Annotated in this window: 94 protein-coding genes (2 of these 94 cut by a window edge); 38 read left to right on the top strand and 56 right to left on the bottom strand. The window is 64.9% G+C overall.

Going from position 1 to position 115,343, the window contains the following annotated elements; translation table 11 throughout:
• Nucleotides 1–232, top strand: partial view of a Pr6Pr family membrane protein gene (locus KVG96_RS02720; protein ID WP_217890711.1) — the 3' end only. 410 nt of this gene lie to the left of the window's left edge; the window shows 232 of its 642 coding nt (coding positions 411–642); its start codon lies off the left edge, out of view; its stop codon occupies nt 230–232.
• A 114-nt stretch (nt 233–346) separates the two neighbouring features.
• On the opposite strand, the gene KVG96_RS02725 is transcribed toward KVG96_RS02720, so the two are convergent.
• Nucleotides 347–1,132: a siderophore-interacting protein gene (locus tag KVG96_RS02725; protein ID WP_217890712.1), complete on the bottom strand. Its 786-nt coding sequence runs from the start codon at nt 1,130–1,132 to the stop codon at nt 347–349.
• Complete coding sequence (locus KVG96_RS02730) at nt 1,129–1,704, bottom strand: PadR family transcriptional regulator (RefSeq protein ID WP_217890713.1); 576 nt, start codon at nt 1,702–1,704, stop codon at nt 1,129–1,131. The genes KVG96_RS02725 and KVG96_RS02730 overlap by 4 nt, the downstream gene beginning before the upstream one ends.
• Before the next feature lie 524 nt (nt 1,705–2,228).
• Between KVG96_RS02730 and KVG96_RS02735 the strand changes: the two genes are divergently transcribed.
• The 6 genes from KVG96_RS02735 (at nt 2,229) to KVG96_RS02760 (ending at nt 9,223) form a co-directional block, all read left to right on the top strand.
• Nucleotides 2,229–2,720 (top strand): CS1 type fimbrial major subunit, encoded by a 492-nt coding sequence (locus KVG96_RS02735; RefSeq protein WP_217890714.1) that lies wholly within the window; start codon nt 2,229–2,231, stop codon nt 2,718–2,720.
• A gap of 105 nt (nt 2,721–2,825) precedes the next feature.
• Complete coding sequence (locus KVG96_RS02740; RefSeq protein WP_217890715.1) at nt 2,826–5,348, top strand: TcfC E-set like domain-containing protein; 2,523 nt, start codon at nt 2,826–2,828, stop codon at nt 5,346–5,348.
• Nucleotides 5,349–5,383: 35 nt separating this feature from the next.
• On the top strand, nt 5,384–6,637 hold the full coding sequence (locus tag KVG96_RS02745) for a hypothetical protein (RefSeq protein ID WP_437180479.1): 1,254 nt from the start codon (nt 5,384–5,386) through the stop codon (nt 6,635–6,637).
• 59 nt (nt 6,638–6,696) lie between these two features.
• Nucleotides 6,697–7,443 carry a molecular chaperone gene (locus KVG96_RS02750; protein WP_217890716.1) on the top strand — a complete coding sequence of 249 codons (747 nt, stop codon included), beginning with the start codon at nt 6,697–6,699 and terminating at the stop codon, nt 7,441–7,443.
• Nucleotides 7,444–7,459: 16 nt separating this feature from the next.
• Complete coding sequence (locus KVG96_RS02755) at nt 7,460–7,963, top strand: CS1 type fimbrial major subunit (RefSeq protein WP_217890717.1); 504 nt, start codon at nt 7,460–7,462, stop codon at nt 7,961–7,963.
• 9 nt (nt 7,964–7,972) lie between these two features.
• Nucleotides 7,973–9,223, top strand: coding sequence for a hypothetical protein (locus tag KVG96_RS02760; protein ID WP_217890718.1), 1,251 nt, complete (start codon nt 7,973–7,975; stop codon nt 9,221–9,223).
• A gap of 27 nt (nt 9,224–9,250) precedes the next feature.
• Here KVG96_RS02760 and KVG96_RS02765 read toward each other — a convergent pair whose 3' ends face one another.
• Entirely contained in the window at nt 9,251–12,370 is a 3,120-nt protein-coding gene (locus tag KVG96_RS02765) for a transglycosylase domain-containing protein (protein WP_217890719.1), read from the bottom strand.
• A 143-nt stretch (nt 12,371–12,513) separates the two neighbouring features.
• Nucleotides 12,514–17,433, bottom strand: coding sequence for an NEL-type E3 ubiquitin ligase domain-containing protein (locus tag KVG96_RS02770; protein WP_217890720.1), 4,920 nt, complete (start codon nt 17,431–17,433; stop codon nt 12,514–12,516).
• Nucleotides 17,434–17,953: 520 nt separating this feature from the next.
• On the opposite strand from KVG96_RS02770, the gene KVG96_RS02775 reads away from it, so the two are divergent.
• The 3 genes from KVG96_RS02775 (at nt 17,954) to KVG96_RS02785 (ending at nt 21,521) form a co-directional block, all read left to right on the top strand.
• The gene (locus KVG96_RS02775; RefSeq protein WP_217890721.1) at nt 17,954–19,375 is read left to right on the top strand and encodes an amino acid permease; all 1,422 of its coding nucleotides are present in this window, start codon (nt 17,954–17,956) and stop codon (nt 19,373–19,375) included.
• Between the two features lie 184 nt (nt 19,376–19,559).
• Nucleotides 19,560–21,065 (top strand): glucosyltransferase domain-containing protein, encoded by a 1,506-nt coding sequence (locus tag KVG96_RS02780; protein ID WP_217890722.1) that lies wholly within the window; start codon nt 19,560–19,562, stop codon nt 21,063–21,065.
• An 81-nt stretch (nt 21,066–21,146) separates the two neighbouring features.
• Nucleotides 21,147–21,521 carry a GtrA family protein gene (locus KVG96_RS02785; RefSeq protein WP_217890723.1) on the top strand — a complete coding sequence of 125 codons (375 nt, stop codon included), beginning with the start codon at nt 21,147–21,149 and terminating at the stop codon, nt 21,519–21,521.
• 33 nt (nt 21,522–21,554) lie between these two features.
• Here the strand turns inward: KVG96_RS02785 and KVG96_RS02790 are convergent, their stop codons facing one another.
• The 6 genes from KVG96_RS02790 to KVG96_RS02815 all read right to left on the bottom strand — a co-directional run bounded on the left by KVG96_RS02790 (nt 21,555) and on the right by KVG96_RS02815 (nt 31,787).
• Nucleotides 21,555–23,174 (bottom strand): FMN-binding glutamate synthase family protein, encoded by a 1,620-nt coding sequence (locus tag KVG96_RS02790; RefSeq protein WP_217890724.1) that lies wholly within the window; start codon nt 23,172–23,174, stop codon nt 21,555–21,557.
• A 313-nt stretch (nt 23,175–23,487) separates the two neighbouring features.
• Nucleotides 23,488–24,891, bottom strand: a complete 1,404-nt coding sequence (locus tag KVG96_RS02795; RefSeq protein ID WP_217890725.1) for an ATP-binding protein — start codon at nt 24,889–24,891, stop codon at nt 23,488–23,490.
• Nucleotides 24,888–26,702: a DAHL domain-containing sensor histidine kinase gene (locus KVG96_RS02800; RefSeq protein WP_217890726.1), complete on the bottom strand. Its 1,815-nt coding sequence runs from the start codon at nt 26,700–26,702 to the stop codon at nt 24,888–24,890. Before KVG96_RS02800 ends, KVG96_RS02795 begins: the two co-directional genes overlap by 4 nt.
• Nucleotides 26,699–27,661 carry a cytochrome-c peroxidase gene (locus KVG96_RS02805; protein ID WP_217890727.1) on the bottom strand — a complete coding sequence of 321 codons (963 nt, stop codon included), beginning with the start codon at nt 27,659–27,661 and terminating at the stop codon, nt 26,699–26,701. Before KVG96_RS02805 ends, KVG96_RS02800 begins: the two co-directional genes overlap by 4 nt.
• Nucleotides 27,658–29,532, bottom strand: coding sequence for a putative bifunctional diguanylate cyclase/phosphodiesterase (locus KVG96_RS02810; RefSeq protein WP_217890728.1), 1,875 nt, complete (start codon nt 29,530–29,532; stop codon nt 27,658–27,660). Before KVG96_RS02810 ends, KVG96_RS02805 begins: the two co-directional genes overlap by 4 nt.
• On the bottom strand, nt 29,532–31,787 hold the full coding sequence (locus KVG96_RS02815) for a GGDEF/EAL domain-containing response regulator (protein ID WP_217890729.1): 2,256 nt from the start codon (nt 31,785–31,787) through the stop codon (nt 29,532–29,534). The genes KVG96_RS02810 and KVG96_RS02815 overlap by 1 nt, the downstream gene beginning before the upstream one ends.
• Nucleotides 31,788–32,034: 247 nt before the next feature.
• Here KVG96_RS02815 and nosR point away from each other — a divergent pair, with 247 nt between their 5' ends.
• Genes nosR through KVG96_RS02835 form a run of 4 tightly spaced genes read left to right on the top strand, consistent with a single transcriptional unit; the run spans nt 32,035 to nt 35,058 of the window.
• Nucleotides 32,035–33,396, top strand: coding sequence for a response regulator c-di-GMP phosphodiesterase, NosR family (nosR, locus tag KVG96_RS02820; RefSeq protein ID WP_217890730.1), 1,362 nt, complete (start codon nt 32,035–32,037; stop codon nt 33,394–33,396).
• Nucleotides 33,397–33,452: 56 nt separating this feature from the next.
• On the top strand, nt 33,453–33,881 hold the full coding sequence (locus tag KVG96_RS02825; protein ID WP_217890731.1) for an NUDIX hydrolase: 429 nt from the start codon (nt 33,453–33,455) through the stop codon (nt 33,879–33,881).
• Nucleotides 33,882–33,919: 38 nt separating this feature from the next.
• On the top strand, nt 33,920–34,558 hold the full coding sequence (locus KVG96_RS02830; protein ID WP_217890732.1) for a LysE family translocator: 639 nt from the start codon (nt 33,920–33,922) through the stop codon (nt 34,556–34,558).
• A gap of 2 nt (nt 34,559–34,560) precedes the next feature.
• Complete coding sequence (locus tag KVG96_RS02835; RefSeq protein ID WP_217890733.1) at nt 34,561–35,058, top strand: GNAT family N-acetyltransferase; 498 nt, start codon at nt 34,561–34,563, stop codon at nt 35,056–35,058.
• A gap of 24 nt (nt 35,059–35,082) precedes the next feature.
• On the opposite strand, the gene metR is transcribed toward KVG96_RS02835, so the two are convergent.
• Nucleotides 35,083–36,000: a transcriptional regulator MetR gene (gene metR / locus KVG96_RS02840; RefSeq protein WP_085580171.1), complete on the bottom strand. Its 918-nt coding sequence runs from the start codon at nt 35,998–36,000 to the stop codon at nt 35,083–35,085.
• A gap of 110 nt (nt 36,001–36,110) precedes the next feature.
• Here metR and metE point away from each other — a divergent pair, with 110 nt between their 5' ends.
• The gene (metE, locus tag KVG96_RS02845) at nt 36,111–38,420 is read left to right on the top strand and encodes a 5-methyltetrahydropteroyltriglutamate--homocysteine S-methyltransferase (RefSeq protein WP_217890734.1); all 2,310 of its coding nucleotides are present in this window, start codon (nt 36,111–36,113) and stop codon (nt 38,418–38,420) included.
• Between the two features lie 24 nt (nt 38,421–38,444).
• Here the strand turns inward: metE and KVG96_RS02850 are convergent, their stop codons facing one another.
• Nucleotides 38,445–43,637: a dermonecrotic toxin domain-containing protein gene (locus KVG96_RS02850; protein ID WP_217890735.1), complete on the bottom strand. Its 5,193-nt coding sequence runs from the start codon at nt 43,635–43,637 to the stop codon at nt 38,445–38,447.
• A gap of 225 nt (nt 43,638–43,862) precedes the next feature.
• On the opposite strand from KVG96_RS02850, the gene KVG96_RS02855 reads away from it, so the two are divergent.
• The 3 genes from KVG96_RS02855 to KVG96_RS02865 all read left to right on the top strand — a co-directional run bounded on the left by KVG96_RS02855 (nt 43,863) and on the right by KVG96_RS02865 (nt 46,612).
• Nucleotides 43,863–44,882 carry an alpha/beta fold hydrolase gene (locus KVG96_RS02855; protein WP_217890736.1) on the top strand — a complete coding sequence of 340 codons (1,020 nt, stop codon included), beginning with the start codon at nt 43,863–43,865 and terminating at the stop codon, nt 44,880–44,882.
• A gap of 129 nt (nt 44,883–45,011) precedes the next feature.
• Nucleotides 45,012–45,707, top strand: coding sequence for a hypothetical protein (locus KVG96_RS02860; RefSeq protein WP_217890737.1), 696 nt, complete (start codon nt 45,012–45,014; stop codon nt 45,705–45,707).
• Between the two features lie 8 nt (nt 45,708–45,715).
• On the top strand, nt 45,716–46,612 hold the full coding sequence (locus tag KVG96_RS02865; protein WP_437180480.1) for a hypothetical protein: 897 nt from the start codon (nt 45,716–45,718) through the stop codon (nt 46,610–46,612).
• A gap of 28 nt (nt 46,613–46,640) precedes the next feature.
• Here the strand turns inward: KVG96_RS02865 and KVG96_RS02870 are convergent, their stop codons facing one another.
• The 15 genes from KVG96_RS02870 to KVG96_RS02940 form a co-directional block, all read right to left on the bottom strand.
• A complete protein-coding gene (locus tag KVG96_RS02870; RefSeq protein ID WP_170929942.1) occupies nt 46,641–46,970 on the bottom strand; it encodes a GlpM family protein in 330 nt (109 codons plus the stop codon).
• Between the two features lie 20 nt (nt 46,971–46,990).
• Nucleotides 46,991–48,319: a two-component response regulator AauR gene (aauR, locus tag KVG96_RS02875; RefSeq protein WP_217890739.1), complete on the bottom strand. Its 1,329-nt coding sequence runs from the start codon at nt 48,317–48,319 to the stop codon at nt 46,991–46,993.
• Complete coding sequence (gene aauS, locus KVG96_RS02880) at nt 48,316–50,217, bottom strand: two-component sensor histidine kinase AauS (RefSeq protein ID WP_217890740.1); 1,902 nt, start codon at nt 50,215–50,217, stop codon at nt 48,316–48,318. Before aauS ends, aauR begins: the two co-directional genes overlap by 4 nt.
• 161 nt (nt 50,218–50,378) lie before the next feature.
• Nucleotides 50,379–51,113 (bottom strand): amino acid ABC transporter ATP-binding protein, encoded by a 735-nt coding sequence (locus KVG96_RS02885; protein ID WP_085580189.1) that lies wholly within the window; start codon nt 51,111–51,113, stop codon nt 50,379–50,381.
• Nucleotides 51,110–51,781 (bottom strand): amino acid ABC transporter permease, encoded by a 672-nt coding sequence (locus KVG96_RS02890; protein ID WP_085580191.1) that lies wholly within the window; start codon nt 51,779–51,781, stop codon nt 51,110–51,112. Before KVG96_RS02890 ends, KVG96_RS02885 begins: the two co-directional genes overlap by 4 nt.
• On the bottom strand, nt 51,781–52,527 hold the full coding sequence (locus KVG96_RS02895) for an amino acid ABC transporter permease (protein WP_217890741.1): 747 nt from the start codon (nt 52,525–52,527) through the stop codon (nt 51,781–51,783). The genes KVG96_RS02890 and KVG96_RS02895 overlap by 1 nt, the downstream gene beginning before the upstream one ends.
• Nucleotides 52,528–52,717: 190 nt before the next feature.
• Entirely contained in the window at nt 52,718–53,632 is a 915-nt protein-coding gene (locus KVG96_RS02900; RefSeq protein WP_085580192.1) for a glutamate/aspartate ABC transporter substrate-binding protein, read from the bottom strand.
• A gap of 264 nt (nt 53,633–53,896) precedes the next feature.
• A complete protein-coding gene (gene mtr, locus KVG96_RS02905) occupies nt 53,897–55,165 on the bottom strand; it encodes a tryptophan permease (protein ID WP_217890742.1) in 1,269 nt (422 codons plus the stop codon).
• A gap of 220 nt (nt 55,166–55,385) precedes the next feature.
• On the bottom strand, nt 55,386–56,711 hold the full coding sequence (locus tag KVG96_RS02910) for an amidase family protein (protein WP_217890743.1): 1,326 nt from the start codon (nt 56,709–56,711) through the stop codon (nt 55,386–55,388).
• Nucleotides 56,712–56,743: 32 nt separating this feature from the next.
• A complete protein-coding gene (locus KVG96_RS02915; RefSeq protein WP_217890744.1) occupies nt 56,744–58,444 on the bottom strand; it encodes an NAD(P)/FAD-dependent oxidoreductase in 1,701 nt (566 codons plus the stop codon).
• 28 nt (nt 58,445–58,472) lie between these two features.
• On the bottom strand, nt 58,473–58,952 hold the full coding sequence (locus KVG96_RS02920; protein ID WP_217890745.1) for an aromatic-ring-hydroxylating dioxygenase subunit beta: 480 nt from the start codon (nt 58,950–58,952) through the stop codon (nt 58,473–58,475).
• Nucleotides 58,936–60,207, bottom strand: a complete 1,272-nt coding sequence (locus KVG96_RS02925; protein ID WP_367617469.1) for a Rieske 2Fe-2S domain-containing protein — start codon at nt 60,205–60,207, stop codon at nt 58,936–58,938. Before KVG96_RS02925 ends, KVG96_RS02920 begins: the two co-directional genes overlap by 17 nt.
• A 40-nt stretch (nt 60,208–60,247) precedes the next feature.
• Nucleotides 60,248–61,180 carry a flavin reductase family protein gene (locus tag KVG96_RS02930; RefSeq protein WP_217890747.1) on the bottom strand — a complete coding sequence of 311 codons (933 nt, stop codon included), beginning with the start codon at nt 61,178–61,180 and terminating at the stop codon, nt 60,248–60,250.
• Complete coding sequence (locus KVG96_RS02935; protein WP_217890748.1) at nt 61,177–61,593, bottom strand: DUF4440 domain-containing protein; 417 nt, start codon at nt 61,591–61,593, stop codon at nt 61,177–61,179. Before KVG96_RS02935 ends, KVG96_RS02930 begins: the two co-directional genes overlap by 4 nt.
• Entirely contained in the window at nt 61,574–62,941 is a 1,368-nt protein-coding gene (locus KVG96_RS02940; RefSeq protein WP_217890749.1) for an MFS transporter, read from the bottom strand. The genes KVG96_RS02935 and KVG96_RS02940 overlap by 20 nt, the downstream gene beginning before the upstream one ends.
• A gap of 105 nt (nt 62,942–63,046) precedes the next feature.
• Here KVG96_RS02940 and KVG96_RS02945 point away from each other — a divergent pair, with 105 nt between their 5' ends.
• Nucleotides 63,047–63,934: a LysR family transcriptional regulator gene (locus tag KVG96_RS02945; protein ID WP_085580208.1), complete on the top strand. Its 888-nt coding sequence runs from the start codon at nt 63,047–63,049 to the stop codon at nt 63,932–63,934.
• A 62-nt stretch (nt 63,935–63,996) separates the two neighbouring features.
• On the opposite strand, the gene glpD is transcribed toward KVG96_RS02945, so the two are convergent.
• From glpD to KVG96_RS02965, 4 genes are all read right to left on the bottom strand, one after another.
• On the bottom strand, nt 63,997–65,535 hold the full coding sequence (gene glpD, locus KVG96_RS02950; RefSeq protein WP_217890750.1) for a glycerol-3-phosphate dehydrogenase: 1,539 nt from the start codon (nt 65,533–65,535) through the stop codon (nt 63,997–63,999).
• 313 nt (nt 65,536–65,848) lie between these two features.
• Nucleotides 65,849–66,604, bottom strand: coding sequence for a DeoR/GlpR family transcriptional regulator (locus KVG96_RS02955; protein ID WP_085580212.1), 756 nt, complete (start codon nt 66,602–66,604; stop codon nt 65,849–65,851).
• 96 nt (nt 66,605–66,700) lie between these two features.
• Nucleotides 66,701–68,203, bottom strand: a complete 1,503-nt coding sequence (gene glpK, locus KVG96_RS02960; RefSeq protein ID WP_085580214.1) for a glycerol kinase GlpK — start codon at nt 68,201–68,203, stop codon at nt 66,701–66,703.
• 79 nt (nt 68,204–68,282) lie between these two features.
• A complete protein-coding gene (locus KVG96_RS02965; protein ID WP_085580216.1) occupies nt 68,283–69,134 on the bottom strand; it encodes an MIP/aquaporin family protein in 852 nt (283 codons plus the stop codon).
• A gap of 363 nt (nt 69,135–69,497) precedes the next feature.
• On the opposite strand from KVG96_RS02965, the gene ybaK reads away from it, so the two are divergent.
• The gene (ybaK, locus tag KVG96_RS02970; RefSeq protein WP_217890751.1) at nt 69,498–69,968 is read left to right on the top strand and encodes a Cys-tRNA(Pro) deacylase; all 471 of its coding nucleotides are present in this window, start codon (nt 69,498–69,500) and stop codon (nt 69,966–69,968) included.
• 98 nt (nt 69,969–70,066) lie between these two features.
• Entirely contained in the window at nt 70,067–70,849 is a 783-nt protein-coding gene (locus tag KVG96_RS02975) for a PhzF family phenazine biosynthesis protein (protein ID WP_217890752.1), read from the top strand.
• Between the two features lie 262 nt (nt 70,850–71,111).
• Here the strand turns inward: KVG96_RS02975 and KVG96_RS02980 are convergent, their stop codons facing one another.
• Entirely contained in the window at nt 71,112–72,221 is a 1,110-nt protein-coding gene (locus KVG96_RS02980; protein WP_217890753.1) for an ABC transporter ATP-binding protein, read from the bottom strand.
• The gene (argF, locus tag KVG96_RS02985) at nt 72,218–73,138 is read right to left on the bottom strand and encodes an ornithine carbamoyltransferase (protein ID WP_085580224.1); all 921 of its coding nucleotides are present in this window, start codon (nt 73,136–73,138) and stop codon (nt 72,218–72,220) included. The genes KVG96_RS02980 and argF overlap by 4 nt, the downstream gene beginning before the upstream one ends.
• 404 nt (nt 73,139–73,542) lie before the next feature.
• On the opposite strand from argF, the gene plzR reads away from it, so the two are divergent.
• The 3 genes from plzR (at nt 73,543) to grxD (ending at nt 76,514) form a co-directional block, all read left to right on the top strand.
• On the top strand, nt 73,543–73,836 hold the full coding sequence (gene plzR, locus KVG96_RS02990) for a PlzR type 4 pili assembly inhibitor (protein WP_217890754.1): 294 nt from the start codon (nt 73,543–73,545) through the stop codon (nt 73,834–73,836).
• Between the two features lie 134 nt (nt 73,837–73,970).
• Nucleotides 73,971–76,076: a molybdopterin oxidoreductase family protein gene (locus KVG96_RS02995; protein ID WP_217890755.1), complete on the top strand. Its 2,106-nt coding sequence runs from the start codon at nt 73,971–73,973 to the stop codon at nt 76,074–76,076.
• A 96-nt stretch (nt 76,077–76,172) separates the two neighbouring features.
• Nucleotides 76,173–76,514, top strand: a complete 342-nt coding sequence (gene grxD / locus KVG96_RS03000) for a Grx4 family monothiol glutaredoxin (protein ID WP_085580230.1) — start codon at nt 76,173–76,175, stop codon at nt 76,512–76,514.
• Between the two features lie 109 nt (nt 76,515–76,623).
• On the opposite strand, the gene bfr is transcribed toward grxD, so the two are convergent.
• Together bfr and KVG96_RS03010 are read right to left on the bottom strand one after the other, a co-directional pair.
• Complete coding sequence (gene bfr, locus KVG96_RS03005; protein ID WP_217890756.1) at nt 76,624–77,100, bottom strand: bacterioferritin; 477 nt, start codon at nt 77,098–77,100, stop codon at nt 76,624–76,626.
• Nucleotides 77,101–77,300: 200 nt separating this feature from the next.
• The gene (locus KVG96_RS03010; RefSeq protein WP_003227725.1) at nt 77,301–77,519 is read right to left on the bottom strand and encodes a bacterioferritin-associated ferredoxin; all 219 of its coding nucleotides are present in this window, start codon (nt 77,517–77,519) and stop codon (nt 77,301–77,303) included.
• A 301-nt stretch (nt 77,520–77,820) separates the two neighbouring features.
• On the opposite strand from KVG96_RS03010, the gene KVG96_RS03015 reads away from it, so the two are divergent.
• A complete protein-coding gene (locus KVG96_RS03015; protein WP_085580234.1) occupies nt 77,821–78,423 on the top strand; it encodes a peroxiredoxin in 603 nt (200 codons plus the stop codon).
• 74 nt (nt 78,424–78,497) lie between these two features.
• Here the strand turns inward: KVG96_RS03015 and rnt are convergent, their stop codons facing one another.
• A complete protein-coding gene (gene rnt, locus KVG96_RS03020) occupies nt 78,498–79,169 on the bottom strand; it encodes a ribonuclease T (protein ID WP_217890757.1) in 672 nt (223 codons plus the stop codon).
• On the bottom strand, nt 79,166–80,212 hold the full coding sequence (pyrC, locus tag KVG96_RS03025; RefSeq protein ID WP_085580238.1) for a dihydroorotase: 1,047 nt from the start codon (nt 80,210–80,212) through the stop codon (nt 79,166–79,168). Before pyrC ends, rnt begins: the two co-directional genes overlap by 4 nt.
• A gap of 159 nt (nt 80,213–80,371) precedes the next feature.
• Between pyrC and KVG96_RS03030 the strand changes: the two genes are divergently transcribed.
• Together KVG96_RS03030 and KVG96_RS03035 are read left to right on the top strand one after the other, a co-directional pair.
• Nucleotides 80,372–81,280, top strand: a complete 909-nt coding sequence (locus KVG96_RS03030; protein WP_217890758.1) for a flagellar protein MotY — start codon at nt 80,372–80,374, stop codon at nt 81,278–81,280.
• 129 nt (nt 81,281–81,409) lie between these two features.
• Nucleotides 81,410–82,627: an argininosuccinate synthase gene (locus KVG96_RS03035; RefSeq protein ID WP_085580242.1), complete on the top strand. Its 1,218-nt coding sequence runs from the start codon at nt 81,410–81,412 to the stop codon at nt 82,625–82,627.
• Between the two features lie 137 nt (nt 82,628–82,764).
• On the opposite strand, the gene KVG96_RS03040 is transcribed toward KVG96_RS03035, so the two are convergent.
• The gene (locus KVG96_RS03040; RefSeq protein ID WP_217890759.1) at nt 82,765–83,394 is read right to left on the bottom strand and encodes a hypothetical protein; all 630 of its coding nucleotides are present in this window, start codon (nt 83,392–83,394) and stop codon (nt 82,765–82,767) included.
• A gap of 418 nt (nt 83,395–83,812) precedes the next feature.
• On the opposite strand from KVG96_RS03040, the gene KVG96_RS03045 reads away from it, so the two are divergent.
• Nucleotides 83,813–84,439 (top strand): response regulator transcription factor, encoded by a 627-nt coding sequence (locus tag KVG96_RS03045; RefSeq protein ID WP_085580246.1) that lies wholly within the window; start codon nt 83,813–83,815, stop codon nt 84,437–84,439.
• An 88-nt stretch (nt 84,440–84,527) separates the two neighbouring features.
• On the opposite strand, the gene KVG96_RS03050 is transcribed toward KVG96_RS03045, so the two are convergent.
• The 8 genes from KVG96_RS03050 to metG all read right to left on the bottom strand — a co-directional run bounded on the left by KVG96_RS03050 (nt 84,528) and on the right by metG (nt 91,564).
• The gene (locus KVG96_RS03050) at nt 84,528–84,713 is read right to left on the bottom strand and encodes a PA3496 family putative envelope integrity protein (protein ID WP_085580249.1); all 186 of its coding nucleotides are present in this window, start codon (nt 84,711–84,713) and stop codon (nt 84,528–84,530) included.
• Nucleotides 84,714–84,819: 106 nt separating this feature from the next.
• Complete coding sequence (nth, locus tag KVG96_RS03055; RefSeq protein ID WP_085580251.1) at nt 84,820–85,458, bottom strand: endonuclease III; 639 nt, start codon at nt 85,456–85,458, stop codon at nt 84,820–84,822.
• Nucleotides 85,455–86,036: an Rnf-Nqr domain containing protein gene (locus tag KVG96_RS03060; RefSeq protein WP_217890760.1), complete on the bottom strand. Its 582-nt coding sequence runs from the start codon at nt 86,034–86,036 to the stop codon at nt 85,455–85,457. Before KVG96_RS03060 ends, nth begins: the two co-directional genes overlap by 4 nt.
• Nucleotides 86,033–86,638, bottom strand: a complete 606-nt coding sequence (locus tag KVG96_RS03065) for an RnfABCDGE type electron transport complex subunit G (protein ID WP_217890761.1) — start codon at nt 86,636–86,638, stop codon at nt 86,033–86,035. The genes KVG96_RS03060 and KVG96_RS03065 overlap by 4 nt, the downstream gene beginning before the upstream one ends.
• Nucleotides 86,635–87,618, bottom strand: a complete 984-nt coding sequence (locus KVG96_RS03070) for an RnfABCDGE type electron transport complex subunit D (protein WP_217890762.1) — start codon at nt 87,616–87,618, stop codon at nt 86,635–86,637. Before KVG96_RS03070 ends, KVG96_RS03065 begins: the two co-directional genes overlap by 4 nt.
• A complete protein-coding gene (gene rsxB / locus KVG96_RS03075; RefSeq protein WP_217890763.1) occupies nt 87,605–88,819 on the bottom strand; it encodes an electron transport complex subunit RsxB in 1,215 nt (404 codons plus the stop codon). The genes KVG96_RS03070 and rsxB overlap by 14 nt, the downstream gene beginning before the upstream one ends.
• The gene (locus tag KVG96_RS03080) at nt 88,816–89,385 is read right to left on the bottom strand and encodes an electron transport complex protein RnfA (protein WP_217890764.1); all 570 of its coding nucleotides are present in this window, start codon (nt 89,383–89,385) and stop codon (nt 88,816–88,818) included. The genes rsxB and KVG96_RS03080 overlap by 4 nt, the downstream gene beginning before the upstream one ends.
• Nucleotides 89,386–89,515: 130 nt before the next feature.
• A complete protein-coding gene (gene metG / locus KVG96_RS03085; protein ID WP_217890765.1) occupies nt 89,516–91,564 on the bottom strand; it encodes a methionine--tRNA ligase in 2,049 nt (682 codons plus the stop codon).
• A gap of 154 nt (nt 91,565–91,718) precedes the next feature.
• Between metG and apbC the strand changes: the two genes are divergently transcribed.
• Nucleotides 91,719–92,813 (top strand): iron-sulfur cluster carrier protein ApbC, encoded by a 1,095-nt coding sequence (gene apbC / locus KVG96_RS03090; RefSeq protein ID WP_217890766.1) that lies wholly within the window; start codon nt 91,719–91,721, stop codon nt 92,811–92,813.
• Nucleotides 92,814–92,927: 114 nt separating this feature from the next.
• On the opposite strand, the gene KVG96_RS03095 is transcribed toward apbC, so the two are convergent.
• Nucleotides 92,928–93,686 (bottom strand): SDR family oxidoreductase, encoded by a 759-nt coding sequence (locus KVG96_RS03095; RefSeq protein WP_217890767.1) that lies wholly within the window; start codon nt 93,684–93,686, stop codon nt 92,928–92,930.
• 162 nt (nt 93,687–93,848) lie between these two features.
• Between KVG96_RS03095 and KVG96_RS03100 the strand changes: the two genes are divergently transcribed.
• From KVG96_RS03100 to groL, 4 genes are all read left to right on the top strand, one after another.
• Nucleotides 93,849–94,580: a HugZ family pyridoxamine 5'-phosphate oxidase gene (locus tag KVG96_RS03100; RefSeq protein WP_217890768.1), complete on the top strand. Its 732-nt coding sequence runs from the start codon at nt 93,849–93,851 to the stop codon at nt 94,578–94,580.
• 66 nt (nt 94,581–94,646) lie between these two features.
• The gene (locus KVG96_RS03105; protein WP_217890769.1) at nt 94,647–95,123 is read left to right on the top strand and encodes an FxsA family protein; all 477 of its coding nucleotides are present in this window, start codon (nt 94,647–94,649) and stop codon (nt 95,121–95,123) included.
• A gap of 246 nt (nt 95,124–95,369) precedes the next feature.
• Nucleotides 95,370–95,663, top strand: coding sequence for a co-chaperone GroES (locus KVG96_RS03110; protein WP_085580273.1), 294 nt, complete (start codon nt 95,370–95,372; stop codon nt 95,661–95,663).
• 51 nt (nt 95,664–95,714) lie between these two features.
• Nucleotides 95,715–97,361 carry a chaperonin GroEL gene (groL, locus tag KVG96_RS03115; RefSeq protein WP_085580275.1) on the top strand — a complete coding sequence of 549 codons (1,647 nt, stop codon included), beginning with the start codon at nt 95,715–95,717 and terminating at the stop codon, nt 97,359–97,361.
• 262 nt (nt 97,362–97,623) lie between these two features.
• Here groL and KVG96_RS03120 read toward each other — a convergent pair whose 3' ends face one another.
• Both KVG96_RS03120 and KVG96_RS03125 read right to left on the bottom strand, forming a co-directional pair.
• A complete protein-coding gene (locus KVG96_RS03120) occupies nt 97,624–98,367 on the bottom strand; it encodes a phosphatase PAP2 family protein (protein ID WP_217890770.1) in 744 nt (247 codons plus the stop codon).
• Between the two features lie 54 nt (nt 98,368–98,421).
• The gene (locus KVG96_RS03125) at nt 98,422–100,371 is read right to left on the bottom strand and encodes an LTA synthase family protein (RefSeq protein ID WP_217890771.1); all 1,950 of its coding nucleotides are present in this window, start codon (nt 100,369–100,371) and stop codon (nt 98,422–98,424) included.
• 200 nt (nt 100,372–100,571) lie between these two features.
• Between KVG96_RS03125 and colR the strand changes: the two genes are divergently transcribed.
• The 5 genes from colR (at nt 100,572) to KVG96_RS03150 (ending at nt 104,287) form a co-directional block, all read left to right on the top strand.
• Nucleotides 100,572–101,255 carry a two-component system response regulator ColR gene (colR, locus tag KVG96_RS03130; RefSeq protein WP_217890772.1) on the top strand — a complete coding sequence of 228 codons (684 nt, stop codon included), beginning with the start codon at nt 100,572–100,574 and terminating at the stop codon, nt 101,253–101,255.
• Nucleotides 101,245–102,519 (top strand): sensor histidine kinase, encoded by a 1,275-nt coding sequence (locus KVG96_RS03135; RefSeq protein WP_217890773.1) that lies wholly within the window; start codon nt 101,245–101,247, stop codon nt 102,517–102,519. The genes colR and KVG96_RS03135 overlap by 11 nt, the downstream gene beginning before the upstream one ends.
• Nucleotides 102,520–102,670: 151 nt before the next feature.
• On the top strand, nt 102,671–103,339 hold the full coding sequence (locus KVG96_RS03140) for a class I SAM-dependent methyltransferase (RefSeq protein WP_217890774.1): 669 nt from the start codon (nt 102,671–102,673) through the stop codon (nt 103,337–103,339).
• A gap of 4 nt (nt 103,340–103,343) precedes the next feature.
• Entirely contained in the window at nt 103,344–104,057 is a 714-nt protein-coding gene (locus tag KVG96_RS03145; protein WP_217890775.1) for a lipopolysaccharide kinase InaA family protein, read from the top strand.
• Nucleotides 104,058–104,059: 2 nt separating this feature from the next.
• Complete coding sequence (locus KVG96_RS03150; RefSeq protein WP_085580290.1) at nt 104,060–104,287, top strand: hypothetical protein; 228 nt, start codon at nt 104,060–104,062, stop codon at nt 104,285–104,287.
• An 84-nt stretch (nt 104,288–104,371) separates the two neighbouring features.
• On the opposite strand, the gene KVG96_RS03155 is transcribed toward KVG96_RS03150, so the two are convergent.
• The 7 genes from KVG96_RS03155 to KVG96_RS03185 all read right to left on the bottom strand — a co-directional run.
• Nucleotides 104,372–107,401 (bottom strand): multidrug efflux RND transporter permease subunit, encoded by a 3,030-nt coding sequence (locus KVG96_RS03155; protein WP_085580292.1) that lies wholly within the window; start codon nt 107,399–107,401, stop codon nt 104,372–104,374.
• Nucleotides 107,402–107,414: 13 nt separating this feature from the next.
• A complete protein-coding gene (locus tag KVG96_RS03160; RefSeq protein WP_217890776.1) occupies nt 107,415–108,563 on the bottom strand; it encodes an efflux RND transporter periplasmic adaptor subunit in 1,149 nt (382 codons plus the stop codon).
• Nucleotides 108,564–108,709: 146 nt separating this feature from the next.
• Nucleotides 108,710–109,810, bottom strand: coding sequence for a DUF1513 domain-containing protein (locus KVG96_RS03165; protein ID WP_217890777.1), 1,101 nt, complete (start codon nt 109,808–109,810; stop codon nt 108,710–108,712).
• Nucleotides 109,811–109,824: 14 nt separating this feature from the next.
• On the bottom strand, nt 109,825–110,889 hold the full coding sequence (locus KVG96_RS03170; RefSeq protein WP_217890778.1) for an imelysin family protein: 1,065 nt from the start codon (nt 110,887–110,889) through the stop codon (nt 109,825–109,827).
• Nucleotides 110,890–110,915: 26 nt separating this feature from the next.
• Nucleotides 110,916–112,343, bottom strand: a complete 1,428-nt coding sequence (locus tag KVG96_RS03175; protein WP_217890779.1) for a di-heme oxidoreductase family protein — start codon at nt 112,341–112,343, stop codon at nt 110,916–110,918.
• Nucleotides 112,344–112,490: 147 nt separating this feature from the next.
• Nucleotides 112,491–113,837 carry an imelysin family protein gene (locus tag KVG96_RS03180; RefSeq protein ID WP_217890780.1) on the bottom strand — a complete coding sequence of 449 codons (1,347 nt, stop codon included), beginning with the start codon at nt 113,835–113,837 and terminating at the stop codon, nt 112,491–112,493.
• Between the two features lie 177 nt (nt 113,838–114,014).
• Nucleotides 114,015–115,343, bottom strand: the 3' portion of a protein-coding gene (locus KVG96_RS03185; RefSeq protein WP_217890781.1) for a putative bifunctional diguanylate cyclase/phosphodiesterase. 723 nt of this gene lie beyond the right edge of the window; 1,329 of the gene's 2,052 nt are visible here — the last part of the coding sequence; its start codon lies beyond the right edge, outside the window; the stop codon is at nt 114,015–114,017.

Consider the following 115,343-nt stretch of genomic DNA (forward strand, 5'->3'; position numbering starts at 1 on the left):
GACGCTGCGTCTGAGGCACCTGCCGCTGTGGCTGATCTACCCGCTGGGGTACTTCGCCTATGCGCTGTGGCGCGGGCATCTGCTGGGGGCGTATGCGTATCCGTTCATCGATGTGGCGACGCTGGGTTATCCACAGGTGTTCATCAATGCCGGGGGGATCCTGGCGGGGTTTGTGCTGATCGCATTGGCGGTGATCGGGATCGACCGCCGGAAGGGGCGAGGCCTGGACTGACGCCATCGCAGGCTTGCCCGCTCCCACAGGTCGATGTGGCGTGCCGGGAATCGGTGTACGCCTCGGATCTTGTGGGAGCCGGTTAGCTTGCGATGGCGTCAGCGAGGGCGGGCGTCACTCCGCTTCGGAACCCTCGGCGCGCCAGTAGCCGACGGCCTTGACGAACTGCTCGTCCAACCCGTGCTCGTCGAGCAGCACCCGGCGGATCTGCCGCGAGGCCTTGGTTTCCGTCGCGACCCAGGCATACAGATTGTCCTTGGGCACCTGCAACTGACGCACCGTGGCCAGCAGGTTGTCCTTGCCGCCTTCGCGCAACACCCAGATCACGCTGACCTGCGCCGGGCTTTCCAGCGTCTGCTGTTCCTTGCCGTTCTCCACCTCGACCACCACCAGGGCCTTGCGGTGGGCGGCTAGACCCTCCAGGCGCCGGGCGATGGCGGGCAGGGCGGTTTCGTCGCCGATCAGCAGGTAGCCGTCGAAGATGTCCGGCACGATCATCGAGCCGCGCGGGCCGCCGATGTGCAGGAACTGGCCGGGTTTTGCCTGTTCGGCCCAGGTCGAGGCGGGGCCGTCGCCGTGCAGGACGAAATCGATGTCCAACTCCAGCGTGTCGAGGTCATAGCGGCGTGGGGTGTAGTCGCGCATTTGCGGCATAGGGCCGTTGTCCTTGCCGGCGCCGAGCACCAGGGTCTCCAGGGCGGCGGCCTGTTCGGCGTTCTGCGGGAACAGCAGCTTGACGTGGTCGTCGGTGCCGAGGCTGACGAACCCGGCCAGTTCCGGGCCGCCGAGGGTGATGCGGCGCATGCGCGGCGTCAGGTCGACCACCCGCAGCACTTGCAGGCGACGGCGTTTGATTTCGTGCATGACACGGTGGATGCCTTGGGTCGGGTCGGCGGTCATTCGGTTTTCTCCATGACAGGTTGAACGGCCGGGCCGTCGACGATGGCCTTGGCGGTGTCGTTGAGCAGGGCGGCGACGCGCTTGATCTCTTCCGGGCTCCAGCGCCCGTGGTGCAGTTGCAGGGCGTGGCGCAGGTTGTGCACCGCTTCGTGGATCTGCGCCGGGCGGTCATGCCCGCGCAAGGAGCGCTTGCTCACGTCAATGCGCACCCGCACCCCTTCGAGGGCGACGGCCTGGTCGCTGAGGGACTGGCGCCCGGCGTCGGTCACGGCGTAGCGCTTCTTGCCGCCTTCGGCGTCGCCCAGGATCAGTTCGCTTTCTTCCAGGAAGGTCAGGGTCGGGTAGATCACGCCGGGGCTGGGGCTGTACGCCCCGTCGAACATGCCTTCGATCTGGCGGATCAGGTCATAGCCGTGGCAGGGCTGTTCGGCGATCAGCGCCAGCAGCAGCAGTTTCAGGTCGCCGGGGGCGAACACCCGCGGGCCGCGGCCGCCGCGCTCGCGGCCGGGGCGCCGTTCGAAGCCGTCGTGGCCGTTGCCGTGTTCGCGGTGGGGGGAATGATGGTCTCTCAATTGGATCTTCTCTCGTCGTTTTTAGATACAACTTAAGATATATCTTTTGAGTCTGGCAAGGGTCACCGACCGACGGTTTGCGGGGCGGTCGAGTCGGTGTGGCGAAAATGACATCTAAAATGGCACTGTCGACATTCGATGAAAAACCGCTGGCGCAGGCGAAAACCCGCGAATTAGTGTTAACTCTCTAAAACTTCGGTGCACGCCTTTATCTATTGAAAGTGTCATATTCGTCTTACAGAAGTGGCTGAGGCGTTTGCGGAAGTTCCATGTTGCGAAGTGGCGCAACGTAGTCTGACTCTTACAGTTGCTCAGCGCTTTTTATTGAATTCCCGTATTTTTCTTTCTGCTGCCATGGCACGCGGGCTACGCCTCTGTGGGAACTTGCCTGCTTACTTCCAGGATGAATTGCTTGATCATTCTTCGGCGTTGGAAGTTCTGCGGAACATAAAACTGCTCGTGACGGTTTTTGTTATTTTGCAACTTTCAACGAACCGAAAACCTTATAAGAGACAGGTACTGAAATGATGTTCAAGAAATTCGCAATCGCCGCTCCATTGGCCGTTCTCGCACTCGGCTCTTCCATGGCGTTCGCCGCCGGTGAGGCCCGTCATTCCATCAGCCTGATCGCCCATGTTCCGACCAACGGTTTCTATGTGGTGCCGACCGACGCCGACCTGGTCAACAAGGATCAGGACATGAGCTTTCAGCCGAGCACCGGCAAGATGCGCGAGGTCACCGGGTTCTTCGATGTGCGCAACAACAACGGCTCGGTGCATGCCAGCCTGGAGAGCGTGCCGAAGCTGATCGCCGGCGCCACCACCATCGACCTCAGGGTCGAGTTCAACAACAAGGCTCTCACCACCACGCCGCAAATGGTGGTGGGTGAATCCGAGTCCGACGTGAACTTCCGTGCGCCGCTGCGCATTTCGGCGTTGGGCAGCTCTTTCGCACCGGGTGATTACACCGGTGCAGTCACCATGATGTTCGATGCGGTTCCCCCTGTTGCTCCTTGATTTTGCAGCAACGATGTAAGTATTCGCTTTTTGAGTGATGTGACCGGTCGGCAACTTCAAATTTGCCGACCGGATTCAACTTTCGTGCAGTCAGAGAATTTTTGCATGTTCCCGATGACGCCCATTGCGGCAGCGCTTGCGTTGTTGTTATGCAGCGGTGCATTTGCGGCGCCCGCTGCGCTGGACAATACCCCCAGAAGTTTGTTGGCCCAGGCCAAAGGCTTGCCGGCCGATTTCGAGGAACACTTTTTCGATGTGCCGCTGGCCGTTCGGGTCGAACTGGACCGGCAGCCGCTTGGCGAGGCCATGGTGGTGCTGTCCCGTGACGACCGGGTGACCTTGCTCGATTTCACCGACACCGGCGAAAGCCGCTTCGATGCCCGTGAGCGCCAGGCCTGGGCCGACATCCTCAAGCCCGGTGTGGCGCTGGGTGCGTGCACGGGCACCTGTCCGGAACAGTTGCTGGCGGTTCACTACAACCTGGAGAACTCGCTGCTGTCGATCGCCACCGAGAACGCCGAGCGCGACGGCACGGTCGCGCGTTTCCACGAGCAGCCCGAGGGCGGCAGCAGCGGCCTGATGCTGCGTAACCAGCTCAACCTCAACGGTGGTCAGGACCAAGACCTGGGCGGGCGCTTCGGCCTTGAGGCCAGCGGCAGCCTGGGCAACTGGAGCCAGACGTTCAACATGCAGATGGCGCGTCTGGGCGGGCCGGACGACAAGACGTTCCACGCCGTGCATGAGCTGTACACCCAGCGCGAACTGCAAGGCAGTTTTTTCCGCCTGGGCTATTTCACCCCCAATTCCGAAGGCCTGACCCGTCAGCCACGCTCATTCGGCACCAGCCCTGACACCGCCGTCGGTGTGATGTACGGCAGCTCCGACAGCCTGGCGATCGACAGCCCGAAACCCAGCGTGTACCCGGTCTACGTCACCGCCAACCGCCAGGGCTCGGTGGAGATCTACCGTGACGGCCTGCTGATCAACACCCAGTCGGTGCCGGCGGGGTTGCAGACCCTCGACACCCGGCCGTTGCCCGGCGGGATCTATGAAGTGGAGGTGCGCCTGATCGAAGACGGCCAGATCACCTCGACCACCCAGGAACTGATCTACAAGCCCAACAACTGGCGCAACCTCGATGAGCGCTGGCGCTACAACCTGTTCGCCGGCCAGGAAAGCAAACTGCTCAGCAATTGGGACCAACAGGCCAGCGGCGATGCCACGGCCGGCGCTTCGGTGAACTACCTGCTGCACCCCCGGGTGATTCTCGGGCTGTCGGCCCGTCAGCTGCGGGAAAAGCTGCAGTACGGCGGCTCCATCGACTGGAGCCTGGCCGACAGCGTCAGCCTGTACGCCAACCTCTACCAGACCGAAGACCACGGCACCGGTGCGGATCTGCAAGGGCTTTACAACTACGGCTCCGGCAGCCTGGTGGTCAGCCACAATCGCAGCTGGCTCGACACCACTTACCTCTACGACACGCTGCCCGACGGCACCCGCGTGCGCCAGCGCAACGTGTTCACCGGGCAGACCAGCAACACCTCGCTGGCGCTCAGCCACCGGATCGACCGCCGCAATTCGCTCAGCGCCCGGGTGTCCCACAGCGACGGCAACACCGAGGGCGTCGGCGCGGATCTTGGCTGGACGCAACGCACGACCCTGTTCGGCAGCGACGCCAACTGGCGTCTGTCGCTGTTCGACCGACCGGGCAGCTACAGCAGCGGCGATGCCCGCAACCGGGGCGTCGACCTGAGCCTCAACGTGGCGCTCGGCGGCCAGGGCCAGCAGGTGTCCGGCAGCATCGGCTCGCGCACCGCCCGCGACGGCAGCCGCGACACCAATGCGTCGCTGGGCTACCGCAAGGACTGGCAAGACCACGTGCTGCAAAGCGTTTCGGTGACCGCGCTGACCGACACCTACGGCGTCGGCCTGGCCAGCCTGGCCAACTTCGGCACCGACACGGTCAACGGCGACGGCTTTGTCCAGCGTTCGTCCTACAACGGCAACTTCACCGGCGGCCTGAACCTGGACAGCACCCTGGTGGTCGGCGCCCGGCACATGACGCTGACCCGTCAGCACCAAGGGCTCGGCGCCGGGATGATCGTCGATGTCGAGTCCGACATCGACGGCATCGCCTTGCGCGCCGACGACCTGAGCGGCGGCAGCGCGGCGCTGCGCCCGGGGCGCAACTTCATCCCGTTGACGGCCTACCGAAACAGTTCGGTGAGCTTCGACTTCGAAGGCAACCACGTGCCGGCCGCCACCATCGAACCGTCCCGCACCCGTTACCACTTGAACAAGGGCGGTGTGGAGTACCGCAAGGTCAGGGTGATGAAGACCCTCACGGTGCTGGGGCGCTTGCTCGACCCGCAAGGCCGGCCGCTCAAGGGCCATCACGTGATCAACCACGCCAGCCGTGGCGTGAGCGAGGTCGATGGCTTCTTTTCGATGGAGATGAACGCCGGCTCGCCGACGCTGGAGGTGCGTCATGCCGACCGGTTGCTGTGTCAGTTCCGCCTCGACATCGACAGTCACCGCAGCGAAAACGACGTGCTGATGATCGGGGATCTGCGTTGCAGCCCGGACACCCTGGCCGATGCCGCTTCCCACCCGCAGCAGGCCGGATGAATGGCCATGATCGAGATTTCAGAGAGCGTTCCATCATGAATCGGACAATTGGCTGGACATGCAGGCCGATGCGGCGTTGCTGGTTGGGCATGCTGTTGGTGATGGGGGCGCCAGCGGCACAGGCGGTGTCCCAGGAGATCCAGGCGTCGTTTTCGCCCGATCCGTCCAATCCGCAGAAAAACGTGTTCATCAACAAGACGCCGGAAAGCGGCTACTGCGTGAGCAATCCCGTGGAATGCCGCAACAACAATACGTTCAGTATCCGCTTGCCCGTTCGTTTCGACTCGGCGAGGGCACTGCAGCCTGACGGTTCCCAACGCAACAACGCGATGGTCAAAGTGCCGGCGCAGTGGCGCGCGCTGACGGTGACCAATGCCGTCACCGGCGAATCGGAACGGGTGGAGGTGCGGGTGGCGGGCATCGGTTCGCAATACCGGTTGAGCGATACCGCCGCCAACCTCACCGGAGCGCCGACGGCACTTCAAGGGCATCAGACCCTGTGGACGAATTCGAGCTGGGTGTATGCGCCGCCGCCCTGCGTTTACAGCGGTGTCGGTTACTACAGCGACACAACTTACGCATTTTTCTGGAAGACACCTATCGATGGCAGTTGCACCAAGATGGTCGCCTTTGCGATTCCGGCCATGTCTTACGATTACCTGGATTTCGCCTACGAGTTGCGCACGCCCAACCCCTTGGGCATGTCTTCCGGCCAGTACACCGGATCGTTGAGTTACCGGCTCGGCCCCGGCGGCGATTTCGACATGGGCGATGTGATGCTGCCGACCGATCCGCAGTTGACCCTGGATTTTGTCCTCGATGTGCAGCATACCCTCAAGGTCGACATTCCGCCTGGCGGCGACAAGGTTCAACTGGCTCCCGCAGGCGGCTGGCAGGGCTGGATTAACGCAGGGCGCAGGCCGGTGCGTCTTTTCCGCGACCAGACCTTCCATATTTCGGCCTCGTCGCGGTTTTCGATGTACAGGATATGCAACGGAGAGGACGAGGCCATCCTTTGCAAGATCATCAACCCGCAGACCCGGCGCTTCACGCACGTCGATGTCAGCGTCAGCCTGCCCAACGGGATGACCGATGTGGCCGGCCAGCCTGTCAAGCGTCAGCTCTTGTCCGCCAAGTCCCTCGCTCAGCGATTCCAGCCCGGCTTCTATGTCGATCGGGGAATTGGAACCCTGCATTTTGAGGTCATGCCGGAGTCCATCGACAAGGGTTTTCTCACCAATGGTCCTTACCGCGGCGACATCACTGTGGTTTGGGATTCGGAAATCTGACCGACGCTGCATCGCAGGCAAGGAAACGCATCATGTTCAACGGGATGAGGTTCAAAAGTATGAAGCGACTGGTATGGCTGATGGGGTTGGGCGGGTTCTCTTTGGGCCTCCAGGCCGGGCCGCAGATCAACGTCGGAACGGTCTACGACTATCTGGATGGTGACAAGAGCACCTACCTCAAACGGGTGTTCAACAGCGGCGATGCCACGGCCTTCGTCAAGGTCAACATTCTGGAGATCATTTACGAGGCCGACGGCAGCACGCGTGAAGTGCCGGTCAAGGCCCAGGCCGATGCCCAGGGGCGCGACGGCCTGATGGCCAGTCCCGCACGGCTGATCGTGCCGGCTGGCGGCATGCAGGGGGTTCGCCTGCTGCACATGGGCAACCGCGACGCGGAGCGCTACTTCCGCGTGCGTTTCGTGCCCGTGGTGCCGGAAAAGGAAGACGAGTTTGCGGTGTCGGCCGACGAGCGTGACGAATACAAAAAGACCCTGTCGGCCGGGGTCAACGTCATGACGGGGTTCGGCACGGTGTTCTTCGTCCGTCCGGGCCAGGCGAGGTTCGCCAGCGAAATCGAAGACAGCCCCGGGCGTTATCGCCTGCGCAACAACGGCAACACGGTGGTGGTGATCGACGAGTTCCGCAATTGCTCGCAGAAGAACGAGTCCGAGTGCGAACCGACCACCAAGCATCACGTCCTGGCGGGCAAGAGCTTCGAGTTCGAGAAGAAACCGGGGCGCGAGTACCGCTTCAACCTGGTCGAGGGCAGCGAGAAAAAGACGCTGCGCATCGCCGGCCAGCCATGACGGACAGGAGCCCTGCATGAACAAGCTATCGGCCTTCACCCGAGGCGCGGGCGTCTTGACGCTGGTCTGCGCCCCGGCCTTCGCCGCGCGGGAGGAGCATACCTTCGAGGTGTCCGTGGATATCCCCACGCTGGGTTTCTACGTGATTCCGTCGGAGACCGACTGGATCCACCGGGAGCAGCAACTGCCGTGGAACCCCGTCACCGGAACCCTGGGCGCGCTGCGCAAGAACTTCGATGTGAAGCACGACACCAGCGCCATCGAGGCCCGGTTGGAGGGGGAGCCTTACCTGTCCAACGGGCGTGACGATCAGAACATCCGTCTGCAGGTCAGTTTTGCCGGGATCCCGCTCAGTCATGAACCGCAGCCCCGGCAAGTGGTGACGGCCGAGCAGGCGATGGCCGGCGGGCGGTTCCCGTTGGAGATCCTGCCGATCAGACCGGCCGACGGCTACGGGCCGGGCGACTATTACGGCAACGTCCACGTGATGTTCAGTGCTGCGGCACCTTCGGGAACCTGAGGGCAAGTTGTGAAACAGACTTCAAGCAAGATCGAACGCTTCAATCGCGGTCTGGTCATCTGGGGGGTGCTGACCGCCTTGTCTCCCCTGCACGCGGGGGCCGTGACGCAGCAGATCCGTGCCGCATTCAAACCGGATCCGGCCAACCCTCAACACAACACCTTTACGAACACGACGCCGGTGAGCGGCTTTTGCCTGGACAACCCGTCGCAATGCCAGGCCTTGAACCTCTTCAGCCTGCGCTTGCCGATCCGCTCCGAGTCGAATGCGACCATCCGTGCGGGGCACACCAACGAGCGCAGCGGTGCGATGTTCAACATCCCCTCCCAATGGCAATCGATCATCGTGACGCATCCCACGGCACCGCCTCAGGAGGTCAAGTTCCGGGTGGCCGGCATGGGGGTCTCCTACCGCTTGCCGAAGCCCGCACCGGAACTGACCGATGGGGCGGGACACGATTATCTGTTCGAAGGCGGAATCTGGCGTTATGCCGGACCTCCCTGCACCGGCCTGTCGGGGGCGGGCGATGACATGGGTTTCAACAGCTTCTGGCGGCATCCGGTCGGCGCCGGCACCTGCGCAAAGAAAGCCATGTTCGATATTCCTCAGCCATTCAAGTACGAAACCTTCGATATCACCTACGAGTTGATGACCCCCAATCCCCTGCAAATGGTGTCGGGGCAGTACACGGGGCAGCATGCGTTCAGCGTGGGCCCCAACCGGGACTTCGATCTGGGCGATGTCATGGTCGCCGACGACAACGTCATCGTCTTTGATTTTCTGCTGGACGTGCAGCATGCGCTGAAGGTCGACATTCCGCCCGGCGGCGACAAGGTCCGACTGGTGCCCAGCGGCGGGTGGCAGAACTGGCTGCAGGCGGGCCGCAGGCCGGAGCGGCTGTTTCGCGACCAGTTGTTCCACATTTCGACGTCGTCGCGCTTCAAGATGCTGCTCGACTGCCGGATCTCGGGCTTCGACGGCCTGATCGAGGATCCGGTGTCGAGGCGATCGATCAAACTGAAAATCTACGTCAGCATGCCGGACGGGATCACCGACCACACCGGCAATCCGGTCAAGGAGCTGCTGTTGCGGGCCGGGCCGTCCTACGGGCGGATCATGCAGCCCGGCCACTATGTGGAGCGCCAGCCGGGCGTGCTGCATTTCGAGATCGCCCCCCACGAGATGAGCCAGATGCTGCAGCCCGGCGTTGCCAGCCGCTACTCGGGCGACGTTACGGTCATCTGGGACTCGGAAGCCTGACGGCGCGGGTGCGCCGGCACGCTCCGCTCATCGTCCAGCCATCGCCGGTGTCGCCTGGCACATCGTGTGGGTGCCCGGTTGCAGGTACGGCGTGAGGATCGGCGCCATGCCCTTGAGCACCTGCACCGGCAGGGCGGAGGTGAAGGTGAAGTTCTCCGCCGAGCGCCCCGGCACGAACGCGGTCAGGGTGCCGAAATGGTTGCCGCCGATGTAGAACACGAACGTGGCGGTGCGGTTGAGCGACTTGGAGCTCAGGATCCGGCCGCCGGAACCGATGGCTTCGATGCGGTTGTCGCCGGTGCCGGTCTTGCCGCCCATGGTCAGCGGGCTGCCGTCGGCCAGCCTGAAGCTGCCGGACACCCGTTTGGCGGTGCCCGAGTCCACCACCTGCGACAGCGCCTCGCGCATGGCCGTGGCCACCTCGGACGGCATCACCCGTTTGCCCACGTGGGGGTCGTTGGCCAGCCGGGTCTCGTAAGGGGTGCCGGCGGCGAAGTGCAGGCTGTCGATGCGCAGGGTCGGCATGCGCACGCCGTCGTTGAGGATGGTGCCGATCAGCTCGGCCAGCGCCGCCGGGCGGTCGCCGGAACTGCCGATGGCGGTGGCCAGCGACGGCACCAGGTGGTCGAACGGGTAGCCGACCTTCTGCCAGCGCTGATGGATCTCCAGGAACGCTTCGATCTCCAGCATGGTGCGGATGCGGCTGTCGCGGGCACCCTTGTGCTTGCTCTTGAACAGCCAGCTGTAGACCTCCTGGCGCTCGAACTGACTGGCCTTGACGATCTGCTTGAAGTCGGCGTCCGGGTGGTTGAGCAGGTAGCCCATCATCCACAGGTCCAGCGGGTGCACCTTGGCGATGAAGCCCTGGTCCGGCAGGTCGTAGGTGCCGGGGCCGTAGGCCAGGTAGAGGCGTTCCAGGCGCTCGTCGGTGAGCTTCTCGGTGAGCTTGGCGCCCTTGAGGTGCGAGCGCACGAAGGTGTTGAAGTCCTCCTGGCTGGCGTTGGGCAGCAGGTAGCGGTGCACGGCGGCCATGCGGATCGGGGTCGGGCGCATGCTGTCGAGGAAGGTGTCAAGGCGCGCCTGGGTGTCCTTGTTGCGGTACTTTTTCCAGAACTTGAGCAGGAACGAGGTGCCTTCGCGGTCGGCGAAGGAGGCCAGGTATTCCTGGCGCCGGGGATCGCGGTCGTCCTTGAGCAGTTCGGCGCTGTTGTTGGGGCCGGAGTAGGTGGTGTAGCGCACCAGGTCGCGCATCAGGCGGATGAACGGCAGGTTGATGGATTCGCGCAGGGCATCGCGCAGGGTCGGCATGCGGCCGTTGTCTTCCTTGCGGAAGTTGTGGAACACGTGCAGGCCGCCGCCGGTGAAGAACGCCTCGCCGGGGCTGGCCGAATACTTGCGGTCGAGGGCGGCGCCGAGCATTTTCGAGAGGTCGCGGTCCTTGTTCTCGATCAGGTAGTCGACCACCCAGCGGCTGATGCGGTCCTGGTCGGGCACATCGACCTTCTTCAGCTCCGGCACGCCCATGCCGGCGTACTTGTCGTGCAGTTCGGCGACGATCTGCAGGTAGGTGGTCAGCACGCGCATCTTGGCCGTGGAGCCCAGTTCCAGCTTGCTGCCTTCGTTGATGTCGAAGGGCTGGTCGGTACTGTCGGTCTGCACCCGCACCCGCGAGCCGTCCGGGGTCAGCTCGAACAGGGTGAAGCTGTAGCGCACCTGGGTGGTGCTGGTGGGCGTCAGCAGGCGCTCGCCGATCAGGCCGATCTGTTTGGCGAACTCGGGGTCGGCGAGTTTCTTCAGGTACTCGGTGGCCTGGGTCTGCAGCTCGCCCTGGAGGGTGCTGGTGGCCGACAGGTCCAGGCGGTCGAGGTCGTACAGCGGCCGGTTGAGCATCGTGGCCAGGCGGCTGCGGGCGACGCTGATGCCTTTGTTGGTCTCGATCGGCTGGAGGGTCGGCTGGGTCTGCCAGTCGCGGTAGGCCACCTTGCTGGCCAGCGCCGCTTCGGCCAGCGCGTTGTCGATCACGCCGTTCTGGCGCAGCAGGCGCAGGTGGCTGTCGGTGAGGTCGGCGAGCTCTTCGCGGCCCTTGGTCAGGTAATGGGACGGACGGCGCTGGGCGATCATCAGCGAGAGCATCTCGCGCAGGGCCAGGCCCTTGTCCGCCAGGGTCTTCGGATCGGTCGCGGTGCTGGCCAGCTGACGGTTGGCCTCGTTGAAGTCGCTGCCGTACCAGACCCGCAAGCCCTCGGCCATGCCGTGCACTTCGCCGTGGCCCGGCACCGCCGACAAGGGCACGCTGTTGAGGTAGTCGCGGATGATGTTCTGCCGCGCCTCCAGGGTTTCAGGCCCGGCCTGGTAGGCCCGCACGCTGGCGGAAATCATCTGGCGGATCTTCTCGGCGCCCGACACCGTCAGGCCGTCGGGCGAGTGGCGGTACTTCTCCAGTTGCGTCGCCAGGGTGCTGCCGCCGGCGGACTGGCCGGGCAGATGGAGCATCTTGGCCACCTGCGACCAGGCGGCCATGCCGAAGCGGGGCCAGTCCACCGCCGGGTTGGCCAAGGGCTGCTTGGGGTCGAGCAGGAAGCGGTTCTCGATGAACAGCAGGCTGTTGACCACCACCGGCGGAATCGATTCGAAGCTCGAATACAGCTGCTGCGGGTAGTCGTAGCGGTACAGCGGCGCGGCGCGGCAGTCGGTGATCGAAAGCCCCGCCTGGATCTTTTCGGAATAGGGCACGAACAGGCCCTTGTCGGTGTAGCCGAGCAGGGCCGGCGAGAAACGGGTCTGCTCGGTGATGACGTAACTGCGCTTGAGCAGGCGCGGCAGGAACTCGTCCAGGGCGCTGTAGCCCAGGCGCAGGTCGAACGGCCCGTTGCCGGGGTAGCGGATGGCTTCGCTGGGGCCGGGCTCCAGCGTGTAGGTCAGGGAGGCCGCGTACTGGCTCACTTCGCGGGACTGGAAGCGCGAGGTGCGCATTTCCTTGGTCGCCGCCAGGCCCACCACCACGGCGATGATCAGCAACAGCAGCCAGAAGGCCTTCCAGCCGTGCCGGGTACGGCTGCGGGGTGGCTTTTCAGGGACGGGCGCTTGATCCACACGGTCAGTCGGAATCACGTTTTCACTCGAATCGGTCTGCAACAAAGCGCCCATAGTCGATTGATCCATTCACGCAGATTGATCGGACTTGTCTGAAGCTTAGACGGTGGTTGGGTCAGGTGAAAAATTTGTGATGAGATGGCGCGCGCCGGCGCGGCCCGGCCTGGCGGACAGGACGGCACCGGCGCGGCGGGCGGTCACGGGTTCGGGGAACCGTCGCGGGGCGTCAGGTGGTGCTTCTCCAGCAATTTGCGCGTCAGGTCCCGACGCGACTCCAGCCTTGCGTAGCCCAGTTCGCGGACCTGCGCCTCGTAGTCGGTGTCCGTCATCGATTCGTCCCGGCGCCGGTTTTCGAGCGCGTCCAGCTGTCGCCGGTAGCTGCTGTCGTTGAGCGCGATCAGGTCGTTGTAGGTGGCGTCGAGGTAGCTCTCCCAGAAGGGCTGTTCGAGCATCGCATTGACCAGGCCGTCCCCCGACTCCAGGGACAGGACGGTGCGGTACGCCTGGTCGATCGCTTCGCCGCTGACGCCGGCGATCTGCTCGTGCAGCATGACCTCGGATTGCCACGGCAGGCCCAGGCGCCGGGAGAGGCCGGTCTGATAGGCCATATAGATCTCGACCTCTTCCTCCCGGCTCGCACGGGACAGGGCATCGGCCCGGGCGATGTCGTTCACGCGGCTCAGACGTGCGGCGCCCATGCTCAATGTCACGAGCCGGCGTTCGAGCGCCTCGGCAGAGGTCGAGTAGGAATACGCCTGCGACACGAGGGCCTGCACGCCCATGGTGTTGAACACCTCGGAGCTGGCGTCGGCGCAGGTCGTCGGGTTTTCCGCGGTTTCGAACAGCCGTTCACGCAAGGGCGTGTCCAGGTCCATCGCATCGATCAGGTCCCAGACCCGGCGTGCCAGTCGGGTGCGGGTCTCGCCCCCCGCGATGAAGTCGGCGGACTGGGTCAGGCTGTCGATGATCGTGAAGAAACCGGCGCTGTTCGGCTCGTTCATCAGGTTGTGCCAGGCTTCTTCGCGGTAGGTTCCCAGGTCTGCCGAGTAGGCGTTCCATATCAACGAGTCGCTTTCCAGCGGCCATTTCGCCAGGGCATCGTCGGCAACGGACGAAATCTGGATCTGGCGGGGCCTGCCCGCCGCGTCGCGGTATTCGAACAGCCTATCGCGCTGGTCTGCCCGCAGCCGCGATACGGAGAGCCGCGTGCGGGCCACGATCCACGCCCGGGGGGAGCCGGGCGTGGCCTGCGGCACGGTCATGATCGCGTTGCCGCTCAAGTCGGTGAACAGCCCGCGGGGGCGATGGTCCTGCAGCAAGCCGGTGGGCCATTGCGTGAGGGAGGCATCGCGCAGCGACAGCGCTTTGAGATGGCGCATGTTCGTGACGTCGGGCGGCTTGACCAAAGGGTTACGGTCAAGGCTCAGGGTCTGCAGTCGTGCCAGGAAGCCCAGTCGCTCCACGGCCTGGTCCGTCAGGGTGATCCGGTTGTCGGTCAGGCGCAGGGTCTGCAGTTCCCTCATCTCGTACACCGTCTCGGGCAATTGCGTCAGCTCGCAGTTGCGGGCGCTCAAGTGGCGCAGCCGGGTGAAGTCCTTGAGCATCCCGCCGGAGCGCTCGGAGAACCTCATGTTGTCCACGTTCAGCGTGCTGATCTGATCCAGGTACGTCTTGATGTCAGGCAGTCGTTTCCACCAGACCTCCAGGTTGAAGCCAAATGTCTGCGCCGACAGATCCAGGGAGTACCCGGCGTCGTAACGGACGTGGCGATCCTGAAACGCCTTGGGCTCACGTCTGAAACAGGCCATCAGCTTGTCGGCGATGTCCCTGACCTGCCGAGGTGCAATGGAAGGCTCGTCGGGATCGGAGGGGGTCATCCTCAAGCGCCAGTTGTCCAGCTGCCATTCCAGCGTGTTCAACTGATTCTCAAGGCGCTTCACCACCGAAACGGGATCCTCCCCGGCGGGCAGGGAGCGCATGAACGTGTCGCGCTCCGCATCGCTCAAGCGCGGATACAGTTTGCGTATGCGTTGCTCCAGAGGCGTGAGCGCACGGGCGGGGCGGCGGAACCAGGTCCAGACGCTGCGCAGCATCCAGTGGGTCTCCTCGGCCGCCACGGGACGAAAGGGCGGCGTCAGCAGGGTTTTGCGGCGCGCTTCGGGCGAGGCGGTCTTGTCCATCAGCCATTTGTGAAGATATGGCCCTTGCCCCGGCTGGAAGCCTGAGGGCGAGCGTTCGGGGGTTGCCTGAAGCAGCGCTTCGTACAGCGTCGTCGCGTCGAACAACGGGCGGCGCTCGCCGTCGAGAACCGCATAGCGTCCCTGCCCGTCACGCAGCAGCACGCGCTGGTGTCCGGCATCCTCGGAGCCGGCTCCGCACCGCAAGGCGTCGTCGGGGCCGTCGTCGCGTATTTCGATGCGCACGCCCTGGAAGGCCTTGTTCTTCATCACGGTATTCAAGGCCAGGCGCTCGGTGTCGAGCGGCAACGCACGTGCCTTGTAGAACCCCTCGTACGCACGGGTGAGACGAACCTCGAACGCGCATTCGCGGGCCAGAACCTTGAAGTCCAGCGGCAGGCGGCCTTGAACGGCCAGGGCTTGCGCAACGGCAGGCGGAGCCTCGGCGATCAGCCGTTCGGCGACGGCCGCGGGCAGATCGGGATAAAGACGCTGCAATCGCTGTACGTGCGGATCGTGGCTTTGCTCGCGAAAGCGATAGGTGTAATCGGCGATCCGCCCGGCGTGCAGGTCCAGGCTGTCCGCCAGGCGATTGCGCAGCGTCTGCACGCGGTCACGGGCGGGCACTGCGGGGCCGAGCAGGCTGTCCGTTTGCGCCTCGTTCAGAAAACCGGTCACGGCCTCCGGCAGTTTGCCTTCCATCACCTGCGCCAGGCTGATGGACAGTGTTTTTTGCGTTGGGGCATCGGCATCGCCGTAGAGGCGGAACTCACCGCTCAACGCCGGATCCTGATACACCTTCAAGGCGCAATCGGCCGGCCATCCCGGCAATTCGGTGACCAGCTGCCCGAACCAGTGCGCCGACGGGTCGAGCGCCTCGCCTGAGCGGATCTGCCGTTTCATCAGGCCGACATCCTCGAACGCCTTGAAACGTTCGAGCGTGTCCTCCAGCAGCAGCGCAAGCGGCGCGTTATCGGCATGCATGCGTTGCAGCGCCTCGACATCGGTGGCACTGATCCGGCGTATGTCTTCCAGTTGCCGTTCGCTGAGCCCGTCGGTGCGGTGCCCGATCCGGCGCATCAGCGTGTCGCTTTCCCAAGTGAACGGGTCTTCGCCTTCGTGTCGCCAGGCGCCTTGGCCGTTGTGTTCCAGCTTGGGGGCGTAGGCCTCGGGACGGCTGGGGTGCTGAAGGCGGTATTGCCCGCTGAGCGGATCTTTCGTCACTTTCAGGTGGCGGTTTTCGAGGCGCAGCACCTGTGCCCCGTCATGGTGGTACAGACCTTGCGCATCAGGTGCGCGCGCCGCAGGCAAAACCAGGTCGCGGTGTTCGTAGGGGCGGATGTCCGGATGCCACAAGCGGGTCTCGCCGTTGGCCAGGGTCACGGCCTTCATGTTGTCGATCGCCGGAGACAGTCTGAGCTTGAACGCTTCGGCGATCGGGATGCCGGCCGCGATCGCGCCGATCTGAACGGCATCGCAGACCACACCGACAATGTGCTCCACGCCCTCTCGCCAGATGCCTTCGGCCAGGTCGATCACACCTTCGAGGGTGTCGCTGGCCAGTTGATAGACGGTGTAGGCCAGCATCAGTTCGCCCAGGCCCGGAACGAAAGGGGCGGCGACCATCACGGCGACGTTGAGGATCTCCAGGGCGATTTTCTGGAAGTTGTCCCACCACGCCCAGCGTTCTTTGCTGTCTGCATCGGCGGTGGATACGGCGATGAAGCGTGCGTCGTTGAGAATCTTGTTGGTCTGTTGCCGATAGAGATGGCCCCAGACGGGTTGGGTGACGGGCAGCAGCTCAAGACGCAGTGCCCGCAGGTCTGGCGGCCCTTCACGCCAGGCCGGGCGCGGGTCGCCCGGATTCTGGCGGTGAAACGTGAGGGGCGCCAGGCACTGCTCCAGAGCGGCGAAGAAATGGCCGCGCTGTTCCTGGTCGACGAACTGGCTGAAGAACTGGCGATAGTTGTTGCCGCTGGAGGCGAGCGTCTCGTTTTCCTTCAGTTGCCAGAGCAGTTCGGTCACGAAGGCGGAGGCGTCCGGGTATTGCTTGAGCGGATGCCGGGGGTCGTGGGGCACATAGGCAATCAGCGCTGGCAAAACCTGTGGCTCGTCTGGCGCCGGAGCGATGAGCAGAATGCCGGTGAGCCGTGTCTCCAGGATGCTCAGTTCGAAGACCTGCATCGGCTGGCCGTCGAGTGCCAGTTGCGCCCGGCCGGCCAGCAGGCCGCGGATCAAGGCGTGGGCCTCGCGGGTAATGTCCTGGGTGGCCAGGGCCATGTTCGCGGCGGCTTTCAAGCCCGCTTTCTGGTTTCTCTCCACGTGGGTTTTCAGAAAGGCATGGGCGACCGGTTCCCTGTTGAGCAGCACGTCCTTGAGATGGGTCGTGTAGCGAGCGCCGATGTCCAGCTCCCGGCACAGCGCCTTGAACTGCTCGGGGGTGATCGACGCGCTGAGGGGAGCGCTATCGTACAGCCCGCGGGCCGGGTCGGTTTTGATCAGAAAACCGGATCCGTCCGCAAACCTTTCATGGGCTGCGAAGTTGTGCAGTGCGGCATCTAACAATGAAACGGTTCTTGATGTGAATCCGGTTCCGTAGGTCGTCGCCGTATAAATTCTCAAGTAGACATTTCTGACATCGACATTGACTTGGTATCGCTCCACAAGTCTGTTCTTAAGTAAGGGCTCGGCAAAGGAGCGGGCATCCTTCAGTTCGGAAAGAAGTTTGTCGACCTTGTTCTGTGCCTGCCACGCCTGTTTGTTGCTGTTGGCCAGGGACTGTCGGAGATTGGGGCTTTTCGGGTTCATCCAGGCAGCACGTTCCGGCCGGATGTTTCTCAACGCTTGGCTGCGGTGCACTGCCATATCGGTGAAGACCGGGCCGGAGCGTGATTTTATTAATTCGTAATGTTGCCCCGGATAACTGTTTGTTTCATTCATAGGGATACGCTCGTGATTAAGTCAGAGCGTTCAGGCTAACGTCGGCGGTCAGGAATAATAGTTCAAAAGTTGGTTGTTGTTTATATGCCGCTTGTTGGTGAAACATTGAAATTTGATATCTGAAAAGTAGAGGACTACCACCTCTGGCGGTCGCGCAGCCGCCAGTGCAGGCGTTCTGTCCCAGGCGCAGCTGTCGGCGCCTGCCCGTGCCCTGGCGCATGACCGTCCGATGCCCGGCGTGCGATACTCCGCGCGCCCAATTCACGACATTTTTTGCAAAAAAACAGGCTTCCTGTTCTGCGCAAATGCGGTTGCGCAAGATTTGTGGCTGTTTTTTGCGGTTTTTAAAGTGAAACTCATCGTGGCGGGCTTTCTATACTGCATGCCCCGCCGAGCGCGCAGGCCTGTCCTGCGGGACGCGTTAGCCCACGAGGCAAACGCGGCATCGGCAAGCGTCGGCCCATCGGCCAGGCTTCGCCACTCGGCGGCCCTTTCCAATAACAAGACGAGGATGTCTCCCATGCCAGTCGGCAATCACCCACCCCATGGCGAAACCGCCCAAGGCGGCCCGCTCAAGCGTGAGCTCGGCGAACGGCACATTCGCCTGATGGCGCTCGGCGCCTGCATCGGCGTCGGCCTGTTTCTCGGTTCGGCCAAGGCCATCGAGATGGCCGGGCCGGCCATCATGCTGTCCTACATCATCGGCGGCCTGGCAATCCTGGTGATCATGCGCGCCCTGGGCGAAATGGCCGTGCACAACCCGGTGGCCGGTTCGTTCAGCCGCTACGCCCAGGATTACCTCGGCCCGCTGGCGGGCTTTCTCACCGGCTGGAACTACTGGTTCCTGTGGCTGGTGACCTGCGTGGCGGAAATCACCGCCGTGGCGGTGTACATGGGCATCTGGTTCCCCGACGTGCCCCGCTGGATCTGGGCCCTGGCGGCGCTGGTCAGCATGGGCGGGGTCAACCTGATCGCGGTGAAGGCCTTCGGTGAGTTCGAGTTCTGGTTCGCCCTGATCAAGATCGTCACCATCATCGCCATGGTGTTCGGCGGCATCGGCATCATCGCCTTCGGGTTCGGCAACGACGGCGTGGCCCTGGGGATCTCCAACCTGTGGAGCCACGGCGGCTTCATGCCCAACGGCGTTCAGGGTGTGCTGATGTCCCTGCAGATGGTCATGTTCGCCTACCTGGGCGTAGAGATGATCGGCCTGACCGCCGGCGAGGCGAAGAACCCGCAAAAGACCATTCCCGACGCCATCGGCTCGGTGTTCTGGCGGATCCTGCTGTTCTACGTCGGCGCGCTGTTCGTGATCCTGTCGATCTACCCGTGGAACGAGATCGGCACCCAGGGCAGCCCGTTCGTGATGACCTTCGAGCGCCTGGGCATCAAGACCGCCGCCGGCATCATCAACTTCGTGGTGATCACCGCGGCGCTGTCGTCGTGCAACGGCGGCATCTTCAGCACCGGGCGCATGCTCTACAGCCTGGCGCAGAACGGCCAGGCCCCGGCCGGGTTCGCCAAGACCTCCGGCAGCGGCGTGCCGCGCCGCGCCTTGCTGCTGTCGATCTTCGCCTTGCTGCTGGGTGTGCTGCTCAACTACCTGGTGCCGGAGAAAGTCTTCGTCTGGGTGACGTCCATCGCCACCTTCGGCGCGATCTGGACCTGGGTGATGATCCTGCTGGCCCAGCTCAAGTTCCGCAAAGGCCTGAGCGCCGCCGAGCGTGCGGCCCTCAAGTACAAGATGTGGCTGTACCCGGTCAGTTCGTGGTTCGCCCTGGCGTTCCTGGTGCTGGTGGTGGGCCTGATGGCGTACTTCCCGGACACCCGGGTGGCGCTGTATGTGGGGCCTGCGTTCCTGGTGCTGCTGACGGCGCTGTTCTATGTGTTCAAGCTGCAGCCGTCCGGTGCGGAGCAGGGCGCGGTGCGTTCCGCTTCCTGAGCCCTGACGCCTGAACCACCCGAGCCCCGGCCCGCAAAGCCGGGGCTTTTGCGTTTTGGCCAAGCGGTGGCGAAGGCAGCGGTGCGACCGTCGGTCTGAAAGGGGAGTGCGCGGCGACTTCCGGTGTTTGGCCATGCTCCAAACTCTATCGCTGTCGATTCCGCCAGCGACGGGAGGCGCAGGTATGAGGATGACCGATCTTGTCGACCGCGAGCTGAGCCGCCATCAGGTCCTGCGGTTCTTTCTGTTCGCGGCTTTTCTCTATGCCCTGCCGTTGATCCTCGCGGATTATCCCTACATCGACGACAACTGGCGGTCGCTGGCCGCCGGCAATGCCTGGGCCGGGCAAGGGCGGTTGTTCGTCGACTGGCTGTACCAGGCCCTGACGTTCAGCGACGCTGCGCCGAACATCTTCCCGCTGCCGTTGCTGCTGGCCACGCTGACGATGGCGTTGGCCCTGACCCGGCTGACCTTTCACCTGTTCCCGCAACCGGGCCTGGCCGCGTGCCTGGTGCCGTTGCCGCTCTGGTACAACCCGTTCCTGCTGCAGAACCTGTCCTACCAGTACGACGGGCCGGCCACGGCGTTGAGCCTGGCGGCGGTGATCTTCGCCATCACCTGGCGCAGCGGTTCGCGCATCCGCCGCTGGCTGGCGCCGGTGGCGTTGCTGGCGCTGGCGTTCGGGCTGTACCAGATCAGCGTCAACGTGTTTCTCGGCCTGTGCGCCGTGGAACTGATCCGCGCCGTGCAGGCTCGCCTGCCCTGGGGCGACATCGGGCGTTTGATCGGCGGGAAACTCGCGCAGTTGCTGCTCGCGGTGTTGATCTACGGCATCACGGCGTTGCCGTTCACGGATGCTTCACGCACGCAATTGCTGAACGGGGGCGCCAGCCCTCTGTTGCAGGTCGGCATCAACCTCGGACGGGTGGCGGAGAAGGTCGCGCTGCTGTTCAGCGGCGGATACCTCGGGGTGTCCGTTGCATTGGCGCTGTGCGCGCTGCTCGGCGCGGTCGGTGTGGGGCGATGTCTGGCGCAGCGGCGGGAGCCGGCCTGGAAAGCCTGGCTGTTGGGGGCGGCCTGCCTGCTGACACTGCCGCTCACGGTGCTGCTGGTGCCGGGCATGACCCTGGTGTTTCGCGACTTCAACGAGGGGGCGCGCACCCTGATGGGGTTCGGCACGCTGCTGACGCTGCTGGCCTATCTGGCGTACCTGGGACTGGCGCCGCTGCACCGGCGGCTGCCGCTGCTGCTGGCGGTTGCGTTGCTGGCGTCGCTCTCGCTGTCGTTCGCCTACGGCCGGGTGCTGACGATGCAGAAAACCTTCGCCGACAGCGCCCTGCACAGCCTCAGCCAGGACATCGCCTCCCGCCCGGCGCTGCGCGAAGCCAAGCGGATCTACCTGTCGGTGACCTGGTCCGACCGCTGGCTGGCCGCCGCCGGCGGTTCGTTCCGGACGTTGCCGGTGCTGCGTTACCTGCTCAACGTCGATTTCTACATGCTCGCCGAGAACCTGCCCTCGGCAGGCATCACCAACGTGGTCGCCGAGCGCGAGCGGCGCAACGCCACCCATGTCGGTCAAATGGGCTATCCGCCGTTGGTGGACAGCCTGTATTACCGGATCTACCTGATCGGCGACTACGGGTTCATCGTCATGAAAGAGCCGCCCCACGGCCGTTCGCTCAAGTGGTGAGCGGGCGGCCACCTGTAATTTCTGACAGTAGACCGCATGGTGCGCATGCCCTAGCGTTGGCCCGAAAACGGGAGAGGCGGCATGGGCATGTTCTGGAAGGGAATCCTCACCCAGGTGGCGATCGGCGTGGTGGCCACCCTGATTCATTGGCAGGTGTTCTTCGTGTTGCTCTCGGCGGTCCAGCTGTCCCAGGCCCAAGGCAACGTGGCGGCCTACGGCGTGGCCGCCTCGTTTTCGTTCTACATGAACGCGCTGTACACCTTCGAGCTCAATACGTCGCTGACGGCCTACCTGCTGTTCATCGCCGCGATGGGCGGGGTCAGCTACGGCGTCGGTCTGGTCGCCGATGAGCGCCATCTGCCGGGGCTGGTGACGGTGCTGGCGTTCACGCTGTTGAACCTGTTGCTGGGCTACGGCTTTTTCCGGTTCGTGCTGTTTCGCCGAAGCGAAGGCTGAAGCGCCGGCCCGCCGGACGGGCCGGCGCCGGGTTCAGGCGACCGCCGCGTCCTGCGGCTCGAAGCTGTCGGCCCGCGCCATCTGCCACATCCGCGAATAGAACTCCCCGTTCACCTCCCCGGTGAGCAGTTCCCCCGGTTTGAGGAACACATGCAACTGCGAGAATAGCTTGATCTCGGTGGCCGACATGCGCCGCACCAGGTGCTTGGCCGACAGTTGCGACGGGTGTTCCAGCCCGGCGGCCGCCAGCATTTCGGCCAGGGCCTTGAGCGTGTTGCGGTGGAAGTTGTAGACCCGCTGAGCCTTGTCCGGCACCACCAGGGCGCGTTGGCGCAGGGCGTCCTGGGTGGCGACGCCGGTCGGGCATTTGTTGGTGTGGCAGCTCTGCGACTGGATGCAGCCGATGGCGAACATGAAGCCGCGCGCCGAGTTGGCCCAGTCGGCGCCGATGGCCAGCACGCTGGCGATGTCGAAGGCGCTGACGATTTTGCCGCTGGCGCCGAGCTTGATCTTGTCCCGCAGGTTCAGGCCCACCAGGGTGTTGTGGACGAACAGCAGGCCTTCGCGCATCGGCACGCCGATGTGGTCGGTGAACTCCACGGGGGCGGCGCCGGTGCCGCCTTCCTTGCCGTCCACCACGATGAAGTCCGGCAGGATGCCCGTCTCCAGCATGGCCTTGGCGATGCCCATGAACTCCCACGGATGGCCCAGGCAGAACTTGAAGCCCACCGGCTTGCCGCCGGACAGCTCACGCAACTGCTTGATGAACTGCATCATCTCCAGCGGCGTGGAGAAGGCGCTGTGGCGCGACGGCGAGATGCAGTCCTCGCCCATGGAGATGCCGCGGGTGTCGGCGATCTCCCGGGTCACCTTGTGCTTGGGCAGGATGCCGCCGTGGCCGGGCTTGGCGCCCTGGCTCATCTTGATTTCGATCATCCGCACCTGCGGGTTCTGCGCCTGGGCGGCGAAGCGCTCCGGGTCGAAGCGGCCGTCGGCGGTGCGGCAGCCGAAGTAGCCGCTGCCCAGCTCCCAGGTCAGGTCGCCGCCGTGTTCGCGGTGGTAGGGGCTGATGCTGCCTTCGCCGGTGTCGTGGGCGAAGTTGCCCAGCTTGGCGCCCTGGTTCAGGGCGCGGATGGCGTTGGCGCTGAGGGAGCCGAAGCTCATGGCCGAGATGTTGAACACCGACGCCGAGTACGGCTGGGTGCACTGCGGGCCGCCGACGGTGACGCGGAACGTGTTCGGGTCGCTCAGCGGCGCGGGGCGCATCGAGTGGCCGATGAACTCGAAGCCGGACTGGTACACGTCGATCAGGGTGCCGAAGGGTTTGTCGGCGGTCTCGTTCTTGGCCCGGGAATACACCAGCGAACGCTGGGCCCGGGAGAAGGGCAGGGCGTCGCTGTCGGACTCCAGCAGGTACTGGCGGATCTCCGGGCGGATGCCTTCGACCAGGTAGCGGATGTTGCCCAGGATCGGATAGTTGCGGCGCACCGCGTGGGGGCTCTGCATCAGGTCGAACAGGCCCAGCAGGCTCAGCACGCCGGTGACGGCGGTGAAGGGCCACAGCCAGTCGTGGTCGAGGAAGGGCAGGCTGGCGAGCGTGAAGATCACGCAGGCGGCAAAGAAGGCGTAGCGGCTCAGGAGGGACAGGCTCATACGGTTTCCTTGGGTTCGGACTCGGTATCGGTCTGCGGCAGGCAGGTTCTTGTGGCGAGGGACATCTCCAGGTCACGGAGCTGTGCTGCATGCCGAGGGTCTTCAGGCGTTTTGCGCCTGAATAACGGTGTTTTTATGGGCTTGCACGGTTTTGACGGCGACTGGCAGCTTACGGGCGATTTCCTTGCCGGGGCAACCGTCGGGCATCGGGCGGCCATTGAACGGGATTCGCCCGGCCATGACATTGCGACGAAAGTCGCGCTGGCCATGCCCGACCGGTCCGCATGCGTCCTGTGGGAATGGCGGTCTGCCGTCAGGCCGCCGGCCGGTTCTGGCGCAGCGGCAGTTCCACGCGGAAGGTGGTGCCTGCGCCGAGCTCGCTGCGCACCGAAATCTCCCCGCCGTGCTTTTTCACGATGCCGTAGGACAGGGACAGCCCCAGCCCGGTCCCCTGGCCCACCGGTTTGGTGGTGAAGAACGGGTCGAAGATCTTTTGCAGGGTGTCGGGCGCGATCCCTGAACCGGTGTCGGCGACCTCGACCCAGGCCGTGTCCGCCCGTTGCCCGGTGCGCAAGGTGATGGTGCCGCGTTCCGGGCCCATGGCCTGCGCCGCGTTGACGATCAGGTTCATGATCACCTGGTTGATCTGCGACGGCAGGCATTCGATGTCCGGCAACGGCTGGTATTCCTTGACCACGTCGGCCTTGTACTTGAGTTCGTTGGCGACGATGTTCAGGGTCGATTCGATGCCCAGCTGCAGGTTGGCCCACTGCCATTCCTGGTTGGTGTCGACCCGGGAAAAGTCCTTCAGGTCCTTGACGATCCGGCCGACCCGGCCGATGCCTTCCTTGGATTCGCCGATCAGCAGGGGAATGTCCTCCAGCAGGAAATCCAGCTCCAGCCGCGCGCGCAGTTGCTCAAGCTGCGCCGCCGCGCCGGTCTCCAGCGACCGGCTGGCGGCGGCGTAGGCGTCGAGCATCTCCAGCAACTGCTTGATGTAGCCGTCCAGGGTGCCGAGGTTGGAGGAAATGAACCCGATCGGGTTGTTGATCTCGTGGGCGACCCCCGCCGCCAGTTGGCCCAGCGAGGCCAGTTTCTCCGACTGCACCAGTTGCCCTTCCAGTTGCCGGCGCTCGTCGATCTCCCGTTGCAGGGCTTCGCTGGCCTGGCGGAACTGGGCGGTGCCTTCGTCCACCAGTTGCTCCAGGTGATGCATCTGGATCGAGGCCCGTTCGGTCATCTCCCATTTGGTCAGCAGGGTGTTGGCCATTTGCTGGACTTCGATGTTGTCGAACGGCTTTTTCAGGATCAGCAGACGGTCATGGGCCTGGAGGCGATCCAGCAACTCGTCCCACGAGTAGTCGGAGTAGGCGGTGCACACCACCACCTGCAGTTTCGGATCCTCTTGCCACAAATGCTCGATCGTCTTCGCCCCGTCCCAGCCGTCGGGCATGCGCATGTCGACGAAGGCCACGGCGTAGGGGCGGCTGTCTCGCAGGGCCTGCACGAGCTTGCCCAGGCCTTCCTGGCCGCCGTAGGCCGAGTCCAGCTCGAAGACAGGCCGGTCGGCCTTGATCTCACTGCCGAACAGGGCCGCTTCCATTTCGTCCAGCTGCGCCGAGCCGGCCCGCGCCGGGGTGAGGATCTTGCGAAAGTCGTCGTGGATCGACGGGGTGTCGTCGATCAGCAGGATGCGCCGGTTGGACTGTTCGCTCATGCGTCCTCCGTAACCCGCACCAACGGGATCTGCAAGGTGAACAGCGCACCCCGGCCCGGTCCGTCGCTGTGGGCGGTGAGGTGGCCGTTCATTTCGATCGCCGCCAGGGCGCAGCTGTGCAGGCCGAAGCCGTGGCCGTCCTTGCGGGTGGTGAAGCCGTGGGCAAAGATGCGGGTCATGTTCTCCGGGGCGATGCCTTCGCCGTCGTCCTTGACGCTGATCTGCACGAAGCTGTCGTCGACGATCTCCACCCCCAGGGTGATCTGCCGCGGGCGGTTGCTCAGGTCGGCCATGGCGTACTTGGCGTTGCTGATCAGGTTGATCAGGATCAGCAGCAGGCGGTGCCTGTCGCCCATGATCTGCGGCACCTCGGCGTAGGCCTTGACCACCGTGACGTGGTGCCGGTTCAGCGCGCCGGCGTTCATGCGCAGGGCGTCATCGAGCAACTGGCCGACGTACAGCGGTTCGGTCAGGCTGTTGGCCCCGGCGTAGGATTGCTGCGTGGCGACGATGTCCTTGATGTGATCGACGCTCTTGCTCATCTGGGTCAGTTCGTCGGCCATGTCCTGCTGTTCCCGGGCGATGGCCTCCGCCAACTGGTTGAGGTAGCCGGGCAGCAGCTTGCCTTTTTCGTCCCGGGTCAGGAACTCGCCCAGGTCCTCGGCGTGCGCGTTCATCAGCTGCATCGCCTTGCCCAGGCCTTGGGCCTTGCTGCTGCGCAGCCTGCGCGAGATCAGGTCGGAGGAGATGTTCACGCTGTTGAGGACGTTGCCGACGTTGTGCAGCACGTTGGTGGCGATCTCGGCCATGCCCGCATGGCGTGCGGCGTCGAGCAGTTCGCTCTGGGCGCCCTTGAGCTCGCGGGTGCGTTCCTCGACCCGTTGCTCCAGCTCTTCGTTGGCGGTCTGCAGGGCCTTGTTGACCCGGTTGATCTCGCTGAAGCTGCGGATCAGGCGGACGGTCAGCCACACCAGCGTCAAGACCAGCAGACCGGAAAACACCAGCAGGTAGAAGTGGTAGCGCTGATCGATCCTTTCCACCCGTTGCTGGTCGCTGTCGAGCAGGCCGGTGATGGCGTCCAGCCGTTCGGCCACCGGCACCGCTTCGATGTCTTGCAGCAGGCCGTTGACGATCGGCTGCTCGCGCAGGATCAGCGCCACATGGGCGCTCAGGATCCGGATCGGATCCTGGAACGACGCCGGCAGCCGCTGCGCATTCACCGCCAGCTTGTTCAGCCCCAGCTGGATGTCGACGGCCTTGTCGTCGGAGGCGACCTGGGCGAACTCCAGGCTGCTGAGCAGCAGGTCGTAGGTGTCGCTGGCGATGTTGAGCAGGCGCGACGGGTCGGCCTGGGGCACGTTGGCCAGTTGCGCCTGGATGTCGTCGTCGGCGGTGGGCAAGAACGCCAGGGAATTGCGCAGCAGGGCATTGTGCGACTTGAACCGCTCCACCAGCCGGATCTTTTCCTGCATCGCCCCGAGGAAGCCTTCGTGGGCATCGTTCCACAGCCCGGAGTCGTTGCGGCCGTGGCCCGACTCCATGCTGTCGAAGCGCTCCCACAGGCGGTTCATCTCGTTCATCGGCGCCACCAGCGGGTCGTAGTTGTGGGCAATCGCCACCCGCGCCTTGAGCACCTCGGTTTCCCATTGGGCGTCCTGCTGCTTGATCTGACGGATCAGGTCCCGGGACTCGGTGTAGGCCGCCGTCTTTTCGGAGCTCGACTTCAGGTACAGAAAGATCAGGATCGACGCCAGCACCAGCGCCATGACGGCCAGCAGCAGCAGGCTGGTGCGGCGCGAAATGTCGGTCATGGCTGGCCCTCCCATTGTCCGCTCAGGGTCTTGAGGAAGCGGATGATCAGATCCTTGTCTTCACCGCTGGGCTCGCGCCCCAACTGGTAGCGGAACATCACATCGACGGCCTGTTCGAGCGTGGCCGCCGAACCGTCGTGGAAGTACGGCGCGGTCAGCGCGACGTTGCGCAGGCTCGGCACCTTGAACACGGCGCGGTCGTTTTCGTCGCCGGTGACGTTGAAGCGCCCCAGGTCCGCCTCGGTCGGGTTGCCGCGGTCGGCCACGTAATCGCCGAACACGCCGAACTTCTGGAACATGTTGCCGCCGATGTTCACCCCCTGATGGCAGGCGATGCAGCCGTAGTCCTTGAAGCGCTGGTAGCCGTACTTCTCTTCCAGGGTCAGGATGTCCGTGTCCCCCGAGAGGTAGCGGTCAAAGCGCGAGCGCGGGCTCAACAGGGTGCGCTCGTAGTCGGCCAGGGCGCCCTGGATGTTGGCCGGGGTCACCGCATCGGGGTAGGCGGCGGCAAAGGCCCGGCGGTAGTCGGGATCCGCGCCGATCTTGCGCACGACGGTGTCCCAGTCGCTGCCCATTTCGACAGGGCTGGAGACCACGCCATGGACCTGTTCCTCCAGCGTCTTGGCCCGGCCGTCCCAGAACTGGCGGAAGTTGAGGCTGGCGTTGAGCACGCTCGGCGTGTTGACGCTGACCGGCCTGCCGTCGAACCCGATGGAGAAGGCCCGGGCGTCGGCGCCGCCCTTGTCCAGGTGATGGCAACTGGCGCATGACAGCGTGTCGTTGGCCGACAGCCGCGGATCGTTGAACAGCTTGCGGCCCAGCTCCACCCGCGCAGGATCCAGCGGCGGCGCGTCCGGCAGGGGCTTGAGCGGTTCGTCCAGCGGCTCCGCGCCGGCGTCGGCACACAGCCCGCACAGCAAGGCGGCCAGCAGAAGGGGAATCGGCCGCAGGCGGTTCATGGCGTTGACCTGCCGCCCAAGGGGCCGGCGGCCAGCAGCCGGGCGAAGTCGTCCGCCGGCACGGCTTTGCTGAAGTGGTACCCCTGGCCTTCCTCGCAGCCGTGGGCCTTGAGGAAGTCCAGTTGCCGCTGCGTCTCCACCCCTTCGGCGATCACGTTCAGGCGCAGGCTCTTGCCCAGGCTGATGATCGCGCCGACCAGCGCGTCGTCGCCGCCTTCGCCGTCCAGCGCACGGACGAACGACTGGTCGATCTTCAGCACATTGACCGGGAAGCGGTGCAGGTAACTCAGGCTGGAATAGCCGGTGCCGAAATCGTCGATGGCCAGCCGCACGCCCAACGCCTTGATCCGGTCGAGGGCGGTCATGGTGGCCTCGACGTTCTGCATCATCACCCCTTCGGTGATCTCCAGTTCCAGCAGCGAGGCCGGCAGGGCGCTGGCCTGCAGCACCTGTTCGACGGTCTCGACGAAGTCGCCCTGGCGAAAGTCGATGGCCGACACGTTGACCGACATGCGCACGTCCGGCAGCCCCGCCTGCCGCCAGGCCTGGGCCTGAAGGCAAGCCTGGGTCAGCACCCAGCGGGTCAGCGGCACGATCAGGCCGCTGTCCTCGGCCACGGGAATGAAGTCGGAGGGAAAGACCCAGCCATGCCCCGGCCGGTACCAACGGATCAGCGCCTCGGCGCCGATGACCTGGCCGCTGTCCAGTTCGACCTTGGGCTGGTAGTGCAGCTCGAATTCCTGCCGCGCCAGGGCCTGACGGATGCCCGACTCGATGCTCTGCCGTTCGCGGGCGCTCTGGTTCATGGCCTCGATGAAGAAACCGATGCTGTCCGGGCCGTTGTCCTTGACGTTGCGCATGGCCGTCTCGGCCTTCTTGATCAGCTCGATCGCTTCGCCGCCGTCGTCCGGATAGATGCTGATGCCCAGGCAGGCGGTGACGGTCAGGTCGTGGCCGGCCAGGGTGTGCGGACTGCGGACGGCGGCCAGCAGCTTTTCGGCGATGCCGCGGGTCTGCTGGGGATGGTTGATGTCGCTGAGGATCACCACGAATTCGTCGGAGCCGTAGCGGAACACCGAGTCGGATTCGCGCACGCTGGCCACCAGTTGGCGGCCCGTGCGCTTGAGCATGTCGTCGCCGACCGGGTGGCCCAGGGCATTGTTGATCCGCTTGAACCGGTCAAGCCCCAGGAACAACACGGCCAGTTGCCGGTCATGGCGGCGCGCACGGGCCAGGGCCTGGCTCAGGCGGTCCCCCAGCAACGTGCTGTTGGGCAACTGGGTGAGCACGTCGTATTGCAGCAGGTGCGAGACCTTGAGCAGTTCATGGACCCGGGCCTCGACGGTCTTCTCCAGGCTCTGCAGCTTCATCGCCGCGTCCTGGGCCAGTTGCCATTTCCAGGTCAGGGCGTTGGCCATCTGGCGGATCTCCAGGGCGTCGAAGGGTTTCTTCAGCACCAGCAGGCGATCGCCGAATTCCAGCCGTTCGGTCATGGCCTCCCAGCTGTAGTCCGAATAGGCGGTGCACAGGGCGATCTGCAGGTTGGGGTCGGCCTGCCAGAGCCGTTCGACGGTCTCCAGGCCGTCCCAGCCCGGCGGCATGCGCATGTCGGTGAAGGCAAGCGCATAGGGGCGGCCGTCGTCCAGGGCCTGCTGCACCAGTTTCAGCGCTTCCTGGCCCTGGTAGGCGGAATCGAGCTCGAAGGTGACGTGGGGAGGCTGCCGGGTGCCGAACAGGGTGTGCTCCAGTTGGTCCAGGCTGGGCTCGAAGGCGTCGTCCGGGGCGAGGATCTTGCGAAAGTCCTGATGGATGGCCGGTGTGTCATCGACGATGAGAATGCGCCGGTTGGTCTGGGCGACAAGTGTCTTCATCACTCATCCTCCGTGGCGGGCCCCGGCGGTAGCAGGTTGGCCTCCCTGAGCAGGCGCGAGATCTGTTCCAGGCTTGAAGGCGCCGCCGGCAGGCCGGACGAGACCTCCACGGGCAGCGCAGGAAGCCGCTGCGGCCCGGGTTCGCCGAGGCCTTCGGCGATGATGCCGATGCCCAGGTCGCGGGCGAAATTGACGATCGCCCGCAACGCCATGGCGCCGGCCGGATCCCGGGCGGCGTTGTCGATGAACGCCTGGGCGAGCTTGAGGTGGTTGACCTGATAGGTCTTGAGGTACTCGAACGACGAGTATTCGGTGCCGAAATCGTCGATGGCGATCCGCACCCCCAGTTCCCGCAGGCGCGGCAGCACGTCGTTGTGGGTCCATTTGGTCTGGGCCAGCGTCGCCTCGGTGACGTCGAAGCGCAGGTCCCACGGGCACAGCTCCCAGCGGGCGGTGGTGCGCAGCACCTCGTAGATCAGGTCCGGGCCGCTCTTGAGCTGGGCCAGGGACAGCTTGATCGCCATCACCGGCGGTGCGGTGCCTTCGTCGCGCCAGCGGTGCATTTGCCAGCAGGCGTGGTCCAGCATCCAGCGCCCGAGGGCGATGATCGCGCCGGTCTTTTCCGCCGCCGGCAGAAAGGCCGACGCCGGCAGCAGGCCGCGCTGGGGATGGTGCCAGCGGACCTGGGCCTGCATGCCCAGCACCTTGCCGGTGGACAGGTCGGTTTCCGGCGTGTAGTGCAGCTCCAGTTCGCCCTTGTGGATGGCGGTCTGCAGCTCGTTGGCGATGGCCAGCCGCTCGGCCACCTCCTGGTTGATCTCTTCGGAGTGGAAGTGGAACTGGTTGCGGCCGGTTTCCTTGGCGCGGTACAGCGCCATGTCGGCCTGCCCCAGCAGGCTGTCGGCGTGGGTGCTGGCGGCGCTGTAGAGGCACACGCCGATGCTGACCGAAATGCGCAGGACATTGCCGGCAAGGTCATAGGGCAGCAGCAGGACGTCGCGGATCTTGGCGGCGAGGGTGGCGGCCTGGGTGGGGTCGCTGACCTCCAGTTGCAGGATCGCGAACTCGTCCCCGCCCAGGCGGGCGATGACGTCGTTCTCCCGCACCGATGCCTTGATGCGTTGCGCGACTTCCTGCAGCAGCAGGTCGCCGACCGGATGGCCCAGGGTGTCGTTGATCCGCTTGAAGTGATCCAGGTCCAGGTAGAACACGGCGAACGGCGTCGCGCCGCGGCGGGCGGCGGCGAAGGCCTGGTGCAGGCGCTCGATCAGCGTGGCCCGGTTGGCCAGGCCGGTGAGCCCGTCGGTGCGGGCCAGCAGGGCCATCTTTTCCTCGGCCTGGCGACGTTCGGTGATGTCGAGGATGATCCCTTCGACTTCCAGCAGGCGCCCGGCGCTGTCGCGCACCGGGATATAGCGGTTTTCCACCCAGCGCCAGTCGCCTTGCCCGGTGCGCAGGCGGAACTCGATGGACGCGCCCGAGGCGTCCCGGTCCAGCACCCGCGCCATGGCGTCATCGAGCTTGGCCCGGTCGTCGGGGTGGATCAGTTTCTCTATCCACTCGCCGCCCTCCACCAGGTCGGCCGCCGCGTGGCCGTAGCGGGTGATGTTGTGGGAGATGTACATCAGCGGGAACGACGGTTCGCCGCGCAGCCGGTAGAGCACGGTGGGGCTGTTCTGCACGATGATGTTGGCGTCGGACAGCTCCCGGGTGCGCGCCTGCACCGCTTGCTCCAGTTGATTGAGCTTCAGCGCCGCGTCTTCGGTCATTTGCCATTTGACCGTCAGCGCGCTGGCCATCTGCCGGATCTCGATCGCATCGAAGGGCTTTTTCAGGATCAGCAGGCGGTCGCCCAGCTCCAGCCGCCGGTCCAGGTCTTCCCAGGAGTAGTCGGAATAGGCGGTGCACAGCGCCACTTGCAGCCTGGGATCGGCCTGCCAGAGCCGTTCGATGGTCTCCAGGCCGTCCCAGCCCGGCGGCATGCGCATGTCGATGAAGGCCATGGCATAAGGCGCGCCGTCGGCCTGCGCGGCCTCGACCTTGTCCAGGGCTTCGCGCCCCTGGAAGGCGAAGTCCAGTTCGAAACGGGGGGCGGAGCTGGGCGAAGGCGTGCCGAACAGCAGGTTCTCGGCCTGCTCCAGGCCCTCGTCATCGGCCGGGGGAGCGCCGAGGATCTTCGCGAAATCGTCGTGGATCGACGGCGTATCGTCGACGATGAGCACACGGCGGTTGACCTGCGCCGGCGCCCGGTTCATGCCGCAGAACCCGATGAATGCACGGCCGTTGTCGGGATCATCCTTATTCCCTCGTCTCAGACCGGCGCAGGGGCCGGTCGCGGATCAATGAACCAAGCATAGTTGCCCCGCGCGAATTCGCCCGCACGCCGTCGGGCGATCATTTGCGCCGCCGGGGCGAAAATCATCTAGCCTTTGGGCAGGCATGGACAAGCGACGCGGTCTGGGCATGCCCCCCACGACAGCCGTTGCGTTCGAGGCCCCTGCCATGGAAGAGCAATCCGTCCCCACGCCCGAGAACCGTCCCCAGGTGCTTTTGGTGGATGACGAGGAACCGATCCTCAACAGCCTGCGCCGCCTGCTGCGCGGCCAGCCCTACGATGTGCTGCTGGCCAACAGCGGCGCCCGGGCGCTGGAGATCCTGGCGCAGCAGCCGGTGGATCTGGTGATGAGCGACGCGCGCATGCCCAACATGGACGGCGCCACGCTGCTGGCCCGCATCCACGAGGCCTATCCGTCGACGGTGCGGATCATGCTGACCGGCTACGCCGACCCTTCGGCGATCATCAAGGCCATCAACGAAGGCCGGATCCACCGCTACATCAGCAAGCCCTGGAATGATGAGGAAATGCTCCTGACCCTGCGCCAGGCCCTTGAGCATCAGCACCTGGAGCGCGAGCGCCAGCGCCTGGAGCAGTTGATCCGGCTGCAGAACGAAAAGCTCAAGACGCTCAACGGCAACCTGGAGAAGCGTGTCGCCGCCCGCACCGCCGAACTGCAGCAGACCGCCGACATGCTCGACCTGGCCTACGAGGAGCTCAAGCGCAGCTACGTGACCGGCACGGAAGTGTTTTCGCTGCTGGCCAACCTGCGCCTGCCGCCCGCCAAGCAGACCAACCGGCAGATCATCGAACTGATGCGCGCCTGCTGCCGGCACTTCGGCCTGGACGAGGCCGCAAGCCGCGACCTGACCATGGCGGCGGCGCTCTACAACGTCGGCAAGCTGAGCTGGACGGACAGCATGATGGTGACCCCCTCGGACCTGCTGCATCACGTCGAGCGCGAACGTTACCGGGCCTACCCCAAGCAGAGCGAGTCGGTGCTCATGGCCCTCGATCCGATGAAGGATGCCGCCCGCCTGATCCTCCATCACCAGGAGCACTGGGACGGCGGCGGCTTTCCCGACCGGCTCCGGGGCGAGGCGATCCCGTTCGGCTCGCGCCTGCTGAAGCTGGCGGTGGATTTCGTCGAGCTGCAACGGGGTCTGATCCTGGAGCGGCAGATGAACAGCGACGAGGCGCTGCTGTACCTGCGCCAGTACGCCGGGCGGCTGTATGACCCGGGGCTGATCGAGGATTTCATCCTGGTCTGCGCGCAGGTGATGAACGACGTCGTGCTGGCGGATCCGGCGGTCAAGGTGCTGAGCACCCGCGAATTGGCGGCGGGCATGGTGCTGGCGCGCAACCTCAACGCCGACAACGGCATGCTGCTGCTCAACGCCGGCAAGGTGCTGAGCGGGCCGCTGGTGGACAAGCTGATCGCTTTCGAGGCGATGGAAGGCGGGCAGTACAAGGTATTCGTCAAGGTGCCGGAGGAGGCCGGAACCGGGCTGCTGATCCAGGGCGGATGACGCCGCTGCGCCGGCATGGGATCCTTGCGGCTTTTCCCCAAGGCCCCGGCTGACCCATGACTTCTGCTTCTGTTGCCCCGTCCCGCATCATCCGCATCGCCGCCGCCCTGCTGATCGGCCCCGACGGCCGTACCCTGCTGGTGCGCAAGCGCGGCACCGCCGCGTTCATGCAGCCCGGCGGCAAGATCGAGCCCCATGAATTGCCGGTGCAGGCCCTGGCCCGCGAGCTGGAAGAGGAACTGGGCCTGGTCATCGATCCGGCGCAGGCCGGCTTCCTGGGGCGGTTCGACGCGCCCGCCGCCAATGAACCGGGCTTCACCGTGCAGGCGGACATCTTCCGGCTGGACATCGCCGCCCAGGTGTCCCCGGCGGCGGAGATCGAAGAAGTGAGCTGGATCGATCCGCAGACCGACGGCGGGCTGGTGCTGGCGCCATTGACACGGGACCTGATCTTGCCGTTCTATCGGGCCTCGCTGACCGCCTGACCGCCTGACCGCCTGATCGCCCACGCAAGGAGCCCGCCATGATCCCGCTGCACGACCTGCTGATTTTCGCCGCCGCCGCGCTGCTGATGGTGCTGACGCCGGGGCCGAACATGATCTACCTGATTTCACGTTCGATCTGTCAGGGGCGCCGGGCGGGGGTGACCTCGCTGCTCGGCGTGGTGGCGGGGTTCTTCGTGCACCTGTTCGCGGCGGCGGCGGGCCTGACCGCCGTGTTCCTCGCGGTGCCGATGGCCTACGAAGCGCTGAAATGGGCCGGCGCGCTGTACCTGTTGTGGCTGGCCTGGCAGGCGGTCAAGCCCGGTGCGCGCTCTCCGTTCGAAGTGCAGGCGTTGCCGGCCGACTCCCCGCGCAAACTGATCACCATGGGTTTTCTCACCAGCGCCCTGAACCCGAAGATCGCGGTGTTCTACCTCTCGGTGTTTCCGCAGTTCATCACCCCGGAGCACGGCTCGGTGTTCAGCCAGAGCATCGTGCTGGGCCTGACCCAGATCAGCGTCAGCTTCAGCGTCAACCTGATGATCGCGTTGTCGGCGGCGGGCATCGCCTCGTGGTTTGCCCACAACCCGACGTGGCTGGCGGCCCAGCGTTATTTCATGGGGTTCGTGCTCGGCGGGCTGGCGCTGCGCCTGATGCTTGAGCAGCGCAGGACCGCGTGAGCATGTGGATCGAGCGGCTCGATGCCAGTCACGCCCTGGCCTACCGGGAACTGATGCTCGAAGCCTACGACTGCCACCCGCAGGCCTTCACCTCCAGTGTGCGCGAGCGGGCGGCGATGCCGCTGAGTTGGTGGGAGTCGCGGCTCACCGGCAAGCTCGACGTGGTGCTCGGCGCGTTCGAGGCCGGCAGGCTGGCCGGCATCGTCGGCCTGGCGTTCGAGTCCCGGGAAAAGGCCCGGCACAAGGCGACGCTGTTCGGTTTGTACGTGTCGGCGCCGCATTGCCGCCGCGGCGCGGGCCGCCAGTTGCTGCAGGCCGCCCTGGCCGAGGCGCAGAGCCGCCCGGAACTGAAGCTCATCCAGCTGACCGTCACCGCCGGCAACGACGCGGCGCTGAACCTCTACCGGCGCTGCGGTTTCATCCAGTTCGGCCAGGAGCCCATGGCCGTGCGGGTGGGCGAGGACTACTTCGACAAGCTGCACCTGTGGCGCGAACTCTGAAGGTTCCGGGCAAGACTGTTCCGCTCAGCGCACGGCGCTGACGCCGTCCAGGGTCGAAAACGAGGTGTCCTTGGCCGTCAGCAGGAAGTCGCGCATGTACGGCGCGTCCAGCATGTCGGCGCGGATCGCCGCGTACAGCGTGGCGAACAGGCCTTTCTCGCCCAGCCGCTTGGCCTTCACGTAACCCCGCGAGCTGTACTCGTGCAGCGCCCAGTGCGGCATGCCGCACACCCCGCGGCCGCTGGCCACCAACTGCATCATCATCACCGTCAGCTCCGAGGTGCGCACCTGCGCCGGTTCGATGTCGGCCGGTTCCAGGAAACGGGTGAAGATGTCCAGCCGGTCGCGCTCCACCGGATAGGTGATCAGGGTTTCGCTGCGCAGGTCTTCGGGGACGATGTACGGTTTGCCGGCCAGCGGATGCTGGTTGGCCACCGCGAGCATGGCTTCGTAGGTGAACAGCGGCACGTAGGTGAGCCCGGCGATCTCCAGCGGGTCGGAAGTGACCACCAGGTCCAGGTCGCCGCGGGCCAGGGCCGGCAGCGGCGCGAAGGAGAACCCCGAGGCCAGGTCGAGCTCGACTTCCGGCCAGGCGTCGCGGAACTGGTCGATGGTCGGCATCAGCCACTGAAAGCAACTGTGACACTCGATGGCCATGTGCAGGCGTCCGGCGGTGCCGCCGGCCAGGCGGCCGATGTCGCGCTCGGCGGCGCGCAGCAGCGGCAGGGTGGCGTCGGCCAGTTGCAGCAGGCGCAGGCCGGCGCTGGTGAAACGCACCGGTTTGGTCTTGCGCACGAACAGCGGCATGCCCATGCGTTCTTCCAGCTCCTTGAACTGGTGGGACAGCGCCGACTGGGTCAGGTGCAGGCGGTCGGCGGCATCGACCAGGCTGTCGGCTTCGCGCAGGGCGTGCAGGGTTTTCAGGTGACGGATCTCAAGCACCGCAGGCTCCATGAGAGAAATTTGTAATCAACACGAAAAGGTTGAGTTTGTCTCATGTTGCCCGGGCTGTCGACAATGGCGCCATCTTTTACTCATGGAGCACCTTCGACATGGCCGTGGCCCACACCCTTGGTTTCCCGCGCATCGGCGCCGACCGCGAACTGAAAAAGGCCCTGGAGGCCTACTGGAAAGGCGACCTCGACCGCGCGGCCCTGCAGCAGGTCGGGCGCGGCCTGCGCGCCGCCCATTGGCAATTGCAGAAAGACGCCGGCCTCGACCTGCTGCCGGTGGGCGATTTCGCCTGGTACGACCAGGTGCTGACCCACTCGCTGACCTTCGGCGCGATCCCCGAGCGTTTCGCCGGCGCGCTGGACGCCCGCGGCCTGCCGACCCTCGACACCCTGTTCGCCATGGCCCGCGGCGCCTCGGCCAGTTGCTGCGGCGAGCACGGCCAGACGCAGTACGCCCAGGAACTGACCAAGTGGTTCGACACCAACTACCACTACCTCGTCCCGGAATTCACCGCCGACCAGGCGTTCAGGCTCAGCTGGGAACAGCTGTTCGATGAAGTCGACGAGGCCCGGGCATTGGGCCACAACGTCAAGCCGGTGATCATCGGCCCGTTGACCTACCTGTGGCTGGGCAAGGCCAAGGGCGACGGGTTCGACAAGCTGGATCTGCTGGAGCGCCTGCTGCCGGTGTACGGCGAGATCCTCGGCCGCCTCGCCGCCCAAGGCGTGGAGTGGGTGCAGATCGACGAGCCGATCCTGACCCTCGACCTGCCGCAAGCGTGGAAGAACGCCTTCGAGCGCGCCTACAACATTCTTCAGTACTCGCCGCTGAAAAAGCTGCTGGCGACCTACTTCAGCGGGCTTGAGGACAACCTCGGCCTGGCCGTGAGCCTGCCGGTGCAGGGCCTGCACATCGACGCGGTGCGGGCGCCGGAGCAGTTGGGCCAGGTGCTGGACCGTCTGCCCACCTACAAGATCCTGTCCGTGGGCCTGGTCAACGGCCGTAACGTGTGGCGCTGCGAACTGGAACAGGCGCTGGCGCAGTTGCAGGCGGCCCAGGAGCGTTTCGGCGACAACCTGTGGGTCAGCAGCTCCTGCTCGTTGCTGCACAGCCCGGTGGATGTCGAACGGGAAGACAAGCTCGACCCCGAGCTCAAGCGCTGGCTGGCGTTCGCCGTGCAGAAGTGCGGCGAGATCGCCGTGCTGCGCGATGCGCTGAACGATCCGCAGGCGGCCGGCGTGCAGGCCGCCCTGGCCGACAGCCGCGCCGTGGCGCAAAGCCGCGCGCAGTCGCCGCGAATCCACAAGCCTGAAGTACAGGCCCGGATCACGGCGATCGGTGCCCAGGACAGCCAGCGCCGTTCGCCCTTCGCCCAACGCATCGCTGCGCAGCAGGCGCGCCTGCAATTGCCGGCGTTTCCCACCACCACCATCGGCTCGTTCCCGCAGACCGGTTCGATCCGTCTGGCCCGCCAGGCCTACAAGCAAGGCAAGCTGTCGGCCAACGACTACACCGATGCCATGCACAGCGAGATCCGCCACGCGGTGCAGGTGCAGGAACGCCTGGGGCTGGACGTGCTGGTGCACGGCGAGGCCGAGCGCAACGACATGGTCGAGTACTTCGCCGAGCAACTGGACGGCTACCTGTTCACCCGTTTCGGCTGGGTGCAGAGCTACGGTTCGCGCTGCGTCAAACCGGCGGTGATCTACGGCGACCTGAGCCGCCCCGACGCCATGACCGTGGACTGGATCACCTACGCCCAGAGCCTCACCGACAAGGTCATGAAAGGCATGCTGACCGGTCCCGTGACCATGCTGATGTGGTCGTTCCCCCGCGAAGACGTCTCGCGCAAGGTGCAGGCACAGCAACTGGCGCTGGCCCTGCGTGACGAAGTGACGGACCTGGAGAAGGCCGGCATCCGCATCGTGCAGATCGACGAGGCCGCGTTCCGCGAAGGCCTGCCGCTGCGCCGGGCCCAGTGGCAGGAGTACCTGGACTGGGCGGTGGAGGCGTTCCGCCTGTGTGCCGGCGGCGTGCGCGACGAAACGCAGATCCACACCCACATGTGCTACAGCGAGTTCAACGACGTGATCCAGGCCATCGCCGCCATGGACGCCGACGTGATCACCATCGAGACCTCGCGCTCGGACATGGAACTGCTGGAGGCCTTCGAAGCGTTCGACTACCCGAACGACATCGGGCCGGGCGTCTACGACATCCACTCGCCACGGGTCCCGGACACCGCCGAGATGGTCAAGCTTATCCACAAGGCGGTGAAGCGGATCCCGGCCGAACGGCTGTGGGTCAACCCCGACTGCGGCCTGAAGACCCGCGCCTGGCCGGAGACGGAAGCGGCGCTGGTGAACATGGTGGCGGCGGCCCGGCAGTTGCGCAGCCAGCTGGCCTGATGCCGGGGCCGCACGGCGCGGCGGTCACAATGCGGCAAAGTGCTTGAGCACCGCCTGCCGGCCGAGGTCGCCGCGCCAGATCGGCTCGACCTTGCCGCCGCCCTTGGCCTGGGCCTGCTGCCATTGCAGGCCCAGGTTGCGTTGTTCCGGCAGTTTCAGGTGGGCCTTGCTGAAATGGGTCAGTGACGCCTTGTTCGACGGAAAGTGGATGTGCACGTACCACAGTGTCTGTGCAGGCTGGCGGATCAGGTCGCGCACGGCGTACTCCTGCAGGAAGTCACGGGTGCCGTCCGGGCGTTTTCCTAGGTCGCGCAGGCCGCCTTCCTTGACGAGGTCCGCCACGTTTTGCTCCAGCAGGTAATCCAGGTAACCCTCGGTGGGGGTCTTGCTGCCCATCGATTGCCGGATGCGCAGCGAGCGGGCGTCCAGGGTGAGTTGCCGGGCCTGGTCGGTCAGTTGCCGGACCAACGGCTCGTGGGGTGAGCGCCGCTCGATGATCTGCGCGCGGGTCGTCAGCTCCTGCGCCTCGTGCAACATCATGTCCTCAAGGTCCACCGGCAACATGTCCTGGCGGGCGTAGCCGTGGACCCTCTCCTGATGTGAAGCCTGCGCATCGAGCCGTTTGCGGGCCTCGTTCAGCAACGGTTGCAGCGGCGGTTCGTGCGTCGGTTGCGCCGGCGCGGGCGCTTCGTGCAACCGGTACTTGCCGTTGGCCTGCGCAACCCAGGTTTCGTTGCGCCCGTCGACCCCTTCGATGGTGAAGCGGGTGCTGCGGGTTGCGGGATCGGTCAGTTCGCTGCCGATGAGCAGCCGGTCGTCTTCGGCCCGGAACAGTTTCTTGCCTGGCGCCCGCTCTGCCGGCGTGACTGGCGTGACGTTGCGCAACGCGTTGCGGGTGCTGTGCTCGATGTTCGCCAGCTCATCGAGAAACGCTGACAGGTGCGCCAGGTCCAGGTGCTGCGGGTAGCCCAGCCGCCAGGCGTTGAGGTTGCGGCGGAATGCGCCGTACGCCGTCAAGGCCTCTTCAAGGATCTGCCGTCGCTGTGCCTGGCTGGCCTGCACTTGCGGCAGGTTGTGCTGGACGTACAACGTGCGGCCGACTTCGGTGCGGGCCCGCTTCAACTGCACGTGAAAGTACATCCAGGTGGTGTCGTCGACGGCATCGGCGCGGGTGATCATCTCCAGCAGGTGGGCGGTCTTGAGGTAATCATGATTGGCCCGGCTGAACGTTGCATTGACGGTGGCCACGTCGGCGGCCGTCTGGGCCCGGTGCTCATGGCGGGTGATGCGGGCCTGCCACTGGTTGAGCTCGTCCGTGAGGGCATGGGCCTGTTCGTATTCCTTGAGAAAGGCCATGCGCACGGACTTGCGCTGATCCATCAGCGCCAGGTGCCGGCGGGTATCGGAGGGGGGCGTGGCCTCGGACTGCCTGAGCAACGCGTCGATGCTGTCCAGGTGCTCCACCAGCCTGTCCTTGGCGAACTGGATCCGGTGCACGGTGCGGTCGACCACCACCCAGGCGTTGCGGCTTCGGGTGTCTTCGATGTGCGCGCGTTTTCGCCCGTGGCTCAAGGGTTGCAGGTCGGTCAGGGTCTGGTGGCTGTTGCGGGCGGTTTCGATGTCGTTGAGGCAGGCGTTCTCCAGCGCTGGCCGAAGCGTCTTGCGTTGCTGGGGCGTGCCGTCATAGAAACGGTGCAACTGGACGTTGGTGCTGCGGGTCTGGCTTTCGAGCTGCCGGGTGATGGCGTCGGCGGTGCGGGTCAGGGTCAGTTGCCGGCGCAGGTGGCGGTCGGTCCACCAGCGCGGCAGCCATTGCCGGATCGCTTGCGGCCAGAGCGGATCCAGGCCGTCGGCCAGATGCCCGAGGGCCGCGCCGCCCCCGAGGCCGCCGCCGTCCATCAGGGTGCCGTGGACCGCGTAATGGGTGTCCCAGCGGCCGTTTTCGTCCAGCGCGACGGGCATTTTGTAGCCCCGTGCCGAAGTGCCGGCCAGTCGCCAGCCTCGGGCGCCATCGCTCAATACGACGCGGTAGGGGCGACCTGCGCGCAGGATGAAGTCCCCGTCGGCGTGCCGGTAGACATTGCGGTAGGCGCCATGGCCGGGCGGGTGCAGGCCAGCCAGGGAAATTTCGTGTTCGTATTCATAGCCCTTGAACGGATCGCGCAGGCCTCGGACTTTGCCGCGGGGGAACGGGCGCGGTGCGAGGGGCGCGTGGCCGCGCGGCGCCAGATGCCGCAGGCGGGTGGCCGAACGGGCTGCGGCGGGGGCCGCCGAGGCCGCCGGCAGCAGATCCATGGCCGCATCGATCAATGACAGCAGCACGGACTCGACCTCATTCAGGCCGTCCAGGGCATCGCCGCGCAAAAAGGCCGCCGCTGCCCGGTTGGCGCTGCCCCACGCGTCGTAGAGCGCGATGGCCGTCCCCACGAACGGCACCAGGCCGAGGGCCATTTTCAGGTAATTGAAAACGCTGCCGCAGGCCAGGGCGTGGCGCTCCATGGCGAGGGCGTCGTTGGAGCGGGCGCTGCTGCGGTGGGCTTCGAGCAGGCGGCCCATGTGCACGTCGATCAAGTGGCCGGCAAGGGAGGTGGTGGCCGGCCATCGGGGGCCGATGCCGATCAGCCTGTCGAAGTTGCGCCGCTGCGCCTCGTTGATCCGGCCGGCATGGCGTGCGGGGTCGCCCGTCACGGCGCGTCCGGCCAGGTAGCCGACCATCGTGTCGAGCCTGCAACGGTTGAACAGGTTACGGCGTGCCTCCTCCAGCGAACCGAACTGGCGCAAGCCGTCGCCGTCGGGGGCGTCAGGCAGGTATTGCAGCGTCAGCCCGCTTGAGCGCTCGACGATGAACGTCACGCCGGCCAGCGTGCTCGGTCCTTCATTCGGCGTGTCTTTGCCGCCCACGGACAAGTGAACCGGCAACAGCTCGATGCGTTTGCCGTCCACAGCGTAGGCCGCAGGCTCCGACGCGTCGGTGGCGATCTCGAACACTTGTCGGCCGACGCGGTCGATCCGGCCTTGCAGCAGGGCGAGTTCGCCTTGCAGGCGGAGCATCAGCCGCCAGGGTTCGCCCAGGCATTCGCGGCGCCAGGCGTTGCTGAACGCAGGTTCTTCGCAGGGGCCGAGGAAGGTGGCGAGCAACTGCCGCTCGTAGTGTCCGGGCAGGTCGAGATCCGCAACCAGCGTGCGCAGGTAGACAGCCGTGATGCCGCGCTCGAGCGCACGGCGGTCCTGGTCGTCCTCGGCGTCGATGATGACCTTCAGGAACGCCAGCCGCTGCTGCATGGCGTCATCGATGTTCAGGCGGGCGAGTTCGACGAGCGTCAGGCGCATGCGCTCCTGGCCGGCCACCAGCACCAGCTCCTGCGGGGTGCCGGGTCCGGGGGCCGCCATCAGACTTTTTTGGTACGTCGTGGCGACCGGTAGATCCAGCGTGACCGCAACAGGCTGCCTGAGCGCGAAGTCCTTGCGCAGGCGGGCGTCGATCCGGGTCTGGAAGAACGCGTCCCTGGGCGGAAGTTCACCCTCGACGAGCGCCTGGCTGCGGTGCGCCGCATCGAGCCAACGGTGGATCAGTTCCCTGAACCGTACGCGTTGTTCCCGGGACAGGTTGCCGAGCCAGGGCGGCAATTGTTCGGCCAACGCCGCGCTGCGGTCCTGTTCCAGACGCTGCGAGAATGCCAGCTCACGGGCCGCCGGGATCGCGACCGTCAGCATCGGCAGGCTTTGCTCGCGAAGCCTGGCCAACGCCTGGGCCCGATGTCGGGCATGGCTTGGGAGCGGGCAGTCACGGAGGATCTTCAAGGCCCGTTGTTCGCAGCCGTAGAGTTGCCCCTGCAACGCCCAGGTGAACGGATCGCGGCTCAGCGGCGTCAGGTGCAGCATCGCATCGGGATCGCCGGCCGATTGTTTGAACAGGTCTTGCGCCATCGCCTCGCGGGAGTCAAAGCGCTGCAGGCCGCCGTCGCGGCCGGGCCAGTGGAGCAGCAGCGGCTCTCGGGAGCCGGCCTCCAGCGCCGATGGCGCTGCGATGACCAGCACGCCCTCCAGCTCCGACTCGTGCCGGATTCCGTCTTGCGGCGCGGTGAGGGTGATGCGCGCAACGGTCGCATCCGGGGGCCGGTCTTCGGGGGGCGCGTCGAGCACGGATGAGAGGCGGCGCACATCGTCGTCGTCGAGATGGCCGAGCAGCCGTTGCCATTGCGCTTCGGCGCGCAATCCCTCCAGCCGGGCCCGGTGCAGGGCCTGGTAATGCGCGTTCGAGGGTTGGCGCCATTGCGGGATGTCCAGCGGCTGCGGTGCGTCGAGCAACGCCGCAGCGGCCTGATGGCTGTCGTGCGCCGCGTTCGCCAGGGCATCGGACAGCCGCTTGAGCGCTGTGAGGCGTTCACCGTATTGTCCGCCGTGCGGATCGTCGCCCAGCAGCGTGTCGAGGGCGGCCTGTTCCCGGATCAGCGCCTGGCGGCAGCGGTGCAGGGGCGTGTCCGGCGTCATCAGGCCGAAAGGGGAGGCGTCGGTGTCGTCCGGGGTCGCCTCCTGCGTCGGCGTTTCGGCGAAGAGGGCTTCAAGCGTGGTCAGGTTCGGGTGGCCGGCGACGGGCGATGGCCCGGCCAGCAGCGGCAGGAGGCTGAGCCGCAAGGGATCGTGTCCCAGTTCGATGCGTTCGAGCCCGGTTGTTGCGGCAGGCTTTGCATATCGCTCGATCAGCCACCGCTCTAGCGCCTGCTCGTCTGCGAAACGTCTCAGCGCCGGTGAGTGGGCGGGCGAGTACAGCAGAAGCCCCGCAGCGTCCGGTTCCGGGAAGGTGATCATCATCACGCCGAGCAGGCGTTGGTGCTGGCCTTCCCGGGATTTGAGCAGCGGTTGTGTGATCGATGCGGCGTTGTCCTGAGCCGCTGTCGGACCCGCCAGGTTCAGCAGTTGCTGCCATTGCGCGGTGTCGATCAGCCCCTCGGCGCGAGCCAGGTCACAGACCGCCTCGAAATGCTGGCGATACAGGCTCAAGGCGTGATCCCGGCGCGACAGCGGCGTGCCGAGGGCGCGGTCGCTCCACCAGCCGGATGCCGGCGCCGGCGGACACTGCGCCATCAGTGCCAGCCACTGCCGGCGGCAATCGTTGCAACGGGCCATGGCCTGGAGGTAAAGGCGCTGATCGACATTCGGCGGCAGCGGGTGAAACGGACCGAAACCGGTCAGGGCGGGAACGGGCAGGTCGAACATGATGAGGGGCTCCGTGAGGGGTGAGCGGCAGGTCAGCCGATTCCACGCCATTAGAGAGCGGCGCGACCTGCCCCTGGCGGTATCGGGGTATCGCCGGACGTCGCCGGGGAGGCGGTCAAGACCGTTCGGCGACCTTCATCAAACTGTCACGCAACTGTGGCAGCGCGCTTGAACAAACTTCATCAGACTCGCGCTCTACTGGGGTTCTGCGTTTCGGTGTTTTTCATGCGTGTATTTCTTTTGCTGGCCGCGCTGGTGTTCGGCCTGCCTTCATGGGCCGCCTCGCGTTGCGATGTGAACGTTGCGACCGAACGGGTCGATCTGGCGCAGGTGAGCCTGGCCTACCAGAGCATCGGCCGGGCGTCGGATCCGGCGCTGCTGTTGGTGATGGGCCTGGGCGGTCAGTTGATCCACTGGCCCGACGAGGTGGTGGTCGCCCTGTGCCAGCAGGGCTTTCGGGTGATCCGCTACGACAACCGCGATGTGGGGCTGTCCGCCTGGCGGCAGGCGCCGGCCGAGGCCAACCTGACGTTTGAGGTGCTGCGCTACAAGCTCGGTCTGCCGGTGTCGGCGCCGTACAGCCTGACCGACATGGCCGACGACGCGCTGGGCCTGATGGATGCGCTGCACGTCGAGCGGTTCCATGTGCTGGGGGCGAGCATGGGCGGGATGATCGCCCAGCACCTGGCGGACATGGCGCCGCAGCGGGTCGAGAGCCTGACCCTGATCATGACCAGCTCCGGCGCCGAAGGCTTGCCGGCGCCGAGCGCGGCGCTGGTGCAGTTGCTGTCGCGGCGCGGGGCGCCGAGCCGTGAGGTGGCGCTGGAGCAGCAGGCCGACCTGCTGGCGGCCCTCGGCAGCCCGACGGTGAAGGACGACCGGCAGGCGCTGCTGCATCAGGCGGCGGTGGCCTATGACCGGGCGTTCAACCCCGAAGGCGTCAAGCGCCAGCTCATGGCGATCCTCGCGGAACCGAGCCGGGTAGCGCTGCTCAACCGGTTGCGCGTGCCGACCCTGGTGGTGCACGGCACCGCCGACCCGCTGCTGCCGGTGATGCACGGCGTGCACCTGGCGGCGCACATCCAGGGCAGCCAGTTGCGGCTGATTCCGGGCCTGGCCCACCGTTTCCAGGAGGCGTTCAAGGCGCCGTTGCTGGCGGCGGTGCTGCCGTACCTGCAAGCGCACCGCGAGGACACCTCGCACTGGGCGCAGATCGAACCGGTGGCGGGCAGCAACCTGCTTTGACCGGGCCGGCAGGGCATGACCTGTCAGGTGCGCCAATTTTCGGTCGTCAAAAAAGTATCAATGTGCCACTATTGCCGTCTGTCCGCTGCCGCAAGGGCCGCGATGATTTCACGCATAGGGACTTGATCCATGACGTACCGCACTTTCCGCACCTGGGCCGCGCTGACGCTGCTCGCCTGCCTGTCGCTCACCGGCTGCGCCCACGTGCAACCGCCCGTGGCGCTGGACAACCAGTTCTGGGACGCCAAGGAGCCGACCATCGGCGTGGCGATCAACGCCGTGCCTGTACCGGTGCTGGCCTTGACCGGCAATCAGGGCTTGCTGGACCTGGCCATCAACAAAGGCGTCAACAGCAAGCTCAGCGACAACGTCGAGACCTGGCAGGTGCGTGACTTCAACACCTTGCCGGAGGCGATCGTCGCCAAGCTGCAGGCCAAGGGCTACAAGGCCAAGCGCATCGAAGAGCCTGTGGACATCGCGTCCTACAAGGAAATGTCGTTCCGTGAGGGCTACATGCCCCGTGACCTGACGTCGCTCAAGGCCACCTACGGCGTCGACCGTCTGCTGCTGGTGAACGTCTACGCCACCGGCGCCACCCGCAGCTACTACAGCATCGTGCCGACCAGCGCGCCGATGGCGCAGGTGAGCGGGGCGGGCATGGTGGTGGACCTTTCGGACAACCGGCTGCTGTGGTTCAAGCCGTTCACCGTGACCCAGGCCGCCCAGGGCGAGTGGGACGAGCCGAACTACGCCAACCTGTCCAACGCCTTCTACCAGGCCATGGACGACAGCCGTCAGCAAATGATCAGCCCGTTCGCGCAATGAGGCGCCGCATGGCGGCGGGCGTTGCGCTGGCCTTGCTGACGCTGGCCGGATGCGCCCGGAAGCCGTTGCCGCCGGCCGGCTTCAATGACGCTGCTGCCTTGCCCTACGTGCAGGCCCACGGGCTGAAGGTCGAAGTGCAGGTGCCGCCGGAGTTCGTCGGCGCCAGCACGGTGATCGATGCCAAGGCCGCGCTGAAGGCGCAGTCCTCCAGCCACAACCTGGTCGCCAGCTCCGGCAACAGTGCGGGGCTGGCCGGCATCATGGTCGCCAGCCTGATCAATACCCAGATGGGCAGCGGCACCTTGCAGCGCGACGCGCAGAAGGCGGCGTTCAACGAGTCCCGGCCGATGGCCGACCTGTTGGCCGGCATCCCGGTGCAGGAGCGCCTGCAACGCCGCTTCACCCAGGCTTCGCAGGCGGCCGGGCTCAGGCAGGGCGAGGGTCAGGTCACGGCGCGGCTGTTGATCGAACCCCGGCTGATGCTGACCGCCGACCGCGGCAGTTTCCTGTTGGTCAACCAGGTGCAGATCCAGGACATCGCCGGATCCGCGCTGTACCGCATGAGCATCGAAGTGGCCAGCCAGCCGTTCCGCCGCTGCGGACAACAGTGCATCGATGACGGCAGCCTTGAGCTGGCCAGGGTCACCGCCGCCCTCGACGCGTGCATCGACGAGGCCATGCGCGTGCTGGCCACCGACCTTGCGCTGCCGCCGGCGCCGGCCGCCGCCCAGGAAACCCTGCGCTACGTGCTCGACGGCCAGCGGGTGGTGGAACGCGGTTACCAGTTGCAGCACAGCGGCGACTACTGGCGCTACCGCAACCTCTACGGTGCGGTGAAGTCGGTGCCGGTGCCGTTCGAGGATGCGCTGACGCCGGCGCAACTCGACAAGGCCTACGGCCGCTGAGACGCGCCGGCCGGCTCTTCGGCCGGGCTCAGCTGTGCAGGCGCACCCAGACGCTGACCAGCACCGTGGCGGCCATCAGCCACGCCACGGCCGCCACGGCCAGCGAGGCCTCCAGGCGCATCCGGTCGACCATCACGTACAGCGTCGCCAGGTAGACGAAGTAAGGAATGATCGACCACATGCCGAACACGATGGTGGTCTTCAGGTCGTCGATCGAACGGCCCTTGCCGACGATGTAGTGGGCGATCAGGGCGAAGGTGGGAAACAGCGGCACCAGCCCGGCGATGTAGTAGTTCTTGGTCTTGGACAGCGCGGCGAGGATCACCACCACCGCCGCGCCGATTGCCGCTTTCAGAATCAGGTCCACTGTGATCTCGCTTAATGGCTCAGGCCGTACTTTTTCACTTTGTCGAACAGCGTGGTCTTGGCCATGCCCAGTTCCTGGCTGGCCTGGGTCAGGTTGCCGCCGCTGCGCTGCAACGCGTCGCCGAGCAGGTTGCGCTCGAAGGCCTCCACCGCTTCGGCGAACGCCAGGCCCTGGCCGGCGCTGCCGGCGCCGGACTTCTTGAAGGCCGGCAGGCCCAGGGCGAAGCGTTCGGCGACGTTGCGCAGTTCGCGCACGTTGCCCGGCCAGTCGTGGCTCATCAGGCTCGATAACGTCTGGTTGTCCAGCTCCGGCGCCGTGCGGTCGAAGCGCAGCGACGACTGCTGCAGGAAGTGCTCGAACAGCTGCAGGATGTCTTCACGGCGCTCGCGCAGCGGCGGCAGTTCCAGGGTCACCACGTTGAGCCGGTAGTACAGGTCGCTGCGGAACTCCCCGGCCTTGCTCGATTCGTTCAGGTCCGATTTGGTGGCCGCGATCACCCGGCAATCCACCGCCACGCTCTGGTTCGAGCCCAGCCGCTCCAGGGTGCGCTCCTGCAACACCCGCAGCAGTTTGATCTGCAGCGGCAGCGGCATGCTCTCCACTTCGTCGAGGAACAGCGTGCCGCCGTCGGCGTGCTCGATCTTGCCGATGCGGCGCTTGCCGGCGCCGGTGAAGGCGTTGGCCTCGTGGCCGAAGATTTCGCTTTCGAACAGGTTCTCCGGCAGGCCGCCGCAGTTGAGGGCGACGAAGGCCTTGCCGTGGCGCCGGCTGAAGTCGTGCAGGCAGCGGGCGACCAGTTCCTTGCCGGTGCCGGTCTCGCCTTCGATCAGCACGTTGGCCGAGGTGTCGGCGACGTTGGCGATCAGTTCGCGCAGGTTCTGCATGGCCGGCGAGCGGCCGATGATCCGGCCTTCAAGGGAATCGCGCTCGGCCAATTGGCGGCGCAGCGACGAGACCTCCCGGGCCAGGCTGCGCTGCTCCAGGGCGCGGCGGGCGACGTCCACCAGGCGTTCCGGGGAGAACGGTTTTTCCATGAAGTCGTAGGCGCCTTTCTGCATCGCGCCCACCGCCATGGAGATGTCGCCGTGGCCGGTGATCAGCACCACCGGCAGGCTGCGGTCGCGGGCCTTGAGCCGGGTCAGCAGTTCCAGGCCGTCGATGCCCGGCAGGCGGATGTCGCTGATGACGATCCCGGCGAAGTCGTCGCCCACCCGCGCCAGCGCCTCTTCGGCGCTGCCCACGCCGATGCAGGGAATGTCCTCCAGGGCCAGGGCCTGCTGGCAGCCGAGCAGCACATGGGGGTCGTCTTCGACGATCAGCACACTAAGGTCGTTGTTCATATCGGCTCGTCAGGTGTGGGGCCTGCCAACGGCAAGCTGAGGACGAAGGTGGTGCCGCCGTCGGCCGGGTGTTCGACGCCCAGGTGTCCGCCGGTGGCGGCGGCCAGGCTGGCGGACAGGGTCAGGCCCAGGCCCAGGCCCTGTTCGCCGGGTTTGGTGGTGAAGAACGGCTCGAACAGGTGCTTGCGCGCTTCGGCGTCGATGCCGTGGCCGTTGTCGCGCACCCGCAGGCGGTATTTGCCGTCGAAGGTTTCGCCGTCCAGCCACAGCGCCGGCAGCGGCTGCGCCTGCATGGCGTCCAGCGCGTTGCCGATCAGGTTGACCAGGATCTGCTCCAGGCGGGTCTGGTCGATCTGCACCTGCACGTCGTCGAACCGGCGGTGCAGTTGCAGGGCGGCGTTCTCCAGGCGGGCGCCCAGCACCTGCAGCGCCGCGTCCACGGCCTTGCCCAGGCTGGCGCGGCCCTTGTCGTCGCCGCGGCGGGCGAACGAGCGCAGGCTGGCGGTGATCCGGCCCATGCGGTCGATCAGGTCGTTGATGGTCTTGAGGTTGGTGCTGGCCACGTCGAGCTGGCCGCGTTCGAGGAAACGCACGGTATTGCCCGACAGCGTGCGCATGGCCGCCAGCGGCTGGTTCAGTTCATGGGCGATGCTGGTGGACATCTGGCCGATGGCCGCCAGTTTGCCGGCCTGCACCAGCTCGTCCTGGGCCCGGCGCAGGGTTTCCTCGGCCTGGCGCCGCTCGCGGATCTGGCCCTTGAGCCGGTCGTTGCTGGCGCGCAGGTCGGCGGTGCGTTCGGCGATCCGCCGCTCCAGCTGATTGTTGGCTTCCTGCAAGGCTTCGCGGGCGGCGAGGCGGGTGGCGATGACCTTGCGCCGTTCGTTCCAGGCGATCAGCAGGAACGCCACCAGCGCAAACGCGACGGCCACCAGGATGCCCTGGTTGATGGCCTCGCGGCGCAGGTCCTGCAACGGCGTGAGCAGGGTGAAGTTCCACGGGGTGTCGCTCAGCGGCCGGGTCTGCGCCAGGTAGCTGATGCTCTCTTCGTCGCTGCCCAGTTCGCTGTTGGCCGGGAAGGTGAGCTTCTCCACGCCTTCGGCCAGGGTCTCGCGGGCCAGCGGTTGCAGTTCGTTGAGCGGGAACCAGTAGTACTGCAGGCTGCGGGCGAGCTTTTCCTTGGTCTCGTCGCTCAGCGGCACCACGGACTTGAGGCGCCGGGCCGGGTCGCTGGAGAGAATGATGATGCCGTTCTCGTCGCTGACGAACGCTTCCAGCCGCGCCCGCTGCCAGCGTTCCTCCATGGCTTCCAGGCGCACTTTGACCACGGCCACGCCGATGATCTTGCCGTGCTCCTCCAGGCCGTGGGCCAGGTAGTAGCCCGGTTCGCCGTTGGTGCTGCCGATGCCGTAGAAACGGCCGGGCTGGCCGCGCACGGCATTCTGGAAGTAGGCGCGGAAGGACAGGTCTTCGCCCAGGTAACTGTCGACGTCGCGCCAGTTGCTGGTGGCCATCACGCGGCCGGTGGTGTCCATCACGTAGATGGCCCGGCTGCGGCTGCGCCGGTTCAGGCCTTCAAGGTAATCGTTGACCGTCTGCCGGTGTTCCGGGGTCGGGTCGTCAAGCAGCTGCGAGACGCTGGTTTCGAGTTCCAGCAGGCTCGGCAGGTAGGTGTATTTGCTGATCTCGCTTTCGACCGCGCGGGCGTGCAGTTCCAGCTGGCGCTGGCCGTTCTCGCCGAGGCTGCGGATGCCGAAGTGCTCGCTGGTCCAAAAGCCCAGGCAGCCCAGTCCGACCATCAGGGCGATGACCAGCGGGGGCAGGAACAGATGGCGGATCAGACGGGGTTTCACGGCAAGTGACGGCGGCGCTGCGCGATAGAGATTGGGGTCGCATTTCATCACAGATGCCTTGGGTCAACCACAACACAAATCGACTGAGGTTCCGCTTGCCGATGCGGGAGCGAGCCTGCTCGCGAAAGCGGTCTGTCAGCCAATTCGATGTTGCATGTGAAGGCCGCTTCGCGGGCAGGTTCGCTCCCGCAGTCGGGGAGCGGCGCCTGTCAGTGCTGCAGGATTTTCTCGAGGAAGTGCTGTGCGCGTTCCGAGCGCTGGCTCACGTCGCCGAAGAATTCCTCTTTCGGGCAGTCTTCGATGATCTTGCCGGCGTCCATGAAGATCACGCGGTCGGCCACCTTGCGGGCGAAGCCCATTTCGTGGGTCACGCACATCATGGTCATGCCTTCCTGGGCCAGCTGCACCATCACGTCCAGCACCTCGTTGACCATTTCAGGGTCCAGGGCCGAGGTCGGTTCGTCGAACAGCATGACGATCGGATCCATCGCCAGCGCACGGGCGATCGCCACGCGCTGCTGCTGGCCGCCGGACAGCTGGCCCGGATGCTTGTGGGCGTGGGCCGAGAGGCCGACGCGGTCGAGCAGCGCCAGGCCTTTCTTGGTGGCTTCTTCCTTGCTGCGGCCCAGTACCTTGATCTGTGCGATGGTCAGGTTCTCGGTGATGGTCAGGTGCGGGAACAGCTCGAAGTGCTGGAACACCATGCCCACCCGCGAACGCAGTTTCGGCAGGTTGGTCTTCGGGTCGGCGATGGAGGTGCCGTCGACCACGATGTCGCCCTTCTGGAAGGGCTCCAGCGCGTTGACGCACTTGATCAGGGTCGACTTGCCCGAGCCCGACGGGCCGCAGACCACGATCACTTCACCTTTCTTGACCTCGGTGCTGCAATCGGTCAGCACCTGGAAGTCCCCATACCACTTGTTGACGTTTTTGATAGAGATCATACGGCGAACCTTTTTTGCAGACGCTTGACCAGCCGCGAGGCGGCGAAGCTGATGATGAAGTAGACGAGACCCGCGAAGATCAGGAACTCATTGGAGCGGCCGATGATGTCGCCGCCGGCGCGCGAGGCGTTGAGGAAGTCCACCAGGCCCACGGTGTAGACCAGCGAGGTGTCCTGGAACAGGATGATGCTCTGCTGCAGCAGCAGCGGGGTCATCTTGCGGAACGCCTGGGGCAGGATGATCAGGCGCATCATCTGGCCGTAGGTCATGCCCAGCGCCTGGGCGGCGCCCATCTGCCCCTTGGGGATCGACTGCACGCCGGCCCGCACGATTTCGCAGAAGTACGCCGCCTCGAACATCATGAACGCCACGATGCAGGAGGTGAACGCGCCGATGGGGGTGTCTTCGCCGGTGATCCAGCGCAGCACGAACGGCACCGCCAGGTAGAACCAGGTGATCACCAGCAGCAGCGGGATCGAGCGGAAGTAGTTGACGTAGGCGCCGGCGACGTTCGACAGCACCTTGTTGTGGGACAGGCGCATCAACGCCAGCACGGTGCCCAGCGCGATGCCGCCGACGACGCCCAGGGCCATCAGCTTGAGGGTCATCAGCATGCCGTTCCACAGGCCGGGAATGGCCGGGACGATGCCACTGAAATCGAATTCCATCATTTACCCCCTACGGAGATCAGGCCCGGCACGGCGACTTTCTTCTCGACCAGTCGCATCAGCAGCATCAGGCTCATGTTGAGGGTGAAGTAGATCAGGGTGGCCAGGGTGAAGGCCTCGAACAGGTTGGCCGAGAACTCGGCGGTCTGCTTGGTCTGGGCCAGCAGCTCCATCAGGCCGATCAGCGACGCCACGGAAGAGTTCTTGAACACGTTCAGGAATTCGGAGGTGAGCGGCGGAATGATGATCCGGTAGGCCTGGGGCAGCAGCACGTTCCAGTAGATCTGCGGCAGCTTGAAGCCCATGGCGCGGGCGGCGGACTCCTGGCCGCGCGGCAACGCCTGGATGCCGGTGCGCACTTGTTCGCACACCCGGGCGGCGGTGAACAGGCCCAGGCACACGACGACGCTCAGGTAGGCCGAGGTGGTCGGGTTCAGGTCCTGCTTGTACCACTCCTGCAGGTCCGGCGGCAGCAGGTCGGGCACCAGGAAGTACCAGATGAACAGCTGAACCAGCAGCGGCACGTTGCGGAACAGTTCGACGTAGCAGGTGGCGATGCCCGCCACCAGGCGGTTCGGCACGGTGCGCATGATGCCCAGCAGCGAGCCGAGCATCAGGGCGATGATCCACGCGACGATGGCGATGGCGATGGTCCAGCCCAGGCCGGAGATGAACCAGTCGAGATAGGTCTCGCTGCCCACGCCGGTGGACTTGAAGAACACGCCCCAGTCCCAGTTGTAATTCATTAGGGTCTCCCCTCGGATTCGATCATGTACAAGTGCCCGCCTGGGGAAACTCCGTTCCCGCCCCGACCGAACGTCGGGCACACACGATCGGCTCGACAGCCACCGGTTCGAGTGTTCCAAAAATGTGCCAGCAGGGAGTGACCACCCTGAAAGGGCCGTGGCCCTTTCAGGGGATAAGGTTAGTCAGAAATCAGGACTTCTTGTCGTCAGCCGCTTTGTCGGTCGGGTTGGCGATCAGGGCCTTGAGTTCGTCGCTCATCGGGAAGTTCAGGTTCAGGCCCTTCGGCGGGATCGGCGACTGGAACCATTTGTCGTAGATCTTGTTGATCTCGCCGGACTTGTACAGGGCGACGATGGCGTCATCCACGGCTTTCTTGAACGGCGCGTCGTCCTTGCGGACCATGCAGCCGTAGATCTCGTAGGACTGCGGGGTGCCGGTCACGGCCCAGTCGGAGGCTTTCTTGGCCTTGGCGGCTTCGCCGGCCAGCAGGGCGTCGTCCATCATGAACGCGACGGCACGGCCCGATTCCAGCATCTGGAAGGATTCGCCGTGGTCCTTGGCCGAGATGACGTTCATCTTCATCTGCTTGTCGGCGTTCATCGCCTTGAGGATGCGCTCGGACGTGGTGCCGGCGGTGGTCACGACGTTCTTGCCGGCCAGGTCCGGGAAGTCCTTGTACTGGGAGCCGGCCTTGGACAGCAGACGGGTGCCGATCTCGAAGATGCCGACGGAGAAGTCGACCTGCTGCTGGCGCTCGACGTTGTTGGTGGTGGAGCCGCACTCCACGTCGACGGTGCCGTTCTGCACCAGCGGGATGCGGGTCTGCGAGGTCACCAGGTTGTACTTGACCTGCAGGTTCGGCGCGTCCAGGTCCTTCTTCAGGGCTTCGACGATGGCCAGCTGGATGTCATGGGAGTAGCCGACCGGTTTGCCGGAGGCGTCGGCGATGTAGGAAAACGGAATGGAGGCGTCGCGGTGACCCAGGGTGACGGTGTTCGACTCTTTGATCTTCTTCAGGGTGCCGGTGAGTTCGGCGGCGAAAACTGGTGTGCTGATCAGAGCGGCAGCAATGGCTGCGCCCAGGATATGGGGAACGATGCGCATCAAATTTTCCTCGACATTGTTTTTTTTATGGAGCCGGTTGAGCGGGCCCTTTTGTGCTTCGAATGCCTGACGGCTCCTGTCGTGTCGGCACGGCAGGCATTCGTCGGAAGAGTGTAGAGCATGAGTCGTGCCAGACCAGTTGAGCTGGGTCAACTCGTTGATTTGATTGGGGATTAACTTTTTGTGATGGCGTTTTTTCGCCTTTCTGATCCGGTTAACCGAACCGACCGGCAGGTCGCGTTCGGAAAACCGAATGCCAGGGGGTCAGCGCCACACCGGCAACAGATCCAGGGTGTACAGCAGGTGCGACACCGCGCACGCCACGCCGAACAGCAGCACCAGCGCGATCATCGGCGTGCCGCCCCACACCCGGTAGCGCGGGCTTTTGAAGCGGATGCGCGAAGCACGCGCCAGCAGCGCCGGGGTGATGACCGCCCAGACGGTGGCGGCGAGGCCGGCGAAACCGATGGCGTGGAGGAAACCCTCCGGCCACAGGAACCCGCACAGCATCGGCGGCAGGAAGGTGACGGCGGCGGTCTTCAGGCGGCCGGCGGGGCGGTCGTCGAACTTCAGCACGTCGGCCAGGTAGTCGAACAGGCCCAGGGTCACGCCGAGGAACGAACAGGCCACGGCGAAGTTGGAGAAGAACGTCAGCAGCAGGTCGACGTTCGCGCTGTCGAGCCGCGAGCCCAGCGCACTGATCAGCACGTCGATGTTGCCGCCTTGCCGGGCGATGTCCTTGAACGCTTCGCGGGGGATGTTGCCCATGCTGCACAGCATCCACACCAGGTACAGGCCCAGCGCGATCAGGGTGCCGCCCACCAGGCAGGCGCGGATGCGCCGCGGGTCCTTGCCGTAGTGCTTCATCAGGCTGGGCACATTGCCGTGGAAGCCGAACGAGGTCAGGCAGAAGGGCAGCGTCACCAAAAAGTACGGCCAGTAGCGGTGGTCGCCGGCGCCCGAGTTGAGCAGCATGGCGGGCTGCACATGGCCAAGCAGGCCGCCGAAGGTCAGGAAGAACGCAAGGATCTTGGCGCCGAACACCAGGGTGGTCATGCGGCTCACCGCCGAGGTGCTGAGCCAGACGGTGAACGCCACCAGCACGGTGAACGCCAGCCCGGCGGCCCGTGCGGACAACTCGACGCCCATCGCCTGCGCGGTGTGGTGGATCACCGAACCGCTGGCCGAAATGTAGGCGTAGGTCAGGGTGTAGAGCACGAACACGATGCTCAGGCCGTTCAACCGGTTCCAGGTGCGGCCGAGCAGGTCACGGGTGATGGTCGAGAAGCTGGCGCCCTCGTGGTAGTTGAGGTTGGCCTCGAGGATCATCAGGCCCGAGTGCAGGGTGCAGAACCAGGCGAACAGCAGCACCGCGACCGAACCGTGGAACCACAGCCCGGACATGACCACCGGCAAGGAGAACATGCCGGCGCCGACGATGGTGCCGCCGATGATCATGGCGCCGCCGAGCACCGAGGGCGAACGTTCGAGTGCGGCGGGTGAAGCGGATGAAGCAAGTGATGTGGCACGCATGGCGGGGCCTGCATAGGTATTGTTATGGAGGGCTCGATTCGGAAGTGGCGGCGCCCGGACTGCCGCCGTCGCTGGCAAGTCGAGTCGTCGCACCGCAGCTCCCGCTGGTATCGCGGATCACCGAAGACCTGTGGGAGCGGCGGTGCGACTGGCCCGCGAAGGGGTCGTCCGCCTCGACATCAAGGCGACAGATGCGCCGCTCCCACAGGGGGAGCCGGGTTCAGCTGACGCCCAGCCAGGGCGACAGCCGGCGCACATGCGCCAGCAGCAGCTCGTCTTGCCCCGGCAACGCATCGAACGACAGCCCCACCGGCAATGCCCCGGCGGCCGCCACCGGCACGCTGATGCTCGGCGCCGCCAGGTTGCTGGCCGGGTCGGTGTTGCGCACGAACCGCTCGAAATGGCCTTCGTCCGCGCAGTCGCCCAGCAGCGGCGCACTGCTCGCCACCGTCGGGTAGGCGATCAGGTCCAGCCGCTGCCCGGCGAACAGCGCACGGTATTCCTGCTCCAGCCGCACCTTGCCCATCAGCGCCTGCACGTAGTCGGTGTAGGAGATCGCCGGGCTTTCCAGTTGGGCGGTGAGGGTCCTGCGGATGGCCGGGTCGGCGATCTGCGCGAGGATGTCGAGAAAATCCCCGCCGCGCCCTTCCTTCATCAGGAAACGCGGGAAGTCGATGAAGAACTCATAGATCGGCAACGGAAACTGGATGCACTCGTTGATCTCGCCGAGGGCCGCGTCGTTGACCGGCACGATCTCCACGCCCCGGTCGGCCAGCGCGTTGATCGCGCGCCGGCCGTCGCGGCGCACGTTGTCGTCCAGGTCCGACCAGAAGAAGCGTTCCGGCAGGCCGATGCGCAGCGGTCGGTTTTCCGGCTGAGGGGCGGGGCCGCGGCCGGTCAGGTGGTGGTGGACGAACTGGCAGTCTTCCACGGTGCGGGTCAGCAGGCCGGGGGTGTCCTTGGTCTGCGAGACCGGCACGATGCCGTCCGCCGGGTAGGCGCCGGTGGTGGGCCGCAGGCCGACGATCCCGCAGAAGGCCGCCGGGATGCGCACCGAACCGCCGGTGTCGGTGCCCACCGCGCACGGCACCAGCCCGGCGGCCACGGCGGCGGCGCAACCGCCGCTGCTGCCGCCGGCGCTGCGGCGCTCGTCGGCCGGGTTGGCCACCGCGCCGTGGGCGTGGTTGGCCGAGGTCACGCCGAACGACAGTTCGTGCATGTTGTTCTTGCCCACGACCTGCGCCCCCAACCGGCGCAGGTCCGCCACGATGCCCGCGTCCGCCTGCGGCACATAGCCGGCCAGGCCCGGCGTGCCGGCGGTGGTCGGCAGGCCGCGGACATTGATGTTGTCCTTGAAGGACACCGGCAGCCCGTAGAGCGGTGCGTCGCGGTTCGCCTGCGGCGACGCCGGGTCGAAGGAGATGAAACTGTTCAGGTGCTGCGCGCCCTGGTGCCGTTCGCGCAGGTCTTGCCGCCAGGCGTCGGGGCAGAGATCGCCAGCGCGGAAACCGGCGACGAGTTGTTCAATGGATAAGCGACTGTTCATGGAAAGTCTCGGCGAAAGGGAGAGGGGCCCGGTCAGCAGTAGCGGTACTGCGGCACTAGGCCGTCCAGGGGGTTGCCGTCGATCAGGTCGCCGCCCAGGCTGCTGATCACCGCGCAGGCGGTGTTCAAGGCGGTCTGGATCGAGCCTTCGGCCCAGCCCCCGGTGAACGAGGCGCCGCAGCCGGCCAGGTACAGGCCGGTGTCTTGGCCGGCGTCGAGGGCGGTGCGGAACTGATAGAACAGGCGCTCGGAATAGATGTCGTCGCCGGGGAAGTTCAGCTTGAACGCGCCCAGGGCGTGCTTGTCGGTCAGCCAGTCGTATTCGAGCACGTAGCGCCCGTAGTCGCCGTTGAGCGGCACCAGATGGCGGGCGAATTCCGGCGCGCTCATCGCCAGTTCGTCCACCAGGCGCAGGCAGCGCTGCACCTTGTCGGTCATCGAGACCATCTTGTGCGAGTCGTCCTCCCACGTGTAGCTGATCAGCACCACGCCCCAGGAATCCGGGTCCTGCGGGGCGTAGTCCAGGCAGTACACGCCCTTGACCAGGGTGTCGGTCTGGATGTTGTGCGCCAGGCCGTGCTTGAGCCAGAACTTGTCCTTGGTGAGGATGAACAGTTTCGAGGAGCCGACCATGTGGGTTTCGTTGATCGCCCGGGCCACGTCGCGGTTCACGAACGTCTGGTCCTGGGTGAGCTTGAGGTTGACCTGCAGGGCGCGGGTCGTGGCGGTGGTGATCACCCGGTCGCAGGCGTAGGTCTCGCCGTTGCTGCCGGCCAGCAGGATCTGGCCGTCCGCGTCCTTGTCGATCGATTCGATGCGGGTGCGGCAGATCATGTCGCGCAGTTGCATGCCGTTGAACGAGGTGTCGGCGATCAGTTCCGCCAGGGTCGAGATGCCGTTGGGCACCAGGCGCTGGTTGACCTCCAGCCCGTTGACCACCAGGCGCAGGATCTCGGTGAACGAGGCGCGGTACACCGACTGGAAGCCGCCGGAGCCGATCCCCAGGGAGCCGAACAGGTGGAAGTCCTCAGGCTTGCGCCACGCCTTGCCGCCGGGCGGGTTCTTGCCGGTGAAGATCCGCACCATCGCCGAGTAGAACGAGCTGTCGCCGAAGCAGTCCAGGTAGCGTTGCCACTCCGGCTGCACTTCGCAGTAGTTGTGCTGCTTGAGCAGTTCGGTCAGCAGCAGGGGCGGGGCCAGGCGGGTGCCGTCGTCCAGGGTCGCGCCCTCGCTCAGGAACGCGCTCCAGCCCTGGTGCACGGTGCGGAACAACGCCGGCGGCGGCTGCATCGCCGGCCAGTGGTGGGTCTCGCCGCGGTAGTGCAGTTCGGTGTCGACCACGCCCGGGTCGGGAAAGGTGTTGGTGGTGTGGATGCCGAAGCGGTTGAGGTAATGGAACAGCCCCACTTCGCTCGGCGGGAAGCGCATGGCGCCCATCTCGGCGATGAACTGCGGCTGCTCTTCGTCAAAGCACTGGGTCAGCAGGCGGCCGCCGATGTGGCTTGGTTCGGCTTCGAACAGGGTCACGCGGCGGGCGCCGGCGCGCAGCAGCTCATAGGCGGCCACCAGCCCGGTCAGGCCGGCGCCGACGATGCCGATGTGCTTGTCGGCGCTTTCGGGCGGCAGGTGGCCGATGGCCTTGTCGGCGTTGCGCAGGAACTGGCCGTAGTCGTACAGCAGGTCGACGTAGGGGAAAGACAGGCACGCGGCGCCCTGGCTGGAGTCGTTGTTCATGGGAGTCACAGGGGGAATTCTCGGTCGGTCAGATGATGAGTTGCAGGCTTTCGAGGGCGCGGGCGGGGTTGAGCAGCAAGACTTTCTTGCCCTGGATCTTCCACTGGCCGTCGAGGTGGATCAGCCGGTGCTCGACGGTGACGGGGTAGTGCCATTCCTGTTCGCCGCGGGCCTCGCAATACATCAGGTTGCTGCTGGCGGTCGCGCTGCAGGACGGCTCCTGGACGGTGATCCGCGGCCGTTGGGCGATATGCAGGCAGCGGCTTTTCGGCTGCTGGGAAAAGTTGCGGGCATTGGCCAGGCGGTTGATGCGCAGGGTGGTCAGGAAGCGGTCTTCGTACACCAGCGAGGACTCGTGCAGCGGGCTCTGCTGCTCGCGGGTCATGGGGATCCAGTAGGTGTAGTCGTCGCTCAGCAACTGCTGCCAGGCGTCGAAATCCTGTTGGTCGAGCAGGTGCATTTCGGTCTCGAGCAAGCGCTCGACGGCCCGTTCAGTTGGTTCGTGCATGGTCGTCCCGCATCAGGTTTTGCCAGTGGTCGTAGAAATTGCGCATCGCCCGTTCGCTGGTGCCGGACACCACGCGGGTCTGGTCGTGGGTCTCGCCCGGCGCGAACAGGCGGGCGACGTTGACCCACTCGTTGGCGTCGCTGCGCAGGCCTTCCGTGGCGCGTTCGTACATCTCCACGTCGTCGTGGGCGACCATCGAGCACGGTGAGTTGATCAGGTTGTTGTACTGCACGGTCCGCTCAAGCAACTGCACCGGGGCGCCCTGCAGTTCGAAGATCCACGATTCGACGATGGTGTCCGTCGCGCTGACCGGGCGGATCACCCGCAGGGTCTGGATCGGGCCCTTGACCATCAGGTTGGGGAAATAGACGGTGTTGTGCCGGGTGTCGTCGAGGATCGCCTGGGCCTGGGCTTCGCCGTAGCTCTCGACCATCAGGTCCCAGTAGCCGGGAATGCTGGTGTAGGCCTTGTGGATCGAGTTGCTGACCCCGGTGTGCCCATGGCCGTTGGGCCAGACGCGGATGCCCATGCCGGCGAAGAATTCGTAGGAACCCATGAACGGCGAGAACAGCTCCACCGCCATCGGCGCCGGACGGCTCTGGTCGCCGGTTTCCTTCCACAGGCGGATGGCTTCGCCGGCCGAGGATTCGTGGGCGATCATCGGGTGGCAGGTGTCGGTCTGGTTGTCGACCACCATCTTCCAGTTGCAGCGGTGGCGGTGCAGCAGCGGCTGGCCGACCACGCGCAGTTCGCCCTTGGGCGAGCGCATGACCATGTTGTCGAGGGTCGACAGCGACTCGCCGAAGAACTCCTCGAAACCGATGCCGGTCTCGTTCAGGCGCACGAACACGAAACCGCGGTAGTTGCGCACCGCCGCCACCTGGCGCATGCCTTTGCCGGCCGAACAGCTGCCGAGGTCGCAGTCGTCGTATTCCTTCTTCACCGGGATGCTCATCAGCTCGCCGTCGGTCTTGAACGTCCAGGCGTGGTACGGGCAGCGCATGAAGCGGCCGACGTTGCCGCGGGTTTCGGCCAGCACCTTCACGCCCTTGTGCGGGCAGCGGTTGTGCAGCACGACGATGTCGCCGTTCTTCTGGCGCACCATGGCCAGCGGCTGGGCGGCGAGGGTGGCGGTGAAGTAGTCGCCGGCCTCGGGGATCAGGCTGTCGTGGCCCAGGTAGCACCAGCTGGCGGCAAACACCCGCTGCTGTTCCTGTTCGAAAAGTCGCTGATCAAGGAACAGAGACTTGTGCACTTCTCTGCCATTGAAATAGTTGTCCAACGGGGTGTCCTCTTCAGATCGCCAGCTTCAGGCGGGGGCTCTTCGCCCGGGAGACGCAGGGATACATCCGTGCGCTGCAGGCCGCTTCTTGTTCGCTCATGATGAAATCGCGGTGATCGACGTCGCCTTCGAGCACGTCCAGCGCACAGACGCCGCACTCGCCCCGGCGGCAGTCGTAGATCGGGTCGAGGCCGGCGGCCTCCAGGGCTTCGAGCAGGGTCTGGCCGGGGCCGACCTCAAGGCTCACGCCGGACTCGGCGGCCTCGACCGTGAAGCCTTGCGCACCGTCGTCCCTGGCGACGTTGAACACTTCCAGGTGGATGCGCTCACGGGGCAGGCCGACGCTTTGGGCATGGCTCAGGATTTCGCTGAGCATCGCGGCCGGGCCGCAGACGTACAGGCGGTCCTCGGGGGTGAGGTCGGCGAGCACCTCACCGAGCGCCGGGCGCTGGCCGGACAGGTGCAGGTTCATCCGCTCCTGCAGCAGCGTGCGCAGGTCGTCGGCGTAGGCGGCGTCTTCGGCGCTGCGGGCGAAGTAATGCAGGTGCGCGGGGCGTTCGAGCGCCGTCAGGTGGCGCAGGATGCCGGTCAGCGGCGTGATGCCGATGCCGCCGGCGATGGCGATGTCCCGGCCGGCTTCGACGCTGAGCGGGTAGTCGAAGGTGTTGAACGGGCCGTCGAGCTCGACGGCGTCGTCGACCTTCAGCGAGCGGATGTAGCGGCTGCTGGGCGAGTCGTCCGAAAGGCGGACGGCAAAGGTGAAACGCCCTTCGGCGGCCTCGTTCAGCTCCACCGTCGAGTAGTGGCGCCAGTCGCCGGATTCAGGCATCCGCCATTTGAAATGGGCACCGGCATGGGCCGAGGCGGCGGGGGCCGCCGGGCCGCTGACGGTGATTTCCTTGATGGACGCCGACAGCATCCGGCAGTGGGTGACGGTGAACTTCATGCCGGAGTTTCCTGGGGCAAAGGCGTTTCGTGCAGGTACAGCCATTGGGTGCTGTGGTGGTGCACGCGCAGGATCGCCACGGAAATGCGCGAGGTCTCGCGCTGGTTCTGGCGATGGGTTTCCTTGTAGCGCAGGGCCACGGTCGCGCCTTCGCGCCAGACGGTGTGCAGGTCGCTGATGACGATCTCAAGGCCCGGACGGGCGCCGACCGCGCCCTTGAACAGCTGTTCGACCTGGGCCCGGCCGACCACGGCGGCGGAGGTGGTGACCATGCTGAAGTCTTCGGTGAAGACATCCATCAGCGGGGCGATGGCGGCTTCGCCGGTGCCGTCGGCATCGGTGAAGACACGGTGGATCAGCTCATGCACGTGATGGACGCTGTGGCGCGCTTGTTCAACCGGGTTGTTGTTCATGGCATTCCTTTGGAGGGTTCAGTTGGCTCATGTGGAACAGAGGGAACAGCCCGGCCAGCGCGGCGATCGCGAAGGTCGCGTGATAGGCCGGGGTGGAGTCGAGCTGTTTGAGCAGCAGGTTGTAGATCATCAGGAACAGGGCCGCGCCGACGCTGAAGGACATCTGCCGGTTGATGTTCCAGATCACGCTGGCCTTGTGCGTGTCGCCGCCCTTGAAGTCCATCAGCGACGTGGTCTGCGCGGTGTTGGCGCCGATGCCGCCGCCTGTGCCCATCAGGCAGTAGGCGATCACGATCACCCAGATGTCCGTCGGCGCGTCCACCAGCATCAGGGTGGCGATGCCGGCGCTGTGCAGGAGCATGCCGAGGGTGAACAGGCGCTTGGCGCCGACCCGGTTGTAGACCCGGCCGCAGACCGTCATCGCGATGAACGCGCCGGCGGCGTAGAGGATCATGAACATCCCGGTCAGGCGGGCGCTGAAGTGCAGGGTGTTCTGCAGGAAGAAGATGCTCATCAGGTTGACCCCGGTGAACACGCCGGGAATCGCGTAATAGATGAAGATCGACGTGCTGAGCTTTTTGCTGCGCAGCAGGCTCAGGTCGATGATCGCGTCGCGGGTGCGGCGGTAGTGCAGCAGGTACAGCGCGACGAACATCAGGCCTGCCGCAAGGCAAGCGACGGCGGTGGCGGCCGGGTAGTCGCCGCCGTACAGCGACATGCCCATCAGCAGGCTGCCGAGGGCGGCGCTGACCAGCAGCAGGCCGACGATGTCCGGGCGGGCCAGGCTGGTCGGTTTGGTCTCCCGGATCCAGAACCACGACAGGCCGGCGGCGATCAGCGAGAACGGGATGTTGCTGTAGAACACCCAGCGCCATGAACTGGTGTCGACGATGATGCCGCCGACGGTGGGCGAAATCGCCGGGGCGATCAGGGCCACGGCCATCACCATCGTCGAGATCCTGGCCCGCTGCTCGCCCTGGAACAGGTTGAAGGTCAGCGCCTGGCCCACCGGAATCAGCAGGCCGCCGCCGATGCCCTGGACGAAGCGCCAGATCACCAGTTCATGGAAGCTGTCGGCCAGGCCGCACATCCACACGGAACCGGTGAACACCAGCATCGAGAGGGTGAGGATCTCGCGGCTGCCGAAGCGGCCGGCCAGCCAGGTGCTGACGGGAATGATCAGGGTCAGGCCCAGAATGTAGGCGTTCGCCACCCAGGCCACGGAAGAACTGCTGACCTGCAAAGTTGCCGATATGCTCGGCAATGCCACGGCCGACATGAATATGTTTATGCAGTCAATAAAAAAGCCGATCAGAAAGATCAGCGCGATTTTGTAGCGATAGTTCATGTTGTTTCCTCTTTCCCGCAAAGCATAGGGGCGATGGACTTGGGGTGTCGATACGACTATGCTTAAAACAATGTTTGAAAGGATTGAACAGTGAACTCTACCGCCATGCATTCTCATCTTAATCGGGTTCAGACATTTCTCGCGGTGGTCGATTTCGGCTCCTACACCAAGGCCGCGAATTACCTGAGTATCAGCAAAGCCATGGCCAGCCTGCATGTCAAGGCGCTGGAAGAAGTTCTTTCGGCGACGCTGCTGATCCGCAACACGCGCAGCATATCGCTGACCGAAATAGGCCAGGACTTCTATGAAGAGTTCAAAGGCATTGTCGCGGATATCGATAATGCCTTTGACAATGTATTGAAGGGCAATAACCGGGTGTCCGGAAAGTTACGAATCAGTTCGACCAGCGAATATGGCGAGCGCTATATATTGCCGTTGATCCCCTTGTTTATAGAGCGTTATCCGGAAGTGCGCCTGAGCTATAACTTCAACTCTTCGTTGAATGATCTGGTGGCCGAGAAACTTGATCTGGTGATACGCCTCGGCAACCTGGCCGACTCGGCGTTCAAGAGCCGCAAGCTGGCGGACTACGACATCGTGCTGGTCGCCACGCCCGCGTTCCTGGAGCGTCATCCTGTGGCGCAGCCCCAGGACCTGAACGGCGTGCCGTGGATCGCCAACAGCAACCTGCAGGCGCCGACCCAGTGGCTTTTGCGCGACGCCCAGGGCATCGGCAGCGAGATCCACGGCACCAGCCATTTCGAATCCAACTCTTCCACGGCGATCCGCTCGATGACCTTGTCGTCGCTCGGCGTGTCGGTGCTGCCGGGCTGGGTGGTCGAGGACGACATCGCCAGCGGTCGCCTGGTCCGCCTGCTGCCGGATCATGCGCTGCCGTCGCAGTCGATCAACGTCGTGTTCCCCAACACCGCGCACCTGCCGCACAAGTCCCGGGCGTTCATCGATTTCCTGCTGCTGCACCTGGCCGACTGACAAGGCACAAAAAAGCCCCTGAATCCTGCGATTCAGGGGCTTTCGTTTGTGCGGTGCCCGGATCAGGCCGCTTCGGTCTTGCTGCGGTTCTGCTCGACCTTGTTCAGGTAGGCCGCCAGCTTCTGTTGTTCGTCGGCGGTGGTGAACAGGCCCAGCTTGCTGCGGCGCCACAGGATGTCCTGGGCGCTGGTGGCCCACTCTTCGCTGCACAGGTAATCGACTTCGCGGGTGTAGAGCCCGCCGCCCAGGTGCTCGCCCATGTCGGCCAGGGTTTCCACGCCTTCGAGCATGCGCCAGGTGCGGCTGCCGTAGGTGGTGGCCCAGCGTCGGGCGATCTCGGTCGGCACCCAGTCGAACTTGTCGCGGATCAGCGCGCACAGCGCTTGCGGGGTGGTCATGTCTTCGCCGCCCGGGAGGGTGGCGCCGGCGGTCCAGCTCGGGCGCATCTGGGTGAAGTACGGCATCAGTTGCGCCATCGCCGACTCGGCCAGCTTGCGGTAGGTGGTCAGCTTGCCGCCGAACACCGACAGCAGCGGCGCCTCCTCGGTGCCGCCGGACAGCGCCAGGGTGTAGTCGCGGGTCACGGCCGACGGGTTGTCGGACTCGTCGTTGCACAGCGGACGCACGCCCGAATAGGTGTGCAGGATGTCGTCGCGGCCGATCTGCTTCTTGAAGTGGGCGTTGACCACTTTGAGCAGGTAATCGGTTTCGCCGTCAGTGATCGCCACCTGCGCCGGGTCGCCGGTGTATTCGCGGTCGGTGGTGCCGATCAGGGTCAGGCCGTTGAGGTACGGGATGGTGAAGACGATGCGCTGGTCCTCGTTCTGCAGGATGTGCGCGTGATCGCCTTCGTACAGCTTCGGCACGATGATGTGGCTGCCCTGGATCAGACGGATGCCGTAAGGCGATTCCATCTTCAGGTCGTCGCGGATGAACTTGGCGACCCACGGGCCGGCGGCGTTCACCAGGGCCTTGGCGGTGATCGAGAAGAGGCTGCCGTCGGCGCGCTCCAGGTGCAGGTGCCACAGGCCCTTGGTGCGGCGCGCGCTGACGCAGCGGGTCCGGGTGTGGATGTGCGCGCCTTTCTCGCGGGCGGCCATGGCGTTGAGCACAACGAGGCGGGCGTCATCGACCCAGCAGTCGGAGTATTCGAAGCCCTTGCTGATTTCGCTTTTCAGTGCGCTGTCGGCGCCGAACTTCAGGCTCTTGGAGCCGGCGAGCTTTTCCCGCTTGCCGAGGTGGTCGTACAGGAACAGGCCGGCGCGGATCATCCAGGCCGGACGCAGGTGCGGGCGGTGCGGCAGCACGAAACGCATCGGCTTGACGATGTGCGGCGCCTTGGCCAGCAGCACTTCGCGTTCGGCCAGGGCTTCGCGCACCAGGCGGAATTCGTAATGTTCGAGGTAGCGCAGGCCGCCGTGGATCAGCTTGCTGCTGGCCGAAGAGGTGTGGCTGGCCAGGTCGTCCTTTTCGCAAAGGAACACCGAGAGGCCGCGACCCGCGGCATCCGCTGCGATCCCCACGCCATTGATCCCGCCGCCGATCACGGCGATGTCGTAGACCTCGGAAAGAGGGGGCGTAGGCAAGGTAGAAGTGGGCATCGGCGGGCCTCGGGATCTTTTAGTTTTCTGTTTGGAAATCGAACATGAATGTTCATTTGCGAAAATGGTAGCCCATAAAGACGCGCACAGCCAGTCGCCTTCGATTGAAAAAACTCATCGAAGGGCGGCTAAAAGAAAATATTCGAACATGAAATGCGCGTCAGAGCGCGGATGGGGGGCTGTGAGATCGCCATCGCGGGCAAGCCCGCTCCCACAGGGCTTTCGTCGTTCACAGAGCTGATGAACACGGCAGACACTGTGGGAGCGGGCTTGCCCGCGATGGCGTCAGTGAAGACGCCGAGCAACGAAGGGGTCAGACGACTTCCAGGCGAACCTTGTGCTGGTTCAGCAGTTGCATCAGCGCCGGCACCGGTTGCTGGTCGGTGACCAGGCAATCGATCAGGCTGATCGGGCCCAGGCGGATCATGGCGTTGCGCCCGAACTTGCTGGAGTCGGCCGCCAGGATCACCTGCCGGGCATTGGCGATGATCGCCTGGGACACCCGCACTTCCTGGTAGTCGAAGTCGAGCAGGCTGCCGTCCTCGTCGATCCCGCTGATGCCGACCAGGGCGAAGTCCACCTTGAACTGGTTGATGAAGTCGACGCTGGCCTGGCCGACCACGCCGCCGTCGCGGCGCACGTTGCCGCCGGTCAGCAGCACGTCGAAGTCATCCTTGGCGCTGAGCATCGAGGCGACGTGCAGGTTGTTGGTGATGATCTTCAGGTGGCTGTGGTTGAGCAGGGCGCGGGCGATGGATTCGGTGGTGGTGCCGATGTTGATGAACAGCGAGGCGTGATCGGGGATCTGCGCGGCGATGGCTTCGCCGATGCGTTGCTTTTCGTCGCGCATCTGGTCGGCGCGCATCGCATAGGCGGTGTTTTCGACGCTGGAATCGTAGGCGGCGCCGCCGTGGTAGCGGCGCAGCAGGTTGGCTTCGGCGAGCTGGTTGATGTCGCGGCGGATGGTCTGCGGGGTGACAACGAACAGCGTGGCCATTTCCTCGATGCTGACATAGCCGCGTTCGCGGACCAGTTCGAGGATTTGCTGCTGACGGGGAGGCAGATTCATGGGGCTTCCTTTGGGCTGCCGTGCAAAATTTGCCCATGATGCCGCAGGAATCACCTCCCGGCCAAGTTAGAACCCTATCGGGATCTCAAGCTTGGCTTATTCAGCGTCTTCGCGCTCCCAGTCGCGGGTGCGGCTGACGGCCTTTTTCCAGCCCTTGTAGAGTTTTTCCTTGGCGGCTTCGTCCAGGGTCGGCGCGAACTCGCGTTCGATCACCGCCTTGTCGCGCAGCTCGTCCAGGCTGCCCCAGAAGCCGCACGCCAGGCCCGCCAGGTAGGCGGCGCCGAGGGCGGTGGTCTCGCGCATTTTCGGGCGCTCCACCTGGGTGCCGAGGATGTCGGCCTGGAACTGCATCAGGAAGTTGTTGGCCACGGCGCCACCGTCCACGCGCAGGGCCTTGAGGCGTTCGCCGGAGTCCTGCTGCATGGCGTCGAGCACGTCGCGGGTCTGGTAGGCGATCGACTCCAGCGCGGCGCGGATGATGTGATCCACGCGCACGCCGCGGGTCAGGCCGAACAGGGCGCCGCGGGCATACGGATCCCAGTACGGCGCGCCCAGGCCGGTGAAGGCCGGCACCAGGTACACGCCGTTGCTGTCCTTGACCTTGTTGGCGAAGTATTCGGTGTCGTGGGCGTCGTTGACGATCTTCAGCTCATCGCGCAGCCACTGCACGGTGGAGCCGCCGTTGAACACCGCGCCTTCCAGGGCGTAGGCCACTTCGCCGCGGGGGCCGCAGGCGATGGTGGTGAGCATGCCGTGCTGCGATTTCACCGCTTTGTCGCCGGTGTTCATCAAAAGGAAGCAGCCGGTGCCGTAGGTGTTCTTCGCCTGGCCGGGCTCTACGCACATCTGGCCGAACAGGGCGGCCTGCTGGTCGCCGGCGATGCCGCCGATGGCGATGCCGCTCTTGGTGCGGCCGTAGATTTCCGACGAGGCCTTGACCGGCGGCAGCATCTCGCGCGGGATGTCCAGCAGCTCCAGCATCTTGGAGTCCCACTCCAGGGTGTGGATGTTGAAGAGCATGGTGCGCGAGGCGTTGGTGTAGTCGGTGACGTGAACCTTGCCGCCGGTGAATTTCCAGATCAGCCAGCTGTCGACGGTGCCGAACAGCAGTTCGCCGTTGCGCGCGCGTTCGCGGCTGCCTTCGACGTTGTCCAGGATCCACTTCAGCTTGGTGCCGGAGAAGTACGGGTCGGTGACCAGGCCCGTGGTGTCGCGGATGTATTGCTCGTGGCCGTCGCGCTTGAGCTGCTGGCAGATCTCGGTGCTGCGGCGGCACTGCCAGACGATGGCGTTGTACACCGGACGGCCGGTGTTCTTGTCCCAGACCACGGTGGTCTCGCGCTGGTTGGTGATGCCGATGGCGGCCACCTGGTCGTGGTGCAGGCCGGCCTGCGCCAGGGCTTCGACCATCACCGCGCTCTGGGTGGCGAAGATTTCCATCGGGTCGTGTTCGACCCAGCCGGCTTGCGGGTAATGCTGGGCGAATTCGCGCTGGGCGGTGCAGACCACGTTCGCGTCGCGGTCGAAGATGATCGCGCGGGAGCTGGTCGTACCCTGATCGAGGGCAATGATGTAGTTCTTGTTCTGTGTGTCGGTCATGTCGATTGCCTTGGACGATAAAAAGGGAGAGTGGGCCGGGGCGCAGGTTCGCGAAGGGCAGGAACCTGCGCCGACGGGATCAAGAGGTTCTTGGTTTGCCGTCAATGGCCGGTTCTGCATCCTTTGTAGCAGGTGTGGCGCCGGTCAGGTGGCGGGCGATGAGCCCGCGGTACCCGGCGGCGCCGAGGCAGGCACCGACGATCGGTGCGAAAACAGGAATCAGGAAATACGGAATGTCACGTCCGCCGGTGAAGGAAATTTCACCCCAGCCGGCAAAGAAAGTCATCAGCTTGGGACCGAAGTCGCGGGCCGGGTTCATCGCGAAGCCGGTCAGCGGGCCCATCGCGCTGCCGATCACGGCGATCAGCAGGCCGATCAGCAGCGGCGCCAGGGGGCCTTTCGGCAGGCCGTTGTTGTCGTCGGTCAGGGACATGATCACGCCCATCAGGATCGCGGTGATGATCACCTCGACCAGGAACGCCTGGGCGGTCGACAGCACAGGGTTCGGGAAGGTCGAGAACACGCCCGCCAGTTCCAGGCTGGCCGGGGTGCCGCGCACCATGTGGTGGGTCTGTTCGAAATCGAAGAACAGGTTGCTGTACAGCGTGTACACCAACAGCGCGCCGCAGAACGCGCCGGCGACCTGGGCAAGGATGTAGAACGGCAGCTTGCGCTTGTCGAAGTCGGCGAACAGGGTCAGCGCGATGCTCACGGCCGGGTTCAGGTGCGCGCCGGACACCCCGGCGGTGAGGTAGATCGCCATGCTCACGCCGACGCCCCAGATGATGCTGATTTCCCACAGGCCGAAACTGGCGCCTGCGACCTTGAGCGCCGCGACGCAGCCGGTGCCGAAGAAGATCAGGAGTGCAGTACCCAGAAACTCGGCCAGGCACTGGCCCGAGAGTGATGGTTGCCGTAACGCAGTTGTCATTGAAAACCTCGGTTCTTTTTGTTGTCTGGCGCGGTTGCCGACGGGGCAAGGCGCGATTTTCACCGGGGCAGGATCCCCATCCTGTTCCCGGTCTGCTGCTGGGTGCTGCGGTGAAGATATTTGCTGCATTATTCAGATTCGAAAAAATATAGACAAGAAACACTGCTGTCAAAGGTCGAAAGTGAACCGCCGGTCACAAATAAACTATCAGTCGCATGAATGATCGGGCGGGCGGTTCTCGGCAGGCGTGAGAAGCGTGTCTGCAGGCCACAGGAATCGTGGCTTGTGGTAGAGCCTTTTGCGCTTCGATGGCCTAGAATCCGGCGCATCGCTTTTTCCCTGACCGCCGAGCCTGGAGCTGCCATGACCCCTGCGTTGGACTTGTTGAAAAAAGTTCGTGCCGAACATCGCGTGCACAGTTACGAACATGATCCCAAGGCGGCCTCCTACGGGCTGGAGGCCGCGGAAAAGCTGGGGTTGGATCCGGCGCAGGTGTTCAAGACGCTGCTGGCGGCCAGTGAAAAGGGTGAGCTGCTGGTGGCGGTGGTGCCGGTCGTCGGAAGCCTCGACCTCAAAGGGCTGGCCCACGCGGCGGGGGTGAAGAAAGTCGAAATGGCCGATCCTGCGGCGGCGCAACGCTCCACGGGGTACTTGCTCGGTGGCATCAGCCCGCTGGGGCAGAAAAAACGCCTGCGCACGTTCATCGACAGCTCGGCCCAACCTTTTGCGACCATTTATGTCAGCGCCGGCCGCCGGGGGCTGGAGGTTGAACTGGCGCCGGCGGTTTTGGCCGAACACACCCAGGCCCGGTTCGCCGACATCGGCCGCGCGTGAGACGCCTCGACACTGTATGACGGAAATCGGCGGACTCTGTCTCTGGCGCGGAACCGGTCGCCACGGCATGCTCGGCCGACAGACAAAGGGAGAAGGTTATGCAGCTAGCGTTTCATCAGGTCGATGCGTTCAGCGATCGGCCGTTCAGCGGCAATCCGGCGATGGTCTACCGGCTCGACGCCTGGCTTGCGGACGATCTGATGCAGAAGATCGCCGCCGAGCACAACCTGGCGGAAACCGCGTTTCTGGTGCGCGAAGGGCAGGCCTGGCACATCCGCTGGTTCACGCCGACCACCGAAGTGCCGCTGTGCGGCCATGCGACCCTGGCCAGCGCCCATGTGCTGTTCGACATCTATAAGGAAACCGCCGAACGTCTGGACTTCACCTGCAAGTCCGGGCCGTTGAGCGTCAGCCGCGAAGGCGACACCCTATGGCTGGACTTCCCGGCCATCGAGGCGGTGGAGCGGGGCGTCACCGTGGAGATCGAGCGGGCGCTGAACGTCCAGGCGGTGGATGTCCTCAGTTCCAATGAGTTGATGGTGGTGCTGGAGTCGGAGCAGGCCGTGCTCGACTGCAAACCGGACATGGCCGCCCTGGCCAGACTGCCGTGGCTGGGCGCCATCGTCACCGCGCGGGGCAGCCAGCATGACTTCGTCTCGCGTTACTTTGCCCCGGCCATCGGCATCAACGAAGACCCGGTCACCGGTTCCACCCACTGCAGCCTGATCCCTTACTGGGCCAAGCGGCTGGGCAAAACCCGCCTGACCGCTTGCCAGCGCTCGGCGCGTGGCGGGGAACTGTTCTGCCGGCTGGAAGGCGAGCGGGTGAAGATCGGCGGGCATGCGACGCTGGTGGCCAGCGGCACCTTGACCCTGAAGTAGCCCGCTCCCACAGGGATCGCTGGTGCCCGCAGAATCCCTGCACACCACAAAAACCTGTAGGGGCTTGCCTGCAAGCGATGGGGCCGGTAGTGCCGGCATCGGGGGTGACTGACCCATCGCCATCGCCAGCAGGCTGGCTCCTACAGGTATCGTGGATGTACTCAGGATCGGCCGTCACCCCAAACCACTGTGGGAGCTGCGGTGCGACGACTCGACTTGCCAGCGACAGGGCCGGCAATGCCGGCACAGGGATTGGCTTGATTCAGTGAGCGGTGCTGTACCGCCGCACGCCGTTCTCCACCGCCGGAATCTGCGCCGCCGTGCTGCCCGAGGCCTGGAACAGCACCAGGTGTTCGGCGGCCACGCGAATGCCCACGTCGGCGCCGACCTGGTGATCCACATGGCTGGGGAAGATTGACTCCAGTTGCGCGCCGGTCGGCAGTTGCAGGCGGTACAGGGTCGAAGCGCCGAGGAACGTCTTGCCGACGATCCTCGCCTTGAGCGCGCTGTCGGGGGCATGGACGATGTCGTCCGGCCGCAGCAGCACGTCCACCGCGCCGCCGACCGGCCAGGTGTAGGCGCGGTTGCCGCGCAGTTCGCCAAGCTCGGTCTGCACCGACTCGGGACTGCTGAGCTGGCCGCGGATGAAGTAGCCCTGGCCGATGAAGCTGGCGACGAACGGGGTCGCCGGTTCGTGGTACAGGTTGTAGGGCGTGTCCCACTGCTCCAGCCGGCCTTCCTTGAACACCCCGACGTGGTCGCTGACCGCGAAGGCCTCTTCCTGATCGTGGGTCACCAAAATCGCGCTGGTGCCCCGGGCCTTGAGGATGTCCCGCACTTCGCGGCTGAGCTTGCGCCGCAGTTCGCCGTCGAGGTTGGAGAACGGCTCGTCGAGCAGCAGCAATTGCGGCTCCGGCGCCAGCGCCCGGGCGAGGGCGACGCGCTGTTGCTGGCCGCCGGACAGTTCATGGGGAAAACGCTTGCCCAGGTTCTTCAGGTTGACCAGTTCCAGCAGCTCTTCGGTGACGCGCTCCTTGTGCGGATGCTTGCGGATGCCGAAGGCGATGTTGTCCGCCACGCTCAGGTGCGGGAACAGCGCGTAGTCCTGGAACACCATGCCGATCCGGCGCTTCTCCGGCGCGAGGGTGAAGCCTGCGCTGGAGAGGGTTTCGCCGCCGAGCTGGATTTCCCCTTCGTGCACCGGCTCGAAACCGGCGATGGCGCGCAGGGTGGTGGTCTTGCCGCAGCCGGACGAGCCCAGCAGGCAGCCGATGTCGCCGGCGTTGAGGTGCAGGTTGAGGTTCTGCACCACACGTTGGTCTTGATAGCCGCAAGCGAGGTTGCGCAGGTTCAGCAGTAATTCATGGCTCATGCGTGGTGATATGCCGGTTCGACGAGGAACTCGAGCAGGGCCTTCTGTGCGTGGAGACGGTTTTCTGCCTGATCCCACGCCACGGAGCGCGGGTCGTCAAGCAGGTCGAGGCTGATTTCTTCGCCGCGGTGGGCAGGCAGGCAGTGCATGAACAGCACGTCCTCGGCGGCCAGGTCCAGCAGGGCGCGGGTGACCTGGAACGGCGCGAACAGCTTGAGGCGCTTGGCGGTTTCCTCTTCCTGGCCCATGGAAGTCCAGACGTCGGTGCTCACCAGGTGCGCGCCGCGCACGGCGTCCTGCGGGTCGCGGACGATGGTCACGCGGTCGCCGGCGCGGGCGACGAATTCAGGGTTGGGTTCGTAGCCTTCCGGGCAGGCCACGCGCAACTGGAAGTCGAACTGGATCGCCGCTTCTATATAGCTGTTGCACATGTTGTTGCCGTCGCCGATCCAGGCCACGGTCTTGCCCTGGATCGAACCGCGGTGCTCGAGGAACGTCTGCATGTCGGCCAGCAACTGGCACGGGTGCAGGTCGTCCGACAGGCCGTTGATCACCGGCACGCGGGAGTTGGCGGCGAATTCGGTCAGGGTGCTGTGGGCAAAGGTACGGATCATCACGGCATCGAGCATGCTCGACATGACGATGGCGCAGTCGCTGATGGGCTCGCCGCGGCCCAGTTGGGTGTCGCGCGGCGACAGGAAGATCGCCTGGCCGCCGAGCTGGATCATGCCGGCCTCGAAGGAGATCCGGGTGCGGGTCGAGGACTTCTCGAAGATCATCCCCAGTACGCGGTTTTTCAAGGGCTCGAACAGTACGCCGCGGTTACGCAGGTCCTTGAGCTCAACGCCTCGACGGATCACGCTGACCAGCTCTTCGGGCGTGCAATCCATCAGGGAGAGAAAGTGCCTTGCGCTCATCATTGACTACCTTTTTGCTACGGACCGCAGATGCTCAAAGCCTTGTTTTTCTTAACAACGGGCGAGACCTGCGGCGTAAGCCGCACGGGGGCGACGAAATAGGGGAAGGCGCGATATTGACACTAAATGTCGCGTTTTTCCAATAGGCGAAGGGTTTCGCGGAGTTCGATGGCGTAATAAAGCCGTCTGGAGCGTGTCGCCGAGGCCGGTTCCGGTCGGCAGCGACCTCTTTTTACACTGGCGCCGACGGGCTTGGCAATCAAGCGTGGCGGGGATGGCACGGCTCTGGTCGGTTTGCGGCCGGTGCGTCACCGATCCGTTTGGTCGAATGGACGGGGTGAAACATTTGCTAAAGCAAAGTGCTGGGTTATAAATAAATCACGAGCGACGCAGGAAGCCTCCGCATGGAATCGAAAGAGCAACTGTTAATGGAACTGCTGGGCCACACGGCACGCTCGCTGACCCACCTCACGGCGTCGGTCACCTCGATGTCGTTCGAACTGCTGCGCAGCGACGACGAAGTGATCAAGGCCGCCGGCCGCCACATGATCGACCGCATGGCCACCATCAGTACCGGGCTCGACGAGCACTGGCGGCTGATCGGCGAACTGACCGGCGTGCATGTCGCCCACGAGCAGATCGAAACCATCCAGGAAATCCAGCTGCAGGCCCCGCCGCCGCAGTTGCCGTCCAGTTGACCGTGCGTGGCCATCGGCCCGCCTGATGGCCGGCGATTCACAGGACGAACGTCGCTGGCGGCGGCCCGGATCCCGCGCCATAGTTTTGTTCCCGCGGTCGACAGCGTCCGCCCAGAACAAGACAGAGACTGGCCATGACCAAGACTCTCCACCACCGTGCCTGCCACCTGTGCGAAGCCATCTGCGGCTTGACCATCGAAACCACCGAAACCGACGGCGCCGTCGCGATCACCTCGATCAAGGGCGATGCCCAGGACAGCTTCAGCCGCGGCCACATCTGCCCCAAGGCCGTGGCCCTGCAAGACATCCAGAACGATCCCGACCGCCTGCGCCAGCCGATGCGCAGGGTCGGCGGCGAGTGGCTGCCCATCGAGTGGGACGAGGCGTTCGCCCTGGTGGCCGAGCGGCTGGCGGCCATCCAGGCGCGTCACGGCCAGAACGCGGTCGCCGTATACCAAGGCAACCCCAGCGTGCACAACTACGGGCTGATGACCCACAGCAACTACTTCCTCGGCCTGCTGAAGACCCGCAACCGCTATTCCGCGACGTCGGTCGATCAATTGCCCCATCACCTGTCCAGCCATCTGATGTACGGCCACGGTCTGCTGCTGCCGATCCCGGACATCGACCACACCGCGTTCATGCTGATCCTGGGCGGCAACCCGCTGGCGTCCAACGGCAGCATCATGACCGTGCCCGACGTGGAGAAGCGCCTGAAGGCGATCCAGGCCCGGGGCGGCAAAGTGGTGGTGGTCGATCCCCGGCGCAGCGAGACGGCGGCCATGGCCGACCAGCACCTGTTCGTGCGGCCCGGCGGCGATGCGGCGCTGCTGTTCGGCCTGCTCAACACATTGTTCGATGAAGGCCTGACCCGCGACAGTCATTTGCCGGTCAGCGGCCTCGATGATGTGCGTGCGGCGGTGGCGCCGTTCAGCGCCGAAGCCATGAGCCCGCTGTGCGCGGTGCCGGCGCAGCAGATCCGCCAGTTGGCCCGGGATTTCGCGGCCGCGCCCAGCGCCGTCTGCTACGGCCGCATGGGTGTTTCGACCCAGGCGTTCGGCACCGTGTGCCATTGGCTGGTGCAATTGATCAACCTGGTGACCGGCAACCTCGACCGCGTCGGCGGCGCCCTGTGCACGGAGCCGGCGGTGGACCTGGTGGCGTCCACGTCCGGCGGGCACTTCAACAAATGGCAAAGCCGCGTGTCGGGGCGCCCGGAATACGGCGGCGAGCTGCCGGTGTCGGCGCTGGCCGAGGAAATGCTCACCGAAGGCGAAGGCCAGATCCGCGCGCTGATCACCGTGGCCGGCAACCCGGTGCTGTCCACGCCCAACGGCCGGCAGCTGGAACAGGCGCTGGACGGGCTGGAGTTCATGGTCAGCGTCGACCTGTACATCAACGAGACCACGCGCTACGCCGACCTGATCCTGCCTTCGACCTCGGCGCTGGAGAACGATCACTACGACACCACGTTCAACCTGTTCGCGGTGCGCAACGTCACCCGCTTCAACCGGGCGATCCTGCCCAAGCCGCAAGGCGCGCTGCACGACTGGGAGATCTTCGTCGGCCTGGCCAAGGCCTTTGCCGAAAAGACCGGCAAGGAACTCAAGCCGACCATGGCGCCGGCGCAGATGATCGACATGGGCCTGCGCATGGGCCGGTACGGCGACGCGTCGGCGCAGAGGCTGTCGCTGGCGACGCTGGCCGACCATCCCCACGGGTTCGACCTGGGGCCGTTGCAGCCTAACCTGGCGGCGCGGCTGAAGACCGCCGACGGAACGATCCAGGCCGCACCGGCGCCGATCCTCGCTGACCTTGCCCGGTTCGCCGCCCAGCGGGCGCCGGCTCCCGACGAGTTGCTGATGATCGGGCGCCGTCATGTGCGCAGCAACAACTCCTGGATGCACAACTTCCATCGGCTGGTGAAGGGCAAGCCGCGGCATCAGTTGCTGATGCACCCGGATGATCTCGCCGCGCGTGGCTTGAGCGACGGGCAACGGGTGCGGGTGAGTTCGCGGGTCGGCCAGATCGAGGTCGAGGTGCTGGGCAGCCTGGACATGATGAAAGGCGTGGTCAGCCTGCCGCACGGTTGGGGGCATGCGCGCCCGGGCGTGCAGATGGCGATCGCCAGCGGCCAGCCGGGCTCCAGCGCCAACGATCTGACCGATGAGTGCCAGCTCGACGAGCTGTCGGGCAATGCGGCGCTCAACGGCGTGCCGGTGACGGTGGCGGCGGCGTGAACAAGTCGGCGGGGAGACCGAGCAGGGCGCTCGGGATTCCGTTACAATGCGCCACCGTGCCGACCCATGAGTCGGAAAGTTCAGCCGAGGTGCTCCATGGATATCATCGAAACGATTAAAGAGCAGATTGCCAACAACACCATTCTGCTTTACATGAAAGGCTCGCCGAATGCCCCGCAGTGTGGCTTCTCCGCGAAAGCCGCGCAGGCCGTGATGGGCTGTGGCGAGAAGTTCGCCTACGTCGACATCCTGCAGAACCCGGAAATCCGCGCCAACCTGCCCAAGTACGCCAACTGGCCGACGTTCCCGCAGCTGTGGGTCGCCGGTGAACTGGTCGGCGGCAGCGACATCATGGCTGAGATGTTCGCCAACGGTGAGTTGCAGACCCTGATCAAGGACGCGTCCGCCAAGGCTGCTGCGGCCAAGACCGACGCTTGATCCTTGCCCTCGGGTTCCGGCATCGGCCGAAACCCGGGCGCCAACGAAAAGCCCCGCCTCTCGAAAGAGGGCGGGGCTTTTTGTCGGGTCGCGTTCAGCGGGCGGTCAATTACTCGTCGTCGCCCATCTGCGACTGCAGGTAGTTCTCCAGGCCGATCTTGTCGATCAGGCCGAGCTGGGTTTCCAGCCAGTCGATGTGCTCTTCTTCGGATTCAAGGATGTCTTCGAGCAGTTCACGGCTGCCGAAGTCGCCGACGGATTCGCAGTGGGCGATCGCCACTTTCAGGTCGGCGTGGCCGGTGCGCTCGATCTTCAGGTCGCATTCCAGCATTTCCGGGGTGTTCTCGCCGATGAACAGCTTGCCCAGGTCCTGCACGTTCGGAATGCCTTCCAGGAACAGGATGCGCTTGATCAGCTTGTCCGCGTGCTTCATCTCGTCGATGGATTCTTTGTACTCGTGCTTGCCGAGCTTGTTCAGGCCCCAATCTTCATACATGCGCGCATGCAGGAAGTACTGATTGATCGCGACCAGTTCATTGGCAAGGATCTTGTTGAGATGCTGGATGACTGTAACGTCGCCTTTCATGATGGGAGTCCTGCCCTGTAATAGCTGTATATAGGGCAGAGTTTGATCCCGACAATTACGGGTGTCAAACCTAAGTTATTGAATAATATATGAAATTTAATCGGAATAAGAATGTTTGTGTTCTGCGTCTAGACGCTAAGCGATTGATTTACGGGCATAAAAAAACCGGACATATGTCCGGTTCTTTGAATGGGGGGTGTTTATGCGGCGGTAAATTCTACCGGATAAGGGATCGCGGCCTGGGCGGTCTGCAGCTTGGTCAGGGTTTCGCGGACCACTTCCTTCGCCAGGCAGGCGCATTTGCCGCATTGGCTGGCCACGCCGGTGGCCTGACGGACTTCCTTATAGCTGCAGCAGCCTTCATAGATCGCTTCGCGGATCTGTCCGTCGGTGACGCCAGTGCAGAGGCAAACATACATAAGGGATAACCGTCGCTGGTGGTGACTCGATTGCGATGGATCTTAATGTTAACGAGAATGATTGTCAAAGTGCTTTCCCTGGCGTTTTTGACACGGCGACGGATGGCTGACGAACGGCGATGTGTGGCCCGTTGCCTGCACCGTGCCGGGGCCCGCCCGCGAAAAACCTTTAAGGACAGGGCAAACGTGCAGTGTATGATGGTCGCCCCTTGCGAAGAGGATCCGTGTCACAGGGCTGTCGCCTGAGGGTGGCAGGCTGGCCCGGACCCTGAACTTCAAGTCTATACACCAGGAGATATCCATGAGCGTACTCGTAGGCAAACAAGCCCCTGACTTCACCGTACCGGCCGTACTCGGCAATGGCGAGATCGTCGACAGCTTCACCCTGTCCTCGGCCATCAAAGGCAAATACGGCCTGGTGTTCTTCTACCCGCTGGACTTCACCTTCGTCTGCCCGTCCGAGCTGATCGCCCTGGACAACCGCATGGCCGACTTCAAGGCGCGCAACGTGGAAGTGGTCGCCGTGTCGATCGACTCGCACTTCACCCACAACGCCTGGCGCAACACCCCGGTCAACAACGGCGGCATCGGCCAGGTGAAATACACCATGGCTGCCGACATGAAGCACGAAATCGCCAAGGCCTACGACGTTGAGTCCGAAGGCGGCGTGGCTTTCCGTGGCGCGTTCCTGATCGACGACAAGGGCGTCGTCCGCTCGCAGATCGTCAACGACCTGCCGCTGGGCCGCAACATGGAAGAGCTGATCCGTCTGGTCGACGCGCTGCAGTTCCACGAAGAGCACGGCGAAGTCTGCCCGGCCAACTGGAAGAAAGGCGACAAAGGCATGAACGCTTCGCCGGAAGGCGTTGCGGCTTACCTGACCGAGAACGCTGCCGCCCTGTAAGGCGCAACGTCGAGGCACAAAAAAACCGGCTCCAGTGGCCGGTTTTTTTGTGTGCGGGATTTGTCAGGCGCCGATCAGTCGTCGAAGTCTTCCCAGCCGCCCATCTGCTTCCAGCGGTTGACGATGCCGCAGAACAGCTCGGCGGTCTTCTCGGTGTCGTAACGCGCCGAATGCGCTTCACGGCCGTCGAAGTCGATGCCGGCCGCCTGGCAGGCCTTGGCCAGAACGGTCTGGCCGTAGGCCAGGCCGGCGAGGGTCGCGGTGTCGAAGCTGGAGAACGGATGGAACGGATTGCGCTTCATGTCCAGGCGCGCAACCGCCGCGTTGAGGAAGCCCAGGTCGAAGCTGCTGTTGTGACCCACCAGGATCGCCCGCTTGCAGCCGTTGGCTTTCAGCGACTTGCGTACGCCGCGGAAAATGTCGGTCAGCGCAGTCTCTTCGCTGACCGCCATGCGCAGCGGGTGATCGAGCTTGATCCCGGTGAACTCCAGTGCGGCCGGTTCGATGTTGGCGCCTTCGAACGGCTCGACCCGGAAGAAATAGGTGTGGTCCGGGTACACGAAACCCTTTTCATCCATGGCGATGGTGGTCGCGGCGATCTCCAGCAACGCGTCGGTGGCCGAGTTGAAGCCGCCGGTCTCTACGTCGACGACGACCGGCAGGTAGCCGCGGAAACGCGCTGCCATCGGATGGCGTGCGCCGCCGCCCTGACCGTCCAGTTCATCGTCGAAATGGTCTTCACTCACGCGTGTTCCTCCAGCAGGCGCCAGCGCAGTTTTTCACCGGCGCGCAGCGGGATGACGTTCAGCTCGCCGAACGGCAGGCTGGCAGGGGCGGTCCATTCTTCGCGGACCAGGGTGATGCGGTCGGTGTTGGCCGGCAACCCGTAGAAGCGCGGGCCGTTGAGGCTGGCGAACGCTTCGAGCTTGTCCAGCGCGTTGCGCTGTTCGAACGCTTCGGCATACAGCTCGATGGCGGCGTAGGCGGTGTAGCAGCCGGCGCAGCCGCAGGCGGCTTCCTTGGCGTGCTGGGCGTGCGGCGCCGAGTCGGTGCCGAGGAAGAACTTCGCGCTGCCGCCGGTGGCCGCGTCCAGCAGGGCTTCCTGGTGCGTGTTGCGCTTGAGGATCGGCAGGCAATAGAAGTGCGGCCGGATCCCGCCCACCAGCATGTGGTTGCGGTTGTAGAGCAGGTGATGGGCCGTGATGGTCGCGCCGACGTTGGCCGAGGCCTCGTTGACGAACTGCACGGCGTCGCCGGTGGTGATGTGCTCGAACACGACCTTGAGGGTCGGGAAACGCTCGACCACGCGGCGCATGTGCTCGTCGATGAAGATCTTTTCGCGGTCGAACACGTCGACGTCGCCACGGGTGACCTCGCCGTGGATCAGCAGCGGCATGCCGACTTCGGCCATGGCCTCCAGCGCCGGGAAGATCTTGTCGATGCTGGTGACCCCGGAGTCGGAGTTGGTGGTCGCGCCGGCCGGGTACAGCTTGGCGGCGTGCACGAAGCCGGTGGCCTTGGCCTGACGGATCTCTTCAGGCTGGGTGCGGTCGGTCAGGTACAGCACCATCAACGGTTCGAAGCGGCTGCCGGCCGGACGGGCAGCGAGGATCCGCTGACGGTAGCCGTCGGCCTCGGCGGCATTGCGCACCGGAGGTACCAGGTTGGGCATGATGATGGCGCGGCCAAAGGTGCGCGCGACATCCGCAACGGTATTGGTCAACACGGCACCATCGCGAAGGTGGATGTGCCAGTCGTCGGGACGCAGCAGGGTCAGGCGGTCGGACATGAGGGGATTCCAGGCGGGTCAAACTGTAGGGAATGCTACCGGAAAAGACACTTGCAGGCACTCGCTATCAAGTTTTGCGAAAAGCGACCGATAGACATCAGGTATGCCGTAAACATGTGTGTGTCGGTCCTTTTGTAACAGGAACCCATGGAGCCTCCCGTGCGCCAGCGTTATTTAGCCTTGCTCAGTGTGTTCGCCAGCCTTCCCGCGATGGCGCTCACGTACCAGACCCGTCTGGAGAACATTGAGTGGACGGTCGAAGGCGACAAGTTCGAATGCCGCCTGACGCAGCCGGTCACCGACTTCGGCTCGGGGCAGTTCGTGCGCAAGGCCGGCGAGCAGGCGACGTTCCGCCTCAACGCCTACAACGCCATGCTCGGCGGCGGTTCGGCGACGTTGCTGGCGGCCGCCGCGCCGTGGCAGCCGGGACGCGACGACATCAACCTGGGCACCGTCAGGCTGGGCAGCGGCAACGTGCTGTTCAACAGCTCCCAGGCCCAGGCCGGGCGCCTGATCAGCGGCTTGATGGACGGCCGCAGCCCTGTGGTGCGGCACGCCTCGGGCGATGGCCGGGTTTCGGAAGTGCGTTTGCTGCCGGTGAAGTTCAGCAAGGCGTTCAACGATTACCAGACCTGCGTGGCCAAGCTGCTCCCGCAGAATTTCGACCAGGTCAAGCAATCGCAGATCGGCTTCCCCGGCGAAGGCACCGAGCTGGACGCCGCCGCCAAGGCCAAGCTGCAAGTGATGCTCGAATACATGAAGGCCGATCCGACGGTCAACCACATCGAGCTCGACGGCCATTCCGACAACAGCGGCAACCGCCTGACCAACCGCGAACTGTCGCGCCGCCGGGCGCTGGCGGTGGTGGATTTCTTCAAGGCCAACGGCATCCAGGAATCGCAGATCACCGTGCGCTTCCACGGCGAACGCTACCCGCTGGTGCCCAACACCAACGCCGCCAACCGGGCGAAGAACCGCCGGGTCAACGTGCACCTGGCACGGGTGGCGCCGACAACGGCCCCGGCGCCTCAGGCCAGCACACCCGCCAACGCCGCAGCGACGTCCTGACCTGCGGCGCATCGTCGCGCCCTCGACAGATTCTGTCGCTTTGTCGTCTTAAGCTGTCGCGCCTCTGTAAATTATCGCGTTTGAGCGGTAGACTCCTCGGCTTTCCGTACAACCCCGTGGAGTGATGGCATGGCGGACGTAAACAAGGTCGTTCTGGCGTATTCCGGCGGCCTGGACACTTCGGTGATCCTCAAGTGGCTGCAGGATACTTATAACTGTGAAGTGGTGACCTTCACCGCCGACCTCGGTCAAGGCGAAGAGGTCGAGCCGGCCCGCGCCAAGGCCCAGGCCATGGGCGTCAAAGAGATCTACATCGACGACCTGCGCGAAGAGTTCGTGCGCGACTTCGTGTTCCCGATGTTCCGCGCCAACACCGTCTATGAAGGCGAGTACCTGCTGGGCACCTCCATCGCCCGTCCGCTGATCGCCAAGCGCCTGATCGAGATCGCCAACGAAACCGGCGCCGACGCCATTTCCCACGGCGCCACCGGCAAGGGCAACGACCAGGTGCGTTTCGAGCTGGGCGCCTATGCGCTCAAGCCAGGCGTGAAAGTGATCGCTCCATGGCGCGAGTGGGACCTGCTGTCCCGCGAGAAGCTGATGGACTACGCCGAGAAGCACGGCATCCCGATCGAGCGTCACGGCAAGAAGAAGTCCCCGTACTCGATGGACGCCAACCTGCTGCACATCTCCTATGAAGGCGGCGTTCTGGAAGACACCTGGACCGAGCACGAAGAAGACATGTGGCGCTGGACCGTCTCCCCGGAGAAGGCTCCCGACACCCCGCAGTACCTGGAACTGACCTACCGCAACGGCGACATCGTCGCGCTGGACGGCGTCGAGATGACCCCGGCCACCGTGCTGGCGACCCTGAACAAGATCGGCGGCCAGCACGGCATCGGCCGTCTGGACATCGTCGAGAACCGTTACGTGGGCATGAAGTCCCGCGGCTGCTACGAGACCCCCGGCGGCACCATCATGCTGCGCGCCCACCGCGCCATCGAGTCGATCACCCTGGACCGCGAAGTGGCCCACCTGAAAGACGAACTGATGGCCAAGTACGCCAGCCTGATCTACACCGGCTACTGGTGGAGCCCTGAGCGTCTGATGCTGCAGCAGATGATCGACGCCTCCCAGGTCAACGTGAACGGCGTCGTACGCCTGAAACTGTACAAGGGCAACGTGATCGTCACCGGCCGCAAGTCCGACGACTCGCTGTTCGACGCCAACATCGCGACCTTCGAAGAAGACGGCGGCGCCTACAACCAGGCCGACGCGGCGGGCTTCATCAAGCTCAACGCGCTGCGCATGCGCATTGCCGCCAACAAGGGCCGCAAGCTGTTCTGAGCCGGCATGAAACGGCCACCTTGCCCCTGAGGCACGGTGGCCGCTCAGCAAGCCGACTGCGTGGCTGACCGGTTCCGGTCAGCCTCCTTTTCCGCTGTTCATTCCATCGCTGCAATGGCGAGGCCGCCCGTTCGTTTTCACACCCGCCGGACGATGTCCAATTCTTGCGAGCAAACGTTGTAGACGACGCAGACGGTTCGGTCTGACATTTTCTTCGGCTGCTTCAACGGCTTCGGCGCAGGGCTGCTCAACGTAACGATTGGATCGGCGCTGACCAGGAACAGGACGATGCGCCCCGACGGTTTGTCGGCGTGCGGAATGTTCTCCAGAAGTGTCGCCATTTGTTCGGATGCGTCCAGTTCCCGCGCGTCGACGATGTGGAGTGTCTTCATCAGTTTGGGCAATTGCACATAAGGCAGCGTCGTCGGGCCAGGCAGGGAACGTGTTCCCGGGGGATCGTGCGTGGTCTGTGCCTTCGACGTCCCGTTCGTTTCATCCGCCGCAGGTTCCGTTGGGTCGAAGGCCTTCAGAAAGCTCTTGTCGTTGCCGAAGTCCGAAGGCGCATACAGGGAGCGGTAGTTGAAGTTGAGCGTAATGAAGAACAGGAGCAGCAAGTAAAAGGGAAAACTGATGAGGAACCAGACATAGACTTCGCGTTCGTTATCATCGAGAAACGGCAGGGAAACAGCGGCCGAAGTTTCAGATATGAAAGAGAAGATGGCAATGACACTGATGGGGTTGGTGATTTTGTTGCGGAACTTGATCATAGGTTTGTCCTTCAGGATTTCTGACGATAAAAGTGCTGCGGTCGAGGCGGTAAAGATGCCGCGATTCAGAAGTTTATGTGTTTAACGTTTATATTAATTTTAGGGGGGTGGAAATAACCGGCTTGTTTCCTTTTTTATCGGAGACAAACGCCAGGGTCGGAAAAGATCGAGTGAAGGTAAAGGATTCTTACGCCGCAGCGGGAGGACAACACGTACGCGTGGGGCGAGTGAGGTGGCATGAGGGTTTCTGCATGGAAGTTTGATTTTTCCTGAGGTGCATCTTTTTGTAGGAAAAGTCTTTGATAGGCGTAAGGGATGTCTCTCGCTGCTGATGCGCAGGAACTCTTGCCTGCCATGGGTGAATTGACTGCGCTATTGTGCGGGCTCTAAAAATTCGAACAGCGAACTGGACTTGCTCATGAATAAAGTGCTGATCGTGGATGATCATCCTGTCATTCGTCTTGCGGTGCGAATGCTGATGGAACGACATGGCTACGAGATCATCGCCGAAACGGACAATGGCGTGGATGCACTGCAACTTGCCCGCGAACAAATGCCCGATATCGTCATTCTCGATATCGGCATTCCGAAACTGGACGGACTTGAAGTCATTGCCCGGCTGACGTCATCGGCCATGCCCTTGAAAGTGCTGGTGCTGACATCCCAGGCGCCGGGTCATTTCTCGATGCGCTGCATGCAGTCCGGCGCCGCCGGTTATGTCTGCAAACAGCAGGACCTGACCGAACTGCTCAGCGCCATAAAGGCCGTGCTGTCAGGCTACAGCTATTTTCCGAACCAGGCCTTGCACACGGTGCGCACGAGCCTGGGCAACGCCAGCGAAGCGGATATGGTGGATCGTCTCTCGGGGCGGGAAATGATGGTGCTGCAGCAGTTGGCCCGCGGCAAGACCAACAAGGAAATCGCTGACGGCATGTTTCTCAGCAACAAGACGGTGAGCACCTACAAGACCCGTCTGTTGCTCAAGCTCAATGCCCGCTCGCTGGTGGATCTGATCGAGCTGGCGCAGCGCAACGGGCTCGTGTGAGCGTCACGCGGGCTGACGGATCATGGGCCGATCGGCTTCTGCGTGCGCCGGACAGTAAAAAGCCTCCGTTGCGGGAGGCTTTCAGGGATCAGTCATCAACGTCGTAATCGAACTCGGCCAGTTGCTTTTGCAGGCGGCGTTCCTCAAGCAGATTGTCGATGGTGCGGCGTTTGCTCAGGTTGGTCTTGGCGACTTCGACCTTCGATTCCGCATCGTCGTCTTCGGTGGCGATGAAGTCGTCTTCTACATCCAGTTGTTCTTTGCCGGTACTCATAAGGTCACTCCAGGCTAAGACTGCCTTTGGCGCTCCTTATATCGATAAACCGGCGGATGGTAAAAAAGATTTTTTCAATCGAAATATCAATAAAACCAATAGTCGATCAATCGTCGGATGTCTTGTGCTTGTACTCGCACAAATCCTCGATCCGACAGCTTCCGCAGCGCGGCTTGCGGGCCAGGCACACATAGCGCCCGTGCAGGATCAGCCAATGGTGGGAGTCGAGCAGATACTCTTTCGGCACGAATTTCATCAGTTTGTTTTCCACCTCGACCACGTTTTTGCCGGGGGCGATCCCGGTGCGGTTGCTCACCCGGAAAATGTGGGTGTCCACCGCCATGGCCAGTTGGCGGAACGCGGTGTTGAGCACCACGTTGGCGGTCTTGCGCCCGACGCCCGGCAAGGCTTCCAGCTCTTCGCGGGTCTGCGGGACTTCGCCGCCGTGGCGTTCGACCAGCAGGCGGCAGGTCTCGATCACGTTCTTCGCTTTGCTGTTGTAGAGCCCGATGGTCTTGATGTACTCGGACAGGCCTTCGACGCCCAGGGCATGAATGGCCGCCGGCGTATTGGCCACCGGGTAGAGCTTCGCCGTGGCCTTGTTCACCCCGACGTCGGTGGACTGCGCCGAAAGGATCACGGCGATCAGCAATTCGAACGGCGAACTGTAGGCCAGTTCGGTTTTCGGCTCGGGATTGTCTTCGTGCAGTCGGCGAAAGATTTCCAGGCGTTTTGCGGCATTCATGGGCGATGCGATTCCTCGGCGGGAGCGGTGGGGCGAATCAGGGTCTGACCCAAGGCCAGCAGCAATCCCAACAGGATGAATGCGCCGGCCGTCAGGGTGAACAGGTGCAGGCCTTCGCCGAACAGCACCAGACCTTGCCAGTGTTCTGAAATTCGGGCACCGATGCTGCCCCGGCCGATCAGTTCGCGCAACAGGGCCATCACGGTCATCAGGCCTGCGAACAGGCCGAACGGTTTCAGGCGCGCGGCGGCGGGCCGCAGAAAGAAGCCGTTGTGTTCCAGCACGATGCACTGCAGGCCGATCAGGGCGGCGTAGAAGCCGATCATCTGATGCCACTGCACCGATGCATACTGCACGAGGGTGTCCGCGCAACCGGCCAAGGTGGCGGCCACCAGCAGACCGGCCGGCAAGACGCTCGCGTGGGTCAGGCGCGGGCGCAGCGCAAGCATGGCCACGCCGTAGAGGCCGACGACGACAGCGCACATCAGCACCGTCGCCAGCGCGCCGGGCAGCGATCCGGTGGCGCCGAGCAGCAGCGTCAGCGCCAATGAGTCGGAAAGCGTCGCGGTTCTGTTCATTCAGCGCTCCCCAGCAGAGCCGCCCGGTGCCCGTCGAAGTAGCGCAGCGCATCATGGACGGCGTTCACCGCTGCGCGCGAAGTGACGGTGGCGCCGGCGATCTGATCGAATTGCCCCCGGTCCTTTTTCAGCGCCCAACCGGCGTCGTCCGGTGCATCGAGAGACTTGCCCGTGAAGGTCTGCAGCCAGACGTTTGGCCAGTCGCCGATCAGTCCGCCCAACGCCGGCGTTTCGGTCTGCCTCAGGGTTTTCACGCCGATCAGCCTGCCCGAAGGGGCGATCGCGATCAGCCATTCGATCTGGCCGGCATAACCCGTGGCCTGGCTGCGCAGAAGGACGGCGACGGTCTGCTCGCCGCGGGTCGCCCGGTAGGCGCCGGTCAGCGTGCTGTGGCTCAACTCAGGGGCGGCCAGGGGCAGCGGCTGTTCCAAGGGGCGGTTGTCGTAGCTGTCCGCGGCCAGCACGTCCAGCAGCGTGCGGCTTTCGATCAGCTTCCGTTCGGCAGCGATGTGCGGCGCGCTGAGATCCTGCACCAGCCAGCTCACGCCGGCGCCCGCGCAGGCCAGCAGCGCCAGGGCGATCAGGCTGCCCGTGCGGTTCATGGTGCCACCTGCCGCTGGCGGGCGGCGGCGAAGCGTTCCAGCGCGGGCACGCACAGGTTCATCAGCAGCACGGCAAAGGCCACGCCGTCCGGGTAGCCGCCCCACGTGCGGATCAGGTAGGTCAGCAGCCCGGCGCCGATGCCGAACAGCAGGCGGGCAAGCGGGCTCCTCGCGCCGGACACCGGTTCGGTGACGATGAAGAACGCGCCCAGCATGGTTGCGCCGCTGAGCAGGTGAAACAGCGGCGAGCCGTGGGAGTCGGATCCCGAGCCGTTCCAGCACAGCAGGCTGACAGTGAACAGGCCGGCGAGCATGCCGACCGGCGCCTGCCAGCCGATCACCCGCCGTTGCAGCAGGAACAGCCCGCCGGCGAGAAACGCCAGGTTCACCCACTCGCTGGCGCGTCCGCCGAACCGGCCGAAGGCGGGATCGGCGGCGAACAGTTCGTCCATGGTCAGACTCTTGTTGATGCGCAGACTGTCCAGCACCGTGGCCTGCGCCCAGGCGTCCGGCGCCCGTGCCGGGCTGAACACCTGGGTCAGGGCGCTCGACAGGTCCATGCCGTGGCCTGGCCAGTGCGTCATCGACAGGGGAAACATCACCATGGCCAACGCAAAGCCGAGCATGGCCGGGTTGAACGGGTTGCGGCCGACACCGCCGTACAGGTGCTTGCCGAACAGCAGGCCGGCGGCCATCGCCGTGACCGTCAGCCACCACGGGCAATACGGGGGCAGGGCGGCGGTCAACAGGGTGGCGCTGACCGCAGCGCTGCCGTCGGCGAGCGTCGGCAACACCGGTTGCCGACGCACGCGCAGCACGGCGGATTCGACGGCCCAGGCAGTGGCGACGCACAGGAGCAGGTTGATCGCCACCCCCCAGCCATAGAACCAGAACAGCGCCAGCAGCCCCGGCAGCGTGGCCAGCAGCACGAGCTTCATCGCCTCTTGCAGGCGAGTGTCCGGGGTTTCAAGGCGCGGCATGGGCGTTTACCTGACGTTCGGCTTCCTCCAGGCGGGCGCGGGCCTTGTCGAGGAGGTCGGGGGCGGTGTCGGCGCGTCTTTGCAGTTTGTTGAGGTCGGCCCGGGCGTAGGCCAGTTCGGTCTTCAATTGCCGGAGCTGGCTGTCGATCGGCCGTTTTTCGGTGCGCACGAGGTCGGGCAGCGGTTGTCCGCTGGCGTCCTCGGCCGCATGCAGGGCCTGTTCGGCGTCGCGCAGGGCCTGTTCCAGGATGGCGATCTGCTGCGGTGCAGCGTCCGCCGCCTGGGCTTTCTTCAGCTCGGCGCGGCGCATCGCCAACTGGATTTTCGCCCGTTTCAGTTCCACGTCTTTCGCCGGAGCCGGAGCCGGGGCCGGGGCCGCAGGGGCGACGCTGGTTTCCAGGGCCGCCAACGCCTGTTCGGCCGCCTCGAACTGCCGTTGCAGCACGATCAGTTGCGACTGTTGTTCGAAGGTCGGCGGATGACCGAAGGCTTTCAGGGATTTGTTCAGTTGGGCGCGGCTCATGGCCAGGTCGATCTTGGCCTTTTTCAGCGCCGCGTCGGCGTTGGCGGCCTTTTGTGCGCGCACCCGCTCCAGTGCGGTCTGCACCGGATCCGCTGCGGCGGCCTGCGCTTGCGCCGCACGCCGGGCCCGGGCTTCGCGTTCGGCCTGGCGTTGCTGCTCTTCGTGCAGCAGCCGGGCATTGCGGCGCTGGTAGCGTTGCCGGGCGTGGTCGCGTTTGGCGGTGCGCGCCTGGCGCTCCTCGGGGCTTGCGGCCAGTCCGCCGACCACCGCCAGCGTTCCCGCGGGCAGCGGATGCATGTCGATGCAGTCCACCGGGCAGGGCGCCACGCACAGGTCGCAGCCGGTGCACTCGTCGACGAGCACCGTGTGCATGAATTTCGCGGCGCCGACGATGGCGTCCACCGGGCAGGCCTGGATGCACTTGGTGCAGCCGATGCATTCGGCTTCGCGGATGAAGGCAACCTGCGGCGGTGCGGTGCCGCGGCTGACGTCCAGCTCCAGCACCGGGATGTTCAGCAGTCCGGCCAGGGCCGCGACGGTTTCGTCGCCGCCCGGCGGGCAGCGGTTGATCGGCTCGCCGCCGGCGATGCCTTCGGCGTAGGGCTTGCATCCGGGATGGCCGCACTTGCCGCATTGGGTCTGGGGCAGCAGGGCGTCGATGCGTTGAATCAGACTCATGTTTTGATCAGTCCGCTGAATCCGAGAAAAGCCACCGCCATCAGTCCGGCGCCGATCAACCGGATCGGCAGGCCGCGAAAGGGCAGGGGGATATCGTTGCCGGCCGTGCGTTCGCGCAGGTCGCTGAACAGGCTCAGCACCAGCCAGAAGCCCAGGCCGGCGCCCAGGCTCGACGCTGTCGCATGAAACAGGCCTTTGTCCGCCTGGGCGTTGATCAGCGTCAGCCCCAGGATGCCGGCGTTGCCCAGCATCAGCGGCCACAGGCCGTCGAACGGCAGTGTCGGCAACCGACGCGCCAGCAATTTGAGCAGCGGCGCGACGCACAGCACGCTCAAGGGCAGAAACACCAGCAGGCGCAGGCTTTCAAGGTGCAACGGCACCAGCGCCCATTGCCAGAGCGCCTGGGCGCAGACCCCGACGAACAGCATCAGCGCCAGCGTCGCCAGGCCCAACGCATGCACCTGGCGCCGCTCGACCGCCAGCGCCGGATCGATGCCCAGCGGCCGGCTCAACACGAAGTCGTTGAGCAGCGCAGCACTGAAAATCACAAGCACGAGGTCGGTCATGGCGTTGCCGGCAGGTCAGGCGGATGTCCCTTAAGGTTAGGCATTATCCGGCGCCGGTGGAGGGCGGGCCGGACATGAAAAATCCCACAGGCGCACGGGGCACGCCTGTGGGATCGGTCGGTGCGCAACCTTACTTGATGCGCTGACCCGGCTTGGCGCCGCTGTCCGGGCTCAGCAGGTAGATCTCTTCACCGCCGGGGCCGGCGGCCATCACCATGCCTTCGGAGATGCCGAACTTCATTTTCCGCGGCTTGAGGTTGGCGATCATCATGGTCAGGCGGCCGTCCAGCTTGGACGGATCCGGGTAGGCGCTCTTGATTCCGGAGAACACGTTGCGTTGCTCGTCGCCGATGTCCAGGGTCAGGCGCAGCAGCTTGTCGGCGCCCTCCACGTGTTCGGCCTTGACGATCAGGGCCACGCGCAGGTCGACGGCGGCGAAGGCGTCGAACTCGATTTCCGGCGACAGCGGATCCTTGGCCAGTTCGCCGTTGCCGGCGGGTGCGGCGCCGGTGTCGGTCTGGCTGGCGGTCAGGTCTTCCTTGGAGGCGTCGGTCATGGCTTGCACTTTTACCGGGTCGATGCGGGTCATCAACGGTTTGAATTCATTGAGCTGGTGGTTGGCCAGCAGTGTGGCGTGGTCGTTCCAGGTCAGCGGCGCGACGTTGAGGAACGCCTCGGCGTCGGCGGCCAGCAGCGGCAGCACCGGCTTGAGGAAGACCACCAGTTGGCGGAACAGGTTGATGCCGGTGGCGCAGATCGCCTGGACCTCGTCCTGCTTGCCTTCCTGCTTGTTCAGCGACCAGGGCGCCTTGTCGGCGATCCAGGCGTTGGCGCGGTCGGCCAGGGCCATGGTCTCGCGCATGGCACGGGCGAAGTCGCGGGCCTCGTAGGCGTCGGCGATGCCCGGCGCGGCGGCCAGGAACGCTTCGGTCAGCTCCGGCGCGGCGTTGGCGCCGACCATCACCCCGGCGTTGCCCTTATGGATGAAGCCTGCGCAGCGGCTGGCGATGTTGACCACTTTGCCGACCAGGTCGGAGTTGACCTTCTGCACGAAGTCTTCGAGGTTCAGGTCCAGGTCGTCGACGCCGCGGCCCAGCTTGGAGGCGTAGTAGTAGCGCAGGTATTCCGGCGACAGGTGATCCAGGTAGGTGCGCGCCTTGATGAAGGTGCCGCGGGACTTGGACATCTTCTGGCCGTTGACGGTCAGGTAGCCGTGCACGTTGATCCCGGTCGGCTTGCGGTATCCGGCGCCTTCGAGCATGGCGGGCCAGAACAGGGCGTGGAAGTTGACGATGTCCTTGCCGATGAAGTGGTACAGCTCGGCGGTGGAGTCCTTGCCCCAGAACGCGTCGAAGTCCAGCGCAGGCGTGCGGTCGCACAGGTTCTTGAAGCTGGCCATGTAGCCGATCGGCGCATCCAGCCACACGTAGAAATACTTGCCCGGCTCGTCCGGGATCTCGAAGCCGAAGTACGGCGCGTCGCGGGAGATGTCCCACTGCTGCAGGCCGGCGTCCAGCCATTCGGCGATCTTGTTGGCCACCGCGTCCTGCAGGGTGCCGCTGCGGGTCCAGGCCTGCAGCATCTGCTGGAAGTCCGGCAGCTTGAAGAAGAAGTGCTGGGAATCCTTGAGCACCGGGGTGGCGCCGGAGATCGCCGACTTCGGATCCTTCAGGTCGGTGGGGGCGTAGGTGGCGCCGCATTTTTCGCAGTTGTCGCCGTACTGGTCTTCGGTGCCGCACTTGGGGCAGGTGCCCTTGATGAAGCGGTCGGCCAGGAACATTTTCTTGTCCGGGTCGAAGTACTGGGTGATCGAGCGCGTGGCGATGTGCCCGGCGTCACGCAGCTTCAGGTAGATCCGGCTCGACAGCTCGCGGTTCTCTTCGGCGTGGGTGGAGTGGAAGTTGTCGAAGTCCACCAGGAAGTCGGCGAAGTCGGCGCTGTGTTCGGCCTGGACGTTGGCGATCAGCTGTTCCGGGGTGATGCCTTCCTTTTCCGCGCGCAGCATGATCGCCGAACCGTGGGCGTCGTCGGCGCAGACATAGATGCACTGATTGCCGCGCTGCTTCTGGAAGCGCACCCACATGTCGGTCTGGATGTACTCCAGCATGTGGCCAAGGTGGATCGAACCGTTGGCGTAGGGCAGGGCGCTGGTGACGAGGATCTTGCGTGGCTCGGACATGGGGGCATCGCTACTTGATGAAACGGAGGTCGGCCACTATAAATCGCCGGCGAAGATATTTCACCCCTGCAAATGTGTGCCGGACATGCCGTCCGCACGGCAGAAGGGGTAGGATAGCCGCCATCTTTTCCCAGTCTTGCTACCGGAGTTGCCCATGAGCGCCGTCACCCGCGAAGCGGTGGAAGCCGTCCTTCGCCAATACACCGACCCTTACCTGAACCAGGATCCGGTCAGCGCCGGTTGCGTGCGCGACATCGACATCCAGGGCGACCGCGTCAGCGTCCGGCTGGAATTGGGCTACGCCGCCGGCCTGTTCAAGAGCGGCTGGGCGCAGGTGCTGCAGATGGCCATCGAAGGGCTGGACGGCGTGACGGGCGCCCGTGTCGAGATCGCCAGCGTGATCGCCGCGCACAAGGCCCAGGCGCAGATTCCGGGCCTGGCCAACGTCAAGAACGTGATCGCCGTGGCGTCCGGCAAGGGCGGCGTGGGCAAGTCCACCACGGCCGCCAACCTGGCGCTGGCGCTGGTCCGCGAAGGCGCCAGGGTGGGCATTCTCGACGCCGACATCTATGGCCCGAGCCAAGGCATCATGTTCGGCATCCCCGAGCGCACCCGCCCTGAGGTCAAGGATCAGAAGTGGTTCGTGCCGCTCAAGGCCCACGGCGTGGAGGTGATGTCGATGGCGTTCCTGACCGACGACAACACGCCGATGGTCTGGCGCGGCCCGATGGTGTCCGGCGCGCTGCTGCAGTTGGTCACGCAGACCGCCTGGGGCGACCTGGACTACCTGGTGATCGACATGCCGCCGGGCACCGGCGACATCCAGCTGACCCTGGCGCAGAAGGTTCCGGTGGCCGGTGCCGTGATCGTCACCACGCCCCAGGACCTGGCGCTGCTGGACGCCCGCAAGGGCGTGGAGATGTTCCGCAAGGTCAACATCCCGGTGCTGGGCGTGGTGGAGAACATGGCCGTGCACATCTGCTCGAACTGCGGGCATGCCGAGCATCTGTTCGGTGAAGGCGGCGGCGAGAAGCTCGCGACCCAGTACGGCGTCGAACTGCTGGCCTCGTTGCCGCTGTCGATGGTCATCCGCGAGCAGGCCGACGGCGGCAAGCCGACGGTGATCGCCGAGCCGGACAGCCAGATCGCCATGGTCTACCAGGACCTGGCGCGCCATGTCGGCGCGCGCATCGTGCTGCAGGAAGCGGTGACCCCGGCCATGCCGAACATCACCGTCAGCGACGACTGACCGAACCGCCACGCCGCAGGGCCTGTCCTGCGGCGTTCGGGCTGACGCGATCGCCAGCAGGGCCGGCGATCGCGTCAACCGAGCCGCACCGACAAGCCGCCCGGTGCGGTGACGTCAGATCCGCAACCCGCCGTCCATCTCCAGGATCCGCCCGGTGTAGTAGTCGTTCTCGAAGATGTACGCCGCCGAATGGGCGATCTCTTCCGGCTTGCCCATGCGCTTGAGCGGAATGCCCGAGGTCATCTTCTCCAGCGCTTCTGGCTTCATGCCCAGGGTCATCTCGGTCTCGATGAAGCCTGGCGCGATGCCGGCGACGCGGATGCCGTAGCGCGCCAGTTCCTTGGCCCAGGTCACGGTGGCGGCGGCGACGCCGGCCTTGGCGGCGGAGTAGTTGGTCTGGCCGACGTTGCCGGCGCGGGAGATCGACGAAATGTTGATGATGGCGCCGCCGTTGTTCAGCTCGACCATCTTCGCCGCCACCTCACGGGTGCACAGGAACACGCCGGTCAGGTTGACGTCGATCACCGCCTGCCACTGGGCCAGGGTCATCTTGGTCATTTCGCCGTCCTTGACCTTGAGCAGCAGGCCGTCGCGCAGGATCCCGGCGTTGTTGATCAGGCCGTGGATCGCGCCGAAGTCATCGGCCACCCGGGCGACCATGTGCGTCACTTGCTCTTCGTCCGCGACGTTGCACAGGTAGCTGCGCGCCTCGACGCCCTTGGCCTTGCAGGCGGCGACGGCGGCGTCGAGCTTTTCCTGGTTCAGGTCCACCAGCGCCAGCTTCGCGCCCTTGCCGGCGAAGTACTCGGCCATGGAGCGGCCCAGACCCTGGCAACCGCCGGTGATAATGATTACTTTGTCAGTGAGTTGCATGCGCGTGCCCCCGATGGCAGGTCAAAGTGGTGTCCTTTTGGGGCCTCTGGATCTGCACCGGCCGCAGCGAGGTTGCACATCAGAATTGCCCGTCGGCGTGGCCGGGACTTGACCCGGGCGCCCGTCCGTTTTTATGACGTAAATTATTAAAGGAGTCATAAATTGAGCGTTGAAGCGGCTAAGCATGCCCGAGAATTGCTTCTCAAGGAATACCGTGGAGTGCTCTCGACCCACTCCAAGTCGATGCCCGGTTTTCCGTTCGGCTCCGTGGTTCCGTACTGCCTCGACGATCAGGGCCGGCCGCTGATCCTGATCAGCCGCATCGCCCAGCACACCCACAACCTGCAGAAGGATCCCAAGTGTTCGCTGCTGGTGGGCGAGCGCGAGGCCGAAGACGTGCAGGCCGTCGGTCGCCTGACTTACCTGGCGGAAGCGGAAAAGCTTGCGGACGAGGCCGCCGTCGAGGCCGCCGCCGAGCGCTACTACCGCTATTTCCCTGACTCGCAGAACTACCACAAGGCCCACGACTTCGACTTCTGGGTGCTCAAGCCGGTGCGCCACCGCTACATCGGCGGATTCGGCGCGATCCACTGGGTCGAGCACCTGACGCTGGCCAACCCGTTCGCCGGCCAGGCCGAAATCAGCATGGTCGAGCACATGAACAGCGACCACGCCAAGGCCATTGCCCATTACGTCGACCTCGCCGGCCTGCCGAAAGGCGCACCGGCGCAAATGGCCGGGATCGACACCGAAGGCATGCACCTGCGCATCGGCCAGGCGTTGTACTGGCTGCCGTTTCAAGCGCCTTGCAACACGCCGACACAAGTGCGCGAAGCCTTGGTTTTCCTGGCCCGCGCCGAACATTGGCCGAAAAATGCGCCCGCCGGCGCTTGAATTCACGAAAGGGCGACGTCATCTAAGGCTTACTTGCAAGGCATTCTTGCGTTGAGGAACCCTTAGATGCGCCCTTATTTGTTGCTCTTTCTGCTCTTCCCGGTGTTGGAGCTGTTCGTATTCGTGAAGGTGGCGGGAGCCATCGGTTTTTTCCCGGCCCTGCTGCTGATCATCCTCGGCTCGATGTTCGGCGTGTTCGTGCTGCGCGTCGCCGGGCTGGCCACTGCGCTGCGTGCCCGTGAAAGCCTGAGCCGCGGCGAACTGCCCGCGCAGACCATGCTCGAAGGCCTGATGCTGGCGCTGGCCGGCGGCCTGCTGATCCTGCCGGGCTTCATCAGCGACGTGGTCGGTCTGCTGTTGCTGCTGCCGTTCAGCCGTCGCCTGATCGCCGGCAAAATGCGCCAGCGCGCCGAAGAGCAAACCATGCGCCAACGCGCCTTCGCCGACGACCTGCAGCCCCGTGGCGGCCCCGCGCCGCGCGAGCCCCTGGGCCGCGAGCCGACGGTGATCGAAGGCGAATTCGAGCACCGCGACACCAAGTGATCCCTCTTCGGCACGGCACCTTCGGGTGCCGTGTCCGTTTCCGGGGCCTGCCTGAGAAAATTTTTCTGCCCTGCCCTTGTAATAAGCTTATGCGCCCTTATGTATCGGTCACCGCAAGGTTTCCGGCGCACCCGCCGGACAGACTTCCGCGTCTCGCACGTCGAGCCGCAACCGGCGCAGGCCGGATTCGTTAAACCCGCCGGGACTACACCGGCCGATGAAAACCACAATTAGGAGAGATCGACAATGAAGCTTCGTCCTCTGCATGACCGCGTCGTTATCCGTCGCAGCGAAGAAGAAAAGAAAACCGCTGGCGGTATCGTCCTGCCAGGTTCGGCTGCTGAGAAGGCCAACCACGGTGAAGTCCTCGCTGTAGGCCCGGGCAAAGCTCTGGAAAGCGGTGAAGTGCGTGCACTGTCCGTGAAGGTCGGCGACAAGGTCGTGTTCGGTCCTTACTCCGGCAGCAACACTGTGAAAGTCGACGGCGAAGACCTGCTGGTGATGAGCGAGAACGAAATCCTCGCCGTCATCGAAGGCTGATGACCCCCGTTCATTTTCCCGCTACCCCAAAGCATTCAAGGAATATCGATCATGGCTGCTAAAGAAGTTAAATTCGGCGATTCCGCCCGCAAGAAAATGCTCGTCGGCGTCAACGTTCTGGCTGACGCGGTAAAAGCGACCCTGGGCCCGAAAGGCCGTAACGTGATCCTCGAGAAGAGCTTCGGCGCTCCGACCATCACCAAGGACGGCGTTTCCGTCGCCAAAGAGATCGAGCTGGAAGACCGCTTCGAGAACATGGGCGCGCAGTTGGTCAAAGACGTTGCCTCCCGTGCCAACGACGACGCCGGCGACGGCACCACCACCGCCACCGTCCTGGCTCAGTCGATCGTCAACGAAGGCCTGAAGGCCGTCGCTGCCGGCATGAACCCGATGGACCTGAAGCGCGGCATCGACAAGGCGACCATCGCCATCGTCGCTGAGCTGAAGAAGCTGTCCAAGCCATGCGCCGACACCAAGGCCATCGCTCAGGTGGGCACCATCTCCGCCAACTCCGACAACTCCATCGGCGACATCATCGCCGAAGCCATGGAAAAGGTCGGCAAAGAAGGCGTGATCACCGTTGAGGAAGGCTCGGGCCTGGAAAACGAACTGTCGGTCGTTGAAGGCATGCAGTTCGACCGCGGCTACCTGTCCCCGTACTTCGTCAACAAGCCGGACACCATGGTGGCCGAGCTCGACGGCCCGCTGATCCTGCTGGTCGACAAGAAGATCTCCAACATCCGCGAAATGCTGCCTGTGCTGGAAGCCGTCGCCAAGGCCGGCCGTCCGCTGCTGATCGTGGCCGAAGACGTCGAGGGCGAAGCCCTGGCGACCCTGGTCGTGAACAACATGCGCGGCATCGTCAAGGTCGCAGCCGTCAAGGCGCCTGGCTTCGGCGACCGCCGCAAGGCCATGCTGCAGGACATCGCCGTCCTGACCGGCGGCACCGTGATCTCCGAAGAGATCGGCCTGAGCCTGGAAAGCACCACCCTGGAACACCTGGGCAACGCCAAGCGCGTGACCCTGTCCAAGGAAAACACCATCATCGTCGACGGTGCTGGCGTACAGGGCGACATCGAAGCCCGCATCGCCCAGATCCGCGCCCAAGTGGCCGAGACTTCCTCGGACTACGACCGTGAAAAACTGCAGGAGCGTCTGGCCAAGCTGTCCGGCGGCGTTGCGGTGATCAAGGTCGGCGCCGGTTCCGAAGTCGAAATGAAAGAGAAGAAAGCCCGCGTTGAAGACGCCCTGCACGCCACCCGCGCAGCCGTCGAAGAAGGCGTGGTGCCTGGCGGCGGCGTTGCGCTGATCCGCGCTCTGGAAGCCATCGGCACCCTCAAAGGCGACAACGCCGACCAGGACGTGGGCATCGCTGTCCTGCGCCGCGCCGTTGAAGCGCCGCTGCGTCAGATCTCCGCCAACAGCGGCGACGAGCCGAGCGTTGTGGTCAACGAAGTCAAGAACGGCAAAGGCAACTTCGGTTACAACGCCGCGACTGGCGAGTACGGCGACATGATCGAAATGGGCATCCTGGATCCGACCAAGGTGACCCGTTCCGCACTGCAAGCGGCATCGTCCATCGGCGGTCTGATCCTGACCACCGAAGCTGCAGTGGCCGACGCGCCGAAGAAAGACGCTCCAGCTGGCGGCGGCATGCCAGACATGGGCGGCATGGGTGGCATGGGCGGCATGATGTAAGCCAGCCTCACCCCTGTACGGAAAACCCCGCCTGCGATGAGCAGGCGGGGTTTTTTATTGCCCGGATTTCAGGGTTCACCCGGTGTCCGTTGTAGGAGCGAGCCTGCTCGCGAATGGGCCATGTCAGTCAATGCAGCGCTGACAGGCATGTCGCCAATCGCCAGCAGGCTGGTTCCCACAGTGTCTGGCGGTGTCCGCCGCATCCAGTCCTGTCCCTTGCGGGAGCCAGCCTGCCGGCGATGGCGTCGACGGGCGTTGCCAGTCAGGCGTTGACCGGTTGCGCCGCAGGTGCGGTCTCGTCCCGGACGGCCGGGCGGTACAGGATCCAGTAGTAGGATCCCAGGCAAATCAGCCAGCAGAAGATCGCCGTCCACACGTTGTGCGAGAAGAAGTGCGCGCCCTGCATCATCCGGCTGACGGAGAACACCGACCCCAACGCAAACGCGAAGATGAACGCCTGGCGCGCCAGGCGCGGACGCCGGTCGCGCAGCACGAAAAACAGCGCGAACAGGGTGAACCCGGTGGCGGCGTGTCCGCCCGGCCAGCAGCGGCCGGGCTTGTCGGTGTCCGGACGGTGGCTGAGCAGCTTGCTGTAGGTCTCGTGGCCGCCGAACTGCTCCAGGCTCCAGGGGCACTGCACCGCGGTGACGGCTTTCATCGGCGTCACGAACGAAGTCGCCAGGCCCAGCGACAGCACCAGGCAACCCAGCTCACGCTTGAACGGCTTGAGGCGCACCATGAAGAACGCGCCGATGAAACCGAGGAGGGCAAACACCGAGAAGGCGATGACCACCTGCTTGGCGCGGTCGTGGAGGATGTTTTCCAGGAAGTAGCTGTGGCGGCCGATGAAGTCGCCGGCGGCCGGATCATAGAACAGCTGCGCCAGATCCATATCCAGATCGGTCAGCTCCAGCAGCACCAGAATGACGGCGGCGGCGACGGGAATGCCGAGGCACAGCCAGAAGTTCAGCGGACGGGGGGTGGGGCGTACGGCGCTTGAAGGCATGATGGATCCTGAAACAAGAAAACGCCCCGGCGCATCGGCCCCGGGGCGCTTCGGTTAACGTTCGCTGACTTGCGCAGCGCCCTCCTTGGACGCTTTCCAGCCAAGCAGCTGCTGCGTGAAGCCATGACTGGCGGTTTGGTAATAGGTGATGGCGCGGCCGATCAGCGGGTCGTCGCTGCCCGCGCGGGATTCGCGGCTTTCGCTCAGCGCATTGTCATGCCGGCGCAGGCCCTGGCGCGGACTGAGGATCGCCAGATCCTTGCCGTCGAACAGGCCCAGATGCTGGTAGTTGCCCACCACGACACGCGGCGGCAACGGGTTGTCCTGCAACAGGTTGCGGCCGAAGAACGTCGATTGGTAATCCAGGTTGAGCAGGCCCAGCAGCGTCGGCGCCAGGTCGATCTGGCTGGCCAGCTGAGCGTCTTCGCGCGCCGGGATCAGCTTGGGCGCGTAGATGAACAGCGGGATCTGATAGTTGCTGATCGGCAAGTCTTCCTTGCCCGCGCTGCCGGCGGTGTGGTCGGCGACGAAGATGAAGATCGTGTCGTCGAACCACGGTTTCTGCCGCGCCTGCTCCAGGAACCGGCCGATGGCGTAGTCGGTGTACTTCACCGCACCGTCGCGACCGTTGCCGGACTTGATGTCGATCCGGTTGTCCGGGTAGGTGTAGGGGCGGTGGTTGGAGGTGGTCATCAACTGCAGCAGGAACGGCTGGCCTTTGGCGAAGTCGGCGTCCGCCAGTTTCAGCGTCTGCTTGTACAGGTCCTCGTCGGCCATGCCCCAGGCGTTCTTGAAGTGGATCTCGGACTCATCGACGCTGCTCTGGTCGACGACACGGTAGCCGTTGCCGCTGAAGAACGCGTTCATGTTGTCGAAATAGCCGCGCCCGCCGTAGACGAACACACTGTCGTAGCCGACGGCGTTCAGTTGCCGGCCGAGGCTGGCGAAGCCGCTTTCGCGGCCGATGCGCTTGACGATGGAACGGCCCGGCGTCGGCGGGATGGCCAGGGTGATGGCCTCCAGGCCGCGGTCGGTGCGGGTGCCGGTGGCGTAGAAGTTGTTGAAGTACAGGCTCTGCTTGCGCAGGGCATCCAGGTTCGGCGTCAGGTTGCGCTCGTCGCCGTTGCTGCCCAGGTACTTGGCGCTCAGGCTTTCGATGGTCACCAGCACGATGTTCGGTTTGCGCGGCGTGCCGGGGTTGTCGATCATCCGGCGGATGTCCTGGGGATCCTGGCCGATGAAGCGCGCATCGGGCTCGTTCAGTTCGGCGCGGATCTGCCGGCCGACGGCCTCGGGAGCCAGGCTGCTGTAGAACTGGCCGTAGTCCAGCTCATTGTTTCGGAACGCGGCGAAGAACTGATAAGGGCCGTTGCTCGCCAGCTCGTTCCGGTAGGCGTTGCCGCCCTGGGCGCGGGGGAAGCCTTGGCCGAGCAGTTGCAGGCTCAGGCCGGCGACGATCAGCAGGCCCAACGCATTGAACAGGCGTGCGCGCAGCGGCGGCAACGGCGCATCCAGCGCGGCGTTCAGCGGCTTGCGCAGCGCCAGGCTCAGGCCGGCGGCCAGCAGCGCCAGCAGGCTGAGCAGGGTGCCGATCGGGTAGGACTCCAGCACGTTGTTCAGCACCTCATCGGAGTACACCAGATAGTCGACCGCGATGAAGTTGAAGCGCACACCGAACTCGTCCCAGAACAGCCATTCGGCCACGGCGGTGAACAGCATCGCGAACAGGCTGACCGTCAACAGCCCTTGCAGGAACCAGCGGTGGCCCCGGCGGCGCCACAGGGCCGGCGGGCAGATCAGCAGATACAGCCCCATCGGCAGCGCCGCATAGGCGAGAAAGCCCAGGTCATAGAGCAGGCCGATGCCGAACAGGGAAAAGGCGATGCCGCCGGCCTCATCCAGATGGGTCAGCAGCAGCGCCGTTCGGGTCAGGGAAAACACCACCAGCCAGGCACCGGTGATCAACAGCAGAAAGCGCATGGGCGCCGTCTTGAAAAAGTCCATTGGCTACGATCCTTATATAAGGCGCGGGAGTGTCGCGTCGCCGCTGTCGTCAGCGTGTGAACCGATAGTGAAAATCTCGTCAAATCGACCATTCGCTCGGGCGGCCCGACCCGCGCGGCGTGCGGCCCTAGCCCTGAGCGGCGCTTGGCCGTAAGCTGCGCGGGCCAAGACGGCCGTTTCGGTGTACGGAGGAGGTGCCCATGCGAATTCTTTTGGTTGAGGACAACCGCGATATCCTGGCCAACCTGGCCGATTACCTGGGGCTCAAGGGCTATACCGTCGATTGCGCCCAGGACGGCCTGTCGGGCCTGCACCTGGCGGCCACCGAACACTACGACCTGATCGTGCTCGACATCATGCTGCCGGGCATCGATGGCTACACCCTGTGCAAACGGCTGCGCGAAGACGCGCGCCGGGACACCCCGGTGATCATGCTCACCGCCCGCGACCAGCTCGACGACCGTCTGCAAGGCTTCAAGTCCGGCGCCGACGACTACCTGATCAAGCCGTTCGCGCTGTCCGAACTGGCGGCCCGGATCGAAGCGGTGATGCGCCGCACCCAGGGCGGCGGACGCCGTGCGCTGCAGGTCGGCGACCTGAACTACGACCTCGACACCCTGGAGGTCACCCGCGAAGGCAAGCTGCTCAAGCTCAACCCGGTCGGCCTCAAGCTGCTCGCGGTGCTGATGCAGAAGAGCCCCCACGTGCTGCGCCGGGAAATCCTCGAAGAGGCGCTGTGGGGCGACGACTGCCCGGACAGCGACAGCCTGCGCAGCCATGTCCACCAACTGCGCCAGGTGATCGACAAGCCGTTCGCCAAGCCGTTGCTGCACACCGTGCACGGCGTGGGTTACCGCCTGGCCGAGGGGCGTGATGGAGTTTAAGCAGAGCCTTGCCCAGCGGATCATCATCGCCTTTGCGTTGATGAGCGCACTGGTGGCCGGGGCGTTCGCCATGGGGATCGTCGCGACGGTCCATCTGGTCGAGGAAAAACTGATTTCGGCGGGGCTGGGCGGCGACCTGCAGCGCTTGCTGCTGATGGACAACGTCTCGGACTGGAGCCACCGGCCCGAGCCGGACCAGTTGTTCTACTTCAGCGGCGGACCGGGGGACTTCGAGCTGCCCAAGGACCTGCGCCACCTGGACTCGGGCTTTCACGAAGTCTTTCGCGAGCAGCTGTCGTATCACGCCATGGTCGAGATCGTCGATGGCCGGCGCTATGTGCTGCTGCAGGACCAAAGCGATTTCGAAGAGCGCGAGCGCGTGCTGTTCGCCGTGGTGCTGGTGGGCTTCGTGCTCAGCCTGGCGTTGGCGGTGTTCCTGGGCTGGGTGCTGGCGCGCAAGGTGATGGCGCCGGTGGTGCGGCTGGCGCGCCAGGTGCGTCACCGCGATCAGTTGCTCGGACTGGCGCCGCCGCTGGCGCCGGACTACGCGGCCGACGAAGTGGGCGAACTGGCGGTGGCGTTCGACGCCACCCTCGGACGGCTGCGCCAGGCGCTGACCCGCGAGCGTCTGTTCACCAGTGACGTGAGCCACGAACTGCGTACGCCGCTGATGGTGCTGGCCAGCTCCTGCGAGCTGCTGCTGGAGAACCCGGGCATCGACCAGCGCGGCCGGGCCCAGGTCGAGCGGATCGCCCGTGCCAGCGAAGAAATGCGCGAACTGGTGCAGACCTTCCTGATGCTGGCCCGGGCCAAGCGCGAAGACGCAGGCGTTTCGCCCCGGCAGAGCCTGGCGCAGGTGGCGGACAACCTGCTGTGCCTGTGGCGCGAGCCGATCGAGAGCAAGGGGCTCACGCTGATCTTCGAACCGGGCAACCCGCCGGACACCCTCTACAACGCGACCCTGCTCAACGCGGTGATGGGCAACCTGCTGCGCAATGCGCTGCACTACACCGAACAGGGGTTCATCCGCTTGACCCTCAACGGCAACGGTTTCGTGGTCGAGGACTCGGGGGTGGGCATCCCCGAGGAAAAACGTGAAGCCATGTTCCAGCCGTTCGTGCGCGGCACCGAAAAGCGCGGCGAAGGCCTGGGGCTCGGGCTCTCGCTGGTGCAGCGAATCTGCGAAAACCAGGGCTGGAGCGTCAACCTGAGCACGATGGAACCCAATGGTTGCCGATTCGAGGTGGATTTGGACCAGACCTGAGCTACAGTGATGGCCCTGAGCTACTGTGGAATGGTTGTAAAACCCTGAAATGTTTTAGGGTTTTACATGACGTATTTTTCACAAATGGATGACCTGACGCTGACACGGCCCTGCATAAGGTGGCCTCATCAGTAATTCAGGAGTCCTGGTGATGGCCGGCCCGATCAAGCTCGATTTTTCCGAAAAGTACGACGATAACCATGCGCAAAAGTATCTGCGCAAGCATCAGGACGGTCTCGGGCGTCGGTTGTCGCACTGGCGCGACCTGCAACTGGCCCGCAAGGCGCTGACCCTGGTCGGCGAACCGGGGCTGGTGCTGGACCTGCCTTGCGGGGCCGGACGTTTCTGGCCGCTGCTGGCCGAAAAGCCGAACCGGGTGATCATCGGCGCGGACAACTCCGAGTCGATGATCAAGACCGCCATGCAGGCCCAACCGGCCGATGTGGTGAAACGGGTACAGCCCTTGCACACATCTGCGTTCGACATCGCCTTGCCTGACAACGCCGTCGACAGCATTTTCTGCATGCGTTTGCTCCACCACATCGGTGAAGCTGAGCATCGACGGGCCATTTTGCGCGAGTTCGAGCGCGTCACCCGCGACAGCGTGATCGTTTCGTTGTGGGTGGACGGCAATTTCAAGGCCTGGAAACGCAAGCGCGCCGAGCGCAAGCGTGGGCAAGCGGGTTACCAGAACCGCTTTGTGTTACCGGCCGCTACGGTCGAGAAAGAATTCGAAGACGCGGGTTTCCGCATCCAGGAACAACTGGATTTTATTCCGCTCTATGCCATGTGGCGGGTTTACGTATTACGCAAGAGGTAACGGGATGGCAGTGCATATTGCAGCAGAAACGGAAGTCGCTCCCCAGGATCGCTTCGACTACTACTGGAACCAGCGGGGCGAGTGGGTGGAAGAGCCCAACGTGCGTCGCGGCGGTGAGAGTGGGGTGCAACGGGTCATGGGCCGCGATGGCCAGCTGCTGTATGCCAAACGCCAGACCGGCCACATCTACCGCAGTTTGATGCATCCGTTCGGTCGCCCGACGGTGCTGCGCGAGCGCGATGCGCTGAACGGCGCCGGCGCGCTCGGCGTGCGCGTACCGCAGATCGTGTTCTGCGGCGCCCAGCCTGACCCTGTGCACAAATGGCGTGCGCTGCTGGTGACCAAGTCCCTGGACGGCTTTCTGGAACTGGAGCAATGGGAAGCCGCCGGCGGCCGCGAGCGCCATGGCGAGGCGGTGTACGAGCGTGTGCTCAAGGACCTGGCCGACAACCTGGCGCGCCTGCACCGGGGCCGTTGGCAGCACAGCTGCATCTACATCAAGCATGTGTTTGTCCGCGTCACCGGTGAGGGCGACGGGGCCCAGGTTGAAGTGGCCCTGATCGATCTCGAGAAATGCCGCCGTCGGCTGACCGCCGGTCGTGCGGCAGCCCATGACATGAAGCAATTGCGTCGCCATTCGTCGTTCAGGGATTCGGACTGGAAAAAACTCGTCTATTTTTATGAGACGGCGTTTGGCAGCGCTATCAAAGGTTTATAGCGATGAAACTAGAAATTGCGCGAGGTTTGTTTTTGGTAGGAGCCTTGGCAGTTGCTTCATTGGCGGTGGCGGCCTGGGAACAGCCACGCATGCAGGTGATCGGCAAATCGGCGGGCGAAGTCCATCGCCCGGTGCCTCGGGTGGTGAAGACCGCCGTGTCGTCTGAACCGGATCATGATTTGTTGCTGTTCATGTTCGGTCTCTCGCAACGGATGAGACCGCAGAGCTGAATTCCCCCGCAGCCTCATGAAAAGGCCTCGCCGATGCGAGGCCTTTTTTGTGCCTTTGACTTCTGTGGTGAGGGAGCCACAGGGTCACTGTGCCTTGTCGGGCTTGGCCAGGAAGGTGTAGACGCACGGCAGGACGAACAGGGTGAACAAAGTCCCGATGGACATCCCCGTCGCGATCACCGTGCCGATGTCGAAACGGCTGACCGCGCCGGCGCCGCTGGCCAGGATCAACGGCACCATGCCGAACACCATCGCCGCCGTGGTCATCAGCACCGGACGCAGGCGGATGGCCGCCGCTTCCTCCACGGCCTCCCGGGCGCTCAGGCCCTTCTCCTTGCGCAGCAGGTTGGCGAACTCGACGATCAGGATGCCGTGCTTGCTGATCAGGCCGATCAACGTCACCAGCCCGACCTGGGTGTAGATGTTCATGCTCGACCAGCCCAGGAACAGCGGGATCAGTGCGCCGCAGATCGACAGCGGCACGGTGACCAGGATCACCAGCGGGTCGCGGAAACTCTCGAACTGCGCAGCCAGCACCAGGAAGATGATCGCCAGCGCCAGGGCGAAGGTCACCCACAGTGCGCTGCCTTCCTGCACGTACTGCCGGGAAGAGCCGCCGTAGTCGAAGGCGAAGCCGGCCGGGGCCTCTTCCCGGGCGATCTGGCGCACGGTGTCGATGGCTTCGCCCATGCTCACCAGCGGAAACCCGGACAGCTTCGCCGCGTTGAGCTGCTGGAACTGGTTGAGCTGCCTTGGCCGCGCGCGGTCGGTCACCGTGATCAGGGTGGACAGCGGCAACAGTTCGCCACGGGTGTTCTTCACGTAGTAGTTGTTCAGCCAGTCCGGGTTCTCGCGGTAGGGGCGTTCGACCTGGGCGATGACCTTGTAGCTGCGCCCCTCGATGGTGAACCGGTTGATCTCGGCCTCGCCCAGGAGGGTGGCGAGGGTGCCGCCCAGGTCCTGCATCGACACGCCCATCTGCGCGGCCTTGGCCCGGTCGATGTCGACCACCACTTCCGGTTTGTCGAAGGCCAGGTCCAGGTCGACGAAGGCGAACTTGCCCGATTCCGCCGCGCGTTTCTTGATCCGGTCGGCGACCTCCAGCAGCACTTCGTAGTCGTTGGCGGTGTTGATCACGAACTCGAACGGCAAGCCTTCGCCGGTGCCGGGCAGGGAGGGCAGGTTGAAACCGAAGATCTGCAGGCCGGGAATGCGTTCCAGCTTGCCCTGCACTTCGGGCAGGATCTGCATCTGCGTGCGGTGGCGCTCGTTCCAGGGCTTGAGCAGGAAGCCGCCGATGCCGGTCTGCACGCCGTTGTAGCCGTTGATCTGGAAGGACGAGTAGTACTCGGGGAACTCCTTGAAGATCTTGATGAATTCGTCGGTGTAGGTGTTCAGGTAATCGAGGTTGGTCGGCTGCGGGGCGTTGGCCATCATGAAGATGATGCCCTGGTCCTCGTCCGGCGCCAGCTCCGATTTGGTGAACTTGAGCAGCACCGGGATCAGGCACAGCACGATCACCGCGAACACCAGCACCACCGGCCGGGTGTTCAGCGTGCCGTGCAGCAGGCTCTGGTAGCGGCGCTTGAGGCCTTCGAAGATCAGGTCGAGGCGATGGGCCAGGCCGCTGGCGTTCTCGTCGTGGCGCAGCAGCACGGCGCACATCATCGGCGACAGGGTCAGGGCGACGATCCCGGAGATCACCACCGCCCCGGCCAGGGTCAGGGCGAACTCCTTGAACAGCGCCCCGGTCAGCCCGGTGAGAAAACCGATGGGCGCGTACACCGCCGCCAGGGTGATGGTCATCGACACCACCGGCAAGGCGATTTCCCGGGCGCCTTCCAGGGCCGCCTCGAACGGCGTCTTGCCCTCTTCGATGTGGCGGTGGATGTTCTCCACCACGACGATGGCGTCGTCCACCACCAGACCGATGGCCAGCACCATCGCCAGCAGGGTCAGCAGGTTGATCGAATAGCCCATCATCTGCATGAAGAACATCACGCCGATCATCGACAGCGGGATGGTCACCACCGGGATCACCACCGAACGCAGCGCGCCGAGGAACAGGAACACCACCACGATCACGATCAGCACCGCTTCGAACAGGGTCTTGAGCACTTCGTCGATGGAGGCCTGGATGAACAGCGTGGCGTCGTAGGCGATTTCGCTCTTGAGGTTGGGCGGGAGCTGGGCCTCCAGCTGCGGCATGATCTTGCGCACTTCCTTGATCACGTCCAGCGGGTTGGCCGCCGGGGTCGCCTTGATCCCGATGTACACCGACGGCGTGCCGCCGAAGGAGCTGATGGAGTTGTAGTTCTCGGCGCCCATCTCGACCCGCGCCACGTCCCGCAACAGCACCCGGCTGTCGCCGTCGACCTTGAGCGGGATCGCCGCGAAGGCCTCGGCGGACTTCAGTTCGGTGTTGGCGTTGATGCTGGTGACCACGTACTCGCCCTTCACCTCGCCGGCGGCGGACAGGAAGTTGTACTGGCGCACGGCGTTGGTCACGTCGCTGGCGCTCAGGCCGAAGCCGGCGAGCTTCACCGGGTCGAGCCACAGGCGCATGGCGAACACCTGGTTGCCGAGGATCTCTGCCTCGGCCATGCCCGGCAGGGTCGCCAGCTTCGGCTGGATCACCCGCGACAGGTAGTCGGTGATCTGCGGGTTGCTCAGGTCCTTGCTGAAGAAGCTGATGTACATCAGCGCCGAGGCGTCGGCGGACTCCTTGCTCAGCACCGGGTCTTCGGCGTCCTGCGGCAGCTTGTTCTTCACCTCGTTGGCCTTGGCCAGCAGCTCGGTGAACAGGCGGTCGCTGTTGGAGCCGATGCGCGCGTAGATCGAGATCACCGAGAAGTTCTGGCGGCTGACCGAGGTCATGTAGTCGATGCCCTCGGCGCTCGCCAGGCTCTGCTGCATCGGCTGGGTGATGTAGCCCTGGATGGTTTCGGCGTTGGCGCCGGGGTAGGCGGTGGTCACCGTGATCAGGGCGTTTTCCATCTGCGGGTACTGGCGCAGCGGCAGCTTGCTCCAGGCCTGGAAGCCCAGCAGCACGATCAGCAGGCTCACCACGGTGGCGAGCACCGGGCGACGGATGAACGGGTCGGTAAAGGCCATGGGGTTTCCTTGATCAGTCGGCGCGGCGCGGACTGTTCTGCTCGCCGAGGGTCTTGTCGTCGCTGATGGCGATGTGGGCACCGTTGTCCAGTTTGATCTGGCCGGCCGTCACCACCTGTTCGCCGCTCTGCACGCCCTTGTTGATCATCACCAGGCCGTCACGGCGTTCGCCGGTCTCGATGAAGCGCCGTTCGGCGATCAGCATGGGCTGGCCGTTCTCGTCTTTTTCGACGCTGCCGTCCTCGGCCTTCTTCTGCCCGACCACGTACAGCGAGTTGCCGTAGAGGGTGTAGGTGACCGCGCTCTCCGGCACCACCACGTGCTTCTGCGGATCCGGCAAAAGCACCTCGACGCTGGCGAACATACCCGGCAGCAGCTTGCCGTCGGGGTTGGCCAGGGTGGCGCGCACGAGGATGTTGCGGGTGGTGTTCTCCACGATCGGGTTGATGGCGCTGATGGCGCCGGGGAAGGCCTGGCCGGGAAACGCCGCGACCGCGACCTGCACCGGCTGGCCGAGGGCCAGTTTCGGCGCCGACTGCTCCGGGACGTAGAAGTCGGCGTAGAGGCTGCTCAGGTCCTGCAGGGTGGCGATCCTGGTGCCGCTGGCCAGGTAGTCGCCGACGTCGACCTGGCGGATGCCGATGGTGCCGCTGAACGGCGCGGCGATGCGTTTCTTCGCCAGCGCCGCATTGAGCTGGTTGACCGTGGCCTTGTTCTTTTGCAGTTGCGCCGAGAGCCGGTCGTATTCGCCTTTGGAGATGGCGCTGCTGCCGACCAGCTGGCTGCCGCGGCCGAAGTCCAGCTGCGCCAGGCCCAGGTCGGCCTTGGCGGTTTCGAGCAGGGCGGACTCCACCGCGCTGTCGAGCTGCAGCAGCGGCTGCCCGGCCTTGACCTTCTGCCCGGACTCGAACTTGAGCTCGGTGACGGTGCCGTTGGTCTCCAGCCTCAGCTCGACGCCCTGCAGCGCCTTGAGCGTGCCGACGGTGGGCAGGCGCATCTGCCACGGGCGCTCGGCGGCAGTGGCGACGGCGACGCTGATCGGCGGTTTCGGCTTGGCGAAACCCTGGATCATCGTGTAGATGGTGAAGGCCTTGTAGCCGGCCAGCGCCAGGACGATCAGCAGTACGACACCCAACATTTTCAGCATGCGGCGACGCAGCATATTCCAGTTCCTTGGAGAAAATCAGGCGAGACAGGCGGGCACATTACTCCGAGTCCGGCAGGGATTCCAACTGCCAGTTTTTACAGGGTATGAGGGGGAGGGGGACAACGATGAAGCGCCGCCGGCGGGGCCGGCGGCGGCCGGCTTCATGCCATCAGGTGCAGATGGTTGTCCCAGAGCCCCGCCGGCAGATCCAGCGGTTTGGCCAGGAGTTCGTCCTGGCGGCAATCGTAGTAGCGGCAGCGTCCCTGGCCCGAGGTCACGACGAAACCGTCTTTCACCGCGCCGACCCCGGCGCAGTCCGGCAGCGGCGCGTCGAGGCGCACTTCGCCGCTGTCCAGGTCCCAGATGAAGAAGCGGTTGCCGCGCGGGGCGGTCAGCGCCACCAGCCGCAGGTCGCTGTGCACGGCGACGCTGGCGGTGTAGTGGCCCATGGACTGCAACTGGTGATCCGGCACCGGGAACGCCACGAACGGCTGGCCCGGACGCTTGATCGCCAGCAGCTCGGAGCGCTCCTGCGAGGGCCCCATGAACTGCTGGCCGGCGACGATGGTGCCGTCGCTGGCGATCCCGAGATGACGCACGCTGTTCATCTGCTGGGCGAGGGTTTCCTTGCTCAGCAGCGTGCCGTCGCGGCGCATCAGCACCAGGCTCGGCTCCATGGCGTCGAGGTTCATGTCCACCCGGCTTTCGGCCTCGGTGCGGATCCCGCCGTTGGCCACCACCAGGGTTTCGCCGTCGGGCATCCACGACACCTGATGAGGCCCCAGGCCATGGGTGGAAATCTCGCCGCTGTGCACCAGCCGTTCGCCCTCGAACCGGTACACCCCCAACAGGCCGCGGCCCGGGTCGGTGGTGTCGTTTTCGGTGGCGTACAGGCAGTCGCCGCTGTGGTGGATCACCGCATGGCCGTAGAAATGCCGGTTCGGCTGCGAGGTCACGGTCTGCAGCAGCGCACCGTCGCGCAGGTCGATCAGGTAGCTCTCGGTGCCCGGGCGGCGGGCGACGAACAGCGCGATCGGCAGCGTCGGGTGGTTGATGATGTCGTGGCAGCGCTGGCCGACCTCGGTGGCGAACAGCCGGGTGCCGTCCAGGCGGTAGCCGACGGCGTAATGCCGGCCGTCGGCGTCGTCCCGGGCCGACAGCAGCAGCGGGCTTTGCACCTTGCGTTTGAACAGCGTCCAGCCGCCCAGCGTCACTGCTCCCAGCAGCAAACTACCTAAAGTCAGAGCCTGGCGTCGCAGCATGGCACGTGCCCTCATCAGTCACCGTCGTTGGCGTTGAAGCCCAGTTGGATGCCCAGCGCCTTGGCCAGCTCGCCTTCGTGCAGGCGGTGGACGACGTTGAGGCTGTCGTAGATGTCGTTGAGCTGCTGGCGGCCGGCGTCGTCGCCGAGCATTTCGGTCAGCGAGCGCTGGGTGCTGCCGAACAGCTTGAGCGAGGCGGCGTAGGCGGCGTCGATTTTGTCCGCCAACGGCTTCTGCTCGGCCGGCAGCAGGCCGCGCAGGCCTTTGTTGTCGACGCCTTCCCAGACGGTCTTGGCGGCGGCGAGGCTGGCTTCCATCGCCGTCAGCGACGACTGGCTGCGCCAGGCATCGGCCTGGAACGGCTGCGGTACGCCCTTGCTCTGGCGGCCCATCGGCGTGCCGAGCTTCTTCTTCAGGGTGTCGAGGGCGGTGACCTGCACCCGCAGCAGATCGGCGATCGCTTCGTGGGAGTCGGCGTAGCGCTGGTTGGGGAACTTGCTCATCTGCGCGAGCATGCCGTCGGTGTTGTTCCAGGTCTGCAGGATCTCTTCGGCCAGTTGCTTCTGGCGCTCGCCGATGGCCACCAGCAGCGGGCAGTACTTGGCTTTCTGGGCGGCGTCGGCCACGTCAGGCTTGCTGTCGAACAGGATGTACTCGTAGGCCGACAGGCCCTGCACCACGACGCTGGACTTGGCCAGGGCGGCGGCGTCGATCTGCGGCTGGGCGGCGACGAGCTGCTCGACCTGACGGCCGACGAGGTTCTTCTTGTCCGGCCAGAACTGCACCTGCCACGCGCGGTTGCCCTCGGCCAGCGGGCCGATCAGCAGCGGTTGCAGTTCGGCCCAGGCTTTTTGCGCGTGGAGGAAGTCGGCGCGGGCGGTGTCCAGGGTCTCTTTGCCCTGGCAGTAGGCGAGGGCGCTGATGGCGAGTTGCTTGTCGGCCTCGACCCAGCGGGTGTAGGTCGGCAGGATCACCGATTTGGCGATGGCCGCCGAGGTGACCGCTTGCGGATCCTGCGGCGAGCACGCGCCCAGGGCCAGTGCGGCAAGGCTGGTGAACAACAGCTTGGGACGGAACATGTCGGGCTCCCGATTCTTTTAAGTGTTTAAAGTGAGTTCAGAAACGCCAGCAGCGCGGCGCGCTGCCCGGCGTCGAAAGACAAAACCTGTTGCTGCGCCTTCTGCGCTTCGCCGCCGTGCCAGAGCACGGCTTCGAGCAGATCGCGGGCGCGGCCGTCGTGCAGGAACCGGGTGTGGCCGCTGACCGTCTGCGTCAGGCCGATGCCCCACAGCGGCGGGGTGCGCCATTCGCGGCCGGTGGCCTGGAATTCGGTGCGGTGGTCGGCCAGGCCTTCGCCCATGTCATGCAGCAGCAGATCGCTGTAGGGGCGGATCACCTGATTGGCCAGCTCAGGCTCCGCCGCGTCGGCGGCGGTGGTGTATTTCGGTGTATGGCAGGACTGGCAGCCGGCCTGGAAGAACAGGCTCTTGCCGGCCAGCACTTGCGGGTCGTCGACGCCGCGCCGCGCCGGGACGGCCAGGTTGCGGCTGTAGAACAGCACCAGGCGCAGGATGTTGTCGCTGACTTCCGGCTCGCCGTCCGGGCCGTTGCCGTTCGGCGCCTGTTTGCAGGCGGTTTGCGCGTCGGTGCAGTCATCGAAAGGCCTCAGGCGGGTGGTGAGGCCCATATCACCCGAGAACGCGTGAACGTTTTGTTGATTGAGGCTCGGTTGCCCGGCTTTCCAGCCGAAACGGCCCAGGACAGTCTTTTGCTGCGCGTCGTCCCAGACCCGGTTCGGCCGCCCGCTGATGCCGTTGCCTTCTTTGGCCTGGGCGGCGGCGTTGGCGAGGATCGCTTGCTCGGGGATCGCTTCGAGCAGGCCCAGGCCGATCATCGGCGGGGCGACCCGGGCCGAGAAGCGGGTGTCGGGGTGCATCGGGCCGTAGCCGAGCTGGGTGAGCTGCAGGAGGGGCTGTTGCAGTTCGACTACGCTGCCGTCCTTGAAGCGCACCGGCACCGGCGTGTATTCGACCCGCACCTTGCCTTCGGGCGCGACGCCGGGCACGGCCATGTCCTGGAACTGGCCGCCGTAGACCGGCTCCGGCACCACGCCGGTCTGTTCGATGACCTTGGCGAACTCCGGCGCATCGGGGATCGACAGGCGCACCAGCATCGACACCGCATTGACCGCATCGGGTGCAGGCGGATGACCGCGGCCGTCCTTGATGTGGCAGCCCTGGCAGGCATTGGTGTTGAGCAGCGGACCGAGGCCGTCGCGGGCGGTGGTGGTCGACGGCGCGATCACCCAGGGGCTGCGGAAGAAACTGTTGCCGACGCTGAAGTCCACCCGGCGCGACGGCGGCAGGTTGGCCGACGGCAGGGAAAATGCGTTCCGGTCGCTCTTGGTCACGGTAGCGCTGCCGCCCGAACGGGCTTCGCCCGGTTCGGCCTTGGTGAAGCGCGGGGCGTCATCGCAGGCACTCAGGCCCAGGGCCAGACACAGTGCGGACAAGCGAAGAGGCAGCGAGGGCATCAGACTTCCTGCGACAGCGGCAATTTTGAAGGCGCAAAGTCTAACAGGGCGAGGGGGATTGAATAAGAGGAATTATCGTTTGCTTGATGTGGGGCAAACAAAAAAAGGCGACCCGAAGGTCGCCTGTTTTCATTCGTGCAGCGCGGATCAGAATTCGTGATCGGCGTTGTCCGGGTTCAGGTCGCTGATGCCCAGTTTGCCGGCGGCGGCCTCGATCGAACCGGTCTGCTTGACCAGGGACGCGATGGCGTCACGCACGATCTGGTTGCCGGCGGTGTTGCCGGCGGCGATCAGCTGGTCGTAGTGCTCGCCCTTGTTGGCGTGGTCGACCATGACCTGGATCTTGGCTTCGGTGGCGGCCAGATCGTTCTTCAGGGCGGTGTCGGCGGCCGGGTCGGCCTTGGCCACCAGGGACGACAGGCTCGGGCCGGTCATCTTGGTGCCGTCGACGCGGGTGTACTCGCCCAGGTAGACGTTGCGCACGCCCTTGGCGTCGTAGAAGTGCGAGTTGTGGGTGTTGTCGCTGAAGCAGTCCTGTTCGTCTTCAGGAGAGTTGGCCTCCAGGGACACTTTCATGCGCTCGCCCGCCAGTTCGCCGAGCGACAGGCTGCCCATGCCGAACAGCATCTTGCGCAGGCCGGCTTCGGCCGGTTCGGCTTCCAGGGTGGCGCGGTAGTTGTCGGCCACGTTCGGCTTCCAGTTGCCGACCATTTCTTCCAGGTCGCTGACCAGCAGTTGGGTCACGGCCTTCAGGTAGGCGCGGCGACGGTCGTTGTGGCCGCCGGTGGCGCCGGCGCCTTCCAGGTAGTCCGAGGCCGGACGGTTGCCGGCACCCGGGCCGGTGCCGTTCAGGTCCTGGCCCCACAGCAGGAACTCGATGGCGTGGTAGCCGGTGGCGACGTTGGCTTCAGAGCCGCCCAGCTCGTTCAGGCTGGCGAGTTTCTCCGGGGTGATGTCCTTGACGTCGACCTTGTCTTCGCCGATCTGGATCTCGGTGTTGGCGATGATGTTGGCGGTGGCGCCCGGGTTGCCCAGCGCGTGTTCGTAGGACTTGTCGACGTAGTCGATCAGGCCTTCGTCCAGGGGCCAGGAGTTCACCTGGCCTTCCCAGTCGTCGATGATGGTGTTGCCGAAGCGGAACACTTCGCTCTGCAGGTAAGGCACGCGCGCGGCGACCCAGGCGGCCTTGGCGGCTTTCAGGGTGTCGGCGTTCGGCTTGGCCAGGAACGCGTCGACGGCGGTCTGCAGGGTCTTGGCGGTGGATTCGGCATCGCTGTAGACGGCGTAGACGATGTCGGCGTAGTGCGAGACGACCGCCTTGCCTGCGGCTTCGTCGACTTTGCCGGCGGCGGCCGGAGCAGGAGCGGCGGCAGTGCTGGCGGCCGGAACCGGCGCCTGGGCGGCCGCCTTTTCTTTGTCTTTGCCTTCGCCGCAACCGGCGAGGGAAATAGCGATGGCCAGCAGACTGGCGGTAGCCAGAGGCATACGAATCATGGCAAACATCCTGCTTCGGTGATTGAGTGGACTGGCGCGGAGCGCGCGCAAAACTGCGACATAATGCAAATCTTTCGCATTATGTGTAAAGGGCCGTGACTGGAAATATTTCTTGTTTGCGCAGGGCTTGCGCGGGATCGGTCGCCGGCGGCGGCATGGCCGCTCCGCTGCCGGGTTTCAGAGGATGGCCGCGTTGCTGCGCTGGGCCTGCTTGAGGTAGGCGCCCAGCTCCCGGGCCGGCAGCGGCTTGCTGTAGTGGTAGCCCTGGCCTTCGTGGCAACCCTCGGAAATGATGTAGGTCTCCTGCTCGGCGGTTTCCACGCCCTCGGCGATCACCTGCATGCCCAGGCTTTTGCCCAGCTGGATGATGGCGCGCACGATGGTCGCGTCATCGTCGTCGTCCAGCAGATCCTGCACGAAGCTCTTGTCGATCTTGATCTTGTCCAGCGGCAGGCTCTTGAGATAGCTCAGCGACGAGTAGCCGGTGCCGAAGTCGTCGATGGCGATCAGCGCCCCCGAGCGGCGCAGGCTCAGCAGGTGCTGGGCGGCGGTGCTGATGTCTTCCATCAGGCCGGTCTCGGTGACTTCCAGCTCCAGGCTGCGCGGCGGCAGGCGGTAGATCTGCAGCAGGTTGTTGACCACCCGCGGCAGCTCGGCGTGGTGCAGTTGCACGGTGGACAGGTTGACCGCCATGCGCAGGTCGGCGAAGCCCTGGTCATGCCATTCGCGCAGTTGCTTGCAGGCCTGGTCCAGCACCCACTCGCCGATGGCGATGATGGTGCCGTTCTGCTCGGCCAGCGGAATGAACAGGTCCGGCGGCACCAGCCCGTGTTCCGGGTGCTGCCAGCGGATCAGCGCTTCGACGCCCACCACCCGGTGGTCGCGGTAGCTGATCTGCGGCTGGTAGACGAGGTGGAACTGGCCGCGCAGCAAGGCGTCGCGCAGGTCCTTTTCCAGCTCGCGGCGCCGGCGCATTTCGCTGTCGACGCTGGCGATGTAGAACTGGTAGCGGTTGCGCGAACGGGTCTTGGCCAGCGTCATGGTCTGTTCGGCCTTTTGCAGCAGCTTTTCGGTGCTGTCGCCGTCCTCGGGGAACAGGGTGATGCCGATGGTCGCCCGCAGGCGGATTTCCTGATGGTCGAGGGCGAACGGCGCTTCGAGGTCGTCGAGGATGCTCTGCGCCAATTCCGCCGCCTCGTAGGGCTGCTCGATGTCGGCCTGCACCAGGGCGAACTGGTCGCCGCCCAGGCGGGCGAGGGCGCCGAGGCGTCCGCTGTGGCCGCGCAGGCGGTCGGCCAGGGCCAGCAGCAGTTGGTCGCCGGTCTGGTAGCTGAACTGCTCGTTGATGCCTTTGAAATCGTCCAGGCCTACGCATAGCACCGCGACCCGGCGCTGCAGCTTGCCGGCGTCGACGAGGATCTTGTCCAGTTGCTGCTGCAGTTGCTGGCGGTTCGGCAGGCCGGTGAGGAAGTCGTACTGGGCCATGCGCAACAGGCTGTTTTCCGC

It is taken from the genome of Pseudomonas ekonensis (genome assembly GCF_019145435.1).
Taxonomy (GTDB): domain Bacteria; phylum Pseudomonadota; class Gammaproteobacteria; order Pseudomonadales; family Pseudomonadaceae; genus Aquipseudomonas; species Aquipseudomonas ekonensis.

Bases quoted from the DNA above. Each gene is read 5' to 3' on its own strand.
- KVG96_RS02780 (WP_217890722.1), top strand. From the start codon at position 19,560: ATGAGGATGACCGATCTTGTCGACCGCGAGCTGAGCCGCCATCAGGTC.
- KVG96_RS02975 (WP_217890752.1), top strand. From the start codon at position 70,067: ATGCAGCTAGCGTTTCATCAGGTCGATGCGTTCAGCGATCGGCCGTTC.
- bfr (WP_217890756.1), bottom strand. From the start codon at position 77,100: ATGAAAGGCGACGTTACAGTCATCCAGCATCTCAACAAGATCCTTGCC.
- KVG96_RS02775 (WP_217890721.1), top strand. From the start codon at position 17,954: ATGCCAGTCGGCAATCACCCACCCCATGGCGAAACCGCCCAAGGCGGC.
- KVG96_RS03105 (WP_217890769.1), top strand. From the start codon at position 94,647: ATGCGCCCTTATTTGTTGCTCTTTCTGCTCTTCCCGGTGTTGGAGCTG.
- KVG96_RS02940 (WP_217890749.1), bottom strand. From the start codon at position 62,941: ATGAACTATCGCTACAAAATCGCGCTGATCTTTCTGATCGGCTTTTTT.
- KVG96_RS02725 (WP_217890712.1), bottom strand. From the start codon at position 1,132: ATGACCGCCGACCCGACCCAAGGCATCCACCGTGTCATGCACGAAATC.
- aauR (WP_217890739.1), bottom strand. From the start codon at position 48,319: ATGAACAACGACCTTAGTGTGCTGATCGTCGAAGACGACCCCCATGTG.
- KVG96_RS02900 (WP_085580192.1), bottom strand. From the start codon at position 53,632: ATGCGCATCGTTCCCCATATCCTGGGCGCAGCCATTGCTGCCGCTCTG.
- KVG96_RS03095 (WP_217890767.1), bottom strand. From the start codon at position 93,686: ATGCAACTCACTGACAAAGTAATCATTATCACCGGCGGTTGCCAGGGT.
- KVG96_RS02740 (WP_217890715.1), top strand. From the start codon at position 2,826: ATGTTCCCGATGACGCCCATTGCGGCAGCGCTTGCGTTGTTGTTATGC.
- KVG96_RS03110 (WP_085580273.1), top strand. From the start codon at position 95,370: ATGAAGCTTCGTCCTCTGCATGACCGCGTCGTTATCCGTCGCAGCGAA.
- KVG96_RS02785 (WP_217890723.1), top strand. From the start codon at position 21,147: ATGGGCATGTTCTGGAAGGGAATCCTCACCCAGGTGGCGATCGGCGTG.
- KVG96_RS02995 (WP_217890755.1), top strand. From the start codon at position 73,971: ATGACCAAGACTCTCCACCACCGTGCCTGCCACCTGTGCGAAGCCATC.
- colR (WP_217890772.1), top strand. From the start codon at position 100,572: ATGCGAATTCTTTTGGTTGAGGACAACCGCGATATCCTGGCCAACCTG.
- KVG96_RS02930 (WP_217890747.1), bottom strand. From the start codon at position 61,180: ATGAAGTTCACCGTCACCCACTGCCGGATGCTGTCGGCGTCCATCAAG.
- ybaK (WP_217890751.1), top strand. From the start codon at position 69,498: ATGACCCCTGCGTTGGACTTGTTGAAAAAAGTTCGTGCCGAACATCGC.
- KVG96_RS02855 (WP_217890736.1), top strand. From the start codon at position 43,863: ATGCGTGTATTTCTTTTGCTGGCCGCGCTGGTGTTCGGCCTGCCTTCA.
- KVG96_RS03015 (WP_085580234.1), top strand. From the start codon at position 77,821: ATGAGCGTACTCGTAGGCAAACAAGCCCCTGACTTCACCGTACCGGCC.
- KVG96_RS02790 (WP_217890724.1), bottom strand. From the start codon at position 23,174: ATGAGCCTGTCCCTCCTGAGCCGCTACGCCTTCTTTGCCGCCTGCGTG.
- KVG96_RS02745 (WP_437180479.1), top strand. From the start codon at position 5,384: ATGAATCGGACAATTGGCTGGACATGCAGGCCGATGCGGCGTTGCTGG.
- glpK (WP_085580214.1), bottom strand. From the start codon at position 68,203: ATGACCGACACACAGAACAAGAACTACATCATTGCCCTCGATCAGGGT.
- KVG96_RS03140 (WP_217890774.1), top strand. From the start codon at position 102,671: ATGGCCGGCCCGATCAAGCTCGATTTTTCCGAAAAGTACGACGATAAC.
- KVG96_RS02980 (WP_217890753.1), bottom strand. From the start codon at position 72,221: ATGAGCCATGAATTACTGCTGAACCTGCGCAACCTCGCTTGCGGCTAT.
- argF (WP_085580224.1), bottom strand. From the start codon at position 73,138: ATGAGCGCAAGGCACTTTCTCTCCCTGATGGATTGCACGCCCGAAGAG.
- KVG96_RS03135 (WP_217890773.1), top strand. From the start codon at position 101,245: ATGGAGTTTAAGCAGAGCCTTGCCCAGCGGATCATCATCGCCTTTGCG.
- KVG96_RS02885 (WP_085580189.1), bottom strand. From the start codon at position 51,113: ATGATCTCTATCAAAAACGTCAACAAGTGGTATGGGGACTTCCAGGTG.
- grxD (WP_085580230.1), top strand. From the start codon at position 76,173: ATGGATATCATCGAAACGATTAAAGAGCAGATTGCCAACAACACCATT.
- KVG96_RS03125 (WP_217890771.1), bottom strand. From the start codon at position 100,371: ATGGACTTTTTCAAGACGGCGCCCATGCGCTTTCTGCTGTTGATCACC.
- metG (WP_217890765.1), bottom strand. From the start codon at position 91,564: ATGTCCGAGCCACGCAAGATCCTCGTCACCAGCGCCCTGCCCTACGCC.
- KVG96_RS02920 (WP_217890745.1), bottom strand. From the start codon at position 58,952: ATGCACGAACCAACTGAACGGGCCGTCGAGCGCTTGCTCGAGACCGAA.
- KVG96_RS02835 (WP_217890733.1), top strand. From the start codon at position 34,561: ATGTGGATCGAGCGGCTCGATGCCAGTCACGCCCTGGCCTACCGGGAA.
- KVG96_RS02815 (WP_217890729.1), bottom strand. From the start codon at position 31,787: ATGAACCGGGCGCCGGCGCAGGTCAACCGCCGTGTGCTCATCGTCGAC.
- KVG96_RS02890 (WP_085580191.1), bottom strand. From the start codon at position 51,781: ATGGAATTCGATTTCAGTGGCATCGTCCCGGCCATTCCCGGCCTGTGG.
- KVG96_RS02765 (WP_217890719.1), bottom strand. From the start codon at position 12,370: ATGGGCGCTTTGTTGCAGACCGATTCGAGTGAAAACGTGATTCCGACT.
- KVG96_RS03145 (WP_217890775.1), top strand. From the start codon at position 103,344: ATGGCAGTGCATATTGCAGCAGAAACGGAAGTCGCTCCCCAGGATCGC.
- pyrC (WP_085580238.1), bottom strand. From the start codon at position 80,212: ATGTCCGACCGCCTGACCCTGCTGCGTCCCGACGACTGGCACATCCAC.
- KVG96_RS02955 (WP_085580212.1), bottom strand. From the start codon at position 66,604: ATGAATCTGCCTCCCCGTCAGCAGCAAATCCTCGAACTGGTCCGCGAA.
- KVG96_RS02750 (WP_217890716.1), top strand. From the start codon at position 6,697: ATGAAGCGACTGGTATGGCTGATGGGGTTGGGCGGGTTCTCTTTGGGC.
- KVG96_RS03165 (WP_217890777.1), bottom strand. From the start codon at position 109,810: ATGCTGCGACGCCAGGCTCTGACTTTAGGTAGTTTGCTGCTGGGAGCA.
- KVG96_RS03050 (WP_085580249.1), bottom strand. From the start codon at position 84,713: ATGAGTACCGGCAAAGAACAACTGGATGTAGAAGACGACTTCATCGCC.
- KVG96_RS02895 (WP_217890741.1), bottom strand. From the start codon at position 52,527: ATGAATTACAACTGGGACTGGGGCGTGTTCTTCAAGTCCACCGGCGTG.
- KVG96_RS02755 (WP_217890717.1), top strand. From the start codon at position 7,460: ATGAACAAGCTATCGGCCTTCACCCGAGGCGCGGGCGTCTTGACGCTG.
- nosR (WP_217890730.1), top strand. From the start codon at position 32,035: ATGGAAGAGCAATCCGTCCCCACGCCCGAGAACCGTCCCCAGGTGCTT.
- KVG96_RS02800 (WP_217890726.1), bottom strand. From the start codon at position 26,702: ATGACCGACATTTCGCGCCGCACCAGCCTGCTGCTGCTGGCCGTCATG.
- KVG96_RS02770 (WP_217890720.1), bottom strand. From the start codon at position 17,433: ATGAATGAAACAAACAGTTATCCGGGGCAACATTACGAATTAATAAAA.
- metE (WP_217890734.1), top strand. From the start codon at position 36,111: ATGGCCGTGGCCCACACCCTTGGTTTCCCGCGCATCGGCGCCGACCGC.
- KVG96_RS03155 (WP_085580292.1), bottom strand. From the start codon at position 107,401: ATGGCCTTTACCGACCCGTTCATCCGTCGCCCGGTGCTCGCCACCGTG.
- KVG96_RS02865 (WP_437180480.1), top strand. From the start codon at position 45,716: ATGGCGGCGGGCGTTGCGCTGGCCTTGCTGACGCTGGCCGGATGCGCC.
- glpD (WP_217890750.1), bottom strand. From the start codon at position 65,535: ATGCCCACTTCTACCTTGCCTACGCCCCCTCTTTCCGAGGTCTACGAC.
- KVG96_RS02965 (WP_085580216.1), bottom strand. From the start codon at position 69,134: ATGACAACTGCGTTACGGCAACCATCACTCTCGGGCCAGTGCCTGGCC.
- KVG96_RS03080 (WP_217890764.1), bottom strand. From the start codon at position 89,385: ATGACCGACCTCGTGCTTGTGATTTTCAGTGCTGCGCTGCTCAACGAC.
- KVG96_RS02935 (WP_217890748.1), bottom strand. From the start codon at position 61,593: ATGAACAACAACCCGGTTGAACAAGCGCGCCACAGCGTCCATCACGTG.
- KVG96_RS02735 (WP_217890714.1), top strand. From the start codon at position 2,229: ATGATGTTCAAGAAATTCGCAATCGCCGCTCCATTGGCCGTTCTCGCA.
- KVG96_RS02830 (WP_217890732.1), top strand. From the start codon at position 33,920: ATGATCCCGCTGCACGACCTGCTGATTTTCGCCGCCGCCGCGCTGCTG.
- KVG96_RS02795 (WP_217890725.1), bottom strand. From the start codon at position 24,891: ATGAGCGAACAGTCCAACCGGCGCATCCTGCTGATCGACGACACCCCG.
- KVG96_RS03180 (WP_217890780.1), bottom strand. From the start codon at position 113,837: ATGATTCGTATGCCTCTGGCTACCGCCAGTCTGCTGGCCATCGCTATT.
- KVG96_RS03035 (WP_085580242.1), top strand. From the start codon at position 81,410: ATGGCGGACGTAAACAAGGTCGTTCTGGCGTATTCCGGCGGCCTGGAC.
- KVG96_RS03175 (WP_217890779.1), bottom strand. From the start codon at position 112,343: ATGCCCTCGCTGCCTCTTCGCTTGTCCGCACTGTGTCTGGCCCTGGGC.
- groL (WP_085580275.1), top strand. From the start codon at position 95,715: ATGGCTGCTAAAGAAGTTAAATTCGGCGATTCCGCCCGCAAGAAAATG.
- rsxB (WP_217890763.1), bottom strand. From the start codon at position 88,819: ATGAGTCTGATTCAACGCATCGACGCCCTGCTGCCCCAGACCCAATGC.
- apbC (WP_217890766.1), top strand. From the start codon at position 91,719: ATGAGCGCCGTCACCCGCGAAGCGGTGGAAGCCGTCCTTCGCCAATAC.
- KVG96_RS02915 (WP_217890744.1), bottom strand. From the start codon at position 58,444: ATGAACAACGACTCCAGCCAGGGCGCCGCGTGCCTGTCTTTCCCCTAC.
- KVG96_RS03065 (WP_217890761.1), bottom strand. From the start codon at position 86,638: ATGAACCGCACGGGCAGCCTGATCGCCCTGGCGCTGCTGGCCTGCGCG.
- KVG96_RS02945 (WP_085580208.1), top strand. From the start codon at position 63,047: ATGCATTCTCATCTTAATCGGGTTCAGACATTTCTCGCGGTGGTCGAT.
- KVG96_RS03120 (WP_217890770.1), bottom strand. From the start codon at position 98,367: ATGCCTTCAAGCGCCGTACGCCCCACCCCCCGTCCGCTGAACTTCTGG.
- KVG96_RS03045 (WP_085580246.1), top strand. From the start codon at position 83,813: ATGAATAAAGTGCTGATCGTGGATGATCATCCTGTCATTCGTCTTGCG.
- plzR (WP_217890754.1), top strand. From the start codon at position 73,543: ATGGAATCGAAAGAGCAACTGTTAATGGAACTGCTGGGCCACACGGCA.
- KVG96_RS02805 (WP_217890727.1), bottom strand. From the start codon at position 27,661: ATGAACCGCCTGCGGCCGATTCCCCTTCTGCTGGCCGCCTTGCTGTGC.
- KVG96_RS03170 (WP_217890778.1), bottom strand. From the start codon at position 110,889: ATGTTCCGTCCCAAGCTGTTGTTCACCAGCCTTGCCGCACTGGCCCTG.
- KVG96_RS03160 (WP_217890776.1), bottom strand. From the start codon at position 108,563: ATGCTGCGTCGCCGCATGCTGAAAATGTTGGGTGTCGTACTGCTGATC.
- mtr (WP_217890742.1), bottom strand. From the start codon at position 55,165: ATGCGTGCCACATCACTTGCTTCATCCGCTTCACCCGCCGCACTCGAA.
- aauS (WP_217890740.1), bottom strand. From the start codon at position 50,217: ATGAAATGCGACCCCAATCTCTATCGCGCAGCGCCGCCGTCACTTGCC.
- KVG96_RS03040 (WP_217890759.1), bottom strand. From the start codon at position 83,394: ATGATCAAGTTCCGCAACAAAATCACCAACCCCATCAGTGTCATTGCC.
- KVG96_RS03070 (WP_217890762.1), bottom strand. From the start codon at position 87,618: ATGCCGCGCCTTGAAACCCCGGACACTCGCCTGCAAGAGGCGATGAAG.
- KVG96_RS03150 (WP_085580290.1), top strand. From the start codon at position 104,060: ATGAAACTAGAAATTGCGCGAGGTTTGTTTTTGGTAGGAGCCTTGGCA.
- KVG96_RS02910 (WP_217890743.1), bottom strand. From the start codon at position 56,711: ATGAACAGTCGCTTATCCATTGAACAACTCGTCGCCGGTTTCCGCGCT.
- KVG96_RS03060 (WP_217890760.1), bottom strand. From the start codon at position 86,036: ATGAACAGAACCGCGACGCTTTCCGACTCATTGGCGCTGACGCTGCTG.
- KVG96_RS02860 (WP_217890737.1), top strand. From the start codon at position 45,012: ATGACGTACCGCACTTTCCGCACCTGGGCCGCGCTGACGCTGCTCGCC.
- nth (WP_085580251.1), bottom strand. From the start codon at position 85,458: ATGAATGCCGCAAAACGCCTGGAAATCTTTCGCCGACTGCACGAAGAC.
- KVG96_RS02810 (WP_217890728.1), bottom strand. From the start codon at position 29,532: ATGAAGACACTTGTCGCCCAGACCAACCGGCGCATTCTCATCGTCGAT.
- KVG96_RS02825 (WP_217890731.1), top strand. From the start codon at position 33,453: ATGACTTCTGCTTCTGTTGCCCCGTCCCGCATCATCCGCATCGCCGCC.
- KVG96_RS03010 (WP_003227725.1), bottom strand. From the start codon at position 77,519: ATGTATGTTTGCCTCTGCACTGGCGTCACCGACGGACAGATCCGCGAA.
- KVG96_RS02850 (WP_217890735.1), bottom strand. From the start codon at position 43,637: ATGTTCGACCTGCCCGTTCCCGCCCTGACCGGTTTCGGTCCGTTTCAC.